This is a genomic window from Massilia sp. Leaf139, assembly GCF_001424165.1.
In the GTDB taxonomy this organism is placed as follows: Bacteria; Pseudomonadota; Gammaproteobacteria; order Burkholderiales; family Burkholderiaceae_D; genus Telluria.
This window is the reverse complement of sequence record NZ_LMOJ01000012.1, coordinates 461,374-575,040: the sequence shown is the minus strand read 5'-3', so window position 1 is coordinate 575,040 and position 113,667 is coordinate 461,374. Positions and strand designations below refer to the sequence as shown.

Here is a 113,667-nt window from a genome sequence, read left to right as displayed (position 1 = left end):
GATGACGGTCAGTATTTTGAGTGAGCGACTCCTGAGAAATCAGGATGGCAGCAATGCCAACAAACAGAGATTGAACTGAAGAGTTTGATCCTGGCTCAGATTGAACGCTGGCGGCATGCTTTACACATGCAAGTCGAACGGCAGCACGGGCTTCGGCCTGGTGGCGAGTGGCGAACGGGTGAGTAATATATCGGAACGTACCCAAGAGTGGGGGATAACGTAGCGAAAGTTACGCTAATACCGCATACGATCTAAGGATGAAAGYGGGGGATCGCAAGACCTCRTGCTCCTGGAGCGGCCGATATCTGATTAGCTAGTTGGTGRGGTAAAGGCTCACCAAGGCGACGATCAGTAGCTGGTCTGAGAGGACGACCAGCCACACTGGAACTGAGACACGGTCCAGACTCCTACGGGAGGCAGCAGTGGGGAATTTTGGACAATGGGCGCAAGCCTGATCCAGCAATGCCGCGTGAGTGAAGAAGGCCTTCGGGTTGTAAAGCTCTTTTGTCAGGGAAGAAACGGTAATAAGCACCGGCTAACTACGTGCCAGCAGCCGCGGTAATACGTAGGGTGCAAGCGTTAATCGGAATTACTGGGCGTAAAGCGTGCGCAGGCGGTTTTGTAAGTCTGTCGTGAAAGCCCCGGGCTCAACCTGGGAATTGCGATGGAGACTGCAAGGCTTGAATCTGGCAGAGGGGGGTAGAATTCCACGTGTAGCAGTGAAATGCGTAGAGATGTGGAGGAACACCGATGGCGAAGGCAGCCCCCTGGGTCAAGATTGACGCTCATGCACGAAAGCGTGGGGAGCAAACAGGATTAGATACCCTGGTAGTCCACGCCCTAAACGATGTCTACTAGTTGTCGGGTTTTAATTAACTTGGTAACGCAGCTAACGCGTGAAGTAGACCGCCTGGGGAGTACGGTCGCAAGATTAAAACTCAAAGGAATTGACGGGGACCCGCACAAGCGGTGGATGATGTGGATTAATTCGATGCAACGCGAAAAACCTTACCTACCCTTGACATGTCAGGAAGGCCGAAGAGATTTGGCTGTGCCCGAAAGGGAACCTGAACACAGGTGCTGCATGGCTGTCGTCAGCTCGTGTCGTGAGATGTTGGGTTAAGTCCCGCAACGAGCGCAACCCTTGTCATTAGTTGCTACGCAAGAGCACTCTAATGAGACTGCCGGTGACAAACCGGAGGAAGGTGGGGATGACGTCAAGTCCTCATGGCCCTTATGGGTAGGGCTTCACACGTCATACAATGGTACATACAGAGGGCCGCCAACCCGCGAGGGGGAGCTAATCCCAGAAAGTGTATCGTAGTCCGGATCGTAGTCTGCAACTCGACTACGTGAAGTTGGAATCGCTAGTAATCGCGGATCAGCATGCCGCGGTGAATACGTTCCCGGGTCTTGTACACACCGCCCGTCACACCATGGGAGCGGGTTTTACCAGAAGTAGGTAGCTTAACCGYAAGGGGGGCGCTTACCACGGTAGGATTCGTGACTGGGGTGAAGTCGTAACAAGGTAGCCGTATCGGAAGGTGCGGCTGGATCACCTCCTTTCTAGAGTAGCACTGGAGTCAGCCTTAAAACTGAACTCATCATCAAGCGTCCGCACTTATCGACTGTTGAACAAGAAGAACACAGTTTCGGGGCTGTAGCTCAGCTGGTTAGAGCACCGTGTTGATAACGCGGGGGTCGTTGGTTCGAGTCCAACCAGCCCTACCAGGAGAGCACCTGCTTTGCAAGCAGGGGGTCGTCGGTTCGATCCCGTCATCCTCCACCATTCATTGGTACCGAAAGCTGAAAGTGCAAACGTAAGCAAGTCAATTGACGAGCTGCTTAGGTTTGGTCTTTTAGAGATYRCTGTTGTTCTGTTCTTTAACAATCTGGAAGAAGTAAAGTTTTTTTAAGCGTGTAGCTAGTCAGCAATGACGAAACTGCACACTTAGGGTAGTAGTAAGAATCAACAAACATGCAACAAGCTGTACTCTTATTCTTATAAACGCTTCCTGRTTAGTCGYCAGGAGCTAACGTTATAGGGACAAGCGAATAAGTGCACATGGTGGATGCCTTGGCGATTACAGGCGATGAAGGACGTAGTAGCTTGCGATAAGCTGCGCTGCGGGGAGTGAGCAAACACACTTTGATCCGCAGATTTCCGAATGGGGAAACCCGGCCTTTTAGGTCATTGCATGCTGAATACATAGGCATGCAAAGCGAACGCGGCGAACTGAAACATCTAAGTAGCTGCAGGAAAAGAAATCAACCGAGATTCCCAAAGTAGTGGCGAGCGAAATGGGAAGAGCCTGTACGTGATAGTCGGACTGATAGTGGAATGCTCTGGAAATGGCAGCCATAGCGGGTGATAGCCCCGTACACGAAATCAGACCGGTGGTACTAAGCGTACGACAAGTAGGGCGGGACACGAGAAATCCTGTCTGAACATGGGGGGACCATCCTCCAAGGCTAAATACTCGTAATCGACCGATAGTGAACCAGTACCGTGAGGGAAAGGCGAAAAGAACCCCGGGAGGGGAGTGAAATAGATCCTGAAACCGTGTGCATACAAACAGTCGGAGCGGACTTGTTCCGTGACGGCGTACCTTTTGTATAATGGGTCAGCGACTTACATTCAGTGGCGAGGTTAACCGAATAGGGGAGCCGTAGAGAAATCGAGTCCGAACAGGGCGACAGTCGCTGGGTGTAGACCCGAAACCAAGTGATCTACCCATGGCCAGGATGAAGGTGCGGTAACACGCCCTGGAGGTCCGAACCCACTAATGTTGAAAAATTAGGGGATGAGCTGTGGGTAGGGGTGAAAGGCTAAACAAACTTGGAAATAGCTGGTTCTCTCCGAAAACTATTTAGGTAGTGCCTCAAGTATCACCATCGGGGGTAGAGCACTGTTATGGCTAGGGGGTCATTGCGACTTACCAAACCATTGCAAACTCCGAATACCGATGAGTGCGAGCTTGGGAGACAGACGTCGGGTGCTAACGTCCGGCGTCAAGAGGGAAACAACCCAGACCGCCAGCTAAGGTCCCAAAGATTGGCTAAGTGGAAAACGAAGTGGGAAGGCTAAAACAGTCAGGATGTTGGCTTAGAAGCAGCCACCATTTAAAGAAAGCGTAATAGCTCACTGATCGAGTCGTCCTGCGCGGAAGATGTAACGGGGCTAAGCCAGTCACCGAAGCTGCGGATATGCACCTAGTGCATATGGTAGGAGAGCGTTCTGTAAGCCTGCGAAGGTGTCTTGTGAAGGATGCTGGAGGTATCAGAAGTGCGAATGCTGACATGAGTAGCGATAATGCGGGTGAAAAGCCCGCACGCCGTAAGCCCAAGGTTTCCTGTTCAACGTTCATCGGAGCAGGGTGAGTCGGCCCCTAAGGCGAGGCAGAGATGCGTAGCTGATGGGAAGCAGGTTAATATTCCTGCACCGTCGTATGATGCGATGGGGGGACGGATCGCGGAAGGTTGTCTGACTGTTGGAATAGTCAGTTTCTGCTTCATAGAAGGCACTTAGGCAAATCCGGGTGCGTAATTCAAGGGAGTGGGACGAGCGGCYTTRTGCTGCGAAGCAATCGGAAGTGGTTCCAAGAAAAGCCTCTAAGCTTCAGTCATACGAGACCGTACCGCAAACCGACACAGGTGGGCGAGATGAGTATTCTAAGGCGCTTGAGAGAACTCGGGAGAAGGAACTCGGCAAATTGGTACCGTAACTTCGGGAAAAGGTACGCCTCGGTAGTTTGACCAGTTTTACTCTGGAAGGACGAAAAGGTTGCAATAAACTGGTGGCTGCGACTGTTTAATAAAAACACAGCACTCTGCAAACACGAAAGTGGACGTATAGGGTGTGACGCCTGCCCGGTGCTGGAAGATTAAATGATGGGGTGCAAGCTCTTGATTGAAGTCCCAGTAAACGGCGGCCGTAACTATAACGGTCCTAAGGTAGCGAAATTCCTTGTCGGGTAAGTTCCGACCTGCACGAATGGCGTAACGATGGCCACACTGTCTCCTCCCGAGACTCAGCGAAGTTGAAATGTTTGTGATGATGCAATCTACCCGCGGCTAGACGGAAAGACCCCATGAACCTTTACTGTAGCTTTGCATTGGACTTTGAACCAATCTGTGTAGGATAGGTGGGAGGCTTTGAAGCGGGGACGCCAGTTCTCGTGGAGCCATCCTTGAAATACCACCCTGGTTTGTTTGAGGTTCTAACCTTGGTCCGTTATCCGGATCGGGGACAGTGCATGGTAGGCAGTTTGACTGGGGCGGTCTCCTCCTAAAGTGTAACGGAGGAGTTCGAAGGTACGCTAGGTACGGTCGGACATCGTGCTAATAGTGCAATGGCATAAGCGTGCTTAACTGCGAGACCGACAAGTCGAGCAGGTACGAAAGTAGGACATAGTGATCCGGTGGTTCTGTATGGAAGGGCCATCGCTCAACGGATAAAAGGTACTCTGGGGATAACAGGCTGATTCCTCCCAAGAGTTCATATCGACGGGGGAGTTTGGCACCTCGATGTCGGCTCATCACATCCTGGGGCTGTAGCCGGTCCCAAGGGTATGGCTGTTCGCCATTTAAAGTGGTACGTGAGCTGGGTTTAAAACGTCGTGAGACAGTTTGGTCCCTATCTGCCGTGGGCGTTGGAAATTTGAAGGGGGCTGCTCCTAGTACGAGAGGACCGGAGTGGACGAACCTCTGGTGTACCGGTTGTCACGCCAGTGGCATTGCCGGGTAGCTAAGTTCGGAAGAGATAACCGCTGAAAGCATCTAAGCGGGAAACTTGCCTTGAGATGAGATTTCCCGGAGCCTTGAGCTCCTTGAAGGGTCGTTCGAGACCAGGACGTTGATAGGCTGGGTGTGGAAGTGCAGTAATGCATTAAGCTAACCAGTACTAATTGCCCGTACGGCTTGTCCCTATAACCTTAGCAGGTTATAAAAATRMGAWTRCAGTGCTGTTTGTTGACTCRAGCACTACCCCAACTTTACTTCCTCCAGATTCTGAGCACGTTGCCCAATAGGGAACGCCGCTCGTACAAGTCATGCCTGATGACCATAGCAAGTCGGTCCCACCCCTTCCCATCCCGAACAGGACCGTGAAACGACTTTGCGCCGATGATAGTGCTGCAACCAGTGTGAAAGTAGCACCCCTTCCCATCCCGAACAGGACCGTGAAACGACTTTGCGCCGATGATAGTGCTGCAACCAGTGTGAAAGTAGGTTATCGTCAGGCTAGTTATAAGRGAAAAACCCCGCTCGGTGACCCGAGTGGGGTTTTTTGCTTTCTACGCGCGCCAATCAAGTAAAGCCCTTGCAGTGGCTACAAAAAAGCCCGCCAGCATGACTGACGGGCTTTTGTCATCTCTGCCGTCGCCATGACGACGGCAGTGCGGCGATCAGGCGGCGAATCTCAACAAATGAAATCCTGTTTAAACGCCCCAGAGGATGTCGCACTTGTTGTCGCGCGCGGCACGCAGCATTTCCAGCATCGGATAAGCGCGGGTCGAGAAGCTGACCATCTGCACCTGCTCGTGATCCGGATCGTCGTCGTCCTCGCCCCGGTGCGCCTTGATGTCCTGCTCGACCAGTTCGGTCGGCGGATGCTTGCGGCTTTCCTCGATCTCGTGCTCGAGCAGCGTAACCGCTTTCTCGGCTTCGGCCGACGTAATGACGCCGATCTCCGGCTCCTTGTTGAGCAGGTCGAGAATCCGCTTCGCGTGATCCTGGTACATCATCACGTCGGGATATGCCTTGCTTTTGAATGTAATTAACATGATGCGATCCCGTATGTTTTCGTCGTAACTAAACGATAACACGAGTGCCGGGTGCGGTCATCCCGCACGCATCCTAGCGGACACGCCGGCGCAGCAGCCAGGCCAGCGGCGCTGCGCCCAGGGCGATCGCCGCAGCCGCACCGAGGGCGCCGGCCAATGCCGTGCTCATTGGCGCAGGGGCAAAGAGCCGCGGCAGCAGCAGGGACAAGCCGCCCCAGGCCAGCAAGGTGCACACTTCGAACAGCTGGGTGACGACCGCGCGCTTGCCGCGGTTCTTGAATTCTCCACGCGGCGTCGGCCGTCCCGTCCACATATTGACCAGCGCAGCGCTGAGCACGGCCCCGCTGACCGTTGCCGCCGCCAGCACACCGCCCAGCGGCGCCCGTAGCGTCAGCCACACCAGCGGAGCGAGCACGAGCCCGAACACGGGCAGGAAAGCCGCCGCCAGCTTTGCCAGACGCACCTTCGCCGCATTGACCGGCGCCGTCAGCAGCAGGTCGGGCGCGTCTTCCCCATGCACGATGATCCAGGCGAGCGAGGCGCTGAGCGAGCCAGCCAGCATCGTCAGGCCCGTGGCAACGGCCCAGGTCTGCACCTCGTTCTTGCGAAACATGATCAGGCACAGCGGCAACAGGTAAAGCAGCTGCAGCATGACCTGGGAGATCAGATGCGGATCGCGCCAGACCAGGCGCCACTCCTTGACGATCACGATGGTGGCGAGACTGCGGTGGAAGCGGTAGCGCACCGGTGCCGCATTGCCGCGTGCGCGCGCGCTGCCTGCGGCCTGCTGCAAGCCACGAACAAAGAAACCGTCGGTCGTGCGGATGGTCAGCAGCACCGCGAGCAGGCCCAGCCCCACGATGATGGCGATCGCGCCGGGGTCGCCCAGCATCGCGCGTGCCGGCAGCAGCAGCGGGCTGCCGGGATCGAGGGCCTGCGCCGCCGCCATGACATGCGCCATCGCCGACGTGGCCTGCCCATCCTCCTGCGACATGAAGTTACCCACTTGCGATAGCAGGAACAGCAGCGCGCCCGCCAGCGCACCGACTACCTGCGCCACCACGCGCGTACGGCGCGCACCGAGCACCCGCACCATACCGAGAGTCGACAGCATCGCCAGCGACGCGGCCAGGGCCGCCATCGCGCATACCACCGGATAGACGGACAGCCAGCCGAGCTGCCCCAGCAGCAGGCCGATATGGGCGAAGGGCGCCAGGAAGAACAGGTACAAGGCGGCGACGCCGAAGACCATGCCGGCCAGCTTGACCGTCATGATGCTGCGCGAGGATAAAGGCGAGGACATGAGCAAGTCCATGTCACCGCGGTCGAATAGCGTCTCGACGCTCGCCTTGAGACCACTCGAGAGCATGAACAGGAAGGTCGCCAGCAGGATCCCGGTGGCCGGGATGACCAAGGCTTGCATGGGAATGCCGGCCGCCTCGGGCATGGCGTTCAAGAGCGCGAACACGCCGGCGTGCAACGCACCCCAGACGAGCAGGGCGCCGCCCACCAGACGCCAGTTCGCGCCACGCCGCGTCCCTTCCTTCGCGCCGAAGCTGGTGTACCAGAACATCCGCACTTCATGGCGGAGCAGCCAGAGCGAGCTGCCGGGGCGCGGCTTCACATGTTTTCCTTCACGTCGCTTCCGTCAGGCGCAGGAACATGTCTTCCAGCGTGGCGCCGGGCGTAGCGACACGCAATTCGTCCAGCGTCCCCTCTGCGATCAGGCGTCCATGCTGGATGATGCCGATGCGCTGCGCGAGCCGTTCGGCCACTTCCAGGATATGGGTCGTCAGGATCACCGTACCGCCCTTGGCGACATGCGACAGCAGCAAATCCTTGACCTGGCGCGCGGCGCCGGCGTCGAGCCCGGTCAGCGGCTCGTCGAGGATCAGCAGTTCCGGCGCGTGGATCAGGGCGCCGGCCAGCGCCAGCTTCTGCTTCATGCCGCGCGAAAAACCTTCGGTCAATTCGTGGGCGTGTTTTTCCAAGTCCAGCCAGGCCAGCAACTCGCGCGCGCGCGGCTCGGAGGTGCGGGCGTCGATGCCCCACAGGCCAGCGACGAATTCCAGGTATTCGGTGGGTTTCAGCTTCCCATACAGCATCGGGTCGTCCGGCAAGTACGCCATCTTGCGTTTGGCGCCCGCAGGGTCGAGGGCCAGATCGATGCCGAGCACCTCGATGCGTCCTGCATCAGGCGCGAGCAGGCCGGCGACCATGCGCAGGGTCGTCGTCTTGCCGGCGCCATTCGGGCCCAGCAGGGCATAGAACTCGCCGCGCGCAACGTTCAGGTTCAGGTTATCGACGGCCGGACGGCCGAAACTTTTGCCGAGTCCGCTCAGGGCGAGGGCCGGCGAGGGAATGGAAAAATTCGTCATCACAGCAGGGAAAACGAAGAAATGAACTGGTCGCTATGCTCGGCCTTTACCTCGTTCGCCTTGCCCATTACGATGACCTGATAAAAGCGTGTGCCGCGCGCCTCGAAATGGCCGCGCAGCTTCATCGGCTGGCCCCTGGCAGTGCCGAGCGCGTCGATATCGACGGCGGCGTTCGCGCCCGCTGCGGCCGTGCTCTCCCGCTCGACCTCGGCGCCGATGTTGCGCACCAGCGCGGTCTTCATCGCGTCCACCGCGGCCCGCGCCCCTGCCGCGTCCGGCGCCACGCCGGTGCCGACGGCAAACATCACGCCTTCGACTTCGGCGGCCGTCATCGTCATCTGCACCTGCATCCCGTTCAGGTCGACGCTGCGCGTATGCGTGGCGGGCTTGGCCGGGAACATGATGCGGTAGGGCGCATCCGGGCTGCTGTAGTCGCGCCAGTTATAGGTGGGATTGCAGCCGGCCAGGAACAGCGCCGCGGCCAGCGTCAAGGCGAGGAATGGTCGTGTTTGCATGCTCCGATGGTAGCAGGGCGCCGAGCCCCGCGCCAGCGCGGCCGCGGGCGCTTCAGCGCTCCTGCAGGCCGCGCCGGTACTGGACGGCTTCGGCCATGTGCTGTCCCCCGATCGTCGGCGACCCTGCCAGGTCGGCGATCGTACGCGCTACCTTCAATACCCGATGATAGGCACGTCCCGACCAGTGCATTAAGATCATCGCCGAACGCAGCGTACGCTCGCCCAGCGGATCGAGCGCACAATGGCATTCGATTTCGTGGGTGCTCAGGCGCTGGTTCGGCTTGCCCTGGCGCTTCAGCTGGACGGCATGCGCACGGGCGACGCGTTCGGCGATGCCGGCCGTGCTTTCGCCATCGGCGCGCTCGGCCATCGCGTCCGGCGTCATCGCCTTGACTTCGATCTGCATGTCGATGCGGTCGAGCAGGGGGCCCGAGATCCGATCGCGGTAGCGCAGCGCCGTCTCGTTCGTGCAATGGCATTTGCCTGAAGGGTGGCCCTGCCAGCCGCACGGGCAGGGATTCATCGCGGCGATCAGCTGGAAGCGCGCGGGAAAGTCGGCCTGCTGCGCCGCGCGCGAAATCGTGATGCGGCCCGACTCGAGGGGCTGGCGCAGCACCTCGAGCACCTTGCGGTCGAATTCCGGCAGCTCGTCGAGGAAGAGCACGCCGCAATGCGCCAGCGAGACTTCGCCCGGACGCGGCACGCCGCCGCCGCCCACCAGGGCCACGCCCGAGCTCGTATGGTGTGGACTGCGGAACGGCCGCACGCGCCAGCGCTCGGCCGAAAAACTGCCGTTCAGCGATTGCACGGCGGCTGCCTCCAGCGCCTCTTCGTCCGTCATCGGCGGCAGCAGGCCGGGAAAACGCGAGGCCAGCATGCTTTTGCCGGCGCCGGGCGGCCCCATCAGCAGCAGCGAATGGTTGCCCGCCGCGGCGATCTCGAGCGCGCGCTTGGCATGCTGCTGGCCCTTCACGTCGCTGAAGTCCGGATAGCACACCGGCTGCCCCGTCCGCTCGTTGCGGTAGCGTTCCAGCCGCGCGCTGCCGTCCGTTGCGGCGAAGTGGGCGCATACCTGCAGCAAGGTATCGGCAGGATAAATGGCCGCATCGAGCACCAGCGCGGCCTCGTCGGCATTGGCTCTCGGCAGGATGAAGGCGCGGCGCTTGTCGGCACTGGCGCGCCCGATGGCGAAGGTCATGGCGAGCGCACCGCGAACCGGACGCAGTTGTCCGGATAGCGACAGCTCGCCCGCGAACTCGTAGCGGTCGAGTTCCTTGGAGGGGATCTGGCCGGAGGCCGCCAGGATACCGAGCGCGATCGGCAGATCGAAGCGGCCCGATTCCTTCGGCAGGTCGGCGGGCGCCAGGTTGACGGTGATGCGCCGCGACGGCATCTCGAAGCCGACATTCTGCAAGGCGGCGCGCACCCGATCTTTTGCCTCGCGCACCTCGGCGTCGGGCAGGCCGACGATCGTCAGACCCGGCAAACCGTTGGCGAGATGGACTTCGACGCTGACGGCGGGCGCTTCCATGCCGGCGAGGGCGCGGCTACGTAGGACGGCGAGACTCATGGAACCTTGGATGAAAGTTGGACTTGCCAGATGGTGCGCCGTCGTCGCGACCGGTTGTTGAGCGCTGCCAATCGTGCGCGGGCCTCGCCGAATGCAATCCAAACGCCATAAATACGTTTCTTATCCAATAGAGATATCCGTGATTTTTGGTGAGTAATCGCCTATAAAACTCCGCGCGCATTTTCTTTTATGTCGTCTTATTGCAAATGCCAAAAGCATTTTTTATCGCTACCTGCGAATCGCCGCCAATTTGATATTGACTTCCGGAAAACCGGGCGTCATTGTTGTCAAACCAATGGGGACGAACACCCATACGGATTGGCGTAAGCCGTTTCTTTATACATATATTAGGGATATAAAAACGTGAAAGTTCTAGTTGCGCTGATGGTAAGTGCCGGCATCCTGTCGCCGGTTTTCGCTGCGAGAGCGGGCGCTCCGGCGCCGGCCCAGGCCAAGGCCGCCATCCAAAACGACCCGGCCAAAGTGACCTCGGTCGAAGGCATCACGGAATACCGCCTGGCCAATGGCCTGCGCGTGCTGCTGTTCCCGGATGCGTCCAAGCCGACGCTGACGACCAACATGATTTACATGGTCGGTTCGCGCCACGAGAATTATGGCGAAACCGGCATGGCGCACTTGCTGGAACACCTGCTGTTCAAGCCGACCGCCAATTTCGGCGTCAAGAAGGGCACCAAGAGCCCGGTCGAAATCCTGAATGGCCTGGGCGCCGATTTCAACGGCACCACCTGGTACGACCGCACCAATTACTACGCGACTTTCCCGGCGAATGAAGCGAACCTGAACACCATGCTGGCGCTGGAAGCCGACCGCATGATCAATGCCCCGATTTCGCAGGACGACCTGTGGAATACCAAGACCAACAAGGGCGAGATGACGGTCGTGCGCAACGAGTTCGAGATCGGCGAAAGCAATCCGGTGCGCGTCACGCTGCAGCGCCTGCAGGCCGTCGCCTACGACTGGCACAACTACGGCAAGTCGACCATCGGCGCGCGTTCCGACATCGAGCAGGTGAACATCCCGCGCCTGCGCGCTTTCTACAAGCAGTACTACCAGCCTGACAACGCCGTGCTGATCGTCGCCGGCCGCTTCGACGAAGCCAAGGTACTGGCCCAGGTGAACACGCTGTTCGGCAAGATTCCGAAACCGTCGCGCGTGATCCAGCCGACCTATACCCTCGAGCCTGTGCAGGACGGCGAACGCTCCGTGGTCGTGCGCCGTTCGGGCGGCACCCAGTACGTCGGCGCCGGCTACCACATCGCGCCGAGCGGCCACCCGGACGCCGCCGCGCTCCAGGTGCTCGCCCGCGTGCTGACCGACGCACCGTCCGGCCGCCTGCACAAGGCGCTGGTGGAAACCAAGCTGGCCACTGCAGTCAACGGCATGTCGGTCAGTAACCTCGAACCTGGCTACCGCATCTTCGGCGCCGTGGTGCCGAAGGATCTGCCGCTGGCGCCGGCGCAGGAGACGCTGCTGAAGGTGCTGGAAGACCTGAAGTCCAATCCTGTGACCGAAGCCGAAGTGGCGCGCGCACGCCAGGCGATTTCGAAGAACATCGAACTGGCCATGACCGACAGCGCCAGCCTGACGATCGGCCTGACCGAAGCGATGGCCGCCGGCGACTGGCGCCTGTTCTTCGTGAACCGCGACCAGGTCGAAAAGGTCGACGTCAAGGCCGTGCAGGCCGCCGCCGAGAAATACCTCAAGGCCTCGAACCGCACCCTGGGCGTGTTCGTGCCGACCGACGCCGCCGACCGCACCGACGTGCCGGGCAAGATCGACGTCGCCGCCGTCGTCAACGACTACAAGGGCCGCGCCGTCGTGGCGCAGGGCGAGGTCTTCGACCCGAGCCCGGCGAACATCGAAGCGCGCACCCAGCGCTTCAAGCTGGCCAACGGCCTGCAGGGCGCGCTGCTGCCGAAGAAAACCAAGGGCAACCTGGTCACCGCGACCATCCGCCTGCGTTTCGGTACCGAGGAAGCCCTGCGCAACAAGGCGACGACCGGCGCCTTCACGGCGGGCCTGCTCAGCTACGGCACCCAGGACAAGTCGCGCCAGCAGGTGAAGGACATGTTCGACAAGCTCAAGGCCCAGCCGCGCATCAGCGGCGGCGCCGAAGGCGTGACCGCCTCGGTCACCACGACCCGCGAGAACCTGCCCGCCGCGATGGATCTGCTGGCCGAAGTGCTGCGCAAGCCGGCCTTCGCCCCGACCGAGTTCGGCGAGTTCCAGCGCGCGAACATCAACGCGACCGAGCAGTCGATTCCGGAACCGAATCCGCAAGCGAGCGTCGCGCTCTCGCGCCTGCTCGACACCACACCGGAAGGCCACGTCAAGCATGCGATGACGCTGCAGCAGCGCCTGGCCGCGCAAAAGGCGGCCTCGGTGGAAGAGGTCAAGGCCTTCCACAGCGCCTTCTACGGCGCCGACAACGCCACCTTCGCCGCGGTCGGCGACTTCGATCCGGCCGCGCTCAAGGCGCAGGTCGAGCGCCTGTACGGCGACTGGAAAGCGCAGCAGAAGTACGTGCGTGTGCCTGCCGCCGTGAAGCCGGTCGCAGGCCAGAAGCTGGCGCTGGAAACCCCGGACAAGGCAAGCAGCCTGCTGCTCGCCGTGCACCCGGTGCCGCTGAAGGACGATGCCAAAGCCTATCCGGCGCTGGTGATGGCGAACTGGATGCTGGGCGGCGGCGCCCTGCGTTCGCGCCTGGCCGACCGCATCCGCCAGAAGGAAGGCCTGTCCTACGGCGTCGGCGCCCAGCTGAACGTGCCGACCCGCGACGCCGCCGGCTACTGGATGGCCTATGCGATGAGCGCGCCGCAGAACACGGCGAAGGTGGAAACCGTGCTGCGCGAGGAACTCGAACGCGCGGTGAAGGAGGGCTTCACCGACGCCGAACTGGCGGAAGCGAAGAAGGGCTGGCTGCAGGGCGAAGAAGTCTCGCGTACCTCGGACGAAGCGCTGGCTGGCGCCCTGTCCGAGTACCTGACGCTGGATCGCACGATGGCCTTCGACGCCGCGGTCGAAGACCAGGTGCGCAAGCTGACCGTCGCCCAGGTGAACGAAGCGATGCGCGCGTACATCAAGCCGAGCGACATCTCCTTCGTCACGGCGGGTGACTTCGCCAAGGCGGCCAAGGGCGCGAGCGGCGTGAAGTAAGCGCTGCAAAGTAGTCTTAGAAAACGCCCGGTCATCCGGGCGTTTTTTCATGTAACGCGTTTTCCACCAGAGACAAGGAAGCACGTCATGACGGTCTGGATGCCGCACCTCCTCAACATCGCAGTGCATGTGGGCGCAGGCATCGCCGCAATGGCGCTCAGCCTGTTCGTGCTGGCGTCAAACAAGGAAACGCCGCAGCATCGGCGCCGCGGCCGCCTGTTCGTGGCGCTGACCTTCGTGGTCTGCGCCACCGGCGCCATCGGCAACCTGTTCTTCCGCTTCATGCCGCTGTTCGCGGTGCTGACCGTGCTGGTGAGCTATCAGCTGGCCAGCGGCTGGCATGTGATCCATACGAAAGCGGCCGGGCCGAACCGGGTCGACGCCCTGTTGACCGCCGCTGCCGCGGCATGGGCGCTGTACCTGATCCCGGTACTGTTCAACGAGGGGATGGGAAGCTCGGGTGTGAGCGTCATCTACGCCTCGCTGGGCGGGCTGTTCGTCCTGCTCGCCTACGACACCGCGCGCTGGTGCTTTCCACGGCGCTGGCATGCAGCGCTGTGGCGCTACGAACATATCTATAAGCTGGTGTCGGCGCTGTTCGGGATGCTGTCGGCGGCCAGCGGCAACCTGATCCGGATCGGCCAACCCTGGTCGCAGCTGCTGCCGTCGGTACTGGGCGCGCTGGCGATCCTGTGGTTCTTCCGGCGCGTGCGCCGCCCGGCGCCCGCCGCGGCCTGACGCTTACGCCGCGCTCTGCAGCAGGCGCTCGGCCAGCTTCAGCAGCGGAATCACGACCAGCACGGAACACAGCACCGTGCCGGCGGTGATGTTCAGGCCGTTCAGCCAGCCACCCTGCTTGCCCTCGTCCGTCAGCGCGCGCGTGCTGAAGTACCAGGCGCCGAGGGCGACAAAGGGCAGCGTGATGCTGGCCAGGGCCAGCGGGAAGGGCAAAGAAGGCAGGAACAGGGGCGCCCATGCGGTCAGCGCCCAGGTCGCCAGCACGAGCAGGATGCCGAAGCCGAAGCAGTGATTCCACTCGACGGTCGTGCGGCTCAGCACCCGCGCCGCCAGGCGGACGGCCAGGGTGGTCACGAGCAGCAAGGGCGGGATGGCAAGGGGTGACGGCGACATGGAATGGCCTCCTGAATGAGGCGGCCATCTTCCCACGAAATTATCAAGAACGCAACGTCATGCCTGGGTGCCGAGGGCCGGTTCCGCCAGCGCTAGCAGGTGGGTGCGCACGTCGCCCGGCCACTCGGCCACCAGGCTTTGAAAGCGCTCGCCATCGCCCGCGAACAGCGCGCGCGAGGCCTCCTCGAAACCCGGCGCATCGCCCATCAGCTCGTGCATGAAGCGGTAGGCGGCATCGCGCGCTTCGCGCATGGTGTCGGCATCGCGGGCATCGCGCGAAGCGTGTTCGACCAGCTTGCGCAAGGCGACCGAGGCGCCGCCCGGCTGCTTCGCCAGCCAGTCCCAGTGGCGCGGCAACAGCGTCACTTCGCGCGGCACCACGCCCAGCTTCGGGCGGCCGGCGCTGCGTAGCGGCGCGCGCGGAATGCGCTGAAAAACTTCCTCTTCGGTACCCGTAAAATTGATCTCGACGGGGCGGCTGGTGGCGGCATCGAGCAGCGCGATCGAGCGCTCGGTGCCGCGGTCGATGGCCGCCTTAACGGCGCGCACGACCTCGATCAGTTCGCCCTGGGCCAGCAACTCGGTTCCGGCAAAGGCGATGCAATGACTCGGCAGCATGGAATACTCCTGAAAGGGCGCAGCCGGACTGGCGCGCATGCGGAGATATTACCCGGATAAAAATGCGAGTGCAATAATACCCGGATAAAAATATGCCGGGTGTCGGTTCGGCGCCACGCCGACGGGACTAGCGATCCAGCATGGCGGCGGCTTTATCCGTGACGTCGAGCTGCGGCCGGTGCCAGACCGTGCGCGTCAGCACCACGTCGACGCCCTGCTGGGCGGGCAGCCGGGTGATGATGTCGTGGATGCGCTCGGCCAGCGCCGCGCGTTCGGCGGCCGTGCGTTCGTCGAAGTCGTCGCGGATGCGCTCCTGGGCGCGCCGCACGCTGCGTTCGAGTTCGCCCACCGCGCGCGAACGCGCCAGCTGCTCGCGGTCGTCGAGATGGGGAGCGTCCTGCGCCAGCTTGTCCGACATCTCGCGCAGCTGGCGCAGCTGGGCCTGGATTTGCTGGCGCCGCGGCGCGAATTCGGCCTCGATGGCGGCGGCCACTGCGCGTGCGCGCTTCGAATCCACAAGCAGGCGCTCGACATTGACCACGACGATCCGCGCACCAGGGGGAGCCGCATTGTTCTGGGCGCCGGCCGGGCCGCAGACTGCCAGGCCTAGCGCGAAGCAGGCCGCGGCCGCGTGTTTCAGGTGCTGCTTCAATCGAACCTCCCATCGCCGGCTTGCTGCTCAAACGCCTTCATTGTGCTTCCTTTATCCGTATCGCCGACCCAGAGCAGGGCCGAGGCATCGTCCGCGCTTTTCACCGCCAGCGCCCCGCACGCGCGCGCCGCCTCGTAGCTACGCAGCTCGTCCATCAGGGCGGCCAGGCCGCGGCTGCGGCAAGCCTGCGCCAACCCTTCCATTGTATAGAGTCCGTAGGGATCGACCAGCCGATAAAAACCGTCGGTCATCGCCAGCACGGCGGCGTCCGGCGGCAGGCGCAGCGTATATGTGCGCGCCTGGAACTCGCCGCGGGGCGCCAGGCACAGTACGTCCGGCGCGGGCGCGCCGTGCTGGGCTTCGCGCCGGGCGCGCAGCATCGGCAGCAGGCGCGCGCGGCGCGCGGCCGGATCGTCGATGTCCGCCAGGCCGAGAGCGTCGATGGCTGCGCGCAGCACCGCTTCGTGCGGATTCACGTAAGGGTCGAGGTCGCGCACGGCGCCGTCAGGGCCATGGACGAAAGCCTTGCAGTCGCCCAGGCAGTACATCGACAGCGCGAGGTGATCGGGCAGGCGCCGGATGCGGAGCCAGGTGAGGGCGGCCAGCGGGTAGGCGTACAAGGGCACCGCCGCAGCGCCGGCCTGCGCTTGCCAGGCGGTGCGCACCGCATCGATCGCCTGGCGCACCGCGCAGCCCTGTGTGGCGTTGAGGGCAAGCGCCGGCGCCAGCGCGGCGGCGAAGGCCTGCACGAACCAGGCGACGTCGCCCTGGCGCGGGTCGACATAGTTCGCGTCGGCGACCGAGGTCGCACCGTCGAGCACCACGAGGTCGGTCGCGTCGTCGTGTTCGAATACGGCGATCAGGTCTTCGTTGATGGCATTGCCGGGGGCGCAGGAAATCTGTTCGGTGGTCATGCGGGTCACTCAATACGGCGGATTTCCGATGGTATCACCGCACCGGCCCGCCGCAAGAACAACTCAGCCGCATTCCCCAACATATTGGCAGTTGTCGCAGCGCGTGCAGCCGCCTTGCTTGCGCAGCGCGCGGGCGCCGCATTCCGGGCACTTGGCGCCCGTGGCCGGCGGCGCCGCGCTGCCAGGCATGGCCGCGGCGTCGCCATGCGCCGGGGCGTCCGCGCCGCCGCGTGCGGCCAGCTGGCGCGCCAGCTGCGCCACCGGCACGCCATTGCCCTGGCTGTCGAGGAAGCCGCGCTTGATCAGGATCCGCTGCAGCATGAAGCCCACCGCCGCCGCTTCCGAATCGTGGAACACCGGCACCCGGGTGCCGTCCTCGCGCGTGAGGAAGCCGCAGCGCACCGGCCCCTTTTCCCAGACCACGTCGCGCATGTCGGCCAGGGCCTTCGCGATCGGCCCGCCGGCACGCGCCAGCATCGACAGCAGGCGCATCGAGGACGTGATCCACTGCTGGCCGTCGCTGCGCTGGTTGGCCGGCATGAAGAATTCGAAGGGGCGCTCGATGACGACGGGTACGCCGTCGACCAGCCCCTCGACCTGGATGAAACTCACCGTCAGGTACAGGGTCTTGCGGCCTTCCTGGGTGGCGTACTCGATCTTCGAGGTGACGGAATCGAGTTCGCCCAGCGGGCGTCCCTCGAAGCGCTGGCGCAGCGGATCCTCGTCAGGACAGGCCGCGCTGGCGCTGGTCTCGGCCTGCGGCGCGCTGGTGGCCAGTACGCTGCCCAGCACCGTATTCGGCCGGTAGGTCGCCAGGCCCTTGAGGCCGGCGCGCCAGGCTTCCAGGTACAGGCCGCGGAAATCGGCGTAGGGATAGTCGGCCGGAACGTTCACCGTCTTCGAGATCGCCGTATCGACGAAGGGCTGCACCGCCTCCAGCATGCGCAGGTGGTCGTCGGCGCTCATCTGCAGGGCGGTCACGAAAGGCGGCGGCAGCGGGCCGTCCGCCGTGGCTTCGGGATGCAGGCGCCGGTACAGGCGCCAGGCATGGTCTTCGACCTCGTAGGCGCGCATCGTATCGTCGGGCATGCGCTTCTTGCGCTGGTACGTCCACGAATAAGCGGGCTCGATGCCGTTCGAAGCATTGTCGGCAAAGGCCAGCGCGATGGTGCCGGTCGGCGCGATGGAGAGCAGGTGCGAGTTGCGGATGCCGTGGGTGCGGATCGTTTCGCGCAGCGCCTGCGGCAGGCGCGAAACGAACGCGCCCTGCAGGTAGCGCTCGGCGTCGAACAGGGGAAAGGCGCCTTTTTCGCGCGCCAGTTCGCATGATGCCGCATAGGCCGCGTCGCGCAGGTTCTCCGCGATGCGCGCGGCCAGCGCCCGCCCTTCGGGCGCATCGTAGCGCAGGCCCAGCATCACCAGGGCGCTGCCCAGGCCGAGAAAACCCAGGCCGATGCGGCGCTTGGCGCGCGCTTCCTGCGCCTGCTGCGGCAGCGGCCATTCGGTGGCATCGAGCACCAGGTCGAGCATGCGCACGGCGATCGTCGCCACCTCGCGCATGCGTTCGACGTCGAAGCGCGCCCGATCGGTAAAAGGCTGGTCGACGAAGCAGGTGAGGTTGAGGGAACCGAGGTCGCAGCAGCCGTAGGCGGGCAGGGGCTGCTCTCCGCACGGATTGGTCGCGCGGAGCCGCTCGCAATACCAGAGGTTGTTCTCGCCGTTCATGCGGTCGACGAACAGCACGCCCGGCTCGGCATGGTCGTAGGTCGAGGCCATGATGCTATCCCACAGCGCGCGGGCGCGCACCTCGCGCCAGACCCAGAGGCCGTCCTCCCGTTGATGCGCGCCGGCGGCGACCAGATCCTCGTTCGGCTCGGCGCGGTGCACGAGCGGGAAAGTCGCGTCGGCCTCCAGCGCATGCATGAAGGCGTCGCTCACGCCCACAGAGATATTGAAGTTGGAGAGCGCGCCGCGATCCTTGGCGGCGATGAAGCGTTCGATGTCGGGATGGTCGATGTGCAGCACGCCCATCTGGGCGCCGCGGCGGGCGCCGGCCGATTCGACGGTGCGGCAGGAGGCGTCGAACAGTTCCATGTACGACACCGGGCCCGATGCGCGCGACCGGGTGCCGCGCACGAGGGCGCCGAAGGGGCGGATGGCGCTAAAGTCGTAGCCGACGCCGCCGCCGCGGCGCATGGTCTCGGCGGCTTCGGCCAGGGCCGTGTAGATGCCGGGCAGGCCATCGTCGACGCCGGTGACGGAGTCGCCGACCGGCTGGACGAAACAGTTGATGAGGGTGGCTTTCAGATCGAGGCCGGCGGCGGAGTTGATGCGCCCGCCGGGGACGAAGCCGTGCTCCATCGCCCACAGGAAGCGGGCGGCCAATTCGCCGCGTACGTCCGGCGCCTCGTGCGCGGCGAGGGCCTGCGCGACGCGCCGGCGCACGTCGGCGATGGAGGTTTCATCGCCTTTCGCGTACTTCTCGCGCAGCACGTCGATCGAGACCTCTTGCGGAGGCAGAGTCGTGTCAAGCGATTGATCTTTTGCATTCATGGCGCCCTCGCGTCTAGCACAACCCCCATGGCGGCGTTGCATTCGTCTCGCCGTACTAGCGTACTGTCTTCGACGATGCGCCTTGCCCTGGAGGCCGTGCTAGACGCTCGTTGGTGAGTACAGCATGCGCCGGGAGCGCGGTTACAGCTTCGGAGCCGTCTCCGTCAGCCGCGCTTCCAGCTCGGCCACGCGCAGCTCGAGCGCTTCGAGCTTCGCGCGCGTTTTTGCCAGCACCTGGGCCTGGATGTCGAATTCTTCACGGGTCACCAGGTCGAGCTTGGAAAAGCCCTGGGTCATCATTGCCTTGACGTTGCGCTCGATGTCCTTGGCGGGCGAGCTTTCCATCGCCTGGTTGATCTTGCCTTGCAAGTCGTTGAAGAAGTTATTCATGTGGATCGATCCTGGTCGACGAGGCGGCGCACCACGGTGGTGCGCGGCGACCTCGATTAGTGCGTGGCAGCGCGTTCATCATCTGGCGCGCACGAATTTGTGGTGATTAGCACCGAAATTGGGGCAGGAGCGCAAGAAATCAAGCACATGGCATGCCCCGATGGGTTGGCACGCATTCTGCTACAGGATGGATAAAGCTGCAACTCAGGCACCGGAGACATCACATCCATCCACATCCAGGGGAATCGTCATGAAGAGCAAATTAGCAGGCAGTGCGGCACTCGCGCTGGCAATGATGGGCAGCGCAGGGGCGCAAGAGACGGCCGCCGAACATACGGTCGCCTGGAACGCGGCGCTCACCAGCGAATACCGCTACCGCGGCCTGTCGCAGACCCGCTTCGATCCGGCATTGCAGGGCGGCGTCGACTACACCCACGCCCCGAGCGGCCTGTATGTCGGCACCTGGCTCTCCACCATCAAGTGGACGAAAGACCTGGGCGGCGACGGCGACGTCGAAGTCGACTTCTATGCCGGCAAGCGCGGCCAGATCACCGAGGCGATCAGCTACGACGTCGGCGGCCTGTACTACTGGTACCCGTCGAACGACCTCAACCCGAACGCGAATACCTTCGAGCTCTACGGCCAGGTCGGCTTCGGCCCGGCCTACCTGAAGTATTCGCATTCGACCACGAACCTGTTCGGTACGACCGACAGCAAGCAGAGCGGCTACCTGGATCTGGGCGCGAACGTCCCGATTACCGCCATCGAAGGCCTGGTGCTGAACCTGCACGTCGGGCGCCAGCGCGTGAAGAACAACGGGGCACTGTCCTATACCGACTACAAGGTCGGCCTGACCAAGGATCTGGGTTTTGCCAGCGTCTCGCTGGCCTGGGTCAAGGCCAACACGGAAAGCTATCTCAGCCCGCAGGGCCGCAACCTGGGCAAGTCGGCCGCGGTGGTCTCCGTCTCAAAAACTTTCTGAAAGAGGCAATGCGATGAAACTGATTACCGCCATTATCAAGCCCTTCAAGCTCGACGAGGTGCGCGAGGCGCTGTCGGAAATTAACGTGCAGGGCATGACGGTCACCGAAGTGAAGGGCTTCGGCCGCCAGAAGGGCCATACCGAGCTCTACCGCGGCGCCGAGTACGTGGTCGACTTCCTCCCGAAGATCCGGATCGAAGCGGCCGTCGACGACCTGATCGTCGACCAGGTCATCGACGCCATCCAGGGCGCCGCCCGCACCGGCAAGATCGGCGACGGCAAGATCTTCGTGTCCGACCTCGGCCAGGTCATCCGTATCCGTACCGGCGAGACCGGCAACGACGCACTGTAAGGGGATTTCCAATGAAAGCAATCGTCTCTAAAATCCTCGCCGCCGCGCTGGCGTTGGGCGTGGCCTTGCCGGCCCTGGCCGCCCCATCCATCAACAAGGGCGATACCGCCTGGATGTTCACCGCGACCCTGCTCGTGATCATGATGTCGATCCCGGGCCTGGCCCTGTTCTACGGCGGCCTGGTGCGCGCGAAGAACATGCTGTCGGTGCTGCTGCAGATCTTCATGATCTTCTCGCTGATCATCGTGCTCTGGTGCCTGTACGGCTATTCACTGGCCTTTACGCCGGGTAATCCCTTCATCGGCGGCTTCGACCGCGCCTTCCTGAACGGTATCTACGATCCAGCCGCGGGCATGTTCAGCATGGCTGCGACCTTCAGCAAGGAGACGATGATTCCCGAGTTTATCTTCGTCGCCTTCCAGGGCACCTTCGCCGCCATCACCTGCGGCCTGATCGTCGGCGCCTTCGCCGAGCGTGCGCGCTTTTCGGCGGTGATGCTGTTCATCGTCCTGTGGTTCACCTTCGGCTACCTGCCGATCGCGCACATGGTCTGGTTCTGGGCCGGCCCGGACGCGATCACCGACGCGACCACGCTGGCCGCCGTCACCGACGCCGCCGGCTGGCTGTGGCAGAAGGGCGCGCTCGACTTCGCCGGCGGCACCGTGGTACACATCAACGCCGCCGTGGCCGGCCTGGTCGGCGCCTATGTGATCGGCAAGCGCGTCGGCTACGGCCGCGAATCGATGGCGCCGCACTCGATGACCATGACCATGATCGGCGCCTCGCTGCTGTGGGTGGGCTGGTTCGGCTTCAATGCCGGTTCGGCGCTGGAAGCGGGCGACATCGCCGCGCTCGCCTTCATCAACACGCTGCTGGCGACCGCCGCCGCCACCGTCGCCTGGACGCTGGGCGAATGGCTGACCAAGGGCAAGCCGTCGATGCTGGGCGCGGCATCGGGCGCCGTCTCGGGCCTGGTGGCAATCACCCCGGCTTGCGGTTTCGTTGGCCCGATGGGCGCGCTGGTGATCGGCCTGGTGGGCGGCCTGGTCTGCCTGTGGGGTGTGAACGGCCTGAAACGCATGCTGCGGGTCGACGATTCGCTCGACGTGTTCGGTGTGCACGGTGTCGGCGGCATCGTCGGCGCCTTGCTGACCGGCGTGTTCGCCTCACCGCAACTGGGCGGGCAGGGCGTCTGGGATTATGTCGCCAACAAGGCCTCACCCGACTATTCGATCGGGCACCAGGTCTGGGTGCAGGTACAGGCGGTGGGCGTGACCATCGTCTGGTCGGCCGTGATCGCCTTTGTCGCCTTCAAGCTCGTGGATATCGTCATCGGGCTGCGCGTGCCGGAAGAGCAGGAGCGCGAGGGCCTGGATATTACCAGCCACGGCGAATCGGCGTACCATTCGTAACAACCGCGACCCTGACAGCATAAAGGCGCCCTGCGGGGCGCCTTTTGTTTTTTAGCTGCGGTGCAACATGAAGCTTTAAAATAGTGATAACTGCCCCATATGAGGGCATTCATTGCCAAGAAGCCCGCTTTGAAGCTCCACTTTGAAGCCTAATAAGGACGCCCACTTTCATGGTTCCGCACCTCGCTACCGCCCTGACCGGCCCGCTGCTCGATTTAGAAAAAAAGATCCTCGACGCCACCCCAGCCATCGAGCGCTGGTTCCGCCTCGAGTGGCAGGAGCACACGCCGCCGTTCTACTGCTCGGTCGACCTGCGCAATGCCGGCTATAAACTGGCGCCGGTCGACACCAACCTGTTCCCGGGCGGTTTCAACAACCTCGCCAGCGAGATGCTGCCCTTGACGGTGCAGGCGGCGATGGCGGCGATCGACAAGTATTGTCCGGACGCGCGCAACCTGCTCCTGATCCCGGAAACCCATACGCGCAATCCGCATTACCTGTCCAACGTGGCGCGCCTGATGCAGATCTTCCGCCAGACCGGCCTGCACGTGCGCCTGGGTTCGCTCTCGCCCGAGGTCACCCAGCCGACCCCGCTGGCGCTGCCGGACGGGAACATGCTGGTGGTGGAGCCGCTGGTGCGCTCGCCCAATGGACGCCGCCTGGGCCTGGCCGACTTCGATCCCTGCACCATCCTGCTCAACAACGACCTGTCGAGCGGCATCCCCTCGATCCTGGAAAACATCCACGAGCAGTCGCTGCTGCCGCCGGTGCACGCCGGCTGGGCGCTGCGCCGCAAGAGCAATCACCTGAAGGCATTCGACGAAGTCGCCAAGAAATTCGGCAAGCTGATCGACATCGATCCGTGGCTGGTCAATCCGCTGCACGCGAAAGTCGGCGAGGTCGACCTCGAGCATGACCAGGGCACCGAGGCGCTGGCCGATGCCGTGTCCTCGCTGCTCTCGAAGGTCAAGAAGAAGTACAAGGAATACGGCATGAAGGAGCAAAAACCCTTCGTGATCGTGAAGCCCGACGCCGGCACCTACGGCATGGGCGTGATGACGGTGAAGGACGCGAGCGAAGTGCGCGACCTCTCGCTCAAGCAGCGCGCGAAAATGTCGGTCATCAAGGACGGCGTCGCCGTCACCGACCTGATCGTGCAGGAAGGCGTGCCGACCTTCGAGAAGATCGACGACGCCGTGGCAGAGCCGGTGGTCTACATGATCGACCGCTACGTGGTCGGCGGCTTCTACCGCGTGCACGCCGAGCGCGGCATCGACCAGAACCTGAATGCGCCGGGCTCGCAATATGTGCCGCTGGCCTTCGCCCAGCAGCATGCGGTGCCGGATCTGAAGGCCAAGCCGGGCACGGCGGCGCCGAACCGGTTCTACGTGTACGGCGTGGTGGCGCGCCTGGGGCTGCTGGCGGCTTCGTTGGAGATGGAGCGGACGGATCCGAATCCGGAGGTGTATTGATGTAGGGGTGAGCGAGGCCAATGGCCTCGCTCACCCCTGCCTTGTTCACCGCTCCTTCTGCACCATGTACATGAAATGCGACCGCAGCGGCGGCGCCAGGCCGGCCAGGGTTTCGGTGACCAGGGCCGGCAAGGCGGCCAGGGCGCGGCCGACGGGCGGGGCGAGCAGCAGGGTCTGGTATTGCTGGCGGTGGCCCGGCCAATAGCTGTCGAGCTCGGCGCGCGTGACCTTGCGCACGTGAGGATTGCGCGGGTTGTTGTAGCGGAAGTCGAACACGAGGCACCAGCCGCCCGGTTTCAGCACGCGCCACATGTCGGCCGCGAGGCGCTGGCGGATGTCCGGATCGAGAATCGATGAGATCACCGTCTGGGCGCTGACGAGATCGGCGCTGGCGGCAGGCAGGACGCTCAGGGCGCCGCAATGCCAGTGCACCTCGGACGCCGTACGCGGGCGCGCCAGCTCGAGCCGATCCTGCTGGAGTTCGGTGCCGGTAAGGTTGGCGGGCGTAGCGCCCCAGTCGATCAGCTGGCGCAGGAAACCGCCCGTGCCGCAGCCGACGTCGACGACGCGCAGCTTGCCGAGGTCGGTGCCGACGGTATTGGCGAGCAGGCGCGACAGCACGCGGGTGCGCATGGCTTGCTGGTACACGACGTCGGGCCGGTGCCACGCATAGCGGGCGAGGGCGGCGCCCCCATGCCAGCCCCGATATACGTTGGCGATGCGATCCTGTTCTGCCTGGTGGTCTAGTTGAGCGTCCATTCATGCATCGTCGCGCAGACAATCGCATCCCGGTTTGCGCGCGCTCACGCGTTCCGGCGATCATCCGCAATTTGCTCATCAGCATCATATGCTCGTAGGAATCATTCGGCCGGGGCCGCCGTCCGCGCGCATTCGGGATTCCGGCTAAAATCGAGGGCATTACCCCGACAGGATCCCCCATGAAAATCGCCTTCCTCGCCGATCCGCTGGCCAACTTCAAGATCTACAAGGACTCGACCTTCGCGATGATGCGCGAGGCGGCGCGGCGCGGCCACGAAGTCTATGCCTTCGAGCAGCGCGACATGGCGCTCGAGGGAGGCGTGGTCAGCGCCGAGGTGGCGCGCATCCACCTCACCGGCGAGCAGGATCCCTGGTACCGGGCCGACGATGCCGTCGATACGCGCTTGTCCGCATTCGACGCCATCATCGAGCGCAAGGATCCGCCCTTCGACATGGAATATGTCTACGGCACCTATCTGCTGGAGCTGGCGGAAAAGCAGGGCGCGCGCGTCTTCAACAAGCCGTCCGCGATTCGCGACCACAACGAAAAGCTGGCCATCGGCCAGTTCAGCCAGTTTACGTCGCCGACCCTGGTCACTTCCTCGGAAAAGCGCCTGCGCGCCTTCCACGCAAGCCACGGCGACGTGATCTTCAAGCCGCTCGACGGCATGGGCGGCACTGGCATCTTCCGCGTCAAAGCGGACGCGATGAACCTGGGCGCCATCATCGAGACGCTGAGCGACAACGGCAAACGCACCATCATGGTGCAAAAATACATCCCTGAGATCGTGAAGGGCGACAAGCGCATCCTGGTCATCGGCGGCAAGCCGGTACCCTTCGCGCTGGCGCGCATTCCGCAGGGCAGCGAGGTACGCGGCAACCTGGCGGCCGGCGGCATCGGCGTGGCCCAGCCCATCACCGAGCGCGACCGCGAGATCGCCGAGGCGCTGGGCCCACTACTGGCCGAGCGTGGCCTGTTACTGGTAGGATTGGACGTGATCGGCGATTTCCTGACCGAGGTGAATGTCACCAGCCCGACTTGCTTCCAGGAGATCACCGACCAGACCGGCTTCGACGTCGCGGCGATGTTCATCGACGCCATTGAGTTGGCAACTAAGTCGGCAACAGGAAAATGACATGGTAGGTATTTTGCTCCTGACCCACGCACCGCTGGGCCAGGCATTCATCGCGGCGGTGGCCCACGTGTTTCGCGGGCCGACCGAGCGTTTCGAGGCGATCGACGTGGCCGCCGACGAGGACACGCACGCCGTCAACGTCCGCGCGCGCGAAGCGATCGCACGCCTGGACGAAGGCGACGGCGTGCTGGTGATCACCGACATAAAGGGCGGCACGCCGGCCAATTGCTGCAATTCGCTGGCGATCGATGGCCACGTCGAAGTCATCGCCGGCATCAGCCTGCCGATGCTGCTGCGTGCGATCACCTACCGTCGTGACACGCTCGACGTGGTGGTGGAAATGGCGCTGGCGGGTGCCCAGAATGGCGCAGTACGCGTGGATAACCGCATCCGCGTAGGATAAACCGGGTTACAGGGGCGGACGGGTGCCGCAGTTCTGACGATTGAAAAGACAACGAGAACATGATTCAACAAGAACTTGAGATTATCAACAAACTGGGCCTGCATGCCCGCGCATCCGCCAAATTCACGCAGCTCGCCGCGAAGTACAAAAGCGAAGTCTGGCTCACCCGCAATGGCCGTCGCATCAACGCCAAGTCGATCATGGGCGTGATGATGCTGGCCGCCGGCAAGGGCGCGAAAGTCACGCTGGAAGCCGACGGCGCCGACGAAGCCGACGCCATCACGGCCCTGTCCGCGCTGGTCAACGACAAGTTCGGCGAAGGCGAGTAATGCCGGAATCGGGCCGCTACCGTTCGGGATCCTCGATGGCCTCGTTCACGCTCCATGGCATTCCCGTCTCGCGCGGGATCGCCATCGGACGCGCGCACCTGCTCACGCCCGCCGCGCTCGACGTCAAGCATTACCTGGTCTCGGTAGAGCAGGTCGAAGCCGAGGTCAAGCGCCTGCAGGATGCGATCGCCGAAGTGCACCGCAACCTGCAGGAGCTGTGGACGGATCTGCCGAAGGACGCGCCGACCGAACTGGGCGCCTTCATCGACGTCCACGCCCTGATCCTGTCCGACCCGATGATTTCGGAAGCGCCGCTCGACATCATCCGCGCGCGCCACTACAACGCCGAATGGGCGCTGGTGACGCAGATCGACGAATTATCAAGCCAGTTCGACGAGATCGAAGACCCCTACCTGCGCGAGCGCAAGCACGACATCCAGCAGGTCGCCGAGCGCGTCCTGAAAGTCCTGATGGGCACCGCGCTGTCGGTGCCTCCGGTGCTCAGCAGCGAAGACGGCTACGCACCGCAGATGGTCGTCGTCGCCCACGACATCTCGCCGGCCGACATGCTGGCCTTCCGCGACCGCGGCGGCGAGTCGCGCTCCTTCATCGGTTTCGTCACCGACGTCGGGGGCCAGAACTCGCACACCGCGATCGTCGCGCGCTCGCTCGACATTCCGGCGGCCGTCGGCATGAGCCAGGCTTCGCGCCTGATCGAGCAGGACGACTGGGTGATCGTCGACGGCGACGCCGGCGTCGTCATCTGCAATCCGAGCCCACTGGTGCTGGAACAGTACCGCGCGCGCCAGGCTGCGCTCACGAAAGCCCGCAAGCGCCTGCTCAAGCTGAAGAAGACGCCGGCCGTGACGAAAGACGGCACCGCGATCAAGCTGATGGCGAACATCGAGCTGCCCGACGATTGCCCGCACGCGCTGGATGCCGGCGCGACCGGCATCGGCCTGTTCCGCTCGGAGTTCCTGTTCATGGGCCGCGGCGCGCCGGGTCTGACGATCCCCGACGAGGACGAACAGTTCGAACAGTACCGGCGTGCCGTGGTGGCGATGAAGGGCCGTCCGGTGACGATCCGCACGCTCGACGTCGGGGCCGACAAGCCGCTCGACCCGACCGAGCACACGGCTTTGAATCCCGCGCTGGGCCTGCGCGCGATCCGCTACTGCCTGGCCGAGCCGCAGCTGTTCCTGACCCAGCTGCGCGCCATCCTGCGCGCCTCCTGCTTCGGCAAGGTGCGCATCCTGTTCCCGATGCTGGCGCATGCCTTCGAGATCGACCAGACCCTGAACATCCTCGAGCAGGCCAAGGCCCAGCTGCGCGAACAGAATATAAAATTCGACGAAGCGGTCGAGGTGGGCGCCATGATCGAGATCCCGGCCGCCGCGCTGGCGCTGCCGATGTTCGTGCGGCGCATGAACTTCCTCTCGATCGGCACCAACGACCTGATTCAATACACGCTGGCGATCGACCGCGTCGACTATGAAGTGGCGCACCTGTACGATCCGCTCCATCCGGCCATCCTGCAGCTGATCGGCATGACGATCGCCGCCGGCCAGAAAGCCGGCATCGACGTCGCCGTCTGCGGCGAGATGGCGGGCGACATCAAGCTCACGCGCTTATTGTTGGGCATGGGCCTGCGCGAGTTCTCGATGCACCCGGCCCAGCTGCTGGCGGTGAAGCAGGAAATCCTGAACGCCGACCTGGCGCAGATCGCCCCGCGAATGCGGCGCATCATGCGCTCGATGGAGCCGTCCGAAATCCTCGAAGCGGTCGAACAGCTCCAGCTCACGTAATTCACGTTTTTAGACATACACAAGGGGGCCAGATGCAAAAGCGGCCGCCAAGCACATCAACAAGAAAGTCTCATGGGATCCATCGGAACCGTTTCTCCATCCGCGATGCATTTCGCCGAGCCCCTGCTGCTGCAAAGCGGCGCCCAGCTCGGCGGCTACACGCTGATGTATGAAACCTACGGCACACTCAACGCGGAGCGCTCGAACGCGGTGCTGATCTGCCACGCACTGAACGCCTCGCACCATGTCGCCGGCACCTATGCCGACGCGCCGAAAAACCTCGGCTGGTGGGACAACATGGTCGGGCCGGGCAAGCCGGTCGACACCGACCGGTTCTTCGTCATCGGCGTGAACAACCTCGGTTCCTGCTTCGGCTCGACCGGCCCGATGCACACCAATCCGGCCACCGGCAAGCCTTATGGCGCGGCCTTTCCACTGCTAACGGTGGAAGACTGGGTCAGCGCCCAGGCGCGCCTGGCCGACCGCCTCGGCATCGCGCAGTTCGCCGCCGTGATGGGCGGCTCGCTCGGCGGCATGCAGGCGCTCTCGTGGAGCATCAAGTTCCCCGAGCGCCTGCGTCACTGCATCGTGATTGCCTCCACGCCGAAGCTCTCGGCCCAGAACATCGCCTTCAACGACGTCGCGCGCCAGGCGATTCTGACCGACCCGGACTACCACGGCGGCGATTTCTACGAACACGGCGTGGTGCCGAAGAACGGGCTGAAGGTGGCGCGCATGGTCGGCCACATCACCTATCTGTCGAACGACGACATGGCGGAAAAATTCGGCCGCAAGCTGCGCAATGCCGCCGAGACCAACGACTACAAATTCGACTTCGGCATCGACTTCGAGATCGAGTCCTACCTGCGCTACCAGGGCGATAAATTCTCTGAATACTTCGACGCGAACACCTATCTCCTGATCACCAAGGCGCTCGATTATTTCGACCCGGCGCGTGAGCACGGCGGCGATCTCACAAAGGCGCTGGCGACCACACGTGCCCAGTTCCTGATCGCCTCTTTTACGACCGACTGGCGCTTCTCGCCCGAGCGCAGCCGCGAGATCGTGGAAGCCCTGATTTCGAACCGGCGCCGGGTGACCTACGCCGAGATCGACGCGCCGCACGGCCACGACGCCTTCCTGCTGGAAGACGCGCGCTACATGGGCGTGGTGCGCGCCTACTACGACCGGATTGCGGACGAATTGGCACAAACGCTGGCAGGGGAGGCGGCATGAAATTCGAAGACCTGACCACACTGCGTCCCGATCTCGCCTTCATCGCACACTGGGTGGGCGACGGCGCCCACGTGCTCGACGTCGGCTGCGGCGACGGCGCCATGCTGCGCTACCTTGAAAAGGGCAAGCGCTGCACCGGCTACGGCATCGAGATCGCCGACGACAAGGTGCTGGAAAGCACGCGTCGCGGCATCAACGTCATCCAGCACGACATGGAAGAGGGCCTCGGCCTGTTCGGCGACAATTCCTTCGACACGGTGCTGTGCCTGTCCTCGCTGCAGATGATGCAGCACGTCGAGAAGCTGTTGCGCGACATCGTGCGGGTGGGGAGCGAAGCCATCGTCTCCTTCCCGAACTTCGCCTATTGGCCGCACCGGGTCGCGCTCTTGAAGGGCCGCATGCCGGTCTCGCGCTCGCTGCCTTACCAGTGGTACGACACGCCCAACGTGCGCTGCGCAACCATTTACGACTTCAAGGAGCTGGCGGAAGAGTGCGGGCTCGAGGTGCTCGAATACGTGGCGCTGGCCGACGGCAAGCCGGTGACCTTCCTGCCGAACCTGCGCGGGAGCCTGGCGGTGTTCAGGCTGAGGAAGAAGACGAAGCGCGGCTGAGCTGGAAAAGGGCGAACGCGTGGACGGGGAACCCGTCCACCCTACAGTCCATGCTGTACGGTGGACGGCTTTGCCGTCCACGCGTCCGACGACAATTTGAACAAGCGCGCACCTGCTTATCGTGCGTACCCATCCGCCCTTTTCTGCGACGATACTGTTGACAAAAACAGCACACTGGCCACTGACATGAACAAACTCAAACACCTCGCCGCCGCCATCGCCATGCTCGCCAGCCTCGGCACGGCCCACGCCCAGAAGGAACAGGTCGTCCAGGACGGCATCGCCGTCAAGCCGCTTTCGCGCGTGCGGGTGATCGTTCCCGAAGAGCAGCTCAACCAGCAAGCGGCCCAGCAGTACCAGGCGATGATGTCGGAAGCGCAGCAGAAGGGCGCGCTGGTGCCCGCGACCCATCCGGAAGTCAAGCGCCTGCGCGGCGTCGCCCAGCGCATCATCCCGCACACGCCGCGCTGGAACGCGTCGGCGAAGGGTTGGCAGTGGCAGGTCAACCTGTTCGACCAGCCGCAGGTGAACGCCTTCTGCATGCCGGGCGGCCGCATCGGCTTCTTCACCGGCATCATCAACCAGTTGAAACTGACCGACGACGAAATGGCCGCGATCATGGGCCACGAAATCGCCCACGCGCTGCGCGAACACGGCCGCGAGCGCGCGGCCAAGTCGGGCATCACCTCGGTGGTCGCGCGCGGCGCCGGCGCCATCGGTGCGGCCATCTTCGGCATCGACCCGAGCATCACCAACACCGTCACCGGCATGATCGGCCAGGGTGTCGTGCTGAAGTTCTCGCGCGACGAGGAGCGCGAGGCCGATCTCGTCGGCCTCGACATTGCCGCCCGCGCCGGCTACGACCCGCGCGCCGGCATCGCCCTGTGGCGCAAGATGGCCATGCTCAACAAGGGTGCGCCGCCCGAATTCCTCTCGACCCACCCGGGCGGCGAGACGCGGATCCGCGACATGGAAGAGCACATGAACGTGCTGCTGCCGCTGTACGCGCGCAGCAAGAACGTGCCGGTCAATCGCCTGCCGCCTTACCGCACCAATGTCGCGCTGAAGTAATGGAGTTTGCTTGATGGGTCGCCAGGCGGAAGCCAACGCTTATATTCCGCTGCCGGTGCGCGACGGCGTCGCGCCCAGCTACCTGTGGCTGACCGAAACGCTCGCCGGCGGCATGCTGCGTTTCCTGGCCGAGCGCTTCCCCGACGTGACACGCGACTCCTGGGCCGCGCGCCTTGAACGCGGCGAAGTGGTCGATGCGGCGGGTGTTCCCCTGAAAGCGGATAGCCATGTCCGCCAGGGCATGCGCATCTGGTACTACCGCGAGCTCGACGAGGCGGAGACGCCGATCCCGTTCAAGGAACGCATCCTGTTCCAGGACGATCACCTGCTCATCGTCGACAAGCCGCACTTCCTGCCGATGATCCCGACCGGCCGCTTCCTGCACGAGACCCTGCTGGTGCGCCTGAAAGCGCAGCTGGAACTGCCGCACCTGACGCCGATCCACCGGCTCGACCGCGAAACGGCGGGCGTGGTCATCTTCTCGCACAAGCTGGAAACGCGCGGCAAATACCAGTCGATGTTCCAGAAGCGGGTGGTGAAAAAAGTGTACGAGGCGCTGGCGGGCCCGATCGAGGGACGCGCGTTTCCCTTTACCTACCGCAGCCGCATGCAGGACGCGGCGCAGTTTTTCGTCAGCGAAGAGGTGCCGGGCGAGCCGAATTCGGAAACGCTGATCGAGGCAGTCGAGCGCCGCGGCGACATCGTGCGCTACCGCCTGCACCCGCACACGGGCCGCAAGCACCAGTTGCGCCTGCACTTGTCATCCCTGGGCGCGCCGATCCTGAACGACGCTTTCTATCCGGTGGCGCTGCCCTGCAAGGGCGACGATTTCAGCGCGCCGCTCCAGCTGCTGGCGCGCTCGATCAGTTTCGAAGATCCGCTGACGGGAGCGCAGCGTACGTTCCACAGCGAACGCACGCTGGACTGGCCATGAATGGTGGGCACGGGGCGCCCACCCTACGGTGCCGGCTTTGAAGAAAGTAGGCTGTAGGGTGGGCGCCCCGTGCCCACCATGCTCGGCATCGCAATTGACCATGCCTCAAAGGTGGTAGTCGATGATGAGCGGGGCGTGATCGGAGAAGCGCTCGTCCTTGTACACCGACACCGCATGCGCCTTGGCCGCGATGCCCGGGGTCGCCACGTGGTAGTCGATGCGCCAGCCCACGTTCTTCGCATAGGCCTGGCCGCGGTTGCTCCACCAGGTATAGTCGGCGGCGTCCGGCGCCACCACGCGGTGCACGTCGACCAGGCCCAGTTCGTCGAACAGGCGCGTCATCCAGGCGCGTTCTTCCGGCAGGAAGCCCGAGTTCTTCTGGTTGCTCTTCCAGTTCTTGAGGTCGATTTCCTTGTGCGCGATGTTCCAGTCGCCGCAGATGACGACTTCGCGGCCTTCGGCCTTGAGTTCCTGCAGGTGCGGCAGGAAGACTTCCATAAAGCGGAACTTGGCCAGCTGGCGCTCGGGCGAGGACGAACCCGACGGGCAGTAGACCGAGATCACGGTGAGGTTGCCGAAGTCGCAGCGCGTGTAGCGGCCTTCAGCGTCGAATTCCTGGCAGCCGAAGCCGATGCGCTTGGTGTCGGGCGCCGTGCGGCTGTACACGCCGGTGCCCGAATAGCCCTTTTTTTCGGCGTAGTGGAAATGGCCATGGTAGCCGTGCGGACGGAGGAATTCCTCGGTCATGTCGGCTTCCTGGGCTTTCAGTTCCTGCACGCAGATGAAGTCGGCGTCGCTTGTCGCGAGCCAGTTGAAGAAGCCTTTTTTGTGGGCCGAACGGATGCCGTTCAGATTGGCGGAAATAATTCGTGGCATGAAATAGCAGAGGGGAAGGTGAGGCAGGGACGCCGGCCAGAGGCTGGATTAAAATACAGCCACTTTTTTAATTTGGGGTCATCGTGAACAATTTGCGCCAACAGTTTATCGCTTTTTCGGTCTCGACGGGAGTGCTCAAGTTCGGCGAGTTCACCACCAAGGCAGGGCGCCAGTCGCCGTACTTCTTCAACGCCGGCCTGTTCCACGACGGCGCCACGCTGGGCCAGCTGGCGCAGTTCTATGCCCAGACCCTGCTCGACTCCGGCGTCGAATTCGACATGCTGTTCGGCCCCGCCTACAAAGGCATCACCCTGGCCAGCGCCACCGCCGTCGCCCTGGCCGGCAAGGGCCGCAACACCCAATATGCCTATAACCGCAAGGAAGCCAAGGATCACGGCGAGGGCGGCACCATCGTCGGCGCCGGCCTCAAGGGGAAAGTCGTGATCGTCGACGACGTGATCTCGGCCGGCACCTCGGTGCGCGAATCGGTCGCCATGATCCGCGCCGCCGGCGCCGAACCTGCTGCCGTGCTGATCGCGCTCGACCGCATGGAACGCTCGGGCAAGGACGATGCGCTGTCGAGCGGCTCGGCGGTGCAGCAGGTGGCCGAGGAATTCGGCATTCCCGTCATTTCGATCGCCAACCTGGACGACCTCTTCACTTACCTGTCGGGCGAGGGCGCCGGCGCCGAGCTGGGCCAGCACAAGGAAGCGGTGGCGGCCTACCGCACGCGTTACGGGGTTTGAAGCGATGAAGTGTCCGGTTGCACTGTGCATGGCGCTTCTGTGCGTTGCGCCGCCCGCCTTCGCTGCCGACTCCGTCTGTCCGGGCGCCGATGCCTGGGCTGCGGCCCATCCCGAGGAATCGGACGCGGCCCGCACCCAGCGCGACGCGGCGCGCAGCTTAACCCATCCGGACTTGCGCCGCGAGCTGGCCGAACGCTTTGCCCGCGACCAGGAAGCCCGTATCGCCATGCTGGCCGGTAGCCGCGGCGCCGGCCGTGCGGCGGGGGCGATCGACGAGGACAACCTGCGCTGGCTGCACGCGCTGGTGCGTGCCCAGGACTTTCCGACCGTGGCGCAAGTCGGCGAGCAGGGCGTGCTGCACGCCTGGCTGCTGGCCCAGCATGCCGACCGTGCGCCCACATTCCAGGCGGCCCTGTTGCCGGTCATCGAACGGCGCGCGCAGCAGGGCGAGCTGCCCCTGAGCGACTTCGCCCGCTTCACCGACCGCGTCCTGAAAGCGCAGGGCAAGCCGCAGCGCTACGGCACCCAGTTCCCGCCCCAGGAATGGGCGCGCCCGCATTTCGGCCTGCCCGACGCGGCCAGCGTGCAGTTCGTGGAGGAGAACCGGCGCGCCCTGGGCATCATGCCGCTGGCAGATTACGTGTGCATGATGAGCGAGGCGCGGAGGTAGCGCCGCGGAACAGAGGGGCGAAAAAAAAACCGGAGCATTGCTCCGGTTTCTTGTTTTTCTCATCCAAGACAGGCTGTATCAGCTGGCGAGCTTTTGCTTGAGCAGCTCCGTCACCTGCGCCGGATTCGCCTTGCCCTTCGAAGCCTTCATGGTCTGGCCAATCAGGGCGTTGATCGCCGCTTCCTTGCCGGCGCGGTACTGCTCGACCGATTTCGCATTCGCGGTCAGCACTTCGTCGACGATCGCTTCCAGGGCGCCCGTATCCGAGATCTGCTTCAGGCCCTTCTGTTCGATCACGATGTCGGCCAGGTTTTCATCAAGGGACTTGGCTTCCCACATGGCTGCGAACACTTCCTTGCCCGCCTTGTTCGAGATGGTGCCGTCAGCGATGCGCTTGATGAGCAGCGCCAGCTGCGAGGCTTCCACCGGCGAGGCGGTGATCTCGACGCCTTCGCGGTTCAGGGTCGAGGAGACGTCGCCCATCATCCAGTTGGCGATCGCCTTGGCGTTTTCCTTGCCGGCCTTGGCCACCACGGCTTCGTAGTAGTTCGCCATCGCCTGCGAGGAGGTCAGGATCAGGCTGTCGTATTCGGGCAGGCCGTAGTCGCCGGTGAAACGCTTGCGCATGGCTTCCGGTAGTTCCGGCATGTCGGCGCGCACGCGCTCGATCCACTCCTCGGAGATCGTCAGCGGCGGCAGATCCGGATCCGGGAAGTAGCGGTAGTCCTGCGCGTCCTCTTTCGAGCGCATGGCGCGGGTTTCCTTCTTGTCCGGATCCCACAGGCGCGTGGCCTGCTGCACCTTGCCGCCGTCTTCGATCAGCTCGATCTGACGGCGCACTTCGTAGTGGATCGCCTCTTCCATGAAGCGGAAGGAGTTCAGGTTCTTGATCTCGCAGCGGGTGCCGAATTCCTGCTGGCCCAGCGGACGCACCGAGACGTTGACGTCGCAGCGGAAGGAACCTTCCTGCATGTTGCCGTCGCAGACGCCCAGCCACATCACCAGGCCGTGCAGCGCCTTGGCATAGGCCACGGCTTCGGCGGCGCTGCGCATTTCCGGCTCGGAGACGATCTCGAGCAGCGGCGTGCCGGCGCGGTTGAGGTCGATGCCGGTCATGCCAGCGTAGTCCTCGTGCAGCGATTTGCCGGCGTCTTCCTCGAGGTGGGCGCGGGTCAGGTTGACCGTCTTCGTCTCGAGCTTGCCGTCCTTCTCGTAACCGAAAGTGATCGTGCCGCCTTGTACCACCGGGTCTTCGAACTGGCTGATCTGGTAGCCCTTCGGCAGGTCGGGGTAGAAGTAGTTCTTGCGGGCGAAGACCGACTGCGGCGCGATCTTCGCACCGACCGCCAGGCCGAAGCGGATCGCGCGCTCGACGGCGCCCTTGTTCATCACGGGCAGTACGCCTGGCAGCGCGAGGTCGACCGGGCTGGCCTGGGTGTTCGGCTCGGCGCCGAACTGGATCGAGCTGCCGCTGAAGATTTTCGAATTGGTCGTGAGCTGGACGTGGTTCTCAAGACCGATGACGACTTCCCATTGCATGGTGTTCTCTCTTTTTCTGTTCGGGCGTGACGGTTAGACGCCTTCCGGGGCTTTTTGGTGCCAGTCGGTCGCCAGCTGGTACTGGTGGGCGACATTCAGCAGCTTCGCTTCGGCAAAATAATTGCCGATGATTTGCAGGCCGACCGGGCGCTTGGCGTTCTTCTTGCCGGCGCCGAAACCGCAAGGAATCGACATGCCGGGCAGACCGGCCAGGCTGGTCGACAGGGTGAAGATGTCGGCCAGGTAGTTGGCGACCGGGTCGTTCGTCTTCGAGCCGGCATCCCAGGCGACGGTCGGTGCGACCGGGCCCATGATCACGTCGCACTTGTCGGCAAACGCGGCCTGGAAGTCGTCGGCGATCAGGCGGCGGATCTTTTGCGCCTGCACGTAATAGGCGTCGTAGTAGCCATGGCAGAGCACATAGGTGCCGACCATGATGCGGCGCTGGACTTCGCGGCCGAAGCCTTCGGCGCGCGACTTCTTGTACATGTCGGCCAGATCCTTGTACTCGCTGGCACGGTGGCCGTAGCGCACGCCGTCGAAGCGCGACAGGTTCGACGAGGCCTCGGCCGGGGCGATGATGTAGTAGGTCGGGATCGACAGCGCGGTTTTAGGGAGCGAAATATCAACCAACACAGCGCCCAATGCCACGAACTGGTCGAGCGCGGCGCGCACGGCGCTTTCCACGTCGGCAGCCAGGCCTTCGCCGAAGTATTCCCGGGGCACGCCGATGCGCAGGCCGTTCAGGGGCTTGTTCAGGTCGCGCGCGAAGTCTTCGTGCAGGTTGCCCTGCTCGGGCGTCAGGCTGGTCGAGTCGCGCTCGTCGTGGCCGACCATTTCGTTCAGCAGCAGGGCGCAGTCCTCGGCCGTCTGCGCCATTGGGCCGCCCTGGTCGAGCGAGGAGGCGAAGGCGATCATGCCGAAGCGCGAGACGCGGCCATAGGTCGGCTTGATGCCGGTGACGCCGCAGAAGGCGGCCGGCTGGCGGATCGAGCCGCCGGTGTCGGTGGCGGTCGCGGCCGGCGCCAGGCGCGCAGCGATCGCGGCAGCCGAGCCGCCCGAGGAACCGCCCGGCACGGCCAGCGCATCCCACGGGTTCTTGACGGGGCCGAAGGCCGAGTTCTCGTTGGCCGAGCCCATCGCGAATTCGTCGCAGTTCACTTTGCCCAGCGTGACCATGCCGGCGGCATTGAAACGCTGGACGACGGTGGCGTCGAAGGGGCTGACGTAATTGGCCAGCATCTTCGAGCCGGCAGTCGTGCGCCAGTCCCGCGTGACGAAGATATCCTTATGGGCGATCGGCACGCCGGTCAGCGGGCCGGCACTGCCTTCAAGCAGGCGCTGGTCGGCCGCCGCCGCCTGGGCCAGCGACAGGGCCGGGTCGACGTGCAGGAAGGCGTTGTGTTCGCTCGCCGCGATGCGGTCGAGGAAGTGGCGGGTCAGTTCGGTACTCGATACCTGCTTCGAATGCAGCAGCGCCGACAGTTCTTTGATGGTCTTGTTATGCATAATGCGTCGTCTGTTCGTGGAGGCGGGCGAAGTGACTGGTTACTCGATGACCTTCGGCACCAGGTACAGGCCGTCCTGGGCTTTCGGCGCGGGCGCCTGGTAGTCGTCGCGGCGGTTTTCTTCCGTGACCACGTCTTCGCGCAGGCGCAGCGGCAGTGCGAGGATCGCGGCGAGCGGATGCGACAATGGCGCAACACCGCTCGTGTCGACCGCCTGCATCTGTTCGGCCAATGCGAAGATGCCGTTCAATTCGCCCAGTGCGGTGTCGGCGTGGGCGTCGTCCATATCGAGCTGCGCCAGGTTGGCGATCCGTTTTACGTCTGAAAGAGTCAGGGACATGGCAAAAAGCGCGGCGCGGGCCGCGTTCAAAATGTGGTTGGGCGAATAACGAATGGCAGCGGGCTTGTCGCGGCAGGCTGTTGAACAGCGTGCTACGGTCGATAAAACCTTGCTAATACCGTCGATCTCGCTCGGGAACTGGGGGGTAAAACCCCCTGTTTTCAGCGTCTAATGGGAAAATAATCGGCAAATTATAAGGTAGAATGGCGGGCTAATGCGTGGTCTGCGCCGAATGAGCGCGGCCACTGCAGCCAGCGCCTGTCCGAGACAGGTTGTCTGAGATAGTTTGTATGACAAGACCGCCGGGCGCAGGCAGGGCCGACGCGGCGAGGATTCCCGATCAATCGTTTTAGCGCGCCTTCGCGCATCAGGACACACATGTTTGGTTCTTTACGCAGTTACTTCTCGAACGACCTGGCCATCGACCTGGGTACCGCCAACACGCTGATCTATGTGCGCGGCCAGGGTATCGTGCTGGACGAGCCATCGGTCGTTGCGATCCGCCAGCAGGGCGGCCCGAACGGCAAGAAGACGATCCAGGCGGTCGGCAAGAAAGCCAAGCAGATGCTGGGCAAGGTGCCGGGCAATATCGAAGCGATCCGTCCGATGAAGGACGGCGTCATCGCCGACTTCACCGTCACCGAAGAGATGCTCAAGCAGTTCATCCGCATGGTGCACGATTCGAAATTCTTCCGTCCATCGCCGCGCATCATCATCTGCGTGCCATGCGGCTCGACCCAGGTCGAGCGCCGCGCGATTCGTGAGTCCGCCTTGGGCGCCGGCGCTTCCCAGGTCTACCTGATCGAAGAGCCGATGGCCGCCGCGATCGGCGCCGGCCTGCCGGTGTCGGACGCGACCGGTTCGATGGTGGTCGACATCGGCGGCGGCACCACCGAAGTGGGCATCATCTCGCTCGGCGGCATGGTCTACAAGGGCTCGGTGCGCGTGGGCGGCGACAAGTTCGACGAAGCCATCGTCAACTACATCCGCCGCAACTACGGCATGCTGATCGGCGAACAGACCGCCGAAGCGATCAAGAAGGCCATCGGTTCGGCCTTCCCGGGTTCGGAAGTGAAGGAAATGGAAGTCAAGGGCCGCAACCTGTCCGAAGGCATCCCGCGCGCGTTCACGATCTCGTCGAACGAGATCCTGGAAGCGCTGACCGACCCGCTCAACAACATCGTCTCGGCCGTCAAGAACGCGCTCGAGCAGACCCCGCCGGAACTGGGCGCCGACATCGCCGAGAAGGGCATGATGCTGACCGGCGGCGGCGCGCTGCTGCGCGACCTCGACCGCCTGCTGATGGAAGAAACCGGCCTGCCGGTGCTGGTGGCCGAAGACCCGCTGACCTGCGTGGTGCGCGGCTCGGGCATGGCGCTGGAACACAATGACAAGCTGGGTTCGATCTTCTCCTACGAATAAGCGTTCCGCTTCGATAGGGCAAGACCTGGGCGGGCGGCCTGGCATCATGCCAGCCGCCCGCTGCGCTAATTCCGGGCAGCTTTGCTGCCATTATTGAAATTCATGGATTACAGTCCTCCGCCGCTTTTCAAACAGGGCGCTCCCGCGCGGGTCAAGGTGACCGTGGCCGCACTGGTCTCGCTGACCCTGCTGGTGGTCGATGCGCGCATGCATGTGCTCAACACCGTGCGCCAGGTCGCCGCCACCGTGCTCTATCCGCTGCAAATGGCCGCGCTCATGCCGCGCGACGCCGTGGCCAGCATGGGCGGCTATTTTTCCTCGCTCTCGAGCCTGCAGAACGAAGTGCGCGAGCTGAAGAACCAGCAAGTGGCGCAGGCCCAGTCCATGCAGCAGGCCCAGCTTCAAATGGCGGAGAACGCCCACCTGCGGCGCCTGCTGGAAGCGCGCGAGCATCTGCCGGTGCAGTCGATCATGGGCGAGATCCTGTACGACGCGCGCGATCCCTCGACCCGCCGCATCGTGCTCGACCGCGGCGCTCGCAGCGGCGTGCAGCTCGGCTTGCCGGTGATCGATAACGCCGGCGTCATCGGCCAGGTCACCCGCGTCTTCCCGTTCACTTCCGAAGTCACGCTCCTCACCGACAAGGAGCAGGCCATCCCGGTGCAGGTGCTGCGCTCGGGCCTGCGCAGCATCGCCTACGGGCGCGGCCGCTCGGGCCTGCTCGACCTGCGCTTCGTCGCGCCCGACGCCGACATCCAGGTCGGCGACGTCATCGTCACCTCGGGCCTGGACGGCATGTATCCGGCCGGCCTGGCCGTGGCCAAGGTCGTGCAGGTTGAGAAGGTCGCGGCCGGCGCCTTCGGGCGCGTGGTCTGCCAGCCGCTGGGCGGCGTCGACCGCAACCGCCAGCTCCTGATCGTGATGTCGCAGGTGGCGCGTGCGCCGCGCCCGGCCGATCCGTCGCCGGCGCCCGCGCACGGCGCCCCCCGCCGCAACCTGCCGAAGATGGAGCCGGTGCCCCTGCCGCCGCTCGCGGCCGCGCCGCTGCCGGCGCAGGGCGCTCCGACGCAGCCGGGCGCGAATACGCCCGCCGGGGCTGGCGGCACGCCGCCTGTCGCGCCGTCTACCACGCCATCTGCCACGCCGTCCGCCAATCCTGCGCTTACGCCGCCGGCCGCCACGCGTCCCGCCGCGCCGCCCGCCGCCACCGTGCGTCCGGCCGCGCCGCCATCGGCCGCCGTCACCCCACCGGCCCAGCCGGCCATCCGCAAGGAGGGCGCGTAATGCCCGGAAATCGCCCCAACTACATCCTGCTGCCGGTCAGCCCGCTGTTCATCGCGTTCAGCCTGACCTGCGCTTTCATGCTCAACCTGCTGCCCTGGGGGCAGTGGATCGGCGCGCCCGATTTCGTGGCGCTGGTGCTGGTCTTCTGGGGCATCCACCAGCCGAGAAAAGTCGGCATCGGCGTCGCCTTCGGCATGGGCCTCCTGATGGACGTGCACGACGCCACGCTGCTGGGCGAGAACGCACTGGCCTATACGTTGCTGTCGTATGTCGGCACGATGATCCACCGCCGCGTGCTGTGGTTCCCGGTGCTGACCCAGGCCATGCACGTGTTCCCGCTGCTGCTGCTGGCGCAGGCGATCCAGGCGATGGTGCATTTCTTCGCCACGGGCCGCTTTACCGGCTGGCTGCACTTCATCGAAAGCGCGGTCGCCGTCGCCCTGTGGCCGGTGATTACCTGGTTGCTGCTGGCGCCGCAGCGGCGCGCGGTCGACCGCGACCATACCCGTCCGATCTGACGGCGCGCCGCCTTCGAACGCAGTAAATGACCGACGCAGTAAATGACTGACGCAGTAGATGACTGAAATTAAAGACAGCGACCGCGAGATCCACCACTTCCGCCTGCGCCTGACGGTGCTGATGGCGCTGGTGTTCGTCTGCTTCGGCATCCTGGTGGCCCGCTTCGTGTGGCTGCAGGTGATCCAGCACGACAAATACCACGCCCAGGCCGAGGACAACCGCATTGCCCTGGTGCCGATCGTGCCCAACCGCGGCCTGATCGTCGACCGCAACGGCGTCGTCCTGGCGCGTAACTACTCGGCCTACACGCTCGAGATCACGCCCTCCAAGCTCCAGGCCAACATGGACTCGGTGATCGACGAACTGGCCAAGCTGGTGTCGATCGAACCGAAAGACCGCAAGCGCTTCAAGCGCCTGATGGAAGAGTCGCGCACCTTCGCCAGCGTGCCGCTGCGTACCCGCCTCACCGACGACGAGGTGGCGCGCTTCACGGCCCAGCGTTTCCGCTTCCCCGGTGTCGAGGTGCAGGCGCGCCTGTTCCGCCAGTATCCGCTGGGCGAAGTGGCGTCGCACGTGGTCGGCTACATCGGCCGCATCAACCAGCGTGAATCGGACGCCCTGGCCGAGAGCGACGACGCCGCCAACTATAACGGCACCGACCATATCGGCAAGGAAGGCCTGGAAAAGCGTTACGAGCGCTACCTGCACGGCACCACCGGCTACGAGCAGGTCGAGCGTTCGGCCGGCGGGCGCGCGATCCGCACCCTGGCGCGCCGCCCGCCCGTCCCCGGCAGCAACCTGATCCTGTCGATCGACATCGAACTGCAGAAGGTGGTCGAGGAAGCCTTTGGCGACCAGCGCGGCGCCTTCGTCGCGATCGAGCCGAGTACCGGCGACGTGCTGGCCTATGTCTCGCGTCCGGGTTTCGACCCGAACCTGTTCGTCGACGGCATCGACACCCAGAACTGGAACGAGCTGAATACCTCGCTGGATAAACCGCTGATGAACCGGCCGCTGTCGGGCACTTATCCGCCCGGCTCGACCTTCAAACCGTTCATGTCGCTTGCCGCCCTCGAGCTGGGGCTGCGGCGGCCCTCGGACGGCATCCGCGATCCCGGCTTCTTCATGCTGGGCGGGCACCGCTTCAACGACGACAAGCCGGGCGGCCACGGCTATGTCGACATGTACAAGTCGGTGGTCGAGTCCTGCGACACCTATTACTACCAGCTCGGCAACGAGATGGGCATCGACCGCCTGTCGAGCTTCATGCGTCCGTTCGGCTTCGGCGAGCCGACCGGCATCGACCTCGATCACGAAAAGACCGGCGTGCTGCCGTCGAAGGAGTGGAAGGCGAACCGCTTCAAGCGCAACCGCGCGGCCCAGAAATGGGTGGGCGGCGACACCATCTCGGTCTCGATCGGCCAGGGCTTCAACAACTACACGATGATCCAGCTGGCGCACGCGGTGGCCAACCTGGCCAACAACGGCGTGGTGATGAAGCCGCACCTGGTGAAACTGATCGAGGACGGCGCCACGCGCCAGCGCACGCTCACCGTGCCGAAGGAAAGCCGCCGCATCCCGCTCAAGCAGGAGAACATCGACTTCATCAAGCGCACCATGGTCGGCGTGACCCAGGAGTCCTACGGCACCGGCCACCGCGCCTTTGCCAACGCCGGCTATATCTCGGCGGGCAAGACCGGTACGGCCCAGGTGATCGGCCTGAAAGGGCAGAAGTACAACGCCAACGCGATCGACGAGCGCCACCGCGACAATGCGCTGTATACGGCCTTCGCACCGGCCGACACGCCGCGCATCGCGATCGCGCTGGTGGTCGAGAACGCAGGCTTCGGCGCGGCCTCGGCGGCGCCAATCGCGCGCAAGGCGCTCGACTACTACCTGCTCGGCAAGCGCCCCGCGCCGCCGAAGCCGGTCGACGCGCCGGCTGGCAAGAAGACGGTCGTGGCCGGCCGCGCGGCCGCCTCCTCGGCGCCTGCCACAGCACCGGCAAGCGCTGGCGCCGCACCTGCCACCCTCATGGCGCCGGCCGCCACCAAGGAGTAAAGCGAATGGCTTATTACCCGGAGCGGCGTTCCCTCAGCCGCCGCCTGAAACCCTATTTCACCGTCTTCGACTGGCCGCTGGCCATGATCCTGTTCATGCTCGTCACCACCAGCATGATCACGATGTCCTCGGCCGGCACCGAATTCCCCGGCCGTGTCGAGTCGCAGATGCGTAACTTCATCCTCGCCTTCGTCGTCATGTGGGTGGCCTCGCTGATTCCGCCGCAGACGCTGATGCGCCTGGCGGTGCCGATCTATACCTTCGGCGTCGCCTTGCTGATCGCGGTGGCCATGTTCGGCATCATCAAGAAGGGCGCGCGGCGCTGGCTGCACGTGGGCGTCGACATCCAGCCGTCCGAAATCATGAAGATCGCCACACCGCTGATGATCGCCTGGTATTTCCAGCAGCGCGCCAAGATCGGGGAGTGGAAGTCCTTTGTGGTGGCGGGCATCCTGCTCGCGATTCCATTCACCCTGATCGCCAAGCAGCCCGACCTCGGCACGGCGCTGCTGGTGGGCGCGTCCGGCTTCTACGTGATCTTCCTGGCCGGCCTGTCGTGGAAAGTGCTGATCGGCCTGGCCGTGGCCGCGGCCGCCAGCATGCCGGTGGCCTGGTCGATGCTGCACGACTACCAGCGCGAGCGCGTCATGACCCTGATCGACCCGACATCCGATCCGCTGGGCAAGGGCTTCCACATCATCCAGTCGGTGATCGCGATCGGTTCCGGCGGCGTGACCGGCAAGGGCTACCACCAGGGCACGCAAGTGCAGCTCGAATTCGTGCCCGAACAGACCACCGACTTCGTGTTTTCCGTGTATTCGGAAGAATTTGGACTGGTCGGCAACCTATTTCTTTTGGTAATCTACCTGCTGTTGATCGGCCGCGGGGCAATGATTGCCGCGAATGCGCCCAACATGTTCTCGCGCCTGCTGGCCGGCGCGATCACGATGATTTTCTTCACGTATGCCTTCGTCAACATGGGCATGGTGAGCGGGATCCTGCCTGTCGTGGGAGTTCCCTTACCGTTCATGAGCTACGGCGGTACCGCGTTCATCACGCTGGGCCTCGGCGCTGGTATATTGATGAGCATACAACGACACCGGAAACTGGTGCAGACTTGACCTGAGGAGGATGCGATGACCGCTCCGAGACATCTCCCAGCGGTCATTGCCCTAGCGGCATTGATGACCGGTTGCGGATCGACTGGCGAACACAAGACGCTGGTGCCGCTACCCTGGAACCACAAAGTCGCCGTCAACCACGGCGACATCGACTTGCCGGCGGCCGGCTCCGGCCGCGGCGGCTACTACAAGGACGACGGCCCGGGCCGCAACATTCCGCCCGGCCTGGAACTGGTGCCCGACGCCATCGTGCGCGCTGAGCCCTATGCGAAATGGGCGAACCGCCCGTATTCCGTGTTCGGCCAGACCTATAATCCGATCCTGCACGAGGAACCCTTCAACCAGCGCGGCGTGGCCAGCTGGTACGGCGTGAAATTCCACGGCCAGCGCACCTCGTCCGGCGAACCCTACGACATGTACAAGATGACGGCCGCGCACCCGACGCTGCCGATTCCATCCTATGCGCGCATCACCAGCGTCGCCACCGGCAAATCGGTCGTGGTGCGCATCAACGACCGCGGGCCCTTCCACGCCAGCCGCATCGTCGACGTCTCGTACACGGCAGCCCTGAAACTAGGCCTGCTGGGCAAGGGCAGCCACGAGGTCGAGCTCGAACGCCTGTTTCCGAACGACCCGAGCCGCCTGGCCACCGTTCGCCGCGCCGCCACCTCGCAGGCGCAAACCCTGAACGTCACGCCGGCGCCGCCCGACATCGCCATGCTGATGCTGGAAGACCGCGTGCAAACCGACAGCGCGGCTGCGGTGCAGGCGCTGCCGGCCTCGCAGACCCTGGGCACGGCCACTTCGGCCGCCGGCTTCTGGCTCCAGCTCGGCGCCTACAGCCGTGCCGACAAGGCGCAGGAAATGAGCCGCCAGCTGGCCGATGCCGGGGTCGAGGTCGGCAGCCTGGAAGTGGCGCCGGCGGGCAGCGTGCACCGGCTGTACGGCGGGCCGTTCGGCTCGCGTGCGGAGGCGCAGCAGGCGGCCAAGGGCTTGCCGTCGGGCTTGGGGTTGAAGCCGATTGTGGTGAAGCGCTAGGCTGCTGCTGGATCGGATGATCTGGCGTGCGGACGCGTGGACTCCCGAGTCCACGGATTTGTGCGCATGCGATCCTGAACCGCAAAGCCGAAGGGATCAGCGGCAAATATGGAGCACCGCTGCCGGCATGCCGCGGCCGGCGTCGACGATGCGGCCGCGGATGTCGGCATCGATGCCGCGGAAGCGGTAGGCGAAGCGCTGCGATTGCGGGCCGCGCGGCAGGATGCGCACGTTGGCCACGCCCTGTTTCGTCAGGCGCGCCTGCTCGGTGCGTGCCGCCACCTCGGTCTTGAACACGCCCAGCGAGATCGCCCACTTCATCGGCGACTCGCCCTGCATCACGAAGGAATTGGTCACGCCGCGCTCGCGCAGTTCGGCCGTGCGGCGATCCGCGCCTTCCTTGCCGCCCTGCGGCGGCAAATACACCATGTAGCTGCTCACTTCCTGGTAGGGCACCGTCAGGCGGGTCTGGCGCGCGCCGAGGTTTAGGCCGGCCAGGCGGGTTTCGAAGCGGCGTGCGTCGGCCGCCGCGAAGGCGTCGGTTTCGACGCAGGCGACGGCGGGCGAGGGCGCCGGCGCTGCAGGCACCGCGGCCGGCACCACCGTTGCAAGCTCGGCGGGCGCGGCGGCGGGCGTGTCGGCGGGCGCGGCGGCGTCGGCCATCGCCTGCGCCTGAGCGCCGCTGAGCAGCACCAGCTTGTCGGCGGCAAGCTGGGTGCGCAGGCGCGCCGGTTCGCGGGTTTCATGCTCGAAGCTGCCCAGGAAGCCGCGGCCGTACGCGAACAGCAGCGCGTTCGCGCACAGCAAAACCCAGAATACGAATCTCAGCAAGTCCCGTCCCCCATGTCCACGTCCGCCAGCGCCACCGCGTGCAGCCCGACCAGCACGATATTATCGGCCATCCGGTAGCCGCACTTGAGCGCGGGTGCGATATACGGCGCGGCCCCGCCCGAGAGGATGCAGAAGGCGCCGCCGTGGGCAGCGACGGCGCGCTCGATCGCGCCGGCCTGGGCCGACAGGCAGCCGGAGACGATGGCATCGATGGTATTGTCGGCGAATTGCGGCGGCGGCGCCGCACCGGGTGTCGCCTGGGGCAGCTGCGCGGTATTCTTCGCCAGCGCGCCGGCCATCAGCGCCAGGCCCGGCAGGATCATGCCGCCGATGAAACGGCCGTCGGCGGAGACGGCATCGACCGTCGTCGCCGTGCCGCAGGTGGCCACAATCAGATCCTGGCCGGGCGCCAGCGCGCGCGCGCCGATGGCGGCGGCGAAGCGGTCGCAGCCAAGGCGCTCCGGCTCGCGGTAGCCGTTGACCAGGCCGGCGCGGCTGCCGCTGGAGGCGAACCATTCGACTGGAATCGGCGCCAGCAGGGCGGCCAGGCGCTCGCGCAGGGCGGCGCCGGCCACGTTCGAGACCAGCGCGCGGACAACGCCCCCGCCGTGCCAGCCAGCCGCGGCGGCATCGAGGTCGGCATGGTGGGCGGCGCCGGAGGCCAGCCACTGCCCGGCGCTGGCACCGGCTTCGGCCAGCGCCCACTTCACGCGGGTATTGCCCGCATCGATCAGCAGCAGCATCTAGTGGGCGCCTTTCACGCGCAGCGACACGTCGCCGGCCAGCACCGCAATGCGGCCGTCCAACGTGTCGAGCAGCAGCCGGCCGGCGTCGTCGACCCCGGCGGCCAGGCCCTCGTGCAGCACGGCGCCGCCATCGAGGATGGTCACCAGTTCGCCCTGCCAGGCATGGCGCAGGTTCCAGCGCGCGGCAAAGGCGGCGAACCCGGTGCGTTCGAATTCGCGCAGCACGCCCGCCAGGCCGTCGAGCAGGGCGGCCATCAGCGCGTCGCGCTCCATGCGCGCCAGCCACGGGAGCGATGCGGCGCTGCGCCCGATCTGCGCTTCGAGTTCGTCCGGCAGCACCAGGTTCAGGCCGATGCCGATCACGGCCCAGACGCCGCCGTTCTGTGCTGTCTGCGTCTCGATCAGGATCCCGGCCAGCTTGGCGCCGCCCTGCAGCACGTCGTTCGGCCATTTCAAATCCACCTGCACGCCGAGGCGTTCGAGCGTCTCGGCCAGCGCCACGCCGACCGCCAGCGGCAGTCCGCTCAGGCGCTGCAGGCCGCCCTCGAAACGCCAGGCCAGCGAGAAGGTCAGCGAGCCTTCGCTGGACGAGAGCCAGCTGCGGCCGGCGCGCCCGCGTCCGGCGGTCTGGTTGCGCGCCACGAGCAGCAAGGGGACGGTGAGCGTCGGCGCGCGTGCGAGCAGGTCGGCATTGGTCGAGCCGGTCTCCTCGACCACCTCGACGGCGATGCCCGCACCCGAGAGCGCGGCGATGGCGGCGCCGTTCATGCGGTCTCCTTGCGCGGCTTCGTCGGCGCGCGCGCGAACAGCAGGTCGAACAGGCCGTTCGGCAGGGCGCGCAGCAGTTTGGCGACCGCACCCATCTGCCAGGGCAGCACGCGGTAGCTGTCGCCGCGCGCGATCGCGCGCACGGCGCTGGCGGCGAAGCGTTCGGCCGGCATCAGGAAGGGCATGGGAAAACGGTTGTTGCGGGTCATGGGGGTATCGATATAGCCGGGCGCGATGGTCACCACGCGGATGCCGGAAGACTTCAATTCCAGGCGCAGCGACTCGCAATACGCGTGCACCGCCGCTTTCGAGGCGCAGTAGGCGCCGGCGCCGCGCATGCCGCGCACGCCAGCGACGCTGCCGATGGCAACCAAACGGCGCCGGCCGCCTTGCGCCTTCATCGGCCCGATGAAGGGCGCGAAGGTAGCGACGGTGGCGTTGACGTTGGTGGCGAAGACGGATTCGAACACCGCCAGGTCTTCGGGCCGTTCGGTGAGCGTGCCGTGCGAGATGCCGGCGCTGGCGATGACGATGTCGGCACCGCCCGCGTGCGCCAGGAAGTCGCGCGCGGCGGCGGCCAGCGCCTCGTGATCCTGCACGTCGAGCGCGTAGCGGCAGTGGCGCTCGGGATGGGGGAGGGAGGCGACGAGCGCGTCGAGCACCTCGCCACGCCGCGCAACCAGGCCGAGGGTGGCGCCGCGCGCCGCGTATTCGCGCGCCAGCGCCGCGCCGATGCCGCTTGAAGCGCCGGTGATGAAGACCCGGTCGGCGTGCGCCGCCGCGGTCATTTCTTGTCCGCGCCCTTGTCGGCCTTCGCGCGCGCCACCAGTGCGTCCATTACCTGCAGGGCGACCTGCTGCTGTTCGGTCTCGCTGTGCGCATGCGCACCATGGTCGTGCGAAGCTTCCGGATTGGCCATCGAAGGCGAGGTGATGAAGCGGCCGTCGATGGCGACCAGCGGCCAGTGGTCGACCTTGTACTCGCTCATCATGGCCGCAGCGCGGCGCAGGCGCGACTGCACGCCGATCGAACGGTAGGCGTCGGTGAAGCGGGCGCGGTCGATGCCGGCCTTCGCCACCCAACCCAGCACTTCCTCGTCGTCGGCGAAGCGCACGCCCTGCTGGTGCATGGCGGCGAAGACCTTGGTGTGGTACTGCTCGGTCAGGCCGAGCGCCTCGAGCGTGGCGAACAGGCGCAGCTGGGGCAGCGCGCGCTGGCCGGCCGCCACGTGCACGCGTTTGAAGGCGATGTTGGCGCCCTGCTTTTTCACCCACTCGGCCAGCAGCGGCTCGAACACGTTGCAGTGCGGGCAGGAGTAAGCGAAGAACTCGATGACTTCGACCTGCTTGCCGGCCGGCGTGTCCAGTTTCTGCGGCAGCACCTGGTAGTGCACGCCTTCCTTCGGCGCGACAGGGGCAGCGGCGACAACGCCGCTCAGGGTCAACAGGGCAGCGGTGCACAGCAAACGGCGAACGAGTTGCATCGAATTTTCCTTTTTACTTTTGATTACGAACGATGGCGACGTCGATGCCGCTGTCGAGCAGCTTGGCGCGCGCTTTATTCACGGCTTCGACCTGGCTGAACGGGCCGAGGCGGACACGGTGCAGGGTGCCGCTGTCGCTGGCGCGGTCGCTGATCGCGGCCTCGAAACCGAGCAGGGCCAGCTTGGCGCGGGTGTTCTCGGCGTCCGACATTTCGCGGAAGGCGCCGGCCTGCAGGTAATAGATGTACTTGTCGTCGCCGCCGGCCGATGCGGCAGCGGGCGCCGCCGGTGCACCGGCGGGAGCAGCGGCCGGCGCCGGTGCGGCCGGCGCAGCCTTCGGCTCGCTCGCGGCCGTCATGCCGGCGATTGCCTGGCCAAGCGGATCCGATTCGGTGGCGGCCGCTGGCGCCGGTGCCGGCGTTGCCGCGGCCGGGGCGGCAGCTTCCGACTTCTTCGCTTCGCGTTCGGCCAGCTGCTTGGCCGCTTCGCGCGAGGCGTCGCGGTTGCCGTACATCGGCTTGTTCGGGTCGTTCGCCAGGCTCGGTTCGAGATCGGCCGGACGGCCCATCTTGTTCGAGCGGTCGGTGAAGGGAGAAGCGCCCTTGGTGATCATCAGCGCCACCACGACTGCGATGCCCAGGCCGATGATCAGGCCGATGATGATGCCGGTCAGGGTGCTGCCGCGCTGGCGGGAAGGGAAACGGAGGGAGGCGGTCATGGTCGCTCTTTTTACGCTTGTGGTTCGTCGTTGGCTTCGGCAGGTGCGCGTTCCATCTTGTTCGGCGCCGAGACGCCGATCAGGGCCAGGCCGTTGCGCAGCACCTGGCGGGTGGCCGTGGCCAGGGCCAGGCGCGCCAGTTTCAGTTGCTCGTCGTCGTCCAGCAGCCACTTGTGGGCGAAGTAGTAGCTGTGCAGTTCGCCCGCCAGTTCGCGCAGGTAGAAGGCCACCTGGTGCGGGCCGAGTTCGGCCTGGGCGCGCTGCAGCACTTCCGGATACGCGGCCAGCTTCGACAGCAGGCCGGCCTCGTGCGGCGTGGTGAGCGGCGACAGGTCGACGTTCGCCAGCTGGGCTTCGTCGCCGCCCCAGTTGGCGAGGGCCGAGCAGATGCGCGCGTGGGCGTACTGCACGTAGTACACCGGGTTCTCGTCCGAAGTTTTGAGGGCGACGTCGACGTCGAACACGAATTCGGTATCGGCCTTGCGCGAAATGAGGAAGAAGCGCACCGCGTCGCGGCCGCGCGTGACGTCGCCGTTGCCCGACCATTCGATCAGGTCGCGCACGGTCACGTAGGAGCCGGCGCGCTTGGAGATCTTGACCTCTTCGCCGTCCTTCATGACGGTGACCATCTTGTGCAGCACGTAATCGGGATAGCCCTGCGGGATGCCGATGTCGACCGCCTGCAGGCCGGCGCGCACGCGGGCGATGGTGCCGTGGTGGTCGCTGCCCTGGATGTTGATGGCCTGGTCGAACCCGCGGCGGAACTTCTGCATGTGGTACGCGACGTCCGGCACGAAATAGGTATAGGTGCCGTCGGACTTGCGCATCACACGATCCTTGTCGTCGCCATAATCCGTGGTCTTGAGCCACAGCGCGCCGTCCTGCTCGTAGGTGACGCCGGCGTCGACCAGGGCCTGCACGGCCTGCTCCACCTTGCCGTCGGCGTAGAGCGAGGATTCGAGGTAGTAGTTGTCGAACTTGACGCCGAAGGCCTGCAGATCCTGATCCTGCTCGTTGCGCAGGTAGGCGACCGCGAAGCGGCGGATCGATTCAAGGTCGTCGGCGTTGCCGCTGGCGGTGGCCGGCTCGCCATCGCTGGCGGAGACGGTCTTACCGGCCAGGAAGTCGTTGGCGATGTCGGCGATGTAGTCGCCGTTGTAGGCCGACTCGGGCCACTCGGCGTCGCCCGGCTTGAAGCCGCGCGCGCGCGCCTGCACCGAATTGGCGAGGGTGGCGATCTGGACGCCGGCGTCGTTGTAGTAGAACTCGCGGGTCACTTCGTGGCCCTGCGCCTCGAACAGCGAGGACAGGGCGTCGCCCAGCGCCGCCTGGCGGCCGTGGCCCACGTGCAGCGGGCCGGTCGGGTTGGCCGAGACGAATTCGATGATGGCGTGGTGGCCCTTGCCGGACTCGCCGCGTCCAAACGCGTCGCCCTGCTGCAGGATGGTGCGCACGACGGACTGCTTGGCGGCGGCGGCCACGCGCAGGTTGATGAAGCCGGGGCCGGCGACGTCGGCCGCTTCGACCAGGCCGGCCGCATTGGGATCGGCCAGCAGGGCGGCGACCAGGCGCGTGGCCAGTTCGCGCGGGTTGGTCTTCAGGGGCTTGGCCAGCTGCATGGCGATATTGCAGGCGACGTCGCCATGGCTAGGATCGCGCGGGCGTTCCAGGACGATGTTCGGCTTTTGCTGCGTGGGCGTCAGGTCGGTGCCGTCGATGATCGGCGCAAGGGCAGCCTGGAAGAGGGCAACGATCTCTTGTTTTTGTTGGGCGAGCATAAATTCGGTCGATGAGCGGTCGGTTGGTGCATGGAGCCGGTGGCACGGCCCCGGCAAACAGGGGTTCATTATACTGGTTTGCTGCAGCGCCGAATACGGCCCGCTGCGGCCCGCTCCAGCGCCCGGCTGGCGGGTTTAAGCCCGGCCAAAGAAGGAGCCGGTACAATGCGGGTCTTTCCCGTATTGACCCGCCATCATGACCGACAAGCGCCCGACGCTCTCCATCAAGCCCAAGGCCGCCGGCGCCCCGGCGTCCAAGCCCGCTGCCCGGCCCGCCTCCAATCCGGCCGCCCAGCACGCCCGGCCGCAGGCGCCCAAGCGGCCCGCGCCCAAGGTGGAAAAGAAGCCTGAAGCGAAGCCGGCCGCGCCTGCGCCTGCGCCGCGCCCGAGCCACGAAGTCAAGCCCCAGTTCCAGCAGGCGTACCGCCCGGATCTGCCGCACGATTCGCTGGCCCTCGCCATGCTGGGCGCGGCCAGTGCCGTGGCAGGGGTGCGCGGCGGTACGGCGCTGCCCCAGGCCCTGTCGAACGTGTTCTCCGCCTACGGCGTCACGCCCCAGGGCCGCGGCGCCATCCAGGATCTGGCCTACCGCACGATGCGCGGACTCGGGCGCGCCGAAACCCTGCTCGGCCTGATGACGACCAAGGCGCCGGACGTGCCGATGCTGGTCGGCCTGATCGAATGCGCGCTCGTGCTGCTCGATCCCGCCGATGGCGAAAAAGCGGCCTACGAGCCCTTCACGGTGGTCGACCAGGCGGTCACGGCGGCCAGCCGCCACCCCGATTTCGCCCATGCCAAGGCGATGGTGAACGCCGTGCTGCGCCGCTTCCTGCGCGAGCGCGACGCCCTCGTCGCCACCGCCCTCAAGCAGCCGCTGGCGCAATGGAATTACCCGCAGTGGTGGATCGACGCCACCCGCGCCGCCTATCCGCGCGACTGGGAAGCGATCCTGGCGGCCGGCAACCGCCAGCCGCCGCTGACCCTGCGCGTGAATACCCGCAAGACCACGCTGGACGACTACCTGCGGCTGCTGGCAGGGGCGGGCATGGAAGCCGACGTGGTCGGCCCGCAGGCCCTGCGCCTGAAGCAGGCGACCAACGTGGCGCAGATTCCCGGTTTTCATGACGGCCTGGTGTCGGTGCAGGACGCCGGCGCCCAGCTGGCCGCGCCGCTGCTCGACCTCCAGGACGGCATGCGCGTGCTCGACGCCTGCGCGGCGCCGGGCGGCAAGAGCGGTCATATCCTCGAGATCGCGGACGTGGCGCTGACCTCGGTCGACGCCGACCCGCAGCGCCTGGCGCGCGTGGGCGACAACCTCGGCCGCCTGGGCCTGTCGGCCACGCTGGTGGCGGCCGAAGCGCAGACGCGCGGCTGGTGGGACGGCCAGCAGTACGACCGCATCCTGGCCGACGTGCCGTGCACGGCCTCGGGCATCGTGCGGCGCCACCCGGACATTCGCTGGCTGCGCCGCAAGACCGACACGCGCCAACTTACAACACTTTCCGGGGAGATACTCGACAATCTTTGGCAGATGCTACGGGCCGATGGTAAATTGTTGTTTGTGACATGTTCACTCTGGCCCCAGGAATCGGAGGCACAGGCGGCCGCTTTCGCGGCACGCCACGACGACGCCATCCGCCTCGCTGCGCCGGGGCAGCTGCTTCCCTCGAGCGGCGCCGGGCTCGATCATGATGGACTGTTCTACGCCCTGTTCCAGAAGAAGAGAGCGGCCTAAGGTTCTCTCGCACGCTCCACGCTCAATTTGATTAGGTTTCGGCCCTTGTGACTTTACGATTCTTTCGCCTCCTCGCCTGCCAGCTCCTGCTGGTCTTCGCGTGCGCAACGGCGCAGGCGGCCGACGGGATCGATATCACGCTGGCGAAAATCGAGGCGTCCGACGAAGGCTACCGCCTCGGGGCCAATTATTCGTTCGACCTGAACCGCGACCTCGAAGACGCCCTGCAGCACGGCGTCAAACTCTATTTCACGACCGAGATCGAACTGACGCGTCCGCGCTGGTACTGGCGCGACGACCGCGCCGTCTCGACCAAGCGCACGGTTAGCATCTCGTACGACGTGCTGCTGCGCCAGTACTACGTGTCGATGGGCGGCAGCGTCCAGCAGACCTACCAGACCCTGGACGAAGCCATGTTCCAGATCCGCCGTCCGGGGCGCTGGCTGATCGCCCCCAAGGGCGCGCTCAAGCACGGCGAGACCTACGAGGTCAGCCTGCGCATGTACATGAACCGCGACCTGCTGCAAAAGCCGCTGCAGGTGAACGCGTTCAGCAACTCCGACTGGCATCTTGCCTCGAACCGGAAGACTTTCAACTACCGTGCGGAGTAAGGCGTGAACCAGGCCATGCGCTACGCGCTGGTGATCGGCGGTGCGGTCGTTTCGATCCTGCTGTTCCTGCTTGCCTCGGCGTCCGACAACTCCGGCTTCTTCGACCGCTACTACTCCTGGCTGCTGGGCCTGAACGCGACGATCGCGTTCCTGCTGCTGATCCTGGTGGTGGTCGCCCTCGGACGCCTGTACTCGCGCTACAAGGCGGGGCGCTTCGGCTCGCGCCTGATGGCCAGGCTGGTGCTGCTGTTCGCCGGCATCGGCATCCTGCCGGGCCTGGTCATCTTCATGGTGTCGGTACAGTTTGTCTCACATTCGATCGAGTCCTGGTTCGACGTCAAGATCGAGGCAGCCCTGCAATCGGGCCTGAACCTGGGCCACGCCGCGCTCGACGAATCGCTGGCCGAACTGTCGGCGAAGAGCCAGACGGTGGCTGCGACCCTGTCCGGCCTGGACGACGTCGGCGCCCAGCTGACGCTGTCGCAGCTGGTCTCCGACACCGAGGGCATGCAAAGCGCGCTGCTGCTCGACGCCAACGGCAAGCTGGTGGCCAGCGCCAGCGAAGACCGGCGCGCCGACCTGACGGCCGACCTGCCGAACCCGCAGATGGTGCGCCAGGCCGCGATGCCCGGCGGGTATGCGCGCGCCGAGGGCGGCATCGAACTCGACTTCCGCGACAACGCCGGCAGCGAAGGCGAGGGCTCGAACGCGCTCGACGCCGCCACCGGCCTGCGCCTGCGCGTCGTGATGGCCGTGCCCGAGCCGCCCGGCGCCGCGCCTCGCTACCTGCAGCTGATGCAGACGGTGCCGGTCAACCTGGCCTCGAACGCCGAGGTGCTGCGCTCCGCCTTCAGCGAATACCAGCAGCGCTCGGTGGCGCGCGAAGGCCTGCAGCGCATGTACATCGAAACGCTGACCCTGACCCTGCTGCTGGCCATTTTCGGCGCCATCGGCAGCGCGGTGCTGATCGCCGGGAACCTGGCCCAGCCGCTCCTGGTGCTGGCCGAGGGCACGCAGGCGGTGGCCGAGGGCGACTTGTCGCCGCGGCCGATCGTCGAGACCAACGACGAACTGGGCACGCTGACCCAATCCTTCAATGCCATGACCGGCCAGCTGTTCGAGGCCAGGAGCGCCGTCGAGCGCAACCGCGCGGCCCTGCAAAGCGCCAAGGCCCACCTCGAATCGGTGCTGGCCAACATGTCGGCCGGCGTGCTGGTGCTCGACGCCGAAGGCACGGTGGTGAATTCGAACGAGGCCGCCTGCCGCATCCTGCAGATGGAGCAGTGCAACCTGAACGGGCCGCTCTCGAGGATCGAGGGCCTGGAGCACTTCGCCGCCACCGTCACGCGCGCCTTCTCGACCCAGAGCGCGCAGTCGGCCGCGGGCACGTCGCGCCAGCGCACCCACTGGCAGCAGGAAATCGAGATCCCCCGGCGCGCGCCTGGCGAAGACCACGACACCACCTTGCTGGCGCGTGGTTCGCGCCTGCCGGTCGGCGTGGGCAGCGGCTTCATCGTCGTCTTCGACGACATCTCGGACGTGATCTCGGCCCAGCGCTCGGTGGCCTGGGGCGAGGTGGCGCGCCGCCTGGCGCACGAGATCAAGAACCCGCTGACCCCAATCCAGCTCTCGGCCGAACGCCTGCAGATGAAGCTGGAAGACAAGCTGGAGGCGGCCGATGCGGCCCTGCTGGCGCGCGCGACCACGACCATCGTCAACCAGGTCGACGCCATGAAGCGCATGGTCGACGACTTCCGCGATTACGCGCGCACGCCGCCGGCGGTGCTCGAGCCGCTCGACTTGAACGCCCTGATCGAAGAGATCCTCACCTTGTATCTGGCCGAGGATGCCTCCGACATCATCCACGCTTCGCTCGCGCCGTCCCTGCCGCGCGTGATGGGCGACCCGACCCAGCTGCGCCAGGTGATCCACAACCTGCTGCAGAACGCCCAGGATGCGCTGGCCGACCGCGGCCCGGATGCGAAAGAACCCCGCATCGACGTCGCCACCGAAATCATCCGCTACACGGGCGCCGACGGCATGGCGGGGGAGGCGGTGCGCCTGGCGATCCTCGATAACGGCCCCGGCTTCGCGCCCAAGATCCTGGCCCGTGCCTTCGAGCCCTACGTGACATCGAAGGCGCGCGGCACCGGCCTCGGCTTACCGATGGTGAAGAAGATCATCGACGAGCACGGTGGCCGCATCGATGTCCAGAACCGTCCGGACGGAAGTGGCGCGTCGGTATTCATTTTGCTGTTAAAGTTAGCACAAGAGGCGAACTTGGCCGAAGTGTAAAACGGGCATAGAATCACGACTGGAATCACACCTGTGCATTACAGCTGTTAACTCGGGCGGAGACGGAAGGCAAAGATGGCGAACATACTCGTAGTCGATGATGAAATGGGCATCCGCGAGCTGCTCTCGGAAATTCTGGGAGACGAAGGCCACGCAATCACGCTGGCTGAAAACGCGCAGCAGGCACGCGAAGCGCGCGCCGCAGGCGCACCCGACCTGGTGCTGCTCGATATCTGGATGCCGGATACCGACGGCGTCACGCTGCTCAAGGAGTGGCAGCGCGACGGCCTGCTCACCATGCCGGTCATCATGATGTCGGGCCATGCCACCATCGACACCGCCGTCGAGGCCACCCGCATCGGCGCCCTGAATTTCCTTGAAAAACCGATCGCCCTGCAGAAGCTGCTCAAAGCCGTGCAGCAGGGCCTGACCCGCGCCCAGGAAGTGGCGCGCGCGCCGGTGCCGCCGCCGCGTCCAGTCATGCCGGCGCCGGTGGTCGAAGCGCCGCCCGTCGCCAACCCGATGTTCGCGGCCCAGCCCGTGCCGGCGCCCCTGAACGGCGCACGCGTGGGCGTGATCGGCCACGGCGAAACGCAAGGCTATACGCTGTCCTTCGACTTGCCGCTGCGCGAAGCGCGCGACGCCTTCGAGCGCATGTACTTCGAACACCACCTGGGCCGCGAAGGCGGCAGCATGACGCGCGTGGCCGAAAAGACCGGCCTCGAGCGCACCCACCTGTACCGCAAGCTGAAGCAGCTCGGCGTCGAACCGGGCAAGCTCGGCAAGCGGGGCGGATGAGCGCGGCAGGGCCCGCCGACGCTTTCTCCTCCGGCTCCTCTTTGCGTCATCCGATTCCTACGACACTCGTTCTCGGCCCTAGCGCGGCACTGCGCGAAGCGGCCATCTCCTACACCCTCCAAGACCCCGCTACGCCCCGTGACGACGGGGCTGCCGTCATCCTGGAAGGGCTTTCGGACGGCAATCCGCTACTGGAAAATTCCGACAAACTCCTGATTTCACGCATCGCGCCCGGTTGTCTGTGCTGCGCAGGAAATCTCGTCATGCGTGTTACATTGAATCGTCTGCTGCGCCAGCGGCCGGCACGCCTCTTCATCGGCGTTGCCGACACGGCGCATCTGGATCAGTTGCGATCATGGCTGAGCAGTACGCCATACGATCAGCTGTTGGCTCTCACGCCCGACCTGCACTCTTGAAATCGCGTCGGCGAGCCCCACCTCTTCACTGAAGTCATATCCAGCCGCCCGCCGCCGCGCGACTGGAAAACCTCTGATCAAGAGAAGGAGTCACCATGAACATGATCTATAACAGCGAACAGTACAGCGTGGTCGAATTTGGCGTCGATCGCGACCTCGAGGCCCTGCGCTTCGGTGGTTACGAAATCGTCGACAAAGCCGGCCGTCGCGAAGCGTTCATCGGCGGCAAACTGGCACAATCGTTCCGCCGCGACGTCAACAATCTCATCGCAAGCGAGCCGACCATGGAAGAAATCGACGATTTCCTCGGCTCCTACGACACCCTGATGAGCCAGCCGGTGGTGCTGCACTAAGCCCACCCAGTCAGCTGGAGGAACATCACAGACGGCCAGGGACACCAACTGGGATGCAGGCGCCGGCCAAAGCCGGTGCCGCATCCGCCCTGGGCCTCGCAGTACCCCCCCCGCAGCACCCGCAGTAACGTTTCACACCCGCCGCGGTCATGCCCGACCCGGATCACATGGTAAGCTCTTCACCATGTGCCAACTCCTTGCAATGAACTGCAATGTCCCGACCGACATTGTGTTTTCCTTTACCGGTTTCGCCCATCGCGGCGGCCGCACCGATACCCACCACGACGGCTGGGGCATCGCCTTCTTCGAGGGCGCCGGCGTACGCCATTTCGTCGACCACCAGGCTGCCATCGCCTCTCCCATTGCCGAACTGATCAAGCGGTACCCGATCAAGTCGACGAATGTCATCGCCCATATCCGCAAGGCCACGCAAGGCAGGGTCGCGCTGGAGAACTGCCATCCCTTCGTGCGCGAACTGTGGGGCCGCTACTGGGTGTTCGCCCACAATGGCGACCTGAAGGAATTCAAGCCGCACCTCGACGGCGCCTTCCGTCCGGTCGGCAGCACCGACAGCGAGCAGGCCTTTTGCTTTCTGCTGCAGGAATTGCGGCGCCGCTTCGGCGACAGCCCGCCGCCGCTGCCGGCCCTGCGCGCCGCGCTGGGCGAGCTGGTAGGCGCCGTGTCGGCCTACGGCACCTTCAACATGATGCTGTCGGACGGCACGGCCCTGTTCGCGCATTGCTCGACCAAGCTCAGCTACGTCGTGCGCCAGTATCCTTTCGTCACCGCCAGCCTGTCCGACGAGGACTTGTCGGTCGATTTTTCCCAGGTGACGACGCCGAACGACCGGGTCGCCATCATCGTCACCGAACCGCTGACGACGAACGAGACCTGGACGGCCTTCGCACCCGGCGAGTTATTGCTGTTCATCGATGGCGCGCCAGTGGGAGCCGATTTTTAGCTTATAGGCATCTTTTTATGCATAAAACGATGCCGAAAATCCACTAATTGCCGAGAATCGGGTAGAGTGGACAGCTTGAACGTGACACGGGAACGCGATGACCAATACCGCCAGCCTCGACCAGGCATCCCAGCCTTTGCAGCTGCGTAATTTCTACCTTGCGCGCCAGCCGATGCTCGACCGCAACCAGGCCCTGTTCGGTTACGAACTGCTGTTCCGGCATACGGCCGACAACAGCGCCGAGATCGAATCGGATCTGTCGGCCACGGCCGCCGTCCTGGCTCATGCGGCGCAGCTCGGCCTGCCGCGCGCGGTGGGCGATGCGACCGCCTTCCTGAACGTCGACACCGAAGTCCTGATGAGCGACATCTTCGCCTTCCTGCCGCGCGAGCACACCGTGCTCGAACTGGTGGGCTCGGTCGAAGCGACGGAACAGGTACTGTGGCGCCTGGCCGAGCTCTCCGGCCACGGTTTCAAGTTCGCCGCCGAAGCCAGCGCCCATGGCAGCCGCCTGGGCCGCCTGCTGCCCCTGCTCGACTACGTGAAGGTCAACCTGCGCGCGATGCCGGTGGTGACCATGCTGTCGCTCGTACCGCGCCTGCGCGGCACCGGCAAGCGCCTGATCGCGGAGAAGGTCGAGAGCCAGACCGAATACAAGACTTGCCTCGACCTCGGCTTCGACTACTTCCAGGGCTTTTATTTCGCGCGCCCTTCGGTGATCGCCGGACGCAAGCTCTCGCCCTCGCAGCTGGCCGTGGTCGACCTGATGAACCTGGTCGTGTCGGACGCCGACAATATCGAGATCGAACGCGCGATCAAGCGCGACGTGACCCTGTCGATCAACCTGCTGCGCATCGTGAACACGCCGGCGGCCGGCCTGCGCCAGCGCATCGATTCGCTGAGCCAGGCCCTGATCGTGGTCGGCCGCCGCCAGCTGCAGCGCTGGCTGCAGATCATGGTGTACGCCGAGCCGGGCAATTACGGCCATACCCAGACCCCGCTGCTGATGCTGGCCAGCACCCGCGCGCGCCTGATGGAGCTGCTGGCCGGGCGCCTGCGTCCGGGCCAGCGTCACGTCGCCGACATGGCCTTCACGGTCGGCATCATGTCGCTGATGGACACGCTGTTCTGCGTCCCGATGGCCGACCTGGTCGAGCAGATCCCGGTCAGCGACGAAGTGTCGAATGCGCTGCTGAAACGGAGCGGCTTCTTCGGCGAACTGCTGCGCCTGGCCGAATCCTTCGAACGGATGGAAGAGGGCGACGACATGCTGCCGGCCCTGTCCGAACTGGCCAAGAGCGGCGACGACCTGGTCGAACTGGAGATGGCCGCCTTCGAGTGGAGCGGCCAGGTGGTGCGCAGCGCCCTCTAAAAACCGGACGCCATTCATATAAAGCGTGCGCACGCAAGCTCCAGGGCAAGGCGCATCGTCGAAGACAGTACGTTAGTACGGCGAGACGATACAACGCAGCCATGGGCTTGCTTGCACACGCTTTCAGGTGCCGGCCCACTGCTGGTGCAGATCCGGGTCGGTACGCAGCTCCCACAGGCCGAGCACGATCGTCGCCAGCCCCACCAGCAGCATACTGAAGCTCATCGCCCGGTCATGCATGACGTCGACCAGCCAGGGCGAGACCGCGACCCAGATGCCGAGGATGATGTTCAGGAACACGGCCCAGGCATAGGTCTTGTAGAGGTCGAAAGCGGCCAGGGCGGCCATGATGCCGCCTGCGATATAGGCATTCACGGCGGGCGGCGAATCGCTCGGGTAGCCCATCGCCCAGGGCGACACGATCAGCCAGATGGCGAGCAGCAGGATGCCCTGATCCTGCCAGCGCCGGGTCGAGAGATGCATTGCCATGATCTTCTCCTTACGAGACAAAACCCGCACACGATTAGGCAATACGCCACCCAGGAAGTTCAGGCGCATCCCGTGCGCCCGCGGGACGGTTCAGGAGGCGTTCGCCAGCGTCTCGTCGTCTTCCTGAACCACCGGCGCCCGCACTGCACGCGGCGCGAAGATCCAGGCGACCAGACGGTTGCCGGCATGGTTGAGCAGCAGGGCCGCCGCCACGATCACCGCCAGGCTGAACCCGAAGTCGATCAGCGTATGGCCGGTCGGGTGGACGAACAGGTAGGAGTGGATCAGGTAGATTTCGAGAAGGCAGGCTTCCAGTGCGACCAGCGGGCGCAGCAGGGTCAGCGGCTTGCCGGGAATGGTCAGGCGCAGGGAGAGCGCCAATGCGAACAGGCCCAGCAGGGGCATATTCAGCTTGTTGAAGCCGAAGCCGAGCTTGCAGACGACCAGCAGCAAGGGCGCTGCCAGGAGCAACGCATCGAGAACGCGCGGCCGCAGGCGCAGGTGATTCACGCCGGCGTAGATGCCAAGGACGAAGCCGAGCATGGTCAGCCACAGCGAGAAGCCGAGCCGCACCCATTCATTAAGCAGCAGCAGGACAAGCGTCGTCAGCACCAGGGCCACGGTGGTGCGATGGGATGCACGCAAGGTCTTCGCCAACAGCGGATAGAGGACGTAGAAAAACAGCAGCAGCGTGAAGAACCAGAGCCCGCGTCCAAGCGCGCTCTCGCTCGGGCCGTACAGGTTCAGGATGCCCGACAGGCCGGCGATGTGCACCAGCGTGTGCCAGTGGAAGATATCGCGGCCCTGCGCCATGGCCAGCACGCCAAGCACAGCCAGGATCAGCCAGTAGCGTACACCCAGGCGCTGCAGTTTCTTTTTCCAGAATGCGCGGATATCGACCTGGCTGCCGTAGATGCGGGCCGTGAAAAACGAAGACGAGAAGCCGAACAGGAACAGGGCGATGGTGGCCAGTATCCACAAATCGATTCCCCTGAAAAAGTGACTGGCCACGACGACCAGGATTGCGACGACCTTTGCTACCGAAAAATTGAGGCTGACGGTTTTGTCCATTATGTAAGCTGCTTTCTGCGTCGCAGGCAGCATGCCGGCTACGACTGGGTAATGAATTTGCCATTTTCGCATCACTCATTGAATAACAGAAAGAAAACAATCTCTTCGTCAAGCTAGTGTGTTCCATGCACAACGCATTATTTCGTGCGTATCCCTCGCAGACACAAAAATGCCCGGAGGACATTTATGTGCTCCGGGCAATAAGAGGGTGTGGCAATGTCAGGAAAGATTCGGCGCCAGGTGGCGCTCCACCTCGGCCTTGTCCATGCCGCGGCGCGCAGCCATGTCCGTTACCTGGTCGTCGCCGATCTTGCCGACCACGAAGTACTTCGACTCCGGATGCGCCAGGTAGAAGCCCGAGACAGCCGCGCCCGGATACATCGCATACGACTCGGTCAGCTGCATGCCGATCTCCTCGGCCTGCAGGGTCTCGAACAGTTCCTTCTTGACCGTATGCTCGGGGCAGGCCGGATAGCCCGGCGCCGGGCGAATGCCGACGTACTGTTCGGCGATCAGCTCCGGATTGCTGAGGTCTTCGTTCGTGGCATAGCCCCACAGGTCGGTACGCACGCGCTCGTGCAGGTATTCGGCAAAGGCCTCGGCCAGGCGGTCGGCCAGGGCTTTCAGCATGATCGACGAATAGTCGTCGTGTGCATCTTCGAAGCGCTGCTCGTACTTCTCGATGCCGAGGCCGGCCGTCACCGCGAACATGCCGATGTAGTCCGCCACGCCCGAGTCTTTCGGCGCGATGAAGTCTGCCAGGCACTGGTTCGGGCGCTGCATGCCGTCGACCACGGGCTTCACGCCCTGCTGGCGCAGGCCGTGCCAGGTGAAGGCGACCTTCTCGCGCGATTCGTCTGCATAGATCTCGATGTCGTCGTCGCGCACGCTGTTGGCCGGCAGCAGGGCGATGGCGCCGTTCGCCGTCAGCCAGCGTCCTTCGATGATCTTCTTGAGCATGGCCTGGCCTTCCTCGTAGACCTTCGAGGCCGCTTCGCCGACGACGTCGTCGGTCAGGATGGCAGGGAAGGGACCGGCCAGGTCCCAGGTCTGGAAGAAGGGACCCCAGTCGATATAGCGCGCCAGCGTACTCAGTTCCACGTTCTTGAACACGCGGCGGCCGATGAACTTCGGTTTCACTGGGGCGAACGCCAGTTTCGCCTTGTTGGCGCGCGCGTCCGCCAGGGTCAGCATCGGCAGCGCCTTCTTGTTGGCGTGCTGCTCGCGGATGCGCTCGTAGTCCTGCTTGATCTCGGCCATGTAGGCATGGCGCGATTCTTCCGTCAGCAGCGACTGGCCGACCGAGACCGAGCGCGAGGCGTCCGGCACGTAGACCACCGGGCCGTCGTAGTGCGGCGCGATTTTCACGGCCGTGTGGGCGCGGCTGGTGGTGGCGCCGCCGATCAGGAGCGGAATGCCGCGCTCGCGGAACCAGGGGTCGCGCTGCATCTCACGCGCGACGTGGGCCATCTCTTCCAGCGACGGCGTGATCAGGCCCGAGAGGCCGACGATGTCGGCGTTCTCCGCCTTGGCTTTGGCCAGGATGTCGGAGCAGGGCACCATCACGCCCATGTTCACGATCTCGAAATTATTACACTGCAGGACGACCGAGACGATGTTCTTGCCGATGTCGTGCACGTCGCCCTTCACGGTGGCCATCACGATCTTGCCCTTCGGCTTGGCGACGACGCCGGTGCGCTCCTCCTCGCGCGCCTTTTCCTCTTCGATGAAGGGAATCAGGTGGGCCACGGCCTGCTTCATCACGCGCGCCGATTTCACCACCTGCGGCAGGAACATCTTGCCCTGTCCGAACAGGTCGCCGACGATGTTCATGCCGTCCATCAGCGGCCCTTCGATCACGTGGATCGGACGACCCTCGGCCGCCAGCACGGCCTGGCGCGCCTCCTCGGTGTCCTCGACGATCCATTGGGTGATGCCGTGCACCAGCGCATGCGCCAGGCGCTTCTCGACCGGGCCGTTGCGCCATTCAAGGTTCTGTTCCTGCTTGCCGCCGCCGGCCTTCAGGGAGCCGGCGAATTCGATCATGCGCTCGGTCGCGTCGTCGCGGCGGTTCAGCACCACGTCTTCGACGCGCTCGCGCAATTCTGCCGGCAGGTCGTCATACACGCCGACCATGCCCGCGTTGACGATCCCCATCGTCATGCCGGCCTGGATCGCGTGGTACAGGAACACGGTATGGATCGCTTCGCGCGCCGGGTCGTTGCCGCGGAAGGAAAAGGAGACGTTCGAGACGCCGCCTGAGACCTTCGCATGCGGCAGGTTCTCGCGAATCCAGCGCGTGGCGTTGATGAAATCGACGGCGTAGTTGTTGTGCTCTTCGATGCCGGTGGCGATGGCGAAGATGTTCGGGTCGAAGATGATGTCTTCCGGCGGGAAGCCCACTTGTTCGGTCAGCACCTTGTAGGCGCGCCCGCAGATCTCGGTCTTGCGCTCGAAGGTATCGGCCTGGCCCTGTTCGTCGAAGGCCATCACGATGACGGCGGCGCCGTAGCGGCGGCACAGCTGCGCCTGGCGGATGAACTCCGCTTCGCCTTCCTTCATCGAGATCGAGTTGACGATGGCTTTGCCTTGCACGCATTTCAGGCCGGCCTCGATCACGCTCCACTTCGAAGAGTCGATCATGATCGGCACGCGCGAGATGTCGGGCTCGGAAGCGATCAGGTTCAGGAAGCGCGTCATGGCCGCCTGCGAGTCGAGCATCGCTTCGTCCATGTTGATGTCGATGACTTGGGCGCCGTTCTCGACCTGCTGGCGCGCCACCGACAGCGCCTCGTCGAACTGCTCGTTCAGGATCATGCGCGCAAAGGCTTTCGAGCCCGTCACGTTGGTGCGCTCGCCGACGTTCACGAACAGCGAGGTCTCGTCGACCGTGAACGGCTCCAGGCCGGACAGGCGCAGCGCGGTCGGGATTTCGGGCACGGCGCGCGGCCTGGCGGCCGAGAGCAGCTCGGAAATGGCGGCGATGTGTTCCGGCGTGGTGCCGCAGCAGCCGCCGGCGATGTTGACGAAACCGGCGTCGGCGAATTCGCGCAGCAGGGCGGACGTATCGGCCGGGAGTTCGTCGAAGCCGGTGTCGCTCATCGGGTTGGGCAGGCCGGCGTTCGGGTAGATGCAGACAAAGGTATCGGCGATCTGCGACAGCTCCTCGGCATAAGGGCGCATCAGCGCCGCGCCCAGCGCGCAGTTCAGGCCGATGGTCAGCGGCTTCGCATGGCGCACCGAGTTCCAGAAGGCGGGCACGGTCTGGCCCGACAGGATGCGGCCCGAGGCGTCGGTGACGGTACCCGAGATCATGATCGGTTTGCGCACCTGTTCCGGATGCTCGTCGAAATACAGGTCGATCGCGAACAGGGCCGCCTTGCAGTTCAGGGTGTCGAAGATGGTTTCGACCAGCAGCACGTCGACGCCGCCTTCGACCAGGCCCGCAACCTGTTCATGGTAGCTGGCGACCAGCTGGTCGAAGGTGACGTTGCGCGCGGCCGGGTCGTTCACGTCCGGCGAGATCGAGGCCGTTTTCGGGGTCGGGCCGAGGGCGCCGGCGACGAAGCGCGGCTTGTCGGTACTGGTGTACTTGTCGCAGGCGGCGCGCGCCAGTTTGGCGGCCTGGACGTTCATCTCGTAGGCCAGGTGGGCCATGTGATAGTCGTCCTGGGCCACGCTTGTCGCGCCGAAGGTATTCGTTTCGATCAGGTCGGCGCCGGCGGCAAGATAGCGCTCGTGGATTTCCTGGATGATTTGCGGCTGGGTGAGCGTGAGCAGCTCGTTGTTCCCTTTGACGAAGAGTTCGCGCGCGCCGCTTTCCACCGGGGCGGCGAAGTCGGCGAAGCGGCCGTTCGGGCCGCCGCGGTAGGCGGCTTCATCGAGTTTGTATTGCTGGATGATGGTGCCCATGGCGCCATCCAGGATCATGATGCGGCGCGACAGGATGGCGCGCAACTGGGTTTCGATCGGGGATGGGGAAGAGGTCGGGGCAGTCATCGGTCACTTTCTAGAGGCGTGCAGGCAGGCGGAACACACTGCACGGTTGGGGCGATCTGAAATTATACGGCAATGGCGTCTTTTGCCGCCCAGGCCGCCCATCCTCGGGCAGATTGTATCGTTATGTGTTTATGCATCCGATTGTTACATGGCGTTACAAAACCTGGTCGTTTCGCAATTTTACGGATACATACAGCGACGACAATAAATAAAGGTCATGAAAATCGTGGCACGGTTTAATACGGGATGGATAGCATGAACAAAGAGTACGAACCTGATTGGGATCAGCCTTCGCTGCAGAGCCACGTCGTGGCGGCAGAACCAAAAGCGGCGCCTTCGGGCGCCAAGCAGATCGTGACGATCCGCCTGGACGTCGACATGCTCGATTGGTTCAAGGCAGCCGGCCCGGGATACCAGACCCGCATCAACCAGGTCTTGCGCGAGCATATGGATGCCCAGCGTACGGCGGAGTTGGAAGGTAACTGAGAAATGACAACGCGCCCGATGGGCGCGTTTTTTATTGCGTCACGATGCTGACGTTCCCGCGTGGGCACCGGGCGCCCGGTGTAACCGTGGTCGAGGCCATTGGCCTCGACCACCCCTACAAGAACGTTTGGCCTTCGAGCGGGAAGCTTTTTATAAACTCCGCCGCCGCCAGGCGCTTGCCGCCGGGTTTCTGCAACTGTAACAAGCGCAGCGCGCCTTCGCCGCAGGCGACCACGATGCCGTCCGCATCGGCCGACAATACCTGTCCCGGCTGGCCACTGCCTGGCGCCGGTTCCGCGCTCCAGATCTTGATCGCCGTGCCCTTGACCAGGCCTTGCGCACCGGGGAAGGGATTGAAGGCGCGCACCTTGCGCCACAGATCGAGCGCCGGCAAATTGAAATCGAGCTTCGCTTCGTCCTTGCTGATCTTGGCCGCGTAGGTCACGCCTTCTTCCGGCTGCGGCGTGGCGGGCAATTCTCCCCGTTCCAGGCGCCGCAAGGCTTCGACGATCATGGTCGCGCCGAGCGCGGCCAGCTTGTCGTGCAGGCTGCCGGTGGTGTCGAGATCCTCGATGGCGACGCGTTCGATCAGCATCATCGGGCCGGTATCGAGGCCTTCTTCCATGCCCATGATGGTCACGCCCGTCTCGCTGTCGCCGCTTTCGATCGCGCGATGGATCGGCGCGGCGCCGCGCCAGCGCGGCAGCAGGGAGCCGTGGATGTTGATGCAGGGCGCGATGTCGAGGGTGCTGCGCGGCAGGATCAGGCCGTAGGCGGCCACCACCATCACGTCGTAGTCGAGTGCGAGCAGGCGCTCGTGCGCGGCCTGCGCCTCGACCGCGCGCTGGGGATCCTTGCTGTCCATGCGCAGCGACAGCGGCTGGAGCACCTCGATGCCGTGCTCCAGCGCCACCTGCTTCACGCTGGACGCCTGCAGCTGCATGCCGCGCCCGGCCGGGCGGTCGGGCTGGGTCAGTACCAGGGGAATGGTGAAGCCGGCATCGATCAGGGCGCGCAGGGCGCAGGCGGCGAACTCCGGCGTACCGGCAAAGACGACTTTCATCGGCCCGCCTTAGTAGCGGCGGCCGGCAGCCTTGAGCGCCGCTTCGCGCTCCATGCCGCGCTCTTCCTTCTGCAGCTTGGCCTTGATGCGGTTGCGCTTCAGGGGCGACAGGTATTCCACGAAGACCTTGCCCATCAGGTGATCCATTTCGTGCTGAATGCACACGGCCAGCAAGCCTTCGCACTCGAGCTCGAAGGTCTCGCCCTTGGCGTCCTGGGCGCGCACTTTCACGCGTGCAGGGCGCTCGACGCCGTCGTAGATGCCGGGCACCGACAGGCAGCCTTCGTCGTAGACCTGCTTCTCTTCGCTGGCCCAGACGATTTCCGGATTGACGAAGACGAGCAGCTCGTCGTGGGTCTCGGTGACGTCGATCACGACCACGCGCTCGTGCACGTCGACCTGGGTCGCGGCCAGGCCGACGCCGGGCGCGTCGTACATGGTCTCGGCCATGTCGGCCACCAGCTTGGCCAGGCGCTCGTCGAATGCGGTGACGGGCACGGCGACCTTGTGCAGGCGTGGGTCGGGATAGCGCAGGATCTTCAGGAGGGCCATATCAGCGTGTTTAGTAATAGTTAGATAAAAGTGAGACGGTCAGGGTCGGCGCAACGGGGGCGCAGGGGCAGGAATGCAACACATTGCCCGCCCGGCAGGACGCGGTTTGTCTTGCTAGTTCAAGGATTTGTGTGCAGAATTTGATTCAGTTGGGCAACTCTTCCCGATCCGCCAGTCGCGTTTCGGAGTGCAAGCCTGCTGTCTCTTGCGCCGCGGCTGGCCAGGTGATGGGCGCAACCCGCAATTCCGTTGTCAATGCCGCATTTTACGGACGTCTTCAATGAAAAATTTTAGCACAGTCGTGACCCGCGCTGCAGCCGCGGCGCTCGTCGCGTGTGTTGTGGCTGGCCCTGTCCAGGCCGCCGAATGCAGCTTCAAGCCGAATGCCCCTGATCAGCATCGCGTCGTCAAGGGCGATACCCTGTGGGATATTTCCGGCACTTTTCTCGAGCATCCTTGGTGCTGGCCGCAAGTCTGGGGCATGAACCGCGACGAGATCCGCAATCCGCATTGGATCTATCCGGGCCAGATCGTCTACTTCGACCGCGCCCGCGGCCGCCTGTCGCTGAACAAGCCAGGCAGCGGCGACAGCCGTGGCGAACCGCCCGTGCTGCGCCTGTCGCCGCAAGTGCGCAGCGAAGGCCTGGAGAGCACCGCCATCGAGGCGATTCCCGCTGGCCTGATCGAACCCTATCTGACCCAGCCGCTCCTGATCGAAAAGGAGGCGATGGATGCGCCGCGCATCGCCGCCTCCGCCGAAAACCGCCTCTACCTTGGCACCGGCGACCGCGTGTATGTGCGCGGCGAGCTGAAGGGCGCGACCGAGTTCCAGGTGTTCCGCCCGACCGGCCCCCTGAAGGATCCGCAAACCGGCGCCGTGCTGGCGCACGAAGCCGCGTATGTCGGTACCGTGAAGCTGGTCAAGGCGGCCGTGCCCGGCGTCGACGTGCACACCATGAGCGTGTCGAGTTCGGTGAGCGAGATGGGTGTCGGCGATCGTTTGATCCCGACCCCGCCGCCGAGCATACGCAACTATGTGCCGCATGCGCCGGCGACGCAGATCGATGCACGCATCATGTCGATCTATGCCGGCGTGACCCACGCCGGCCAGAGCCAGGTCGTCACTGTCAACCGTGGTTCGATTGACGGACTCGATGTCGGCTCGGTTTTGCAGCTCTATCATTTCGGGAAGACGGTACCCGACCCCGAAGGCAACAAAGGTTGGTTCGGCATGGGGCGCCCGACGATGAAGCTTCCCGATGAACAATATGGCAGCCTGTTCATCTTCCGAGTGTTCGGGCGCGTTTCCTACGGCCTGATCATGCAAGTGACGGCGCCGGTGGAAGTCGGCGACGTGGCGAAATCACCGGAGTAAATCCACCGTGCAGGACACGGAACCCACCCCCGCCAGCCGCAGCGCCGCCCTCATCGACGACCTAAGCGACGACCTCACCGACTGGCTGCGCCTCGATGGCGCACGTGGGGTGGGGCCGCGCACGGCGCACGCGCTGCTTGCCGCTTTCGGCTCGCCGCGCGCCATCTTCGAGGCCGGCCACGACGCGCTGGCCTTTCACGTCGGCCCCGCACTGGCCCGCTCGCTGTGCGCGCCGCCTTCGCGCCAGACGCGCGAACTGATCGACACCACGATCGACTGGCTGCACACGCCCTCGCACCACGTGCTGGCGCTGGGCGAGGCCAATTACCCGCAGGCGCTCGCCAACATTCCCGATCCGCCGCTGCTGCTCTATATAAAAGGGCGCATCGACCTGCTCGCGCGGCCGGCGCTGGCCATCGTCGGCAGCCGCAATGCCACCGCGCAGGGCAAGGCCAATGCCGGCGCCTTCGCTGCGGCCTTGTCGAACGCCGGTGTGTGCGTGGTCTCGGGCCTGGCGCTCGGCATCGACGCCGCCGCGCATGAAGGCGCCCTGCGCGGCGCGGGCTCGACGATCGCCGTGGTCGGCACCGGCGCCGATCTGTCTTATCCGCCGCGCAACCGATCTCTGGCCGAACGCATCGCACACGAGGGCTGCATCGTCAGCGAATTTGCGCTCGGCACGCCGCCCACCAGCGGCAATTTCCCGCGCCGTAATCGGATCATCAGCGGCCTGTCGTCGGGCGTGCTGGTGGTGGAAGCGGCCGCGCAATCGGGCTCCTTGATCACCGCGCGCGTGGCCGCCGAACAGGGCAGGGAAGTGTTCGCCTTGCCGGGCTCGATCCACGCGCCGCTGGCCAAGGGCTGTCATCAACTGATACGCGACGGCGCGCGCCTGGTCGAAACCGTGCACGAAGTACTGGAGGCGCTGCAGGTGTCGCCGCTGGCCTGCGCGCCCGTTTCGAACGGCGCCGCTACGCAGGCCCTGCCGACCGAAACCGGCTGCACCGAGCTGCTCGATCAACTCGGACACGAAGCCCTCGACGTCGACGATTTACTGGAACGTACTGGTTCCGATATCGGGCAATTAAGCATGGGCTTACTGGCACTCGAAATGGCCGGCATGATCGAGCGTTTACCGGGCGGAAAAGTGCAGCGAATACATAATTAATGCGGCACGAATAGGATATTAAAAAGGCGCATCATATCGATAATTACTTACAAGCCTATATGAACCGATAAGGCCGAAAAACGACGATTTTTGTTCGCCGGATGCACACACACGCAGCAAGCTTGTACCTGTACGAGCTTAGCTGCTACAGTAGCGTCACTATGTTCGACATCCTGGTCTACCTCTACGAGACGTACTATCGTCCTGAAGCCTGCCCCGAGCCGGCTGCCCTCGCACGCAAGCTCTCCGCCGTCGGTTTCGACGACTTCGAGATCTGCGAAGCGATCGATTGGCTCACCGGTCTTAACGAAATGGCGGCTGAAGAACAAGCCGACGTGATCGCTTCCACCGGCACGCGTTACTACGTGGACGAGGAATATAACGAGCTCGGCAGCGCCGCGATCGGTTTCATCCAGTTCCTCGAAAGCGCCAAGCTGCTCACGCCCTTGCAGCGCGAGATCGTCATCGAGCGCGCGCTTGCCGTCGATGAATCGCCTGTCACCCTGAGCAAGCTGAAGATCATCGTCCTGATGATGATGTGGAGCCAGAACAAGGAACCGGACGCGCTGATTTTCGACGACCTGTTCGGCTCCGACGACGAGCAGATTCCGCGTCAGTTGCACTAAACAATTTACTGTTCGCGCTTTGGCGCGAGCGATAAATAAACTGCCGCAATTGCGGCAGTTTTTGTTTCCGGCTCCAGATGGCGCTTTACCAGGAACCGAGACACTCAGTTTCACTTCCGCATTTAAAAATCAGCGCTGCGGATCGCGGTCGGTACCCGCCGATCCCGAGCCATAGTCCGAGGCCGGCTGTTCCGGATGGCCGCCGCCGCCCGCACCGGGGCCGGCCGATTGCTGCGAGCGCGGCGCCAGCGCCGAGTCTTTCGAACCCGCATGCTGCTTCTGTTCGAGTCCCCCCGCGCCCGACTGCTGCGACGCGCCCAGGCGGTCGGCCTCGGCCTGCGCCTGCATGCGCTGGGCTTGCTGGCGGGCGCTGCGTCCGCCCGTCTGCGAGCCGGGCCCGCCGCGCGACCCGGCATCGGTCGACTGCATCGAGCCCGCATTCGTGCCCAGGCCGATATCCGACTGGCCCTTGCCGGGGCCCGCGCCGGGCGCCTTGCCCTGCTGGCTTCCTGGCGCCACCGGCACCATCTTCTCGCGCCGCACGCTGCGGCCGTGCTCGTTCACCATGCCTTTGTGTTTATCGCTCATGGTCATCCCCCTGAAACGGCGCGTGGGCGCCAACGAGCCGATCATGCGCGCGGCAGGGCGTCCCTTGTATCGGAATGGCGATGACGGGGATGTAGGAGTGCGCCCACCGTCTATGGAAATTTCTCGGCGACAGGGCCGAAAACGCCGTCGTTGCGGACGCGCCACGAACGGGCAATCGAAGCGCTTTCGGCGGCGCGCTGCACAGGCACGGTGCAGAGGCTACTTGCGAACAGCGCGATAACGCGCTTATCATTGGCCGCTCATTCAGGACTGTTACTACTAAGACATTAGTATCACGGCCCCGGCGCCAAGCATGTATGATGCGCAGGCCAAATACACCATATATATAAGCAAGACGAGAAATTTATGACCAAAACCCTCATCATCGCCGAGAAGCCGTCTGTCGCGAACGACATCGCGAAGACGCTGGGCGGCTTCACGAAGCACGATGAGTATTTCGAATCCGACGAATACGTTCTGTCGTCCGCCGTCGGCCACCTGCTGGAAATCGCGGTGCCCGAGGAATACGACGTCAAGCGCGGCAAGTGGAGCTTTACCCACCTGCCGATGATCCCGCCGTACTTCGCGCTGAACCCCATTGCCAAGACCGAGTCGCGTTTGAAGGTGCTGAACAAGCTCATCAAGCGCAAGGACGTCACCACCCTCATCAACGCATGTGACGCGGGCCGCGAAGGAGAACTGATCTTCCGCCTGATCGCGCAGAACGCCAAGGCCAAGCAGCCGGTCAAGCGCCTGTGGCTGCAGTCGATGACGGCCAATGCGATCAAGGAAGGTTTCCGCAACCTGCGCAGCGACGACGAAATGCTGCCGCTGGCCGACGCCGCGCGCTGCCGTTCGGAAGCGGACTGGCTGATCGGCATCAACGGCACCCGCGCGATGACCGCATTCAACTCGAAAGAGGGCGGCTTCTATCTGACCACGGTCGGCCGTGTGCAGACGCCGACCCTGTCGATCGTGGTCGAGCGCGAAGAAAAGATCAAGAAGTTCGTGCCGCGCGACTACTGGGAAGTGCGTGCCGAGTTCGTCTGCGCCGCCGGCGTCTACGAAGGCCGCTGGCTCGACCAGAATTTTAAGAAGGACGAGAACGATCCGGAAAAGCGCGCCGAGCGCCTGTGGAGCAAGGCCGCCGCCGATTCCATCGCCGCCGCCTGCCGCGGCAAGCAGGGCAACGTTACGGAAGAATCGAAGCCGACCACCTCGATGGCGCCGGCCCTGTTCGACCTGACCTCGCTGCAGCGCGAGGCCAACGGCCGCTTCGGCTTCTCGGCCAAGAACACCCTGGGCCTGGCCCAGGCGCTGTACGAGAAGCACAAGGTGCTGACTTACCCGCGTACCGATTCGCGCCACCTGCCGGAAGACTATATCGCCACCGTCAAGTCGACGATGGACGCGCTGGCCGACACCAATAACTACAACCAGTTCGCCAAGCAGGTCACCAAGAACGGCTGGGTCAAGCCGAACAAGCGCATCTTCGACAATACCAAGATCTCGGATCACTTCGCCATCATCCCGACCGGCGTCATCCCCAAGAATTTGAGCGAGCCGGAGCAGAAGCTTTATGACTTGGTGACGCGCCGTTTCCTGGCCGTCTTCTTCCCGCCGGCCGAGTTCCTGGTCACGACCCGCTTCACCGAAGTGTCCGGCCACCAGTTCAAGACCGAAGGTAAAGTCATGACCAACCCGGGCTGGCTTGCCGTCTACGGCAAGGACACCACCGGCGACGACAAGGATGGCGCCACGCTGGTGCCGGTCGCCAAGGGCGAAAAGGTCTTGACCGACAAGATCACCGCGAATGGCCTGGTCACGAAACCGCCTGCGCGCTACTCCGAGGCGACGCTGCTGTCGGCCATGGAAGGCGCCGGTAAACTGGTCGATTCGGACGAGCTGCGCGATGCGATGGCAGGTAAAGGCCTTGGTACGCCGGCCACGCGCGCGGCCATCATCGAAGGCTTGTTGACGGAAAAATACCTGATCCGCGAAGGACGCGAACTGATCCCGACCGCCAAGGCATCGCAGCTGATGACCTTGCTGCGCGGCCTGGGCGTGAACGAACTCACGGCGCCGGAACTGACCGGCGAATGGGAATACAAGCTGTCGCAGATGGAGAAGGGCAAGATTTCGCGCGAAGAGTTCATGCGCGAGATTGCGCAGATGACCCAAATCATCGTCAAGCGCGCCAAGGAATACAACAACGATACGATCCCGGGCGAGTACGCGACCTTGAAAGCGCCGTGCCCGAACTGCGCCGGCGTGGTCAAGGAAAACTACCGCCGCTTCGCCTGCACCAAGTGCGACTTCTCGATGAGCAAGACGCCGGGCAGCCGCCAGTTCGAGATCGAGGAAGTCGAGGAGCTGCTGGAAAAGCGCACCATCGGCCCGCTGCAGGGTTTCCGCTCGAAGATGGGGCGTCCGTTCGCGGCCATCCTGCGCATCGTGCGCGACGAGGAGATCAACAACTTCAAGCTCGAATTCGACTTCGGCCAGGATCAGGAAGGCGGAGAAGACGGCGAGGGTGTCGACTTCAGCGCCCAGACCCCGCTCGGCCCTTGCCCGAAATGTTTCGGCGGCGTCTACGAGATGCCGCTGGCCTATGTGTGCGAGAAGAGCGTCGCCAAGCCGAAGACCTGCGACTTCCGCAGCGGCCGCATCATCCTGCAGCAGGAAATCCTGCCCGAGCAGATGGCGAAGCTGCTCAACGACGGCAAGACCGACCTGCTGCCGGGCTTCGTGTCGCAGCGTACGCGCCGTTCCTTCAAGGCTTTCCTGACCCGTGCCAAAGACGGCAAGATCAGCTTCGAGTTCGAGGAGCGCAAGGCCAAGCCGGCTGCCAAGGGCAAGGCGGCAGCAGCCGATGCGGTGGAAGAGGGCGACGGCGCGGCCGTGGCGGTCAAGCCGGCAGCGAAGAAGGCTGCAGCAAAACCTGCGGCGAAGAAGGCGGCGGCCAAGCCGGCGGCCAAGCGCGCGGCGGCGAAGAAGTAAGCCCGCCAAGGCGGCAAACAAAAAAACCGCGGCCCTGGCGCCGCGGTTTTTTATTGTTCTTAACGAAGTATTCTGTTTATACCATTACCCGATCCGGGTAAATACAGCGTAGCGCATGCAGGGCGTTCGCCGCCCTGCGGCTCACTCCTGCCAGTCCTGCAGCGCGCGGATCGCGGCTTCGCCGTTGCGGATCGCCTTTACGCGGCGCACGACTTCGTCGCGCCAGGCCTCGTCGGCATCCTTGTCGGCAGGGCCGTCGATGTCCTCGAGCAGGACGCGCAGCACCTCATGCTTTTCCTCGGAATTGAGGAGCTGAATTTTTTCGCAGACTTCTGCAAGCATGGTCGACATCGATAAACCTCATTGAAATAGTGACTCGATCATATCGTGAGTTTTAACCGTTGTCGATAACAACCATGTTATCGGAGGGCTTCTTGTCGATCAGCTTGTAATCCGGGTCGATGCCGGCGCGTGCCGGGCGTCCCGCCACGACGAAGGTGACGGTCTGCGGCCCGCCGGTCACACGCCGCCGTTCGCGCACCAGGGGATTGCCGGCGCGGTCGTCGACGCCGAACTCGATGTAGTCGGCCAGCGGCAGCTCCTGTTCGCTCGGAGCGCCGGCGCGCACCTTGGCGGCATGGGCGCGCAGGGTTACCTCGTACTTGCCGTCCGGGCGCAGGCGCGCGCTGGCGCTGTCGGCGCGGTTTTCGTACAGGACGATGTCCTCGAACAGGTCGCGCACCAGATAGGCCTTGTCGGCCGGCGCCACCGCGCGCAGCGCCGCCGCCAGCGCCGCCATGTCGGGCGTCCGGGCGCCGTCGCGCATAGCCAGTTCTCGCAGCACGCCGTTCACCCGCTCTTCTCCCAGCAGATCCTGCAGCAGGTAGAGCGCGAGCCCCCCTTTACGCTGGCGCAGCCAGGCTTCGTCCACGTTGTCGACCAGCGGGCGTTCGCGGCCAGTCGCCAGCGCGCGGCCCATCAGGTAGGCGCGCAGATCCTCGCGCCGGTAGCGCCGCGTCGCCGGCGCGCCGCTGGCCGAGCGCACCGCCATCAGCGCCGTGTACTCGGCCAGCGTATCGGCCAGCAGCAGGCCGCCTGGCTGGCGCGTCCACCACTGGTGCGCGGTGCTCCACGCGCCCATGTAGAAGGGATAGTCGATGGTGCCCGGCTTGCCGTCGTACCGCGCGATGAAGGCGCTGTCTTCGGGCAGGGCCAGCATGCCGGGGAAGGCGCGCGCCGCGCTGCCACGCGGCGTCTCGACCAGGCGCAGGTCGTGCTGGCCGTAGGGCCCGAACTGGCGCGTGCCGTAGTCGAGGACGGCGCCGGCGCCGCGCAGCAGGCGCCCGGCGTTGTCAGCATGGGCCGGCTCGAAGTAGGCGTCGATGGCGACGTCTTGCCAGCGCTCGTTGCGCACCGCGTAGCGCGCCGAGGCGATCGCGTAGGCATTCGGCACCAGGCCCTCGGAGCGGTAATGGAAATGGCGCCGCTCGGCGCCGATCCACTCGCGTTCGAGCATGCCCGGCGCCACGGCCACCTGGTCGGTGGCGGTGCTGACGATGGCGCTGAAGGCGATCCGCTCGCCCGAGGGCACCGCCGCGCGGTGCGCGCGCGGCGCCAGGCCGTGGCGGCGGCGGTCGCGCGCATCGTCCAGTTCGACCTCGGCCTGGTAGCCGATGCGCGGCAGCGCCTCGTTCGTCAGGTAGCTGCCGTTGGCGGCGACCGGCGTGTCGCTGCCGATGCCGAGCGGGCCGCCCGGCGCGCTGCTCAATTCGAACGCGAGGTCGATGCGCGCGCCCGGCGCCAGCGGCGCGGCCAGCCTATAGTGGAAGAAGCCGCGTTTGCGGTCGGCCGTCATCAAGCGGGCCGGCCGCGACAGGCGCGTGGCCAGATCGGCGCCCGGCTGCTGGTACAGCACCAGATCCGACAGCGGCGTGCCGCTGCGGTTTTCCAGCTGGTAGAGGCCTTGCACGGCCAGCACGCGGCTGCGCGGATGGAGGTCGACGCGCAGATCGACCGCGGCCAGCTGCGGCTGCGGCAGGCGGGCGAAGGCGCGGTAGCGCGTCTCGTAGGCAGCGCGGCGCAGCTCTTCGGCATGGGGGCTGCGGTAGTTGCCCGCCACTTCCAGTTCGTACCAGAGCAGGGCGCCGCTGCCGGCGAACACCAGCAGGCCGGCGCCGAAGGCGCTCAGGGCCGGCAGGGTCAGGTTCTGGCGCGCCAGCGTCAGGCGGCTGCGCCATTCCGCGTTCACGCCGCGCGGCCACAGCACCACGCTGGCCGCCAGCAGCATCAGCAGCAGGCCGCCCCAGTACAGGGCCAGCATGCGCGCGCGCAGCAGGTGGTGGCCGTAGCCGTTCATGGTCGAATAGTCGAGCAGGGGCAGGCCGACGAAGGGCAGCAGCACGTGATCCAGGCCGCGGCCCTGCAGGGCGACGGCGGCCACGCCCAACGCCACGAAGACCGCGTAGCCGAGGTATTTGCGGTTGCACAGCGCCTGCACCGCGATCGCCAGCACGGCCAGCAGCACATACTGCGGCAGCAGGATCGTGAACAGGGTCTGCAGGTACAGGCCCGGTTCGAGCGCGAAGTAGCCGCGCACCAGCTGGCACAGCATCGTGCACAGCATGGCCAGGAACAGCAACAGGGCCTGCATGGCGACCAGCGCCAGGGTCTTGGCCAGCGGCGCCAGCCAGCCCGGCACCGGCAGCGCGTCGAACAGCTGGCTGGTGCGCGCATCGCGTTCGCGCCATACCAGCTGGGCCGAATAGAAGGCCGTGACCAGCGGGATGTACAGGGAGTAGCCGTCGCGGATCAGTTCCAGCATCTGCCAGGTGACCGGCCAGGTGCCGGCGCCGTGCAGGCGGCCGATGTCGAAGCTGCCGACTACCAGCAGCGCCATCCCGACCAGCGCGATCAGCACGAAGGGCAGCGTCGCCACCGACTGGCGCAGGTGCAGCGCGGTTTCGCGCGCCAGCAGCAGGCCCAGGCTGCGGCGTGCGAAGTCGGGCCGTTCGCGGGTATTCGCGGCCGTTTGCGACAGGGTGGATGCCGTCTCGCCGCTCGCGCGCGGATCGACGCCGCGCGTTTCCAGCAGGCCGACCAGGTGGAAGCGCCAGTAGCCCAGCAGCAGTACCGCCAGGCCGAAGCCGCACCAGACCAGGCGGTTGACCAGGTAGACGCCCTCGAGCAGCACCGGGCGCGCGTTGCGCTCGCCGATCGGCCAGTATTCGGTCAGGCGCAGCAGCGCCGTGGTGCCGAAGGGGTCGATCAGCGCGGCCAGGGTTTTGTAGTCGAAGTCGTGCGCCAGCGAGGGCGCGATCGTATAGCCCACCATCAGCACGATGCTGGCCACGTACACCGGCAGCATGCGCCGCGACAGCGCCGCCAGCACGAAGAAGATGGCACCGAAGATGAACAGGTTCGGCAGCAGCGTGAACAGCCAGGGATTCAGGTAGCTCGGGAAGCCGTTCGCGCCGAGACGATCCGGATCGATCCCCGGCAGCAGGCTGCCGCACCAGGCGCCCAGCGGAATGGCGGCGAACACGAAGGCGAGCAGCAGCCAGGCGCCGAGGAAGCGGCCGAACACGTAGGCGTATTTCGGGATCGGGGCGCTGAAGAAGAAGTGATGCATGCCGTGCTCGAAGTCCTGCTGCACGGCGCGCCCCATGAAGGCGGCCGTCACGACCACGGCGGCGCAGCCGAGGAAGGCGACGGACAAGGCCACCTGGCGCGGGCCGTTGATCAGCACGCGCGAGCCGAAGGCGACCACGGTGTCCTTGAACACGCCGCCGGCGGCGGCCGTCCACAGCATCGTCAAGGCAACGAAGGCGAAGAAGCAGACCCAGGTCGAGACCTGGCGCAAACGCCCGCGCAGCTCGAAACGGGCAATGGTGAAGAGCGCGGACATCGTCAGCCGTTCCCGGCCTGGTAGTCGTGGCAGCCGGCGATGGTGGCGAAGTACACGTCTTCGAGGCTGGCATGGGCCTCTTCGAAACCCATGCCCGGATCGCCGTCGGCATACACGTGAATGAGGGTGCGGCCGGCGCGCAGGCGCGTCGAGATCACCGTGTGCTGCTTCTGGAACAGCGGCAGATCCGCCTTGTCGATGAAGCGCGCCCAGATGCGCTCCTCGATGTCGTCGATCAGGCGCGCCGGCTCGCCGCACAGCAGCACATGGCCCTTGTGGATGATGGCCATGTTGGCGCACAAATCGGCCACGTCGGAGACGATATGGGTCGACAGCAGCACCGTCTTGTCGGTGCCGATGTCCGACAGCAGGTTATGGAAGCGCACCCGCTCCTGCGGGTCGAGGCCGGCGGTGGGTTCGTCGACGATGATCAGTTGCGGGTCGCCGATCAGGGCTTGCGCCACGCCGAAGCGCTGGCGCATGCCGCCCGAGAAGGTGCCCAGCTTCTGGTGGCGTACCTCGAACAGGTTGGTCTGTTGCAGGAGTCCATCCACGACCTCGCGCCGGCGGTTGCGGTTGCCGATGCCTTTCAGCTGCGCGAAATGGTCGAGCATCTCGTAGGCCGAGACTTTCGGATAGACGCCGAAGTCCTGCGGCAGGTAGCCGAGCATGCGCCGCACCTCGTCCTTTTCGTCGAGCACGTCGATGTCGTCGGCAAAGACCGAGCCGGCATCGCATTCCTGGAGCGTGGCGAGGATGCGCATCAGGGTCGACTTGCCGGCGCCGTTCGGCCCCAGCAGGCCGAACATCCCGGGCGGGATGTTCAGCGTGACCTTGTCCAGCGCCACCACGCCATTGGCGTAGGTCTTGGACAAATTGCGGATGCGTAATTCCATGAGGACTCCAGGTAATCTTTTTTGCTTGGCGCATATTTCATTTCCACCAAGCTTTTTTCACGACTGCATTGTATGCCCTAATGGCTGACTCGGGCAGCCCGCTGCGACGCACGGCGCGCAGGGCCGCCCAGAGTGCGCAAAAGGGGGAATGGAGCGCCGCGCCAGAGGCGTTCTTAGCCGCGCGGCAAGCGGCAGGCACGGCGCATATAATGTGGTTTTCCCGCGACTAAGAGATCCCTATGCGAGCCAACCCCTTCATCAGTCCACTCGACGACCTGATCGTCGGTTTCGACAAGGCGCTGCGCGTGGTCGGCGGCGTGGCCTCGGCAACCCGCGCGAATCCGGCCGCACACGCGGTCGACTGCGAACTCGACGAACGCGAACAGCGCCGCAGCGCGGGTCTGATGCGCGTGAACCACGTCGGCGAAGTCTGCGCCCAGGCGCTCTACGATTCGCAGGCGCGCCACGCCCAGAGCCCTGAAATGCGCGCCCAGTTCGCGCAGGCCGGCCGCGAAGAGGAAGACCACCTGGCCTGGACGGCCCAGCGCCTCGGCGAACTCGGTTCGCAGCCGAGCGTGCTCAATCCGCTCTGGTATGCGGGCGCCTATGTGATGGGCACCGTGGCCGCGAAGCTGGGCGACGCGCGCAGCCTGGGCTTCGTGGTGGAGACCGAGCGCCAGGTCGAAGCGCACCTGAACAGCCACCTCGACCAGCTGCCCGCCGGCGACGCCAAGTCGCGCGCCATCGTCGAGCAGATGCGACTCGACGAAGTCGCCCACGGCGACGCCGCCCAGGCCCTGGGCGCGGCCGAGATGCCGGTGCCGGTCAAGCTGGCGATGCGGGCGATGGCGAAGGTAATGACGACGACCGCGTATTATTTGTAATTGAAGTATGCGCGGCGGTGGGTCTGGTGCGATGGCGACGTCGCCGCGTTCGTCGGCCAACATGATTCGACCATCCGCGCGGGCATGCCCGCCCTACGGTGCGCGACTGTCTGTGGATGTAGGGCGGGCATGCCCGCGTGTTCATCCGATTCAATCGGCTTCGACGATCTCGACCGAATGCGTCATCTCCACCGTTGTGGCCAGCATGATCGAGGCCGAGCAGTACTTCTCGTGCGACAGCTTCACCGCGCGTTCCACCGCCGCCGGCTTCAGGCCGCGGCCGGTGACGACGAAGTGAAAATTAATCTTGGTGAACACCTTCGGATCGGTCTCGGCCCGTTCGGCCTGCAGCGTGACGTCGCAGCCCAGCACGTTCTCGCGCCCGCGCTTCAAAATCAGCACCACGTCGTAGGCCGTGCAGCCGCCGGTGCCGACCAGCAGCATCTCCATCGGCCGCGGCGCCAGGTTGTGGCCGCCGCCCTCGGGCGCGCCGTCCATCGCGACCATGTGGCCCGACCCGGTCTGGGCGCGAAAACTCATGCCCGAGGGGCCGTTCCAGCTGACTTTGACTTCCATGCGTGTTCTCCGCGAGTGGTAATGAATGGGTGGCGGCTATTGTAAAACAGCCCTGACCGGCTCGCCGGAGAGGGCTGTTTTTCGAGGGCGCTGCGAGCAAGGCTTACACGGCCAGCACGTAGCGTTCGCTCTTCATGCGCCAGCTGGCGAAGGCGACGATGGCCAGCGCCGGCAGCGTCGCGCTGAAGAAGGTGAGCACGTAGGGCAGCACGCCGACTTCCACGCCCTTGCCCAGTTCGCGCAGCAGGGTCTGGTTCGACAGCATCGGCACCGCGTACATCCACATCGAGGTCTTCAAGTCCATCATCGAGACCACGACCCCGGGCAGCATCGGCAGCATCAGCACGATGCTGAGCAGGCTTTGCGCTTCCTTGAAGGACTTGGCGTTCATGGCCAGGGCGATCTGCAGGGCCGCGGCCAGCATCGACAGCGGCACGGCGACGACGCACACCATCGCCACGTCGAACCAGTTCAGGCTCCAGGACATGCCCAGTTCCTCGAGCGGCAGCCAGCCCAGCACCATGTGCGCGAAGATCAGTTCGAGGGTCAGGCCGACCACGGCCAGGAAGGTCGCCATCAGCCACTTGCCGGTGACGATTTCCCAGGCGCGCGCCGGCTGCGCCATCAGCACTTCGAGCGAACGCCGTTCGCGCTCGCCGGCCGTGCTGTCGACCGCGGCCGACATACCGCAGAAGAAAGCGGGGAAGAACAGGAAGCTGAGCATGCCGCCGATCAGGCCCGCGGAGCGCGAGGCATTCGTGCCGGTGTCGTAACGCTGCACCTGGATCGGCGCCAGCGTCGCCGGCGACACCCCGTGCGCCAGCAGGCGCGCGCTGGCGACATTGCTGCCGTAGGCTTCGAGCACCTCCTCGACTTCGCGCCGCTGACCGCCCTTTTCGGCCGCCGAGTCGTACCACAGCTCGATGCGGGCCGGGCGCATGGCCGTGTAGTTATCGGTGAACTTGTCCGACAGGCGCAGCACACCGACCACCTTGCCCTTCTGGAGCAGGGCTTCGATGGCCGGCTCGTCCAGCGGGGCGGTGTCGTGCACCGTGATGTTCTTCTGCTTGAGCTGCGCCATCAGCGTGGGCGCCTTGGCCGCGCCGATCACGGCCAGTTCGATGCCTTCGCGTTCGGAGCGGGTGGCGCGGTCGATGATCTGCTGCATCATGATGCCGAACATGACCGGGTACATCAGGGTCACCAGCACCAGGAGGCCGACGTTGCGTTTCTCGCGCAGGGTCTCGCGCAGTTCCTTGATGAAGATGGTGAGGAATGGGGGCTTCACGCGGCGATCCCTTCTTCGCCGACCAGGCTGACGAATGCGTCTTCGAGGTTCTCGATGCCGGTGCGGCGGCACAGATCCTTGGGCGAGCCTTGCGCCACCGTGTGGCCCTTGGCGATGACGATCACGTCGTCGCACAGGTGGGTCACTTCCTGCATCACGTGGGTGGCCATGATGACGCAGCAGCCGTCCTCGCGCAGCGCCACCAGGGCGCGGCGCAGCGCGCGCGTGCTCATCACGTCCAGGCCGCGGCTCGGTTCGTCGAGCAGCAGGTTGCGCGGGCGGTGCAGGAGCGTGCGCGCCAGCGCGACCTTGATGCGCTGGCCTTGCGAGAAGCCCTTGGTGCGGCGCTCGAGGATGTCGTCCATCGACAGCAGTTCCGACACTTCGTCGATCCGCTGCTTGAGGGCCGCGCCGCCCATGCCGTTGAGCTCCCCGAAATAGCTCAGGTATTCGCGGGTGGAGAGGCGCTCGTAGAGGCCGAACTGGTCGGTCAGGAAGCCGATGTTGCGGCGTACCGACAGCGGATCCTTTTCCGGGTCGACGCCGTCGATGGCGATCGTGCCGGTGTCGCGCTTGAGCAGGCCGACCAGGGTGCGCAGGAGCGTGGTCTTGCCGGCGCCGTTGGGGCCGAGCAGGGCCGTGATCTGGCCGTCGCGCGCGCTGAAACCGACGCCGCCGAGGGCTTGCACGTCGCCGAACTTCTTACGTACATCATGAACTTCGATCATGGGAGGACTCGATTCAGGGTTGCGGCCCGGCGCTGCCGAGCTGGAAGGTCGGGGGCGGAATCTCGGCCAGGCATTTGGTGTCGAGCCGGGCCTCGGGTTTGTCGAGGAATTCGCGCATCAGGCGCGGCGCGCAGCCGAGCTGCGAGACGCCGTGGCCGGCGTTGGCCACCACCACGTGGTTCGCGCGGCGCATATGGCGCGCGGCCGCCTCGGCGCGGCGCGGCGCCGTGATCGGATCGAGCGCGCCCGAGAACAGCAGGGCCGGCGCCTCGATCATGGTCGGCGTCGCATGCGGCACGGCCGGCACGTTCATGGTCTTGCACATGGCGGGCATGCGGTCGGCCAGCGGGCGCGTGATGACGGCGTCCTCGTCCTTCATCAGGCTTGGCGTCATGTGCGGGACGTCCTCGGCGCAGACCACGGCCAGGTGCAGCAGGAAGGCGTTGCCGCCTTCGCCGGCGAAGTCGCCGCTCAGGTTCTGGCGCGCGATGAAGGGTTCCCAGCGGCCGCGGTAGGCGCTGTGGATCAGGAAGGGCAGGCGGCGCGCGTCGGCCGGGGAGTACAGGATGCTGTGCACGGTGCCGGCGAAACGCTGGCCGCTCATGGTGACGGTGACCGGCTGCGCGGTGCGCGGGTCGGTAATGGACAGCTTGATGCCGCCTTCGGCGCGCGCAGCCAGGCTGTCGAACTCGGCGCGCAGATTCGGATAGGCTTTATTGCAGCCCGCATCCTTCCTGCAGTGCTCGAACAGCTTGTCGAGCGCGGCCTGGCCGTCGCGGCCGCCGGCGGGAATGACCTGGTCGGGCGCGGCCACGGCATCCAGGATCAGGGCGCGCACGCTGTTCGGGAAGGCGCGCGCATAGGCCTGGCCGAGGCGGGTGCCGTAAGAGGCGCCGAAGACATTCACCTTGGCGTAGCCGAGCGCGCGCCGCACTTGTTCCAGGTCGCGCGCGGCGTTGGCGGTGGTGTAGGCGGCGAACGGGGCGCGGCTGTTCTTGATGCAGCGCTGGATTTCGGCTTCGAGTTCGGCGTCGCTCATCGTCTCGTGTTCGGGCCGTTCTTCGCAGCCGAGCCGGCCCGACAGGCCGGTGCCGCGCTGGTCGATGAAGACGATGTCGCGGGTGGCGCGTACGCGCCGGAAAGCGGTCGAGAGGGCGATCAGCACTTCGCTGCCGGCCTGGCCGGGGCCGCCGGCGAGCACGAACAGCGGATCGGCCTTGGCGCCTTCCCGGAACGCCGGGGCGACAGTGACGTGGATTTTCAGGCCGCCCGCCGCCGGCTTGCCATAGTCGAGCGGCACCGGGACGGCGATGCAGCGCAGCGCGCCTTCGGCGCCGGGCAGGTGGCAGGTACGCGCGGCGGGCTTGGCCGAAGGCGGCGCATTGGGCGCTTCGGGCGCGCCGGCCGCCGCCGCGCCGCCGGCGAACAGCAGCGCCAGCAGGGCGGGCAGGATGGAACGTGTTTTCACGAAGACTCCTCAGATAGTTGACTCATAGTAATTTGCTATCGTTTCTACAGTCAACCCATAGTTTCGCTGGAGAATGGTTGGGCCGAGTCTAGCCTCTAACGCAAGGAATTGATTGTTCCACGTCATGCCATCGCAGTGGCATTGGCGAGGAGGCATCGATGCCACAGGCCGGCATCGGCGCCTTGACCGGAAGTAGTCGGTTGAGGTATCATCGCTGGCTTTCCATTTGCTCTGGAAAAGATAATAAGGAAGAGTCCGCAGCAACAATTGCGGAACCGCCATTTGAGCAATTTACCTATTTTAGGAAGTCAACATGAAAACTTTTTCCGCTAAGGGCCATGAAGTCCAGCGCGACTGGTTCGTGATTGACGCGACGGACTTGGTCCTCGGACGTGTTGCCAGCGAAGTGGCACTCCGACTGCGCGGCAAACACAAGCCAGAATTCACTCCGCACGTCGATACCGGTGACTACATCGTCGTCGTCAACGCAGGCAAACTGCGCGTGACCGGCACGAAAGCCACCAACAAGACGTACTACCGTCACTCGGGCTACCCGGGCGGTATCTACGAAACCAACTTCCTGAAAATGCAACAGCGTTTCCCTGGCCGCGCCCTGGAAAAAGCTGTCAAAGGCATGCTGCCGAAGGGCCCGCTGGGCTATGCAATGATCAAGAAGCTGAAAGTGTACGCGGAAGGTACCCACCCGCACGCAGCACAGCAACCACAAGCACTGACCCTCTAAGGAACTGACATGATCGGTAACTACAACTACGGCACCGGCCGTCGCAAGAGTGCAGTCGCTCGCGTGTTCATCAAAGCCGGCACCGGCCTGATCGTCGTGAACGGCAAGCCTGCGAACGAATACTTCTCGCGCGAAACCGGCCTGATGGTCATCCGTCAGCCGCTGGAACTGACCGGCAACGTCGAACGTTTCGACATCAAGGTCAACGTGCATGGCGGCGGTGAGTCGGGCCAGGCTGGCGCCGTCCGTCACGGCATCACCCGCGCACTGATCGACTACGATGCAGGCCTCAAGGGCGACCTGGCACGTGCCGGTTTCGTCACCCGTGACGCCCGTGAAGTCGAGCGTAAGAAAGTCGGCCTGCGTAAAGCACGCCGCGCCAAGCAGTTCTCGAAGCGTTAATCGCTTCAAGCAGCTTCAAGCTGCTTACTGCTGGACAAGAAGCCGCCTCCGGGCGGCTTTTTTTATGCCTGTTGCAAATGCGAGTCAATTCATGTTGCGCTGCACAAGCGTTCGCTAGCGCACGGCCAAGACATGGTTCCCCAATTAAGCTAACCGGTTGGAAATGACGTGGGAGCAGCAAAGTGACGATCGGAACCAAACGAATCAGCCTCGGGCTGCAGGGTGGAGGCGCCTTCGGCGCCTTCGGTTGGGGTGTGCTCGACCGGTTGCTGGCCGAGGAGCGCCTGGAGATCGCCGCCATCAGCGGCACCAGCGCCGGCAGTGTGAACGCCGCCGTGCTGGCCGACGGCTATGCGCGTGGCGGCGGGCAGCAGGGTGCGCGCGCGGCACTCGAGCGCTTCTGGCACGGCCTGAGCGCGACCGCCGCGATGATCAGTCCGGTACGCCTGACACCGGTCGATTGGGCCATGGGCGGCACCAGCCTGGCAACATCTCCCGGTTACCAGCTGATGCAATTGTTTGCCGGCCTGCTTGCGCCGCCGGCCTCGCCGCTGAGCATGAACCCGTTGATTCCGGTGCTGGCCTCGCTGATCGATTTCGAACGTGTACGCGCCTGCGAGGAAATCGATCTTTTCATTCCCGCCACGAACATCCGCAGCGGCAAGGGGCGCATCTTCCGGCGCGCCGAACTCGACGCGCGCATGATCGCCGCCTCGGCCTGCCTGCCGTATGTGTTCGCGCCGGTCGTGATCGATGGCGAAGCCTATTGGGACGGCAGTTTCGTCGGCAATCCTTCGCTGTCGCCCCTGGTCAAGGACGGCCCGGCCGATATCGTCATCGTGCAGAACAATCCGGTGGCGCGTCCCGGCCTGCCGATGACGATGAGCGACGTTCAGAGCCGCACCAGCGAGATCGCCTTCAACGTCGCGTTCGTGCGCGAAGTCGCCTCGATCCGCCACCTGGGCGGCCTGCCCGACGCCGAGGACAACGACCGCGTCCACGCGGCGGCGGTGCGCCTGCACCTGATCAGCGGTAACGAAACCCTGCAGCAACTGGACTTGTCGAGCAAGTTCAATACCGAGCTGCCTTTCCTGCTGCGCCTGCGTGCGCTCGGTGTGGAGACGGCGGAGCGCTGGCTGGCGCGGAACCTGGATCGGATCGGCAGGATGTCGACCATGGATCCGGTGCCGGTGCACGAGGCGGAGTTATTGACGGGGACGGGCGACTGATTGCCCGGCATGGAATATTTGCAGGAAGAGGGCAGGGTGCAAATATTCTTTGCAATGCCGCCTCCAGGACGTCCGCGCCACTGCGAATGGAATGGACTGTTAAAATTGCGGCCATCGTAAGATTTTCACATTCAAAGGAAAGAACATGATCAAAGTTGGCATCGTTGGCGGAACCGGTTACACGGGCGTGGAATTGCTGCGGCTGCTGGCCGTCCACCCCGATGTGGAGCTGACCGCGATCACCTCGCGCAAGGAAGACGGCCTGCCGGTGGCCGATATGTTCCCGTCGCTGCGCGGGCGCGTGAACCTGGCTTTCTCGGCGCCGGACAAGGCCGATCTCACCCAGTGCGACGTGGTGTTCTTCGCCACCCCGCACGGCGTGGCCATGGCGCAGGCGCCGGCCCTGCTGGCAGCCGGCGTGAAGGTCATCGACCTGGCCGCCGACTTCCGCCTGAAGGATCGCGCCAGCTTCGAAAAATGGTACAAGATCGAGCACACCGCGCCCGAGCTGATCGAGGAAGCCGTGTATGGCCTGCCTGAACTGAATCGCGAGGCCATCAAGGGCGCGCGCTTGATCGCCAATCCGGGCTGCTATCCGACCACGATGCAGCTGGGTTTCGTCCCGCTCTTGAAGGCCGGCCTGGTCGACGCCGGCAACCTGATCGCCGATGCGAAGTCGGGCGTCTCGGGCGCCGGCCGCAAGGCGGAGATCGGCACGTTGTTCTCGGAATCGAGCGACAATTTCAAGGCCTACGGCGTGGCCGGCCACCGCCACACCCCGGAAACCTCGGCCCAGCTGCAGCGCTATACCGACGACAAGGTCGGCCTGATCTTCACGCCGCACCTGGTGCCGATGATCCGCGGCATGCACGCCACGCTGTATGCGCGCCTGACGAAGGAAGTCACGGACGAGCAGCTGCAAGCCCTGTTCGAGGACACCTACAAGGATTCGCCTTTTGTCGACGTCATGCCCTTCGGCTCGCATCCGGAAACGCGCTCGACCCGCGGCTCGAACATGCTGCGCCTGGCCGTGCACCGTCCGGACGGCGGCAACACCGTCGTTATCCTGGTGGTGCAGGACAACCTGGTGAAAGGCGCCTCGGGCCAGGCCGTGCAGTGCATGAACCTGATGTTTGGCTTCGAAGAAACGACCGGGCTGCAGCAGATCGCACTGCTGCCTTGATCGAAAAGCGCGACGCTGTTGTGTTTCCAGCGTGCATTAATGGAACAGAGCTAGATCAAGGTGGCAACTGTTGAGAGCGGTAAATTGACCGATGCGCTGGTCGGTATTTTCCGATCCGCTTCATCTATCTCACAGGGGTGCCACCATGTTCGGTCGCAACGCAAAAAGCGAAATTGACAGCCTGATCGGCATCGCCGCCCGCATCGAAGGCGACCTGTGCTTCAGCGGCGGCTTGCGTATCGATGGCGAGGTACACGGCAACGTGATCGCCAGCGAGGGTGTGGACAGCGTGCTGATCGTGTCCGAGCACGCGCGCATCGAGGGGGAAGTACGCTGCGCCAACCTGGTGGTGAACGGTTTCATCGCCGGGTCGGTGCATTCGACGGAACTACTTGAATTACAGCCGAAAGGCCGCATTCATGGGGATGTCCATTACAAACTGCTGGAAATGCATGGTGGCGCCCTGGTGACGGGCAAGCTGACGCACCAGCCCACGGGCGAACCCGTGTTTCATCTGGCAGTGGCGGAGGCGTCGGGAGCATGAGCGGCGCGAACCGTCTATAATGGAATAAATTTGAATCCAATCAGGAGTTTATCCATGACCGCCGTGGCCGAAGCAGTTGACTTTGACACCATCCCTAGCCCCATCGTCTTCACCGACAGCGCTGCCCAGAAAGTGGCCCAGTTGATCGAGGAAGAAGGCAATCCCGACCTGAAGCTGCGCGTCTTCGTGCAAGGCGGCGGCTGCTCGGGTTTCCAGTACGGCTTTACCTTCGACGAAATCGTCAACGAAGACGACACCACCATGGAGAAGAACGGCGTGCAGCTGCTGATCGACTCGATGAGCTACCAGTACCTGGTCGGTGCCGAAATCGACTACAAGGACGACCTCGAAGGCGCCCAGTTCGTCATCAAGAACCCGAACGCCACCAGCACCTGCGGCTGCGGCTCGTCGTTCTCGGCGTAAGCGTGACGCGCAATCCGGCCTGGCCGGATGTCGCTACCAGATCCGGGCACTGCCCGGATTTGTTTTTTGTGGGCTGATGAGGTTTGTAGGGTGGGCACAAGCCCCCACCCTACCATTCAGGCGGGATATAACGCGCCCAGAATGCGCAGCCCCGCCGCTCCCGTCACGGCCGGCATATTGCCCGGCTGACGCCCATTGAACCGGTAGCCGAGCCAGGCAAACGCCAGCGCCTCGACCCGGTTCGGGGCGATGCCGAGCGCAGCGGTCGATTCCACCGGCGTCTTGCCGCCCAGCGCGGCGTGCAGGGCGCGCAGCAGGGCGCCATTGTAGGCGCCGCCGCCGCAGACATACACCGCCTCGGCCGCCACGCCTTCGTGCAGGATGGCGTCGGCGATCGTGCGCGCGGTGAGCATGGTCAGCGTCGCCTGTACGTCGGCGGCATCCAGGCCGGCAAAGCGCGCCAGCTTCTCGTCCAGCCATTTTATGTGGAACAGATCGCGTCCGGTGCTCTTCGGCGCCGGCTGGTGGAAATACGGCTCTTCCAGCAGCGCCGCGAGCAGGGCGGGGTCGACCACCCCGCTCGCGCCCCAGGCGCCGTCGGCATCGTATTCCTTCCCCTGGTGGCGCCCGATCCAGCCGTCCAGCAGCACATTCCCCGGCCCGGTGTCGTAACCGGTCACGCGGCCGTCGCCGTGCAGCACGCTGATGTTGCCGATGCCACCGATGTTCACCACCACCCGGGCGATTCCCGGCTTGCCGAACGCTGCCGCATGGAAGGCCGGCACCAGCGGCGCGCCCTGGCCGCCGGCGGCAATGTCGCGGCTGCGGAAGTCGGCGATCACGTCGATGCCGGTCAGTTCGGCCAGCAGCGACGGATTGTTCGTCTGCCGCGTAAACCCCAGCTCCGGGCGGTGGCGGATGGTTTGCCCGTGCACGGCCACGGCGGCGACCGGCCCCGGCGCCTGCGCCTTCAGTTGCGCGACGCAGGCGGCGTAGGCACGCGCCAGAGCGTTGGCGGCAATCGCCTCGCGTTCGATCTCGTTGGCGCCATTCGCCTGCAGCGCCATCAGCTCGGCGCGCAGCGCGGCGGGAAAGGGAACAAAGGCGGCGTCCAGGGTGCGGATCGCGCCGTTGTTGAAATCGGCGAGCACGCCGTCCACGCCGTCGAGGCTGGTGCCCGACATCAGGCCAATGTAGAGGGAAGAGGTCATCATGGGCTCATCATAAGGGAGGCAAGGGGGAGTCCCAAGTAAAAACGCCTTCCGTGCTCGCGCAGCGGAAGGCGTTTCAGGGGATGCGTCGGATGCTTAGCGGGCAGCCATGGCGTTGCCGCCCGGAGTCAGCAGCGAGAAGCGGTGTTTCATGTCCGCCGCGGCCATGCGGAAGCGGGCCATTTCACCGGCGTCCAGGGGAGCTGCCATCAGGTTCTTCAGCGAGTTCGGATCGCGGGCGACATTGGCGACGCGGAACTCGTAGTGCAGGTGGGCGCCGGTCGACCAGCCGGTCGAGCCGACATAGCCGATGATCTGGCCCTGGCTGACCTTGGCGCCTTTGCGCAGGCCGCTGCCGAAACGGCTCATGTGGGCGTAGGCGGTGCTGTAGTTCGACCAGTGCTTGATGACGACCATGTTGCCGTAGCCGCCGGAGACGCCGACCGACTCGACCGTACCGTCGCCCGCGGCGCGGATCGGGGTGCCGAGCGAAGCAGCGTAGTCGATGCCCTTATGCGCTTTCCACTGGCCCGAGATCGGGTGCACGCGGTTCGAGAAGCCCGACGAGACGCGCGAAAATTCCAGCGGCGACTTGAGGAAGGCTTTTTTCAGCGACTTGCCGTCCAGGCTATAGTAGCCGCCGTCCTTGGTGACCGGGTCTTCGAACCACACGGCCTGGTGGCTGACGCCACGATTGATGAACTCGCCCGCCAGGATGCGGCCGGTCTTGACCAGTTCGCCATCGAGCCAGAAGGTTTCGTAGACGACGTTGAAACGGTCGCCGCGCTTGAGGTCGCCGCGGAAGTCGATGTTGGTCGAGAACATCTTGACGATTTCGCCGACGATCGAATCCGGGATCGAACCGCCGTCGACGTTGGCGTCGGTGGCAGCGTAAAGGGAAGAGTTGACGATCTCGCGCGAACGCATTTCGACGCGGCGCTCGAGCTTGGCCGGGGCCTGGGAGGCCTTGAAGCCGTCGCCATCGCGTGCGATGGTGAGCGTCATCGGTGCGCTATTCTTGTCGGTCAGGGTGGCGCGCAGCGACAGCAGCTGGCCGTTCTCGTCGGTTTCGGCCTGCAGGCGCTTGCCGTTTTTCAGCGACAGGATGCGGCGGGCGAGTTTGTCCGAGCGGATGAAGTTCTGGGCCTGGGCATCGTTTACGCCGAGACGGCCGAGCATGGTGCCGACCGAGTCGCCCGAGCGCACGCGCTCTTCGTGGATGAATTGCTGCTCGTCCTGCTGGAGGGCGGCGATTTGATCGGACAGGTTAGGGAGGGCCAGGTTCTCGGCGACCGAGACGACCTGGACATCGCTGTCGTCCTGGACGACCGGGGCGGTCGCAACGGCGCCGAATGCGCACAGTGCGAGGGCCAGGGCGCCAGCGCCGACGATACGGGTCTTGCGACGCGTATTGGCGAGCTTGCCAGTGATTTTATAGATAGGGTTCATGCAATCAGTTAAAATTTACCGCTTGAACTTAGCACTACTATTTTTCTTGTTGTTTTAAAAAGTTTTCATGCGGCAAGATTGATGGGATCGAGCATTGTACCAAAATATCGCGTCCTACAACCGTTTTAGCCAATTTCCTACAAAGAATTTATGACAGACTCTGCGTCTTGTAGTAGTAACAACTCCGTTTCCAAGCTCCAATTACCGTTGTCCGACAAGGTTCAGGAAGCGCTCGCCATCACCAAACGCGGCGTCGACGAACTCCTGATCGAAAGCGAATTCATCCAAAAGCTGGTGCGCTCGGAAAAGACCGGCACGCCCCTGCGCATCAAGCTGGGCCTGGATCCGACCGCCCCCGACCTGCACCTGGGCCACACCGTGGTGCTGAACAAGCTGCGCCAGCTCCAGAACCTGGGCCACCAGGTGATCTTCCTCATCGGCGACTTCACCTCGATGATCGGCGATCCGTCGGGCCGCAACGTCACGCGCCCGCCGCTGACCCGCGAGCAGGTCGAGGAAAACGCCATGACCTATTTCCGTCAGGCTTCCCTGGTGCTCGACGCCGAGCGCACCGAGATGCGCTACAACTCCGAGTGGTGCGACCCGCTCGGCGCACGCGGGATGATTCAACTGGCCTCGCGCTACACCGTTGCCCGCATGATGGAACGCGACGACTTCACCAAGCGCTACAAGAGTGGGACTCCGATTGCCGTGCATGAGTTCCTTTATCCGTTGATGCAAGGCTATGATTCGGTCGCTTTGAAATCAGACCTTGAGCTAGGTGGAACGGATCAGAAATTCAACTTGCTTGTTGGCCGCGAATTACAGAAGGACTATGGCCAGGAGCCGCAGTGCATTCTGACCATGCCATTGCTCGAAGGCCTGGACGGCGTCGAGAAGATGTCGAAGTCGAAGAACAACTACATCGGCATCACCGAGGCGCCGAACACGATGTTCGCCAAGCTGATGAGCATTTCCGACGTCATGATGTGGCGCTATTTCGAGCTGCTGTCCTTCCGTTCGCTCGACGACATCGCCGCCTTGAAGGCCGCGGTCGAGGGCGGCGCCAACCCGCGCGACGCCAAAGTGGCGCTGGGCCAGGAAATCGTCACGCGCTTCCATTCGGCCGGGGCTGCCCAGGACGCGCTGGCCGACTTCGTCAACCGCTCGAAAGGCGGCATTCCGGACGACGTGCCGGAAGTGGCAGTGGCCGGTGCTCCCCTGGGCGTAGCCCAGTTGCTGAAAGCGGCCGGCCTGTGCGCCTCGACCTCGGAAGCCATGCGCATGGTCGACCAGGGCGGCGTGCGCATCGACGGCGACGTGGTGTCGGATAAAAATCTGAAAGTTGAAGCCGGCCAGTTCGTCATGCAAGTGGGCAAGCGCAAGTTCGCGCGCGTGACCTTCACGGCATGATCGGCCTCCTGCAACGCGTCAGCCACGCCAGCGTCGTGGTCGACGGCGCCACGGTCGGCGCCATTGGAGGCGGTCTGATGGTGCTGGTGTGCGCGGAGAAGGGCGATACCGAGCGCGAGGCGGACGCCCTGCTGGCCAAGCTGCTGGGCTACCGGGTGTTTTCCGACGCGGCCGGCAAGATGAACCGCAGCGTGACCGACACCGAAGGCGCGCTGCTGCTCGTGCCCCAGTTCACGCTGGCGGCCGACACCCGCTCCGGCACCCGTCCGTCGTTCTCGCCCGCGGCCAGCCCCGAGGATGGGCGCCGCCTGTTCGATTATTTCGTGCGCCAGGCAAGGGCGCGCCATGGCAAAGTTGAAACCGGTCAATTTGGCGCAGACATGAAGGTGAGCCTGACGAACGATGGTCCGGTGACCATCTGGCTGCGTGTTGATCCGGTCGTTGTTTCGCGTTGAAACCCGTACCGCCGCGCGCGGTCAATACTTACTGGGGAGGCCGAGTGGAGTCGAAGATGAAAATCTGGAGTGATTCGTTTACCGAAGGCGGCATGATTCCGCCGGAATGCGCATTCGCGGTCATCGACCCGGCCACGCACGTGCGTTTATCGAACAACCGCAATCCCCACCTGGCCTGGGACGAAGTGCCGGCCGGCACCCAGTCGCTGGTGATCCTGTGCGTGGATGGCGATGCCCCCTCCGACGGTACCGATGTCAACAAGGAAGGGCGCAGCGTGCCCGATTCGCTCAAGCGCGCCGATTTCTATCACTGGGCGCTGGTCGACATTCCGCCCAGCCTGAAGTCCATCGACGAAGGGCAGTTCTCCGACATGGTCACGCCCGGCGGCAAGAGCGGCCCGAACGTTTCCTTCCTGGTGAAAAACGGCACCGAACACCAGCTGCGCCAGGGCATCAACGACTATACCGGCTGGTTCGCGGCCGATCCCACCATGGCCGGCGAGTACTTCGGCTACGACGGCCCATGCCCGCCATGGAACGACGAGCGCGTTCACACTTATGTGTTTACAATCTATGCGCTCGACATCCCGCAGTTTCCACTCGAGGGCAACTTCACCTGCGCCGAGGCGCGGCTGGCGCTGACCGGCCATATCCTCGACGAAGCGCAGATCTTCGGCGTCTATTCGCTCAATCCCGAGATCGCGCCGACGCTGTCCACCTGAATCCCCGCCCGGACAACCGGGCGCTACCGAACCGCATGCACAACGACACCCCCACCCGGATCGTCCTGATCCGTCACGGCGAAACCGCCTGGAACGCCGAACGCCGCCTGCAAGGCCACCTCGATATCGACCTCAACGAAGAAGGGCAGCGCCAGGCGCGCGCCCTGGCCGCAGCCCTGGCCAACGAACGCTTCGACGTGCTCGTCTCGAGCGACCTGGCGCGCGCCAGCGAGACGGCCAAGGCGCTGGGAGACCTCAGCGGCCAGCCCCTCTATATAGATGGCCGCCTGCGCGAGCGCTGCTATGGCGGTTTCGAGGGCATGCTGTACGCCGACATCGCTGAGCGTTTCCCGAAGGAGTTCGCGGCCTGGCAGGGGCGCGATGTCGATGCCCAGCTGCCGCCGGGGCAGAACCAGGGAGAGACCTTCCGCGCATTTTACGAACGCGTGACGGGCGCCGTGCTGGGCTGGGCGGCGGACAATCCCGGCAAATCGCTGGCCATCGTCGCCCATGGCGGCGTGCTCGAGTGCATCTACCGCGCCGCCCTGAACCTGCCGCTGGAGACGCCGCGCGATTTCAAGGTGCTCAATGCGAGCATCAACCGGTTTATCGTGCGCGATGGCAAGCTGGAGCTGGTGAGCTGGGGTGAGGTCGCGCATTTGCAGCCCGCAGTGCTCGACGACGTTTGAAGCTTGGTTTTGTAGGGGTGGGCGATGCCAATGGCATCGCCTACAGCATCACCGGGCTCTCCGAGCCCACGCGGTGCGGCGGCTAATCAGCCAGACATTCTCCGTACGTTTCGATAGGCATGCGTGCGTAACGCGTGGACTCGAGAGTCCACCCTACGGTGCGCGACTGCCACGGGCGAGTTCGAGCTCGTCCAATTGCTTAAGCCAATCCACATGCCAATTGGGTAATCCCTAAGCAATTCTTTTCCTTTTGTCTACACCGAATTATCCCGTTCGCGACAGTTTGGAAAAAATATTGCCCGTAAATTGAGCAGCAGTTCAGGTAAAATAGCGGGTTCCCGTCCATTCTTATCCTCTTCCCGCTGTGCAAATCGGCCCTTATACACTACGCAATAACGTCTTCGTCGCCCCCATGGCCGGCGTGACCGACCGTCCGTTCCGCCAGCTGTGCAAGCAGCTCGGGGCGGGCTATGCGGTGTCCGAGATGGCGGCATCGAATCCGCGCCTGTGGGCCAGCGAAAAGACCAGCCGCCGCACCGATCACGCGGGCGAGATGGAGCCGAAGGCGGTGCAGATCGCCGGCGCCGACCCGCAAGACCTGGCCGATTGCGCCCGCCATAACGTCGAGCGCGGCGCCCAGATCATCGACATCAACATGGGGTGTCCGGTGAAAAAGGTGTGCAACAGCTGGTGCGGTTCGGCCTTGCTGCAGCACGAAGACCTGGTCGAGCGCATCCTGCACGCGGTGGTGGCGGCGGTGGACGTGCCGGTGACCCTGAAATTCCGTACCGGCTGGGATCGCCAAAACAAGAATGCGTTGACCATTGCACGCATGGCCGAACAGGCCGGCATCCAGATGCTGACCCTGCACGGCCGCACCCGTGCCGACGGCTACAAGGGAGAGGCCGAATACGACACGATCCGCGCCGTGAAGGCGGCGGTCGGCATTCCCGTGGTCGCCAACGGCGACATCACGACCCCGGAAAAGGCGAAATTTGTGCTCGACTACACGGGCGCGGATGCCGTCATGATCGGCCGCGCCGCGCAAGGACGGCCCTGGATCTGCCGCGAGATCGACCACTACCTGCGCACCGGCGAGCACCTGCCGGCGCCGCTGGTGGAAGAAGTGCGCGCCCTGATGAACGAACACCTGCCGGCGCATTACGCCTTTTATGGCGACTACATCGGCGTGCGCAGCGCGCGCAAGCACATCGGCTGGTATGTCGAGGACTTGCCGGGCGGCGAGGAATTCCGCCAGCAAATGAACCTGCTGGAATCGACTGCCGAGCAACTCGCAGCTGTCGATAATTTTTTTGAATCGCAACTTCGTCATGGCGAGCGGTTACAATACCGGCCCGCATCGAATGTCGAAGAAGCAATTGCGGCATAAAAACTAGTACAACTAGTAAAACAACAAGAACGATTTGGGGACACCGCCTGCACAACGGGCGGAGCAATCACTAACCAGGATGAAGCAGCAGACATGAGCAAAGAGAGTATCCAGGAAGTTGTCCAGAAGAGCCTCGAGGACTATTTCAATGACCTGGGCGAGCAGAAGCCGACGAACATCTACGACATGATGGTGATGACCGTCGAGAAGCCGATCCTCGAAGTGGTGATGACGCGTGCCGACGGCAACCAGTCGCATGCGGCCCAGATGCTGGGCATCAACCGCAATACCTTGCGCAAGAAGCTGCAAGAGCACGGACTGCTCTAAGTTTTATTCCGACACGCGTGGCCGCGTCGGCGCGGCGAACAAAGCGCGCGCCGGAATTCCGACCAGAATTCTCATCAACCAGTGGCCACCCCATGATCAAACAAGCTCTCATTTCCGTCTCCGACAAGACCGGCGTGCTCGACTTTGCGCGCGCCCTGTCCGCGCTCGGCGTCAACATCCTGTCCACCGGCGGCACCGCCAAGCTGCTGCAAGACAATGGTGTGCCGGTGACGGAAGTTGCCGACTACACCGGCTTCCCGGAAATGCTCGACGGCCGTGTGAAAACCCTGCACCCGAAGGTACATGGCGGCATCCTCGCGCGCCGCGATTTCCCCGAGCACGTGTCCAAGCTGGAAGAGCACGGTATTCCGCAGATCGACATGGTCGTGGTCAACCTGTACCCCTTCCAGGCCACCGTCGCCAAGGATGACTGCTCGCTGGAAGATGCGATCGAGAACATCGACATCGGCGGCCCGACCATGCTGCGCTCGGCCGCCAAGAACCACCGCGACGTGGTCGTCATCTGCGACCCGAGCGACTACGGCGTCGTGCTGGCTGAAATGAAGGGCACCGGACAAAGCGCCGGCGCCGTGAGCTACGACACCAAATTCCGCCTGGCCAAGAAAGTGTTCAGCCACACCGCCCAGTACGACGGCGCGATCACGAACTATCTGACCAGCCTGGGCGAGGACAAGGCCCACGCGACGCGCTCGTCCTATCCGCAGACCATCAACATGGCCTTCGAAAAAGTGCAGGACATGCGCTATGGCGAGAACCCGCACCAGGGCGCCGCCTTCTACCGTGATGTCGCCGCTGTCGATGGCGCGCTGGCGAACTACCGCCAGCTGCAGGGCAAGGAACTCTCGTACAACAACATCGCCGATGCCGACGCGGCCTGGGAATGCGTCAAGTCGCTGGGAGGCTTCCAGCATCCGGCCGGCTGCGTGATCGTCAAGCACGCCAACCCGTGCGGCGTGGCGATCGGCGCCGACGCGCTCGACGCCTATACCCGCGCCCTGCAGACCGATCCGACCTCGGCCTTCGGCGGCATCATCGCCTTCAACGTCGAAGTCGACGGCCGCGCGGCCGAGGCGCTGGCGAAACTGTTCGTCGAAGTGCTGATCGCGCCGTCGTTCACCGCCGAAGCACGCCAGATCATGGCGGCCAAGCAGAACGTGCGCCTGCTGGAAATCGCCCTCGGCGCTGGCCAGAACCCGTACGACGTCAAGCGCGTCGGCGGCGGCCTGCTGGTGCAGGCGCCGGACGCGAAAAACGTGGGTCTGGGCGACCTGCGCGTGGTCAGCAAGAAGCAGCCGACTCCGCAGCAACTGCAGGATCTGATGTTCGCCTGGCGCGTGGCGAAATTCGTGAAATCGAACGCCATTGTCTTCTGTGGCAACGGCATGACCCTGGGTGTCGGGGCAGGGCAGATGAGCCGCATCGACTCGGCCCGCATCGCCTCGATCAAGGCGCAAAACGCCGGCCTGTCGCTTGCCGGTTCGGCCGTGGCGTCGGACGCCTTCTTCCCGTTCCGCGACGGCCTCGATGTCGTGGTCGACGCCGGCGCGACCTGCGTGATTCACCCGGGCGGCTCGATGCGCGACCAGGAAGTGATCGACGCGGCGGACGAGCGTGGTGTCGTCATGCTCTACACCGGGACGCGTCACTTCCGCCATTAATTTCGTAGGGTGGGCGCCCTGTGCCCACCATCATGCCGCGTTACCACATCGTTCGGTGGGCACGGGGCGCCCACCCTACGGTTGCGCAAACCCTACCTCAACTGTGTTTTTACACAGTATTTTTCCCACGAACGTTGCTGGCCGGTATAACATTCGATAATGATTATCCTCGGCATCGACCCAGGCCTGCGCACCACCGGCTTTGGGGTTATTGAAAAACATGGCAGCAAACTGCGCTACATCGCCTCGGGCACCATCAAGACCGGCCTGGAGGGGGCGCTGCCGCCGCGCCTGAAGATCATCCTCGACGGCGTGCGCGAAGTCGTGGCCACTTATGGCCCGCAGTGCGCGGCCATCGAAAAAGTGTTCGTCAACGTCAATCCGCAATCGACCCTGCTGCTAGGCCAGGCGCGCGGCGCCGCGATCAGCGCGCTGGTCGGCTTCGACCTCGACGTGGCGGAATATTCGCCGACCCAGATCAAGCAATCCGTCGTCGGCACCGGCAAGGCCGCCAAGCCGCAGGTGCAGGACATGGTCGCGCGCCTGCTTAAATTGCCCGGCCTGCCCGGCAGCGATGCGGCCGATGCGCTTGGCGTCGCCATCTGCCATGCCCACAGCCACGACACGCTGGCGCTGCTCAATGTGCTGAGCCCGCAGAAGGGGGCGCTGCGCATGAAGAACGGGCGTCTCGTCTAACCAAACACAACAAGAAGGCCAACCATGATCGGTCGCATTTCCGGAATCCTGCTCGACAAAACGCCGCCGCAACTGCTGGTCGACTGCAATGGCGTCGGCTATGAAGTCGACGTGCCGATGAGCACCTATTACAACCTGCCGCACACGGGCGAGAAGGTGGTGCTGTTCACCCACCAGGCGATCCGCGAGGACGCCCACCTGCTGTTCGGCTTCGGCACGGCCAGCGAGCGCGCCTTGTTCCGCCAGCTGATCAAGATCACCGGCGTTGGCGCGCGCACCGCGCTGGCGATCCTGTCGGGCATGACGGTGGCCGACCTGTCGCAGGCGGTCACCCTGCAGGAGTCGGGGCGCCTGGTGAAAATCCCGGGCATCGGCAAGAAGACGGCCGAGCGCCTGCTGCTGGAACTGAAGGGCAAGCTCGGCGCCGACATCGGCGTGGTCGGCGGCGCGCCGCGCGACGACACCCAATCGGACGTGCTCAATGCCCTGCTGGCTTTGGGGTATTCTGACAAGGAAGCCCTGCTGGCGACCAAGAACCTGCCGGCCGGCTCGACCGTTTCCGACGGCATCAAGTTCGCATTGAAAGCCTTGTCCAAGGGCTGACGCGCACCGTAGCAACCAGAGATTGAATAATGAGCATCCAGACCGACAACTTCACCGAGCAGCGGGTCATCGATTCCGCCCCGGCCTCGCCCAACGAGGAGGCGATCGAGCGCGCCTTGCGCCCGAAGCAGCTCGACGAATACGTCGGCCAGGAAAAGATCCGCGACCAGCTCGAGATTTTCATTTCCGCCGCGAGAAAGCGGCGCGAAGCGCTCGACCACACGCTGCTGTTCGGCCCGCCGGGCCTGGGTAAAACCACGCTGGCCCACATCATCGCGCGCGAGATGGGCGTCAACCTGCGCCAGACCTCCGGCCCGGTGCTGGAGCGTCCGGGCGACCTGGCGGCCATTCTCACCAATCTCGAACCGAACGACGTGCTGTTCATCGACGAGATTCACCGTCTCTCTCCGGTGGTGGAAGAGATCCTGTATCCGGCGCTCGAGGACTACCAGATCGACATCGTGATCGGCGAGGGCCCGGCCGCGCGGTCCGTAAAACTCGACCTGCAGCCCTTCACGCTGGTCGGGGCGACGACGCGCGCGGGCATGCTGACCAATCCGCTGCGCGACCGCTTCGGCATCGTCGCCCGCCTCGAGTTCTATAACGTCGCGGAGCTGACCAAGATCGTCACCCGCAGCGCGGCCCTGCTCGAAGCGCCGATCAAGGAAGACGGCGCGCGCGAAGTCGCGATGCGTGCACGCGGCACGCCGCGTATCGCCAACCGCCTGCTGCGCCGCGTGCGCGACTATGCGGAAGTGAAGGGCACCGGCGAGATCACGATGGAGATGGCCGACCGTGCCTTGAAAATGCTCGACGTCGACTCGGTCGGCTTCGACGTCATGGACCGCAAGCTGCTCGAAGCGGTGCTCTTCAAATTCGGCGGCGGCCCGGTCGGCATCGGCAACCTGGCGGCGGCCATCGGCGAAGCGGCCGACACCATCGAAGACGTGCTCGAACCCTACCTGATCCAGCAGGGCTACCTGCAGCGCACCCCGCGCGGGCGCATCGCCACACCGGCCGCCTACCAGCACTTTGGCGTCGCCGCGCCACGCATCAGTCCCACGGGCGACCTGTGGGACAATTTACGATGAGCCTTCGGTGATGCAGATCTGGGTCGACGCCGACGCCTGCCCGGCCGTCATCAAGGACATCCTCTACCGCGTTGCCGAGCGCACGCAGATCCAGGTCACGCTGGTGGCGAACCAGTTGCTGCGCGTGCCAGGTTCGAAATTCATCCGCTCGGTCCAGGTGCCGAGCGGCGCCGACGTGGCCGATGCCGAGATCGTCGAGCGCCTGCATCCGGGCGACCTGGTCGTCACCGGCGACATCCCGCTGGCGGCGCAGGTGCTGGAGAAGGGCGGCTTCGCCCTCAATCCGCGCGGCGACTTTTATACGAAGGACACCATCGCCCAGCAGCTGACGATGCGCGCCTTCATGGAAGAGCTGCGCAGCGGCGGCGTCGACACCGGCGGCCCGCCCGCCTTCAGCCAGTCCGACCGCCAGCAGTTCGCCAACGCCCTCGACCGCCACCTGGCGCGGCACCGTCCGCGTAGTTAATCTCATGGGTGACATTTGTCACCCAAACTGATGGCAACCGTGTCTACCGCGGCCGCCGCGCGATCCGGATACTGGTCTCATCCCGAACCCACTGGAGAGACCGATGAAACCGACCACCCTCGAACGCCTGCTGCTGTGCGCCGCCGTTGTTGCCACCTCAAGCGCCGCCCCGATCGCCTTTGCCGCACCCACGCTCGTCAAGGATGTGCGCGTCTTCGACGGCCAGGCCGTGCACGAGCGCCGCTCGGTGCTGTTCGATAATGGCGTCATCCTCGACGCCGACTTTCGCGGCGCGGCGCCAAGCGGTGCGCGCGTCGTCGAAGGCGCGGGCCGCACGCTGCTGCCGGGCCTGATCGACGCCCATACCCACGCCTTCCGCCTGTCCGAGCTGCCGGTGCTGTTCGGCGTAACGACCCAGATCGACATGTTCACCGACGTGCGCCTGCTGAAGAAGGCCAAGGACGAGATGGCGCAGGGCCGCAACCACCAGCACGCCGACCTGTTCTCGGCCGGTACCCTGGTCACCGCCCCGAACGGTCACGGCACCCAGTTCGGCGTGCCCATCCCCACCATCAAGAGCCCGCGCGAAGCCCAGGCCTTTGTCGATGCGCGCATCGCCGAGGGCTCGGACTTCATCAAGATCGTCATGGAAAGCGGCTACGGCTTTCCCTCGCTCGACCTGGCCACCGCGAAGGCCGTGATCGATGCGGCGCACCTGCGCGGCAAGCTGGCCGTCGTCCACATCGGCAACGAGAAGGATGCGCGCGCCGTACTGGAAGCGGGCGCCGACGGCCTGGTGCACCTGTTCCCCGGCGAGTCGGCCGACGCGCAAGGCCTGGCGGCGCTGGCGCGCCAGAAGGGCGCCTTCGTGATCCCGACTTTCACGGTCCTGGAAAGCATGGCCGGCTGGCGCGGCGACGACCTGCTCGCCACGCCGGCCCTGGCCGGCCTGCTCGACAAGGATGCGCAGGCGCCGCTCAAGGCGCGCTACGGCAATCAGGCGCGCCCGGCGAGGCTGGTGGCGCCCAGGGCGGTCGCCGCGGCGATGGTGAAAGCCGGCGTGCCGGTACTGGCCGGTACCGACGCCGGCAATCCGGGCACGCAGTACGGCGTCAGCATGCACCGCGAACTGGCGGCGCTGGTCGAGGCGGGCTTGACGCCGGTGCAGGCGCTGGCCGCAGCCACCAGCGTGCCGGCGAACGCCTTCAAGCTGGGCCGGCGCGGCCGCATCGACAAGGGCTACAAGGCCGACCTGCTGCTGGTCGAGGGCAATCCGGCGGCGGACATCCTTGCCACACGCCGCATCGTCGAAGTCTGGAAGGATGGCGCAAGCGCCAACGGCCTGCGCGAGGGCCAGCGCCAGCAGGTGGCCAAGGCGCAGCAGGGCAGTGCGAAAGCGCTCGCGCTGCCGCCGGACGGGCGCATCAGCCAGTTCAGCGACAAGCACCTGGGCAGCCCGGTCGGCATCGGCTGGGGGCCGTCGACCGACAGCTTCATCGGCGGTAAATCGACCGTCGTCCTGGCTGCCGGGCCGGCGCTGGCCGACGGCCAGGTGCCGCTCGCGATCAATGCGAAGGTGGCGCCGGGCCTGCCCTATGCCTGGGCCGGCGTGGCCTTCATGCCGGGCGCGCAGCCGATGCAGTCGGTCGACCTCGGGGCCGTCAAGACGGTGCGTTTCAAGGTGCGCGGCGACGGCAAGACCTACCAGATGATCGCGATGTCGCAAGGCGTGCAGATCCCGGGTACGAAAGCCTTCATGGCGGGGCCGGAATGGTCGGAGGTGAGCATCCCCTTGAGCGAACTGAAAGGCATCGATCCGGCGGCGGTCACCATGTTAGGATTCAACGCCGGCCCGCAGCCGGGCGACTACCGCTTCGAGATCGCCGACGTGCGCCTGCTGGCCCAATAACCATCACGACGACACACACCATGAACAGGATCGGCCAGGTGGCGAGCAGGATAATCAGGGGTTCGTGGATCCCGCCGGATATGGGCAAGATGCCGTACTTCTGGCTGCTCAGCCTCGGCTACCTGTCCTGGAAGTATGCCTATGTGGCGCCGACCGCCCTCGAGGCGGCGCTGCTGGCGCTGACCATCGTGGGGTTCATTCCGCTGTACTGCGCCAGCTTCTGGGCGCGCGGTTGGCAGGTGGGCGCTTGCATGGTCGCGGGCTGCGCGATCGGCCTGGCATGGATGCGCTGGAACGTCGGCGCGGCCAGCTTCTTCATCTTCGCCTGCGCCATGGCGGCCGGCATCCTCGACCTGCGGCGCGCGCTGCTGGCGATCCTGGGCGTGGTGCTGCTGGCGGCGCTCGCGTCGCTGCAGATCGAGCAGAAGCAGATGCGCTTCCTGTTCCTGATGCCGATCCTGACCGTCAGCCTGCCGGTGGGCCTCGGCGCCGTCATGGATGCGCGCCTGCGCCGCTCGCGCCAGGCGCTGGTGCGCAAGCAGGAAGAGGTCGAGCACATGGCCACCATCGCCGAACGCGAACGCATCTCGCGCGACCTGCACGACCTGCTCGGCCACTCGCTGTCGCTGATCGCGCTGAAGGCCGAGCTGGCCCGCAAGCTCGTGCACCGCGACGCCGACGCCTGCGCCCGCGAGATCGCCGACATCGAGGCCAGCGCGCGCCAGGCCCTGGGCGAAGTGCGCGCCGCCGTCAGCGGCTACCGCGAGAGCGGCCTGGCCCATGCCCTGGCCAGCGCGCGCGCCAGCCTGGCGGCGGGCGGCGTCGCGCTCGATGAGCAGGTCGACGCGCAGGCCACGCGCGCTCTGGCGCCCGCCACCGAACACGTGCTGGCGCTGGCCCTGCGCGAAGCGGTGACCAACGTCGTGCGCCATGCAGGCGCGCGCCGCTGCCGGCTGTCGATTGGCATGGAGGGTGGCAGCGTGGTGCTGCGCGTGGCCGACGATGGCGCCCACCTGCGCGACGGCGCCGAGCTGCGTCCCGGGAACGGCCTGGCCGGTATGCAGGAACGGGTGGCGTCCATCGGCGGGAAGCTGGCCCTGCGCGCGAATGCGGGCCTGGCGCTCGAACTGCGGGTGCCGGCGGGAGCACGCGCTTGAACCCGCCCAGGATCCGCATCGTGATCGCCGAAGACCAGGCCCTGGTGCGCGGCGCGCTGGCCGCGCTGCTCGGCCTGGAACCCGATTTCGAGGTGGTAGGACTGGCCGCCGACGGCAAGGACGCACTGGCGCTGTGCGAGCAGCTGCGGCCCGACATCGTGCTGACCGATATCGAGATGCCGCGCATGACCGGGCTGGAACTGGCCGCTGCGCTGGCCGAGCGGGCGCTGGCGAGCCGTGTCGTGATCGTCACCACGTTTGGGCGCAGCGGCTACCTGCGCCGCGCCCTGGCCGCCGGCGTACGCGGCTACCTGCTGAAGGACGCCCCGGCCGACAACCTGGCCGCGGCGATCCGCAACGTGCACGGCGGCGGGCGTGCCGTCGCCCCCGAGCTGGCGCTGGAGATCTGGGGCGGGGCGCAGGATCCGCTGTCCGAACGCGAACGTCAGGTGCTGCGCCTGGCGGGGGAGGGCCGCAGCAGCACCGACATCGCGCGCCAGGTGCACCTGTCGGAGGGGACGGTGAGGAATTACCTGTCGGAGGCGATCAGCAAGCTGGGGGCGGCAAACCGGATCGAGGCGTACCGGATGGCGCGCGATGCGGGTTGGCTGTAGGGGCCACGTCCCCGCGTGCGCCGCTGAGCTCGCCAATCTGTCATGATCCCTGGAAATCGTGACTGGAGCATGACGTGTGGTGGCAGCAAAGCTGGATGACAATACAACAGGAATTTTCCGACTTGGGCGACGTCGAATCGATTACCCGGCTGGTGGTGCGCCTGCTGGTGGCGGTGGTGCTGGGCGGCATACTCGGCTATGAACGCGAATCGGTCGGCGCCTCGGCCGGCCTGCGCACCCACATGCTGGTCTCGCTCGGTTCGGCCCTGTTCGTCATCATTCCGCTGCAGGCCGGCATGAAGATCGAAGACCTGTCGCGCGTGCTGCAGGGAATCACGGCCGGCATCGGCTTCCTCGGGGCCGGCGCCATCCTCAAGCAGAACAACAAGAACGATATCCGTGGCCTGACGACGGCGGCCAGCGTCTGGCTCACCGCCGCCGTCGGCATCGCTGCCGGCATGGGACGCGAAGCGACGGCGGTCGTGAGCGCACTGCTCGCCCTGGTGATCCTGGCGATCCTGCGGCCGATGAGCAAAAGCTGAACTGAAACCGCGGTCAGCCGCCCATACGTCTTCGGACGCAAAAAGCCCGCCAATTGGCGGGCTTTTTCGCTGACGGCCGCGCCCACGCTATCTGCGTAGTGCGCACCATTGTTTTATTTTGCGATCAAATAGCGCAGATGCTGCCGGCTTTCTCGCCTTTTGGCCCGGTCGAGCGCACGAACGACACGCGCTGGTTTTCGGACAGGCTTTTGAAGCCTTCGGATTGAATATCCTGGAAGTGGGCGAACAAATCGCCGCCGCCTGCGTCAGGCGTAATAAAGCCAAAGCCTTTTGCGTCGTTGAACCATTTGACGGTGCCAGTTTGAGTAGTCATTTACATTCCTTTTAGATTTGCATGGGCAACGATGCCCGAAATGCACATTCGACCAAGAGAGGGTGTAGCAGGAGGAAATCAAACAGGACTGCCAAAAGGCGAGACGGGAAAGAAAGACCAGCAAGAACAACGACTTGACGTAGTGCGAGGTGAACGATACACGGCTTTTCCCGAATATCCTAATTGTTTCTGAATTTAGATTCCCATTGTGCACGTTATCCGCCCCTTAAATAATCAGGAGGAATGGCTGTTAGTATGGGGTAACCGTTCGAAACGAATCTCGTTGAGAAAGGGTACACACAAGGATGGAATGGCAACGACAAAATATCGGCTCGGCAGCTTCATAAAAAATAATATGGAATCGATCCTCCAGGCATGGGAAGATTTCGCCCGCACGATCGAGCCGCCGGCATTGACGATGGACGACACTGAATTACGCGATCACGCTCGCCAGATGCTGCTGGTGTTCGCCGCGGATCTGGAAACGCCGCAATCCGAGGCGGAGCGCGCAGCCAAGTCGAAAGGTCTTGGCCAGCGCGGGGACGACGATACCGCCGCCGAAACCCATGCCGAAGCACGCCTGCGGTCGGGCTACACCGTCGTGCAGCTGGTGTCCGAATACCGTGCGCTGCGTTCGAGCGTGCTGACACTGTGGGCTGCGGACACCGACGACAGTCATCCTGCCCACATGGGCGACATCGCGCGCTTCAACGAAGCGGTAGACCAGGCCCTGGCCGAATCCATCGCGCGCTACGAATTCATGGTGAAGCAATCCCAGAACATGTTCCTTGCGATCCTCGGCCACGACCTGCGTAATCCCCTGGGCACCGTGGTGAGCGGGTCGAACTTCATGATGCAGGCCGTCGATATCCCCCCGAAGTATGTCCTGGTCGCCACGCGGATGTTCAATAGCGCCAAACGCATGAGCAAGCTGATCAACGACTTGATCGACTTCACGCGTACCCACCTCGGGCCAGGTATCCCGATCCGGGTCAGGGAAGGCAGCGTGGTCGCCGTATGCGAAGAGGTCGTCAACGAGCTGCGCACCTTTCATCCGGAGCAGACGATCGATCTGCATGTCCCGCCCCAGCTCGACGCCATTTTCGACGAGAGCCGTTTCGCCCAGGTGCTGTCCAACCTGATCGGCAACGCGATCCAGTACGGCGTCGCGGACGAGGCGGTGACGATACGGGTAACGGCGAATGAAAACGACCTGGTAATCGCGGTCAATAACCATGGCAAGGCAATTGCGCCCGACAAGCTGTCGAGCATTTTCGATCCCATGGTGCGCATCGCCGCGAACATCAACGCAACGAGCGACTACACCGAACGTACCAGCCTCGGCATCGGCCTCTTCATCTCGCGCGAGATCGTCCATGCGCATGGAGGACGGGTCGGACTCGCGTCCACCGAAGCCGAAGGCACGACGTTCACGGTCACCATGCCGCGCATGCCGAAGGGCTTCGTGTCCGACGAAACGGCAAAGCGCGTTCCCGGCCAGCGGGCGGCTTGATGCAGCTGGCGCCTGACGTGGACTGTAGTGGGGGCCAGGGCTGGTTGCCCGGCGGCGCAGCGATGGAGGAAATGCCCACAGTGAAGTGCAGCACCTTGACCCGCGTGCTGCGCCGGGTGCTGGTCGTCGACGACGAGCACGATCGTGCCGATCTGGTGGAAGCCCTGCTCAGTAACGACGGTTTGGAAGTGAGGGTGGCCTATGGCGCGGCCGAGGCATTGCAAATCCTGGAGAGCGATCCGGACATCGACGCCGTGTTTTCGGACATCATGATGCCCGGCATGACCGGCTTGCAATTGGCCGATGCCGTCGGCTATCTATACCCGTCGATCCGGGTAGTGCTGACCTCGGGATACACCTCGCCCGCCTTGATGGCCAGCCACGGCCATACTCACCTGTTTGTCCCTAAACCCTACCGGATCGAAACGGTGCTGAAGCTGTTACGCGACTAGGCTCGCGATCGATGTTCACGTAGTGCGCGCCAGCAAACGCGCGCCACATCCATCCCGCTTTGCTAGGATGCGCCCTAGAGGTGGATGTAGCGAGGCTATTGAATGTCAGGAAGCGCTAACCCAGCCGAGCGCGCCGATCCGCGTGCCAATGCTTATCTGGCCGCGCGGGTCGACGACGCCTTGAATTTGTTGCGAACGGATGGCATGTCGCCCGCGCTCGAGTTCATGCAACTCGTCGGGGTGCCGCGCAAGGTCGCATTGCGTGTGCTGTGCTCGCCTGCCCAGCAGCGCACGCGCGACCGGCGCCGCGTACCTAGATGAGCGAGATGCGCCCGATGCGCCGACCGCGTGCCGCCGTCTGGCGCGTGCCCATGGTTGCGCGCCGGGTGTAGAGTGCCATGGCGGCCAGCCGCCCTTACCAGCCCATCGAATGCCATCACGGAGAGCCTGTCATGTTCAGCCTGGACGATTTCAGTAAGCTGCAATTTCTCGAAGGCCGCTGGAAAGGGCAGAGCCCCGACGGCAAGGAATTCTTCGAGCAGTACGACCGGCTGGATCAGCGCACTTTCCGCTCGCGCCGCTTCAGCAACGCGGCCTTCGACCAGCACAGCGACGGCAGCACGATCACCTTCCTCGATGGCGAGGTCTTGTCCGAGTGGGGCAAGTTCACCTGGCGCGCCTCCGAGATCGGCGCCGACCACGCCACCTTCGCACCCGTGAACGCGCCCAGCCAGTTCATCTGGCGCCGCGTCGACGACAGCACCCTGGAAGCGCACCAGCGCTGGAGCACCGATGGCGACGGCGAGGAGCAGCATTACACGATCCGCATGACCCGGCTCTAGTGCCCGACGCTCTTCGAGAACAGGTTGATCACCAGGACGCCGGCAATGATCAGCCCGAGCCCGATCAGCGCCGGCAAATCCAGGTGCTGCTTGTAGACGACCCAGCTCACCACCGAGATCAGCACGATTCCCACACCCGACCAGATCGCATAGGCGATCCCGGTCGGCAGCACCCTCAAGCTGAAGGTCAGCAGATAGAAGGACGCGGCGTAGCAGACCACGGTCAGCACGCTCGGCCACAGGCGCGTGAAATTCTCCGTTGCCTTCAAGGCCGTGGTGCCGATCACCTCGACCACGATGGCGAGGGCGAGGAAGAGGTAGCTGTGGGTCAGGGTCATGGGCGTTCGATACCAATGAAAAAGCGGCCCGCGGGCCGCTTCGTGGATACGCTAAAACGTCTTACTGCTCGCGCTGCCACACTTGCGAGCGGCCGAACATCGGCGCGCCGATATAGCCGCGCACTTCGAGTTTCTGGCCGCCGTCGCGCAGCGTCGCCTTGCTCTTGTAGACCTTGCCCTTGGCCGGATCGAGGATCTCGCCGCCGGTGTATTCGTTGCCGTCCTTTTTCAGGCCCGAGACGATGGTCATGCCAACGATCGGCTGGTTCTTGCGCGAGTCGGTGCAGGCGCTGCAGGTCGGGTTCTGGTCTTCGTTCGGACCGCGGAACAGCTTTTCGATCTTGCCTTGCAGGGCGCCGTTCTCTTCGGTGACGCGCACCAGCGCCTTCGGCTTGCCCGTTTCGTCGTCGATGGTCTTCCACAGGCCGACCGCCGAATTGTTTTGCGCCCAGGCGGCGGAGGTGAACAGCATGGTGGCGATCAGGCCGGCTTTGATGAGGGTACGCATGGTGGTGTCTCCATTGTTGTGATGTCGCTGGCAGGCAGTGTAGCAAACCCTGCGCGCAACTTGCCAACAAAAACGTTGCCGGATGTTTCAGGCGCCCGGCAGTTCATGGCCGACCATGATGCGGTGGCCGTCCACCGTGCGCAGGCCGAACTCGCGCATGTCCCAGGGTTCGTCGCGCAGAGGCTTGACGATCTCGGCGCCGGCCGCCAGCGCGCGCGCATGCTCGGCATCGGCATCGGTCACCACCAGGTAGGCGAAATACGCATGGTCGCCGGTGTCGGCCGCGGGCATGGCGTCGGGACAGGCGCCGGCCATGATGCGGCAGCCGTCGCGTTCGAACATGCGCCAGCCGGGGTCGCCCATCTCGTGCACGGTAAAGCCGAGGGCGTCGCGGTAGAAGGCGGCGGAACGCGCAAGGTCGGGCACGGCCAGCACATACATGTGGTCACGGATCATGGTCTTCTTCCTGGGTCAAAAAAAAACGCGGCCCCCGGGGCCGCGTTCTTCATGGTGCGGGTTACTCCGCGGCCAGCTTGCTCAGCTGTTCCTGCATCTTGGCCAGGGTGGCCGAGAAGTTCGCGACGCGTTCCTTTTCCTGGGCCACGACGGCCGCCGGCGCGCGCGCGACGAAGCTCTCGCTCGACAGCTTGCCGTTGGCCTTGGCGATCTCGCCTTCCAGGCGCGCGATCTCCTTCGAGAGGCGCTCGCGCTCGGCCTTGACGTCGATCTCGACCTTCAGCATCAGCTTGGTCGTGCCGACGATCGACACTGCGGCCGGCGATTCCGGCAGCGCGTCGACGATCTGCACTTCGGCCAGCTTGCCGAGCGACGCGATGAAGGGCGCGAAGCCGGCCATGTTGGCGCGATCCTGGTCGTTGCCCGGCTCGACGATGAGGGGCACGCGCACCGACGGCGACAGTTTCATTTCGCCGCGCAGGTTGCGGGTCGCATTCGTCAACTCCTTCAGCTGCGCCATCCAGCCTTCGGCCTCTTCGCTGATCAGGGCTTCGTTGGCGATCGGGTAGGGCTGCAGCATGATCGAATCACCGGTCTTGCCGGCCATTGGTGCGATTGCCTGCCACAGCGCTTCGGTCACGAACGGGATCACCGGATGCGCCAGGCGCAGGATCACTTCCAGCACGCGCAGCAGGGTATGGCGGGTGGCGCGCTGCTGCGCCTCGGTGCCCTGCTGGACGGTGACCTTGGCCACTTCCAGGTACCAGTCGCAGTACTCGTCCCAGACGAACTTGTAGATGGCGCTGGCGATGTTGTCGAAGCGGTAGTCGGCGAAGCCCTTCGCCACTTCCAGCTCTGCGCGGTTCATCAGCGAGATGATCCACTTGTCGGCCGGCGACAGGTCGGCGTCATCCGGCTTGCCGCAATCCTTGCCTTCCGTGTTCATCATCACGAAGCGGGTCGCGTTCCACAGCTTGTTGCAGAAGTTGCGGTAGCCCTCGGCACGGCCCAGGTCGAAGTTGATGTTGCGGCCTAAGGAGGCGTAGCTCGCCATGGTGAAACGCACGGCGTCGGTGCCGAAGGCCGGGATCCCGCTCGGGAACTCCTTGCGGGTCGCCTTGGCGATCTTCTCGGCGGCGCGCGGATCCATCAGGCCGGCGGTGCGCTTGTTCACCAGCGACTCGAGGTCGATGCCGTCGATCAGGTCGATCGGGTCGAGCGTATTGCCCTTCGACTTCGACATCTTCTGACCCTGCGAATCGCGCACCAGGCCGTGCACGTAGACGGTCTCGAAGGGCACCTTGCCCGTGAAGTGCGCCGTCATCATGACCATGCGCGCGACCCAGAAGAAGATGATGTCGAAGCCGGTCACCAGCACCGACGAGGGCAGGAACATCTTCATGTCCGGCGTCTCTTCAGGCCAGCCCATGGTCGAGAAAGGCACCAGGGCCGAGGAGAACCAGGTGTCGAGCACGTCCTCGTCGCGGCGCAGCGCGCCGGTGATGCCTTGCGCGGCGGCTTTCGCCTTGGCTTCTTCCTCGTCGCGGGCGACGATGATGTTCCCAAGCTCGTCGAACCAGGCCGGAATGCGGTGGCCCCACCACAGCTGGCGCGAGATGCACCAGTCCTGGATGTTGCCCAGCCACTGGTTGTAGGTCGTGCTCCAGTTCTCGGGCACGAACTTGATCTCGCCGCTGGCGACCTTTTCCAGCGCCACTTCGGTGATCGACTTGCCCGGATTGAAGGTGCCGCTAGGGGCCGGCTTGGTCATGGCGACGAACCACTGGTCGGTCAGCATCGGCTCGATGACGACGCCGGTACGGTCGCCGCGCGGCACCATCAGCTTGTGCGGTTTGACCTGTTCGAGCAGGCCGAGGGCTTCGAGGTCGGCCACGATCTGTTTGCGCGCGGCGAAGCGATCCAGGCCCTGGTACTTGGCCGGGGCGTTCTCGTTCATCTTCGCGTCGAGCGTCATGACCGTGATCGGCGCCAGGCCCCCGCGCTGGCCGACGGCGTAGTCATTGAAGTCGTGGGCCGGCGTGATTTTCACGCAGCCGGTGCCGAATTCCTTGTCGACGTAGTCGTCGGCGATGATCGGGATTTCGCGCTCCGTCAGCGGCAATTTCAGCAGCTTGCCGTGGAGGTGCGTATAGCGCTCGTCGGTCGGATCGACCGCCACGGCGACGTCGCCCAGCATGGTCTCGGGACGGGTGGTGGCCACCGTCAGGTGACCCGAGCCGTCGGCCAGCGGGTACTGGATGTACCACATCGAGCCGTCTTCCTCGACCGAGTCGACTTCCAGGTCGGAGACGGCGGTGCCCAGCTTCGGGTCCCAGTTCACCAGGCGCTTGCCGCGGTAGATCAGGCCCTGTTCATAGAGGCGCACGAAGACCTCGGACACGACTTTCGAGCGCGTCTCGTCCATCGTGAAGTATTCGCGCTTCCAGTCGGGAGACGCGCCCAGGCGGCGCATCTGGCCGGTGATGGTGTTCCCGGATTGCTCCTTCCACTCCCAGACCTTCTCGATGAATGCGTCGCGGCCGAGGTCGTGGCGCGAAATCTTCTGGGCGTCGAGCTGGCGCTCGACCACGATTTGCGTCGCGATGCCGGCGTGGTCGGTGCCCGGCACCCAGGCGGTGTTATAGCCGCGCATGCGGTAGTAGCGCGTCAGGCCATCCATCACGGTCTGGTTGAAGGCATGGCCCATGTGCAGCGTGCCCGTCACGTTCGGCGGCGGCAGCTGGATGCTGAACGATGGTTTGTCGGCGTCGAGGGTGGCGGTGAAATACCCGCGCTGTTCCCACTCGGCGCGCCAGTATTGTTCGATGTCGGCTGGCTCGAAAGACTTGGCTAGTTCCATGATGTGATGGCGTTTGAATGTGCGAAAAGAACCATTATAGAGGAGGCGGGCGGGGATGCGCTCCCGGCCCGGCCCCAAATTAATCTCTTGTAAAGATAATCGGAGACGCTATAATCCGCTCGCTGCCACACGGCAGCAAACGCTAGGGGTCCTGCGCATCGAAACGCTGCGCGGGTGAGAAATACCCTCCGAACCTGATCTGGATAATGCCAGCGAAGGGAAGCTTTCGAGACATGGAACGTGCGCCCGCACGCCCCGCCTTGCGCCTCCTTTGCTGGCTCCTACGCAAAGGAGCCGCATGAATGCACGAATGAAGTTCGACGCAGCCACCGCCACGGTGGACACGAACGCGATCACCCCCTTCCCGAACTCGACCAAGGTCTTCATCGAAGGCAGCCGCCCCGGCATCCGGGTGCCGATGCGCGCCGTCGCGCAGAGCGACACGCCGGCCAGCTTCGGCGGCGAAGCCAATCCCCCGATCTTCGTCTACGACACCTCGGGCCCCTACACCGATCCGGCCGCCGCCATCGACATCCGGCGCGGCCTGCCGGCGCTGCGGCGCGGCTGGATCGTGGAGCGTGGCGATACCGAGGAGCTGCCCGGCCCGAGCTCGCACTACGGCCAGGAGCGCCTGCGCGACGCCAGCCTCGACGCGCTGCGCTTCGAGCTGACGCGCACGCCGCGCCGCGCCAAAGCGGGCGCCAACGTCACCCAGATGCACTACGCACGGCGCGGCATCGTCACGCCCGAGATGGAATTCGTCGCCCTGCGCGAGAACCTGCGCCGCAAGGAATACCTGGCGCAGCTGGAAGCGAGCGGCCCGATGGGCAGGCGCACGGCCGAACTGCTGGGCCGCCAGCATCCGGGCCAGTCCTTCGGCGCTTCCATTCCCGCCGAGATCACGCCGGAATTCGTGCGCGAAGAAGTGGCGCGCGGGCGCGCCATCATCCCGGCCAACATCAACCACCCGGAAAGCGAGCCGATGATCATCGGCCGCAACTTCCTGGTGAAGATCAACGCCAACATCGGCAACTCGGCCGTCACCTCCTCGATCGGCGAAGAGGTCGACAAGATGACCTGGGCGATCCGCTGGGG

The 113,667-nt window shown here is 64.7% G+C and carries 105 protein-coding genes, 1 tRNA gene, 2 rRNA genes and 1 riboswitch (1 of these 109 only partly in view); of the genes, 65 read left to right on the top strand and 43 right to left on the bottom strand.

Going from position 1 to position 113,667, the window contains the following annotated elements:
* Positions 1-72: 72 nt before the first annotated feature.
* From ASF77_RS11175 to ASF77_RS11165, 3 genes are all read left to right on the top strand, one after another.
* Positions 73-1,566 (top strand): 16S ribosomal RNA (locus ASF77_RS11175).
* An 88-nt stretch (positions 1,567-1,654) separates the two neighbouring features.
* Positions 1,655-1,731: transfer RNA gene (locus tag ASF77_RS11170), tRNA-Ile, on the top strand.
* A 314-nt stretch (positions 1,732-2,045) separates the two neighbouring features.
* Positions 2,046-4,928: ribosomal RNA gene (locus ASF77_RS11165) — 23S ribosomal RNA — on the top strand.
* The 16S and 23S rRNA genes sit together here with 1 tRNA gene alongside, the layout of an rRNA operon.
* Before the next feature lie 510 nt (positions 4,929-5,438).
* Here the strand turns inward: ASF77_RS11165 and ASF77_RS11160 are convergent.
* The 5 genes from ASF77_RS11160 to ASF77_RS11140 all read right to left on the bottom strand — a co-directional run bounded on the left by ASF77_RS11160 (position 5,439) and on the right by ASF77_RS11140 (position 10,246).
* Positions 5,439-5,783: a DUF1840 domain-containing protein gene (locus ASF77_RS11160; protein ID WP_056338996.1), complete on the bottom strand. Its 345-nt coding sequence runs from the start codon at positions 5,781-5,783 to the stop codon at positions 5,439-5,441.
* Positions 5,784-5,856: 73 nt separating this feature from the next.
* On the bottom strand, positions 5,857-7,407 hold the full coding sequence (locus ASF77_RS11155; RefSeq protein ID WP_056338994.1) for a hypothetical protein: 1,551 nt from the start codon (positions 7,405-7,407) through the stop codon (positions 5,857-5,859).
* A 10-nt stretch (positions 7,408-7,417) separates the two neighbouring features.
* Entirely contained in the window at positions 7,418-8,161 is a 744-nt protein-coding gene (locus tag ASF77_RS11150) for an ABC transporter ATP-binding protein (RefSeq protein ID WP_056338992.1), read from the bottom strand.
* A complete protein-coding gene (locus ASF77_RS11145) occupies positions 8,161-8,676 on the bottom strand; it encodes a hypothetical protein (RefSeq protein WP_056338991.1) in 516 nt (171 codons plus the stop codon). Before ASF77_RS11145 ends, ASF77_RS11150 begins: the two co-directional genes overlap by 1 nt.
* Before the next feature lie 52 nt (positions 8,677-8,728).
* Positions 8,729-10,246, bottom strand: coding sequence for a YifB family Mg chelatase-like AAA ATPase (locus tag ASF77_RS11140; RefSeq protein ID WP_056338989.1), 1,518 nt, complete (start codon positions 10,244-10,246; stop codon positions 8,729-8,731).
* A gap of 363 nt (positions 10,247-10,609) precedes the next feature.
* Here ASF77_RS11140 and ASF77_RS11135 point away from each other — a divergent pair, with 363 nt between their 5' ends.
* Entirely contained in the window at positions 10,610-13,423 is a 2,814-nt protein-coding gene (locus ASF77_RS11135) for a pitrilysin family protein (protein ID WP_056338987.1), read from the top strand.
* An 87-nt stretch (positions 13,424-13,510) separates the two neighbouring features.
* Positions 13,511-14,161 carry a hypothetical protein gene (locus ASF77_RS11130; RefSeq protein ID WP_056338985.1) on the top strand — a complete coding sequence of 217 codons (651 nt, stop codon included), beginning with the start codon at positions 13,511-13,513 and terminating at the stop codon, positions 14,159-14,161.
* Between the two features lie 3 nt (positions 14,162-14,164).
* Here ASF77_RS11130 and ASF77_RS11125 read toward each other — a convergent pair whose 3' ends face one another.
* From ASF77_RS11125 to ASF77_RS11100, 6 genes are all read right to left on the bottom strand, one after another.
* Positions 14,165-14,554 carry a hypothetical protein gene (locus ASF77_RS11125; protein ID WP_156648840.1) on the bottom strand — a complete coding sequence of 130 codons (390 nt, stop codon included), beginning with the start codon at positions 14,552-14,554 and terminating at the stop codon, positions 14,165-14,167.
* Between the two features lie 57 nt (positions 14,555-14,611).
* Positions 14,612-15,172 (bottom strand): DUF2239 family protein, encoded by a 561-nt coding sequence (locus ASF77_RS11120; RefSeq protein ID WP_056338981.1) that lies wholly within the window; start codon positions 15,170-15,172, stop codon positions 14,612-14,614.
* Positions 15,173-15,299: 127 nt separating this feature from the next.
* Positions 15,300-15,824: an OmpH family outer membrane protein gene (locus tag ASF77_RS11115; RefSeq protein ID WP_056338979.1), complete on the bottom strand. Its 525-nt coding sequence runs from the start codon at positions 15,822-15,824 to the stop codon at positions 15,300-15,302.
* Entirely contained in the window at positions 15,821-16,738 is a 918-nt protein-coding gene (locus ASF77_RS11110) for a protein phosphatase 2C domain-containing protein (RefSeq protein ID WP_056338978.1), read from the bottom strand. The genes ASF77_RS11115 and ASF77_RS11110 overlap by 4 nt, the downstream gene beginning before the upstream one ends.
* A gap of 63 nt (positions 16,739-16,801) precedes the next feature.
* Positions 16,802-19,291 (bottom strand): adenosylcobalamin-dependent ribonucleoside-diphosphate reductase, encoded by a 2,490-nt coding sequence (locus ASF77_RS11105; protein ID WP_056338976.1) that lies wholly within the window; start codon positions 19,289-19,291, stop codon positions 16,802-16,804.
* Positions 19,292-19,432: 141 nt separating this feature from the next.
* Positions 19,433-19,681, bottom strand: a complete 249-nt coding sequence (locus ASF77_RS11100; protein WP_200934161.1) for an accessory factor UbiK family protein — start codon at positions 19,679-19,681, stop codon at positions 19,433-19,435.
* A 250-nt stretch (positions 19,682-19,931) separates the two neighbouring features.
* On the opposite strand from ASF77_RS11100, the gene ASF77_RS11095 reads away from it, so the two are divergent.
* From ASF77_RS11095 to gshA, 4 genes are all read left to right on the top strand, one after another.
* Entirely contained in the window at positions 19,932-20,663 is a 732-nt protein-coding gene (locus ASF77_RS11095; protein WP_056338973.1) for a TorF family putative porin, read from the top strand.
* 13 nt (positions 20,664-20,676) lie between these two features.
* Complete coding sequence (locus ASF77_RS11090; protein WP_056338971.1) at positions 20,677-21,015, top strand: P-II family nitrogen regulator; 339 nt, start codon at positions 20,677-20,679, stop codon at positions 21,013-21,015.
* An 11-nt stretch (positions 21,016-21,026) separates the two neighbouring features.
* Positions 21,027-22,427, top strand: coding sequence for an ammonium transporter (gene amt, locus ASF77_RS11085; protein ID WP_056338969.1), 1,401 nt, complete (start codon positions 21,027-21,029; stop codon positions 22,425-22,427).
* Between the two features lie 170 nt (positions 22,428-22,597).
* On the top strand, positions 22,598-23,899 hold the full coding sequence (gene gshA / locus ASF77_RS11080; RefSeq protein ID WP_056338967.1) for a glutamate--cysteine ligase: 1,302 nt from the start codon (positions 22,598-22,600) through the stop codon (positions 23,897-23,899).
* A gap of 45 nt (positions 23,900-23,944) precedes the next feature.
* On the opposite strand, the gene ASF77_RS11075 is transcribed toward gshA, so the two are convergent.
* Positions 23,945-24,658: a class I SAM-dependent methyltransferase gene (locus ASF77_RS11075; protein WP_056338965.1), complete on the bottom strand. Its 714-nt coding sequence runs from the start codon at positions 24,656-24,658 to the stop codon at positions 23,945-23,947.
* A gap of 179 nt (positions 24,659-24,837) precedes the next feature.
* Between ASF77_RS11075 and gshB the strand changes: the two genes are divergently transcribed.
* The 8 genes from gshB (at position 24,838) to ASF77_RS11035 (ending at position 32,183) form a co-directional block, all read left to right on the top strand.
* A complete protein-coding gene (gene gshB / locus ASF77_RS11070; RefSeq protein ID WP_056338962.1) occupies positions 24,838-25,794 on the top strand; it encodes a glutathione synthase in 957 nt (318 codons plus the stop codon).
* A 1-nt stretch (position 25,795) separates the two neighbouring features.
* Entirely contained in the window at positions 25,796-26,197 is a 402-nt protein-coding gene (locus ASF77_RS11065) for a PTS sugar transporter subunit IIA (RefSeq protein WP_056338960.1), read from the top strand.
* Between the two features lie 59 nt (positions 26,198-26,256).
* Positions 26,257-26,526, top strand: coding sequence for an HPr family phosphocarrier protein (locus ASF77_RS11060; RefSeq protein WP_056338957.1), 270 nt, complete (start codon positions 26,257-26,259; stop codon positions 26,524-26,526).
* A gap of 35 nt (positions 26,527-26,561) precedes the next feature.
* Positions 26,562-28,331: a phosphoenolpyruvate--protein phosphotransferase gene (ptsP, locus tag ASF77_RS11055; protein WP_056339067.1), complete on the top strand. Its 1,770-nt coding sequence runs from the start codon at positions 26,562-26,564 to the stop codon at positions 28,329-28,331.
* 72 nt (positions 28,332-28,403) lie between these two features.
* Positions 28,404-29,567 carry a homoserine O-acetyltransferase gene (locus tag ASF77_RS11050; protein WP_082493706.1) on the top strand — a complete coding sequence of 388 codons (1,164 nt, stop codon included), beginning with the start codon at positions 28,404-28,406 and terminating at the stop codon, positions 29,565-29,567.
* Positions 29,564-30,178: a methionine biosynthesis protein MetW gene (gene metW, locus ASF77_RS11045; protein WP_056338954.1), complete on the top strand. Its 615-nt coding sequence runs from the start codon at positions 29,564-29,566 to the stop codon at positions 30,176-30,178. Before ASF77_RS11050 ends, metW begins: the two co-directional genes overlap by 4 nt.
* Before the next feature lie 186 nt (positions 30,179-30,364).
* Complete coding sequence (locus tag ASF77_RS11040) at positions 30,365-31,249, top strand: M48 family metallopeptidase (protein WP_056338952.1); 885 nt, start codon at positions 30,365-30,367, stop codon at positions 31,247-31,249.
* A 13-nt stretch (positions 31,250-31,262) separates the two neighbouring features.
* Positions 31,263-32,183 (top strand): pseudouridine synthase, encoded by a 921-nt coding sequence (locus ASF77_RS11035; protein ID WP_056338950.1) that lies wholly within the window; start codon positions 31,263-31,265, stop codon positions 32,181-32,183.
* A gap of 105 nt (positions 32,184-32,288) precedes the next feature.
* Here the strand turns inward: ASF77_RS11035 and ASF77_RS11030 are convergent, their stop codons facing one another.
* Positions 32,289-33,059: an exodeoxyribonuclease III gene (locus ASF77_RS11030; protein ID WP_056338948.1), complete on the bottom strand. Its 771-nt coding sequence runs from the start codon at positions 33,057-33,059 to the stop codon at positions 32,289-32,291.
* A gap of 83 nt (positions 33,060-33,142) precedes the next feature.
* On the opposite strand from ASF77_RS11030, the gene pyrE reads away from it, so the two are divergent.
* Both pyrE and ASF77_RS11020 read left to right on the top strand, forming a co-directional pair.
* Complete coding sequence (pyrE, locus tag ASF77_RS11025; protein ID WP_056338946.1) at positions 33,143-33,805, top strand: orotate phosphoribosyltransferase; 663 nt, start codon at positions 33,143-33,145, stop codon at positions 33,803-33,805.
* Between the two features lie 28 nt (positions 33,806-33,833).
* Positions 33,834-34,475, top strand: coding sequence for a DUF6624 domain-containing protein (locus tag ASF77_RS11020; RefSeq protein ID WP_056338944.1), 642 nt, complete (start codon positions 33,834-33,836; stop codon positions 34,473-34,475).
* Positions 34,476-34,553: 78 nt separating this feature from the next.
* Here the strand turns inward: ASF77_RS11020 and gatB are convergent, their stop codons facing one another.
* The 3 genes from gatB to gatC are packed head-to-tail and all read right to left on the bottom strand — an operon-like array spanning position 34,554 to position 37,862.
* Positions 34,554-36,014 (bottom strand): Asp-tRNA(Asn)/Glu-tRNA(Gln) amidotransferase subunit GatB, encoded by a 1,461-nt coding sequence (gene gatB, locus ASF77_RS11015; protein ID WP_056338942.1) that lies wholly within the window; start codon positions 36,012-36,014, stop codon positions 34,554-34,556.
* Between the two features lie 33 nt (positions 36,015-36,047).
* Positions 36,048-37,523, bottom strand: a complete 1,476-nt coding sequence (gatA, locus tag ASF77_RS11010; RefSeq protein WP_056338940.1) for an Asp-tRNA(Asn)/Glu-tRNA(Gln) amidotransferase subunit GatA — start codon at positions 37,521-37,523, stop codon at positions 36,048-36,050.
* Between the two features lie 39 nt (positions 37,524-37,562).
* Positions 37,563-37,862 (bottom strand): Asp-tRNA(Asn)/Glu-tRNA(Gln) amidotransferase subunit GatC, encoded by a 300-nt coding sequence (gene gatC / locus ASF77_RS11005; protein ID WP_056339065.1) that lies wholly within the window; start codon positions 37,860-37,862, stop codon positions 37,563-37,565.
* A gap of 378 nt (positions 37,863-38,240) precedes the next feature.
* Between gatC and ASF77_RS11000 the strand changes: the two genes are divergently transcribed.
* The 6 genes from ASF77_RS11000 to ASF77_RS10975 all read left to right on the top strand — a co-directional run bounded on the left by ASF77_RS11000 (position 38,241) and on the right by ASF77_RS10975 (position 45,307).
* Complete coding sequence (locus ASF77_RS11000) at positions 38,241-39,284, top strand: rod shape-determining protein (RefSeq protein WP_056338938.1); 1,044 nt, start codon at positions 38,241-38,243, stop codon at positions 39,282-39,284.
* 102 nt (positions 39,285-39,386) lie between these two features.
* Positions 39,387-40,568, top strand: a complete 1,182-nt coding sequence (mreC, locus tag ASF77_RS10995) for a rod shape-determining protein MreC (RefSeq protein WP_056338936.1) — start codon at positions 39,387-39,389, stop codon at positions 40,566-40,568.
* Positions 40,568-41,086 carry a rod shape-determining protein MreD gene (gene mreD / locus ASF77_RS10990; RefSeq protein WP_056338934.1) on the top strand — a complete coding sequence of 173 codons (519 nt, stop codon included), beginning with the start codon at positions 40,568-40,570 and terminating at the stop codon, positions 41,084-41,086. The genes mreC and mreD overlap by 1 nt, the downstream gene beginning before the upstream one ends.
* Before the next feature lie 58 nt (positions 41,087-41,144).
* Entirely contained in the window at positions 41,145-43,148 is a 2,004-nt protein-coding gene (gene mrdA / locus ASF77_RS10985) for a penicillin-binding protein 2 (RefSeq protein ID WP_056338932.1), read from the top strand.
* A gap of 5 nt (positions 43,149-43,153) precedes the next feature.
* The gene (gene rodA / locus ASF77_RS10980) at positions 43,154-44,269 is read left to right on the top strand and encodes a rod shape-determining protein RodA (RefSeq protein ID WP_056338930.1); all 1,116 of its coding nucleotides are present in this window, start codon (positions 43,154-43,156) and stop codon (positions 44,267-44,269) included.
* Positions 44,270-44,332: 63 nt separating this feature from the next.
* Positions 44,333-45,307: a septal ring lytic transglycosylase RlpA family protein gene (locus tag ASF77_RS10975; RefSeq protein WP_229445381.1), complete on the top strand. Its 975-nt coding sequence runs from the start codon at positions 44,333-44,335 to the stop codon at positions 45,305-45,307.
* A gap of 96 nt (positions 45,308-45,403) precedes the next feature.
* Here the strand turns inward: ASF77_RS10975 and ASF77_RS10970 are convergent, their stop codons facing one another.
* Genes ASF77_RS10970 through argS form a run of 7 tightly spaced genes read right to left on the bottom strand, consistent with a single transcriptional unit; the run spans position 45,404 to position 51,631 of the window.
* Entirely contained in the window at positions 45,404-46,138 is a 735-nt protein-coding gene (locus ASF77_RS10970; protein WP_056338926.1) for an SPOR domain-containing protein, read from the bottom strand.
* Positions 46,132-46,881, bottom strand: coding sequence for a type III pantothenate kinase (locus ASF77_RS10965; protein ID WP_056338924.1), 750 nt, complete (start codon positions 46,879-46,881; stop codon positions 46,132-46,134). Before ASF77_RS10965 ends, ASF77_RS10970 begins: the two co-directional genes overlap by 7 nt.
* Positions 46,882-47,652: a biotin--[acetyl-CoA-carboxylase] ligase gene (locus tag ASF77_RS10960; RefSeq protein WP_056338921.1), complete on the bottom strand. Its 771-nt coding sequence runs from the start codon at positions 47,650-47,652 to the stop codon at positions 46,882-46,884.
* The gene (locus tag ASF77_RS10955) at positions 47,649-48,440 is read right to left on the bottom strand and encodes an SDR family oxidoreductase (RefSeq protein ID WP_056338920.1); all 792 of its coding nucleotides are present in this window, start codon (positions 48,438-48,440) and stop codon (positions 47,649-47,651) included. Before ASF77_RS10955 ends, ASF77_RS10960 begins: the two co-directional genes overlap by 4 nt.
* Positions 48,437-49,135, bottom strand: coding sequence for a thiol:disulfide interchange protein DsbA/DsbL (locus ASF77_RS10950; RefSeq protein ID WP_056338918.1), 699 nt, complete (start codon positions 49,133-49,135; stop codon positions 48,437-48,439). The genes ASF77_RS10955 and ASF77_RS10950 overlap by 4 nt, the downstream gene beginning before the upstream one ends.
* Positions 49,136-49,148: 13 nt before the next feature.
* The gene (locus ASF77_RS10945) at positions 49,149-49,853 is read right to left on the bottom strand and encodes an SPOR domain-containing protein (RefSeq protein ID WP_056338916.1); all 705 of its coding nucleotides are present in this window, start codon (positions 49,851-49,853) and stop codon (positions 49,149-49,151) included.
* A gap of 11 nt (positions 49,854-49,864) precedes the next feature.
* Positions 49,865-51,631 (bottom strand): arginine--tRNA ligase, encoded by a 1,767-nt coding sequence (argS, locus tag ASF77_RS10940; RefSeq protein ID WP_056338914.1) that lies wholly within the window; start codon positions 51,629-51,631, stop codon positions 49,865-49,867.
* A 196-nt stretch (positions 51,632-51,827) separates the two neighbouring features.
* Between argS and rsmB the strand changes: the two genes are divergently transcribed.
* From rsmB to ASF77_RS10905, 8 genes are all read left to right on the top strand, one after another.
* On the top strand, positions 51,828-53,366 hold the full coding sequence (gene rsmB / locus ASF77_RS10935) for a 16S rRNA (cytosine(967)-C(5))-methyltransferase RsmB (RefSeq protein WP_082493705.1): 1,539 nt from the start codon (positions 51,828-51,830) through the stop codon (positions 53,364-53,366).
* Positions 53,367-53,413: 47 nt separating this feature from the next.
* Entirely contained in the window at positions 53,414-53,977 is a 564-nt protein-coding gene (locus ASF77_RS10930) for a DUF4390 domain-containing protein (RefSeq protein ID WP_056338911.1), read from the top strand.
* Positions 53,978-53,980: 3 nt separating this feature from the next.
* Positions 53,981-56,272, top strand: coding sequence for a PAS domain-containing sensor histidine kinase (locus ASF77_RS10925; RefSeq protein ID WP_056338910.1), 2,292 nt, complete (start codon positions 53,981-53,983; stop codon positions 56,270-56,272).
* Positions 56,273-56,347: 75 nt separating this feature from the next.
* Positions 56,348-57,070 carry a response regulator gene (locus ASF77_RS10920; protein WP_056338908.1) on the top strand — a complete coding sequence of 241 codons (723 nt, stop codon included), beginning with the start codon at positions 56,348-56,350 and terminating at the stop codon, positions 57,068-57,070.
* Complete coding sequence (locus ASF77_RS23635) at positions 57,067-57,486, top strand: GTPase (RefSeq protein ID WP_229445380.1); 420 nt, start codon at positions 57,067-57,069, stop codon at positions 57,484-57,486. Before ASF77_RS10920 ends, ASF77_RS23635 begins: the two co-directional genes overlap by 4 nt.
* 95 nt (positions 57,487-57,581) lie before the next feature.
* Entirely contained in the window at positions 57,582-57,839 is a 258-nt protein-coding gene (locus ASF77_RS10915; protein ID WP_027865841.1) for a DUF3567 domain-containing protein, read from the top strand.
* A 184-nt stretch (positions 57,840-58,023) separates the two neighbouring features.
* The gene (locus tag ASF77_RS10910; RefSeq protein ID WP_056338906.1) at positions 58,024-58,800 is read left to right on the top strand and encodes a class II glutamine amidotransferase; all 777 of its coding nucleotides are present in this window, start codon (positions 58,024-58,026) and stop codon (positions 58,798-58,800) included.
* A gap of 97 nt (positions 58,801-58,897) precedes the next feature.
* Positions 58,898-60,172, top strand: coding sequence for an EAL and HDOD domain-containing protein (locus ASF77_RS10905; protein ID WP_056338904.1), 1,275 nt, complete (start codon positions 58,898-58,900; stop codon positions 60,170-60,172).
* Positions 60,173-60,295: 123 nt separating this feature from the next.
* Here the strand turns inward: ASF77_RS10905 and ASF77_RS10900 are convergent, their stop codons facing one another.
* From ASF77_RS10900 to metH, 3 genes are all read right to left on the bottom strand, one after another.
* The gene (locus ASF77_RS10900) at positions 60,296-60,661 is read right to left on the bottom strand and encodes an SPW repeat protein (protein WP_056338902.1); all 366 of its coding nucleotides are present in this window, start codon (positions 60,659-60,661) and stop codon (positions 60,296-60,298) included.
* Positions 60,662-60,751: 90 nt separating this feature from the next.
* Positions 60,752-61,732, bottom strand: coding sequence for an acyltransferase family protein (locus ASF77_RS10895; RefSeq protein ID WP_056338900.1), 981 nt, complete (start codon positions 61,730-61,732; stop codon positions 60,752-60,754).
* Between the two features lie 219 nt (positions 61,733-61,951).
* Positions 61,952-65,731 (bottom strand): methionine synthase, encoded by a 3,780-nt coding sequence (gene metH / locus ASF77_RS10890; RefSeq protein ID WP_056338898.1) that lies wholly within the window; start codon positions 65,729-65,731, stop codon positions 61,952-61,954.
* A 246-nt stretch (positions 65,732-65,977) separates the two neighbouring features.
* On the opposite strand from metH, the gene ASF77_RS10885 reads away from it, so the two are divergent.
* Positions 65,978-66,217, top strand: coding sequence for a BrnA antitoxin family protein (locus ASF77_RS10885; RefSeq protein ID WP_373961837.1), 240 nt, complete (start codon positions 65,978-65,980; stop codon positions 66,215-66,217).
* A 115-nt stretch (positions 66,218-66,332) separates the two neighbouring features.
* Here the strand turns inward: ASF77_RS10885 and fmt are convergent, their stop codons facing one another.
* Both fmt and def read right to left on the bottom strand, forming a co-directional pair.
* Entirely contained in the window at positions 66,333-67,280 is a 948-nt protein-coding gene (fmt, locus tag ASF77_RS10880) for a methionyl-tRNA formyltransferase (protein ID WP_056338894.1), read from the bottom strand.
* A 9-nt stretch (positions 67,281-67,289) separates the two neighbouring features.
* Complete coding sequence (gene def, locus ASF77_RS10875) at positions 67,290-67,832, bottom strand: peptide deformylase (protein ID WP_056338893.1); 543 nt, start codon at positions 67,830-67,832, stop codon at positions 67,290-67,292.
* Positions 67,833-68,112: 280 nt separating this feature from the next.
* Here def and ASF77_RS10870 point away from each other — a divergent pair, with 280 nt between their 5' ends.
* The 3 genes from ASF77_RS10870 (at position 68,113) to ASF77_RS10860 (ending at position 71,001) form a co-directional block, all read left to right on the top strand.
* Positions 68,113-69,207 carry a LysM peptidoglycan-binding domain-containing protein gene (locus ASF77_RS10870; protein ID WP_056338891.1) on the top strand — a complete coding sequence of 365 codons (1,095 nt, stop codon included), beginning with the start codon at positions 68,113-68,115 and terminating at the stop codon, positions 69,205-69,207.
* A 7-nt stretch (positions 69,208-69,214) separates the two neighbouring features.
* Positions 69,215-70,375, top strand: a complete 1,161-nt coding sequence (gene dprA, locus ASF77_RS10865; RefSeq protein WP_056338889.1) for a DNA-processing protein DprA — start codon at positions 69,215-69,217, stop codon at positions 70,373-70,375.
* Between the two features lie 161 nt (positions 70,376-70,536).
* Positions 70,537-71,001: a DUF494 family protein gene (locus tag ASF77_RS10860; protein WP_056338887.1), complete on the top strand. Its 465-nt coding sequence runs from the start codon at positions 70,537-70,539 to the stop codon at positions 70,999-71,001.
* A 129-nt stretch (positions 71,002-71,130) separates the two neighbouring features.
* On the opposite strand, the gene ASF77_RS10855 is transcribed toward ASF77_RS10860, so the two are convergent.
* Positions 71,131-71,589 carry a hypothetical protein gene (locus ASF77_RS10855; protein WP_156648839.1) on the bottom strand — a complete coding sequence of 153 codons (459 nt, stop codon included), beginning with the start codon at positions 71,587-71,589 and terminating at the stop codon, positions 71,131-71,133.
* A gap of 366 nt (positions 71,590-71,955) precedes the next feature.
* On the opposite strand from ASF77_RS10855, the gene ASF77_RS10850 reads away from it, so the two are divergent.
* Complete coding sequence (locus tag ASF77_RS10850; protein ID WP_056338882.1) at positions 71,956-74,589, top strand: DNA topoisomerase III; 2,634 nt, start codon at positions 71,956-71,958, stop codon at positions 74,587-74,589.
* 141 nt (positions 74,590-74,730) lie between these two features.
* Here the strand turns inward: ASF77_RS10850 and ASF77_RS10845 are convergent, their stop codons facing one another.
* Genes ASF77_RS10845 through ASF77_RS10835 form a run of 3 tightly spaced genes read right to left on the bottom strand, consistent with a single transcriptional unit; the run spans position 74,731 to position 79,389 of the window.
* Complete coding sequence (locus ASF77_RS10845; RefSeq protein ID WP_229445379.1) at positions 74,731-74,931, bottom strand: addiction module protein; 201 nt, start codon at positions 74,929-74,931, stop codon at positions 74,731-74,733.
* Positions 74,932-74,983: 52 nt separating this feature from the next.
* Entirely contained in the window at positions 74,984-78,493 is a 3,510-nt protein-coding gene (locus ASF77_RS10840) for an ABC transporter permease (RefSeq protein ID WP_056338878.1), read from the bottom strand.
* Between the two features lie 2 nt (positions 78,494-78,495).
* Positions 78,496-79,389, bottom strand: a complete 894-nt coding sequence (locus ASF77_RS10835; RefSeq protein ID WP_056338876.1) for an ABC transporter ATP-binding protein — start codon at positions 79,387-79,389, stop codon at positions 78,496-78,498.
* Positions 79,390-79,628: 239 nt separating this feature from the next.
* Here ASF77_RS10835 and coq7 point away from each other — a divergent pair, with 239 nt between their 5' ends.
* Complete coding sequence (gene coq7 / locus ASF77_RS10830) at positions 79,629-80,273, top strand: 2-polyprenyl-3-methyl-6-methoxy-1,4-benzoquinone monooxygenase (RefSeq protein WP_056338874.1); 645 nt, start codon at positions 79,629-79,631, stop codon at positions 80,271-80,273.
* 150 nt (positions 80,274-80,423) lie between these two features.
* Here the strand turns inward: coq7 and ASF77_RS10825 are convergent, their stop codons facing one another.
* From ASF77_RS10825 to ASF77_RS10810, 4 genes are all read right to left on the bottom strand, one after another.
* Entirely contained in the window at positions 80,424-80,849 is a 426-nt protein-coding gene (locus tag ASF77_RS10825) for an OsmC family protein (protein ID WP_056338872.1), read from the bottom strand.
* A 103-nt stretch (positions 80,850-80,952) separates the two neighbouring features.
* The gene (locus tag ASF77_RS10820; protein WP_056338870.1) at positions 80,953-82,137 is read right to left on the bottom strand and encodes an ABC transporter permease; all 1,185 of its coding nucleotides are present in this window, start codon (positions 82,135-82,137) and stop codon (positions 80,953-80,955) included.
* Entirely contained in the window at positions 82,134-82,865 is a 732-nt protein-coding gene (locus ASF77_RS10815; RefSeq protein ID WP_056338867.1) for an ATP-binding cassette domain-containing protein, read from the bottom strand. Before ASF77_RS10815 ends, ASF77_RS10820 begins: the two co-directional genes overlap by 4 nt.
* Positions 82,866-82,878: 13 nt before the next feature.
* On the bottom strand, positions 82,879-84,333 hold the full coding sequence (locus tag ASF77_RS10810) for an alpha/beta fold hydrolase (protein ID WP_056338865.1): 1,455 nt from the start codon (positions 84,331-84,333) through the stop codon (positions 82,879-82,881).
* A 313-nt stretch (positions 84,334-84,646) separates the two neighbouring features.
* On the opposite strand from ASF77_RS10810, the gene rplM reads away from it, so the two are divergent.
* The 6 genes from rplM (at position 84,647) to erpA (ending at position 88,856) form a co-directional block, all read left to right on the top strand.
* A complete protein-coding gene (gene rplM, locus ASF77_RS10805; protein ID WP_056338863.1) occupies positions 84,647-85,075 on the top strand; it encodes a 50S ribosomal protein L13 in 429 nt (142 codons plus the stop codon).
* 9 nt (positions 85,076-85,084) lie between these two features.
* Complete coding sequence (rpsI, locus tag ASF77_RS10800) at positions 85,085-85,477, top strand: 30S ribosomal protein S9 (RefSeq protein WP_027865814.1); 393 nt, start codon at positions 85,085-85,087, stop codon at positions 85,475-85,477.
* Positions 85,478-85,659: 182 nt separating this feature from the next.
* Positions 85,660-86,706, top strand: a complete 1,047-nt coding sequence (locus ASF77_RS10795) for a patatin-like phospholipase family protein (protein ID WP_229445378.1) — start codon at positions 85,660-85,662, stop codon at positions 86,704-86,706.
* A gap of 145 nt (positions 86,707-86,851) precedes the next feature.
* Positions 86,852-87,889 carry an N-acetyl-gamma-glutamyl-phosphate reductase gene (argC, locus tag ASF77_RS10790; RefSeq protein ID WP_056338862.1) on the top strand — a complete coding sequence of 346 codons (1,038 nt, stop codon included), beginning with the start codon at positions 86,852-86,854 and terminating at the stop codon, positions 87,887-87,889.
* A gap of 145 nt (positions 87,890-88,034) precedes the next feature.
* Positions 88,035-88,433: a polymer-forming cytoskeletal protein gene (locus ASF77_RS10785; protein ID WP_056338860.1), complete on the top strand. Its 399-nt coding sequence runs from the start codon at positions 88,035-88,037 to the stop codon at positions 88,431-88,433.
* A 54-nt stretch (positions 88,434-88,487) separates the two neighbouring features.
* Positions 88,488-88,856, top strand: coding sequence for an iron-sulfur cluster insertion protein ErpA (erpA, locus tag ASF77_RS10780; protein ID WP_056338858.1), 369 nt, complete (start codon positions 88,488-88,490; stop codon positions 88,854-88,856).
* Positions 88,857-88,972: 116 nt separating this feature from the next.
* On the opposite strand, the gene ASF77_RS10775 is transcribed toward erpA, so the two are convergent.
* Both ASF77_RS10775 and ASF77_RS10770 read right to left on the bottom strand, forming a co-directional pair.
* Positions 88,973-90,070 carry an anhydro-N-acetylmuramic acid kinase gene (locus ASF77_RS10775; protein WP_056338856.1) on the bottom strand — a complete coding sequence of 366 codons (1,098 nt, stop codon included), beginning with the start codon at positions 90,068-90,070 and terminating at the stop codon, positions 88,973-88,975.
* A gap of 93 nt (positions 90,071-90,163) precedes the next feature.
* Positions 90,164-91,516, bottom strand: a complete 1,353-nt coding sequence (locus tag ASF77_RS10770; RefSeq protein WP_056338855.1) for a peptidoglycan DD-metalloendopeptidase family protein — start codon at positions 91,514-91,516, stop codon at positions 90,164-90,166.
* Between the two features lie 150 nt (positions 91,517-91,666).
* Between ASF77_RS10770 and tyrS the strand changes: the two genes are divergently transcribed.
* The 15 genes from tyrS to ASF77_RS10695 all read left to right on the top strand — a co-directional run bounded on the left by tyrS (position 91,667) and on the right by ASF77_RS10695 (position 105,269).
* Complete coding sequence (tyrS, locus tag ASF77_RS10765; protein ID WP_056338853.1) at positions 91,667-92,929, top strand: tyrosine--tRNA ligase; 1,263 nt, start codon at positions 91,667-91,669, stop codon at positions 92,927-92,929.
* Positions 92,926-93,384, top strand: a complete 459-nt coding sequence (gene dtd, locus ASF77_RS10760) for a D-aminoacyl-tRNA deacylase (protein WP_056338851.1) — start codon at positions 92,926-92,928, stop codon at positions 93,382-93,384. The genes tyrS and dtd overlap by 4 nt, the downstream gene beginning before the upstream one ends.
* A 56-nt stretch (positions 93,385-93,440) precedes the next feature.
* A complete protein-coding gene (locus ASF77_RS10755) occupies positions 93,441-94,106 on the top strand; it encodes a YbhB/YbcL family Raf kinase inhibitor-like protein (protein ID WP_056338848.1) in 666 nt (221 codons plus the stop codon).
* A gap of 35 nt (positions 94,107-94,141) precedes the next feature.
* Positions 94,142-94,795: a histidine phosphatase family protein gene (locus ASF77_RS10750; protein ID WP_056338846.1), complete on the top strand. Its 654-nt coding sequence runs from the start codon at positions 94,142-94,144 to the stop codon at positions 94,793-94,795.
* A 364-nt stretch (positions 94,796-95,159) separates the two neighbouring features.
* Positions 95,160-96,185 (top strand): tRNA dihydrouridine synthase DusB, encoded by a 1,026-nt coding sequence (gene dusB / locus ASF77_RS10745; protein ID WP_082493704.1) that lies wholly within the window; start codon positions 95,160-95,162, stop codon positions 96,183-96,185.
* A gap of 93 nt (positions 96,186-96,278) precedes the next feature.
* A complete protein-coding gene (locus ASF77_RS10740; protein WP_056338842.1) occupies positions 96,279-96,512 on the top strand; it encodes a helix-turn-helix domain-containing protein in 234 nt (77 codons plus the stop codon).
* A 92-nt stretch (positions 96,513-96,604) separates the two neighbouring features.
* Complete coding sequence (gene purH / locus ASF77_RS10735; protein WP_056338840.1) at positions 96,605-98,191, top strand: bifunctional phosphoribosylaminoimidazolecarboxamide formyltransferase/IMP cyclohydrolase; 1,587 nt, start codon at positions 96,605-96,607, stop codon at positions 98,189-98,191.
* A gap of 159 nt (positions 98,192-98,350) precedes the next feature.
* Positions 98,351-98,887 (top strand): crossover junction endodeoxyribonuclease RuvC, encoded by a 537-nt coding sequence (gene ruvC / locus ASF77_RS10730; protein ID WP_056338838.1) that lies wholly within the window; start codon positions 98,351-98,353, stop codon positions 98,885-98,887.
* 24 nt (positions 98,888-98,911) lie between these two features.
* On the top strand, positions 98,912-99,490 hold the full coding sequence (gene ruvA / locus ASF77_RS10725) for a Holliday junction branch migration protein RuvA (RefSeq protein ID WP_056338836.1): 579 nt from the start codon (positions 98,912-98,914) through the stop codon (positions 99,488-99,490).
* Between the two features lie 29 nt (positions 99,491-99,519).
* A complete protein-coding gene (gene ruvB / locus ASF77_RS10720) occupies positions 99,520-100,581 on the top strand; it encodes a Holliday junction branch migration DNA helicase RuvB (RefSeq protein WP_056338834.1) in 1,062 nt (353 codons plus the stop codon).
* Between the two features lie 10 nt (positions 100,582-100,591).
* Positions 100,592-101,047 (top strand): YaiI/YqxD family protein, encoded by a 456-nt coding sequence (locus tag ASF77_RS10715; protein ID WP_056338832.1) that lies wholly within the window; start codon positions 100,592-100,594, stop codon positions 101,045-101,047.
* A gap of 103 nt (positions 101,048-101,150) precedes the next feature.
* Positions 101,151-102,956 carry a CIA30 family protein gene (locus tag ASF77_RS10710; RefSeq protein WP_082493703.1) on the top strand — a complete coding sequence of 602 codons (1,806 nt, stop codon included), beginning with the start codon at positions 101,151-101,153 and terminating at the stop codon, positions 102,954-102,956.
* An 80-nt stretch (positions 102,957-103,036) separates the two neighbouring features.
* Entirely contained in the window at positions 103,037-104,113 is a 1,077-nt protein-coding gene (locus tag ASF77_RS10705) for a sensor histidine kinase (RefSeq protein ID WP_229445377.1), read from the top strand.
* Entirely contained in the window at positions 104,110-104,727 is a 618-nt protein-coding gene (locus tag ASF77_RS10700; protein ID WP_229445376.1) for a response regulator transcription factor, read from the top strand. The genes ASF77_RS10705 and ASF77_RS10700 overlap by 4 nt, the downstream gene beginning before the upstream one ends.
* Before the next feature lie 95 nt (positions 104,728-104,822).
* On the top strand, positions 104,823-105,269 hold the full coding sequence (locus ASF77_RS10695; protein WP_056338828.1) for an MgtC/SapB family protein: 447 nt from the start codon (positions 104,823-104,825) through the stop codon (positions 105,267-105,269).
* A gap of 124 nt (positions 105,270-105,393) precedes the next feature.
* Here ASF77_RS10695 and ASF77_RS10690 read toward each other — a convergent pair whose 3' ends face one another.
* Entirely contained in the window at positions 105,394-105,603 is a 210-nt protein-coding gene (locus tag ASF77_RS10690; RefSeq protein ID WP_056338825.1) for a cold-shock protein, read from the bottom strand.
* Positions 105,604-105,913: 310 nt separating this feature from the next.
* On the opposite strand from ASF77_RS10690, the gene ASF77_RS10685 reads away from it, so the two are divergent.
* The 4 genes from ASF77_RS10685 to ASF77_RS10675 all read left to right on the top strand — a co-directional run bounded on the left by ASF77_RS10685 (position 105,914) and on the right by ASF77_RS10675 (position 108,410).
* Positions 105,914-107,116: a sensor histidine kinase gene (locus ASF77_RS10685; RefSeq protein WP_082493702.1), complete on the top strand. Its 1,203-nt coding sequence runs from the start codon at positions 105,914-105,916 to the stop codon at positions 107,114-107,116.
* 71 nt (positions 107,117-107,187) lie between these two features.
* On the top strand, positions 107,188-107,568 hold the full coding sequence (locus ASF77_RS10680; protein WP_082493720.1) for a response regulator: 381 nt from the start codon (positions 107,188-107,190) through the stop codon (positions 107,566-107,568).
* A 102-nt stretch (positions 107,569-107,670) separates the two neighbouring features.
* The gene (locus tag ASF77_RS24270) at positions 107,671-107,889 is read left to right on the top strand and encodes a hypothetical protein (protein ID WP_156648837.1); all 219 of its coding nucleotides are present in this window, start codon (positions 107,671-107,673) and stop codon (positions 107,887-107,889) included.
* A 131-nt stretch (positions 107,890-108,020) separates the two neighbouring features.
* Positions 108,021-108,410 carry a hypothetical protein gene (locus ASF77_RS10675; protein ID WP_056338819.1) on the top strand — a complete coding sequence of 130 codons (390 nt, stop codon included), beginning with the start codon at positions 108,021-108,023 and terminating at the stop codon, positions 108,408-108,410.
* Here ASF77_RS10675 and ASF77_RS10670 read toward each other — a convergent pair.
* From ASF77_RS10670 to ASF77_RS10655, 4 genes are all read right to left on the bottom strand, one after another.
* Entirely contained in the window at positions 108,407-108,748 is a 342-nt protein-coding gene (locus ASF77_RS10670) for an SMR family transporter (RefSeq protein WP_056338817.1), read from the bottom strand. The two genes, ASF77_RS10675 and ASF77_RS10670, sit on opposite strands and share 4 nt — an antisense overlap.
* A 61-nt stretch (positions 108,749-108,809) precedes the next feature.
* Complete coding sequence (locus tag ASF77_RS10665; protein ID WP_056338816.1) at positions 108,810-109,256, bottom strand: DUF2147 domain-containing protein; 447 nt, start codon at positions 109,254-109,256, stop codon at positions 108,810-108,812.
* An 87-nt stretch (positions 109,257-109,343) separates the two neighbouring features.
* On the bottom strand, positions 109,344-109,712 hold the full coding sequence (locus ASF77_RS10660; protein WP_056338813.1) for a glyoxalase/bleomycin resistance/extradiol dioxygenase family protein: 369 nt from the start codon (positions 109,710-109,712) through the stop codon (positions 109,344-109,346).
* Positions 109,713-109,773: 61 nt separating this feature from the next.
* Complete coding sequence (locus ASF77_RS10655; RefSeq protein WP_056338811.1) at positions 109,774-112,572, bottom strand: valine--tRNA ligase; 2,799 nt, start codon at positions 112,570-112,572, stop codon at positions 109,774-109,776.
* A gap of 134 nt (positions 112,573-112,706) precedes the next feature.
* A riboswitch (TPP riboswitch) is annotated at positions 112,707-112,810 on the top strand.
* Positions 112,811-112,870: 60 nt separating this feature from the next.
* Between ASF77_RS10655 and thiC the strand changes: the two genes are divergently transcribed.
* On the top strand, positions 112,871-113,667 hold the 5' portion of the coding sequence (gene thiC / locus ASF77_RS10650) for a phosphomethylpyrimidine synthase ThiC (protein WP_056338809.1). Its footprint extends 1,117 nt past the window's final position; the window shows 797 of its 1,914 coding nt (coding positions 1-797); the start codon lies at positions 112,871-112,873; the stop codon falls past the right edge of the window.

Bases quoted from the DNA above. Each gene is read 5' to 3' on its own strand.
- ASF77_RS11160 (WP_056338996.1), bottom strand. From the start codon at position 5,783: ATGTTAATTACATTCAAAAGCAAGGCATATCCCGACGTGATGATGTAC.
- ASF77_RS11150 (WP_056338992.1), bottom strand. From the start codon at position 8,161: ATGACGAATTTTTCCATTCCCTCGCCGGCCCTCGCCCTGAGCGGACTC.
- ASF77_RS11145 (WP_056338991.1), bottom strand. From the start codon at position 8,676: ATGCAAACACGACCATTCCTCGCCTTGACGCTGGCCGCGGCGCTGTTC.
- ASF77_RS11140 (WP_056338989.1), bottom strand. From the start codon at position 10,246: ATGAGTCTCGCCGTCCTACGTAGCCGCGCCCTCGCCGGCATGGAAGCG.
- ASF77_RS11130 (WP_056338985.1), top strand. From the start codon at position 13,511: ATGACGGTCTGGATGCCGCACCTCCTCAACATCGCAGTGCATGTGGGC.
- ASF77_RS11125 (WP_156648840.1), bottom strand. From the start codon at position 14,554: ATGTCGCCGTCACCCCTTGCCATCCCGCCCTTGCTGCTCGTGACCACC.
- ASF77_RS11120 (WP_056338981.1), bottom strand. From the start codon at position 15,172: ATGCTGCCGAGTCATTGCATCGCCTTTGCCGGAACCGAGTTGCTGGCC.
- ASF77_RS11110 (WP_056338978.1), bottom strand. From the start codon at position 16,738: ATGACCACCGAACAGATTTCCTGCGCCCCCGGCAATGCCATCAACGAA.
- ASF77_RS11105 (WP_056338976.1), bottom strand. From the start codon at position 19,291: ATGAATGCAAAAGATCAATCGCTTGACACGACTCTGCCTCCGCAAGAG.
- ASF77_RS11100 (WP_200934161.1), bottom strand. From the start codon at position 19,681: ATGAATAACTTCTTCAACGACTTGCAAGGCAAGATCAACCAGGCGATG.
- ASF77_RS11095 (WP_056338973.1), top strand. From the start codon at position 19,932: ATGAAGAGCAAATTAGCAGGCAGTGCGGCACTCGCGCTGGCAATGATG.
- ASF77_RS11090 (WP_056338971.1), top strand. From the start codon at position 20,677: ATGAAACTGATTACCGCCATTATCAAGCCCTTCAAGCTCGACGAGGTG.
- amt (WP_056338969.1), top strand. From the start codon at position 21,027: ATGAAAGCAATCGTCTCTAAAATCCTCGCCGCCGCGCTGGCGTTGGGC.
- gshA (WP_056338967.1), top strand. From the start codon at position 22,598: ATGGTTCCGCACCTCGCTACCGCCCTGACCGGCCCGCTGCTCGATTTA.
- ASF77_RS11075 (WP_056338965.1), bottom strand. From the start codon at position 24,658: ATGGACGCTCAACTAGACCACCAGGCAGAACAGGATCGCATCGCCAAC.
- gshB (WP_056338962.1), top strand. From the start codon at position 24,838: ATGAAAATCGCCTTCCTCGCCGATCCGCTGGCCAACTTCAAGATCTAC.
- ASF77_RS11065 (WP_056338960.1), top strand. From the start codon at position 25,796: ATGGTAGGTATTTTGCTCCTGACCCACGCACCGCTGGGCCAGGCATTC.
- ASF77_RS11060 (WP_056338957.1), top strand. From the start codon at position 26,257: ATGATTCAACAAGAACTTGAGATTATCAACAAACTGGGCCTGCATGCC.
- ptsP (WP_056339067.1), top strand. From the start codon at position 26,562: ATGGCCTCGTTCACGCTCCATGGCATTCCCGTCTCGCGCGGGATCGCC.
- ASF77_RS11050 (WP_082493706.1), top strand. From the start codon at position 28,404: ATGGGATCCATCGGAACCGTTTCTCCATCCGCGATGCATTTCGCCGAG.
- metW (WP_056338954.1), top strand. From the start codon at position 29,564: ATGAAATTCGAAGACCTGACCACACTGCGTCCCGATCTCGCCTTCATC.
- ASF77_RS11040 (WP_056338952.1), top strand. From the start codon at position 30,365: ATGAACAAACTCAAACACCTCGCCGCCGCCATCGCCATGCTCGCCAGC.
- ASF77_RS11035 (WP_056338950.1), top strand. From the start codon at position 31,263: ATGGGTCGCCAGGCGGAAGCCAACGCTTATATTCCGCTGCCGGTGCGC.
- ASF77_RS11030 (WP_056338948.1), bottom strand. From the start codon at position 33,059: ATGCCACGAATTATTTCCGCCAATCTGAACGGCATCCGTTCGGCCCAC.
- ASF77_RS11020 (WP_056338944.1), top strand. From the start codon at position 33,834: ATGGCGCTTCTGTGCGTTGCGCCGCCCGCCTTCGCTGCCGACTCCGTC.
- gatB (WP_056338942.1), bottom strand. From the start codon at position 36,014: ATGCAATGGGAAGTCGTCATCGGTCTTGAGAACCACGTCCAGCTCACG.
- gatA (WP_056338940.1), bottom strand. From the start codon at position 37,523: ATGCATAACAAGACCATCAAAGAACTGTCGGCGCTGCTGCATTCGAAG.
- gatC (WP_056339065.1), bottom strand. From the start codon at position 37,862: ATGTCCCTGACTCTTTCAGACGTAAAACGGATCGCCAACCTGGCGCAG.
- ASF77_RS11000 (WP_056338938.1), top strand. From the start codon at position 38,241: ATGTTTGGTTCTTTACGCAGTTACTTCTCGAACGACCTGGCCATCGAC.
- mreC (WP_056338936.1), top strand. From the start codon at position 39,387: ATGGATTACAGTCCTCCGCCGCTTTTCAAACAGGGCGCTCCCGCGCGG.
- mreD (WP_056338934.1), top strand. From the start codon at position 40,568: ATGCCCGGAAATCGCCCCAACTACATCCTGCTGCCGGTCAGCCCGCTG.
- mrdA (WP_056338932.1), top strand. From the start codon at position 41,145: ATGACTGAAATTAAAGACAGCGACCGCGAGATCCACCACTTCCGCCTG.
- rodA (WP_056338930.1), top strand. From the start codon at position 43,154: ATGGCTTATTACCCGGAGCGGCGTTCCCTCAGCCGCCGCCTGAAACCC.
- ASF77_RS10975 (WP_229445381.1), top strand. From the start codon at position 44,333: ATGACCGGTTGCGGATCGACTGGCGAACACAAGACGCTGGTGCCGCTA.
- ASF77_RS10965 (WP_056338924.1), bottom strand. From the start codon at position 46,881: ATGCTGCTGCTGATCGATGCGGGCAATACCCGCGTGAAGTGGGCGCTG.
- ASF77_RS10960 (WP_056338921.1), bottom strand. From the start codon at position 47,652: ATGAACGGCGCCGCCATCGCCGCGCTCTCGGGTGCGGGCATCGCCGTC.
- ASF77_RS10955 (WP_056338920.1), bottom strand. From the start codon at position 48,440: ATGACCGCGGCGGCGCACGCCGACCGGGTCTTCATCACCGGCGCTTCA.
- ASF77_RS10950 (WP_056338918.1), bottom strand. From the start codon at position 49,135: ATGCAACTCGTTCGCCGTTTGCTGTGCACCGCTGCCCTGTTGACCCTG.
- ASF77_RS10945 (WP_056338916.1), bottom strand. From the start codon at position 49,853: ATGACCGCCTCCCTCCGTTTCCCTTCCCGCCAGCGCGGCAGCACCCTG.
- argS (WP_056338914.1), bottom strand. From the start codon at position 51,631: ATGCTCGCCCAACAAAAACAAGAGATCGTTGCCCTCTTCCAGGCTGCC.
- rsmB (WP_082493705.1), top strand. From the start codon at position 51,828: ATGACCGACAAGCGCCCGACGCTCTCCATCAAGCCCAAGGCCGCCGGC.
- ASF77_RS10920 (WP_056338908.1), top strand. From the start codon at position 56,348: ATGGCGAACATACTCGTAGTCGATGATGAAATGGGCATCCGCGAGCTG.
- ASF77_RS23635 (WP_229445380.1), top strand. From the start codon at position 57,067: ATGAGCGCGGCAGGGCCCGCCGACGCTTTCTCCTCCGGCTCCTCTTTG.
- ASF77_RS10915 (WP_027865841.1), top strand. From the start codon at position 57,582: ATGAACATGATCTATAACAGCGAACAGTACAGCGTGGTCGAATTTGGC.
- ASF77_RS10910 (WP_056338906.1), top strand. From the start codon at position 58,024: ATGTGCCAACTCCTTGCAATGAACTGCAATGTCCCGACCGACATTGTG.
- ASF77_RS10905 (WP_056338904.1), top strand. From the start codon at position 58,898: ATGACCAATACCGCCAGCCTCGACCAGGCATCCCAGCCTTTGCAGCTG.
- ASF77_RS10900 (WP_056338902.1), bottom strand. From the start codon at position 60,661: ATGGCAATGCATCTCTCGACCCGGCGCTGGCAGGATCAGGGCATCCTG.
- ASF77_RS10895 (WP_056338900.1), bottom strand. From the start codon at position 61,732: ATGGACAAAACCGTCAGCCTCAATTTTTCGGTAGCAAAGGTCGTCGCA.
- metH (WP_056338898.1), bottom strand. From the start codon at position 65,731: ATGACTGCCCCGACCTCTTCCCCATCCCCGATCGAAACCCAGTTGCGC.
- ASF77_RS10885 (WP_373961837.1), top strand. From the start codon at position 65,978: ATGGATAGCATGAACAAAGAGTACGAACCTGATTGGGATCAGCCTTCG.
- fmt (WP_056338894.1), bottom strand. From the start codon at position 67,280: ATGAAAGTCGTCTTTGCCGGTACGCCGGAGTTCGCCGCCTGCGCCCTG.
- def (WP_056338893.1), bottom strand. From the start codon at position 67,832: ATGGCCCTCCTGAAGATCCTGCGCTATCCCGACCCACGCCTGCACAAG.
- ASF77_RS10870 (WP_056338891.1), top strand. From the start codon at position 68,113: ATGAAAAATTTTAGCACAGTCGTGACCCGCGCTGCAGCCGCGGCGCTC.
- ASF77_RS10860 (WP_056338887.1), top strand. From the start codon at position 70,537: ATGTTCGACATCCTGGTCTACCTCTACGAGACGTACTATCGTCCTGAA.
- ASF77_RS10855 (WP_156648839.1), bottom strand. From the start codon at position 71,589: ATGAGCGATAAACACAAAGGCATGGTGAACGAGCACGGCCGCAGCGTG.
- ASF77_RS10850 (WP_056338882.1), top strand. From the start codon at position 71,956: ATGACCAAAACCCTCATCATCGCCGAGAAGCCGTCTGTCGCGAACGAC.
- ASF77_RS10845 (WP_229445379.1), bottom strand. From the start codon at position 74,931: ATGCTTGCAGAAGTCTGCGAAAAAATTCAGCTCCTCAATTCCGAGGAA.
- ASF77_RS10840 (WP_056338878.1), bottom strand. From the start codon at position 78,493: ATGTCCGCGCTCTTCACCATTGCCCGTTTCGAGCTGCGCGGGCGTTTG.
- ASF77_RS10835 (WP_056338876.1), bottom strand. From the start codon at position 79,389: ATGGAATTACGCATCCGCAATTTGTCCAAGACCTACGCCAATGGCGTG.
- coq7 (WP_056338874.1), top strand. From the start codon at position 79,629: ATGCGAGCCAACCCCTTCATCAGTCCACTCGACGACCTGATCGTCGGT.
- ASF77_RS10825 (WP_056338872.1), bottom strand. From the start codon at position 80,849: ATGGAAGTCAAAGTCAGCTGGAACGGCCCCTCGGGCATGAGTTTTCGC.
- ASF77_RS10815 (WP_056338867.1), bottom strand. From the start codon at position 82,865: ATGATCGAAGTTCATGATGTACGTAAGAAGTTCGGCGACGTGCAAGCC.
- rplM (WP_056338863.1), top strand. From the start codon at position 84,647: ATGAAAACTTTTTCCGCTAAGGGCCATGAAGTCCAGCGCGACTGGTTC.
- rpsI (WP_027865814.1), top strand. From the start codon at position 85,085: ATGATCGGTAACTACAACTACGGCACCGGCCGTCGCAAGAGTGCAGTC.
- argC (WP_056338862.1), top strand. From the start codon at position 86,852: ATGATCAAAGTTGGCATCGTTGGCGGAACCGGTTACACGGGCGTGGAA.
- ASF77_RS10785 (WP_056338860.1), top strand. From the start codon at position 88,035: ATGTTCGGTCGCAACGCAAAAAGCGAAATTGACAGCCTGATCGGCATC.
- erpA (WP_056338858.1), top strand. From the start codon at position 88,488: ATGACCGCCGTGGCCGAAGCAGTTGACTTTGACACCATCCCTAGCCCC.
- ASF77_RS10775 (WP_056338856.1), bottom strand. From the start codon at position 90,070: ATGATGACCTCTTCCCTCTACATTGGCCTGATGTCGGGCACCAGCCTC.
- ASF77_RS10770 (WP_056338855.1), bottom strand. From the start codon at position 91,516: ATGAACCCTATCTATAAAATCACTGGCAAGCTCGCCAATACGCGTCGC.
- tyrS (WP_056338853.1), top strand. From the start codon at position 91,667: ATGACAGACTCTGCGTCTTGTAGTAGTAACAACTCCGTTTCCAAGCTC.
- dtd (WP_056338851.1), top strand. From the start codon at position 92,926: ATGATCGGCCTCCTGCAACGCGTCAGCCACGCCAGCGTCGTGGTCGAC.
- ASF77_RS10755 (WP_056338848.1), top strand. From the start codon at position 93,441: ATGAAAATCTGGAGTGATTCGTTTACCGAAGGCGGCATGATTCCGCCG.
- ASF77_RS10750 (WP_056338846.1), top strand. From the start codon at position 94,142: ATGCACAACGACACCCCCACCCGGATCGTCCTGATCCGTCACGGCGAA.
- ASF77_RS10740 (WP_056338842.1), top strand. From the start codon at position 96,279: ATGAGCAAAGAGAGTATCCAGGAAGTTGTCCAGAAGAGCCTCGAGGAC.
- purH (WP_056338840.1), top strand. From the start codon at position 96,605: ATGATCAAACAAGCTCTCATTTCCGTCTCCGACAAGACCGGCGTGCTC.
- ruvC (WP_056338838.1), top strand. From the start codon at position 98,351: ATGATTATCCTCGGCATCGACCCAGGCCTGCGCACCACCGGCTTTGGG.
- ruvA (WP_056338836.1), top strand. From the start codon at position 98,912: ATGATCGGTCGCATTTCCGGAATCCTGCTCGACAAAACGCCGCCGCAA.
- ruvB (WP_056338834.1), top strand. From the start codon at position 99,520: ATGAGCATCCAGACCGACAACTTCACCGAGCAGCGGGTCATCGATTCC.
- ASF77_RS10715 (WP_056338832.1), top strand. From the start codon at position 100,592: ATGCAGATCTGGGTCGACGCCGACGCCTGCCCGGCCGTCATCAAGGAC.
- ASF77_RS10710 (WP_082493703.1), top strand. From the start codon at position 101,151: ATGAAACCGACCACCCTCGAACGCCTGCTGCTGTGCGCCGCCGTTGTT.
- ASF77_RS10705 (WP_229445377.1), top strand. From the start codon at position 103,037: ATGGGCAAGATGCCGTACTTCTGGCTGCTCAGCCTCGGCTACCTGTCC.
- ASF77_RS10695 (WP_056338828.1), top strand. From the start codon at position 104,823: ATGACAATACAACAGGAATTTTCCGACTTGGGCGACGTCGAATCGATT.
- ASF77_RS10690 (WP_056338825.1), bottom strand. From the start codon at position 105,603: ATGACTACTCAAACTGGCACCGTCAAATGGTTCAACGACGCAAAAGGC.
- ASF77_RS10685 (WP_082493702.1), top strand. From the start codon at position 105,914: ATGGCAACGACAAAATATCGGCTCGGCAGCTTCATAAAAAATAATATG.
- ASF77_RS10680 (WP_082493720.1), top strand. From the start codon at position 107,188: ATGCCCACAGTGAAGTGCAGCACCTTGACCCGCGTGCTGCGCCGGGTG.
- ASF77_RS24270 (WP_156648837.1), top strand. From the start codon at position 107,671: ATGTCAGGAAGCGCTAACCCAGCCGAGCGCGCCGATCCGCGTGCCAAT.
- ASF77_RS10675 (WP_056338819.1), top strand. From the start codon at position 108,021: ATGTTCAGCCTGGACGATTTCAGTAAGCTGCAATTTCTCGAAGGCCGC.
- ASF77_RS10670 (WP_056338817.1), bottom strand. From the start codon at position 108,748: ATGACCCTGACCCACAGCTACCTCTTCCTCGCCCTCGCCATCGTGGTC.
- ASF77_RS10665 (WP_056338816.1), bottom strand. From the start codon at position 109,256: ATGCGTACCCTCATCAAAGCCGGCCTGATCGCCACCATGCTGTTCACC.
- ASF77_RS10660 (WP_056338813.1), bottom strand. From the start codon at position 109,712: ATGATCCGTGACCACATGTATGTGCTGGCCGTGCCCGACCTTGCGCGT.
- ASF77_RS10655 (WP_056338811.1), bottom strand. From the start codon at position 112,572: ATGGAACTAGCCAAGTCTTTCGAGCCAGCCGACATCGAACAATACTGG.